The following is a 113,483-nucleotide window of genomic DNA, read 5'->3' as shown; positions in this document are numbered from 1 at the left end:
GCCACCGCGCACATGGTCAGTTCCACCGCCGTACCCGCCGGACCGACGACGGCACCCCCAGCCATCCGCCCCTGCGTTCCCCCAGCGCCAACGCAGCAGCAGCACGCTTCGCCGGAGGTCAGACACCATGAAGGAAATCCTGGACGCGATCCTCGCGCCTGACAGTTCGGCCGCCGACTTCGCGGCCCTCCCGCTGCCGGAGTCCTACCGCGCCGTCACCGTCCGCAAGGACGAGGCCGAGATGTTCGCCGGACTCACCACCCGCGAGAAGGACCCCCGCACCTCGCTCCACCTCGACCAGGTCCCGCTGCCCGAACTCGGGCCCGGCGAGGCCCTGGTGGCGGTGATGGCCAGCTCGGTCAACTACAACTCGGTCTGGACCTCGATCTTCGAGCCGGTCTCGACCTTCTCCTTCCTCGAGCGCTACGGCAGGATGTCGCCGCTCGCCAAGCGGCACGACCTGCCGTACCACGTCATCGGCTCCGACCTGGCGGGCGTCGTGCTGCGCACCGGCGCCGGGGTCAACGCCTGGAAGCCCGGCGACCGGGTCGTCGCGCACTGCCTGAGCGTGGAGCTGGAGTCCGCCGACGGGCACAACGACACGATGCTCGACCCCGAGCAGCGGATCTGGGGCTTCGAGACCAACTTCGGCGGCCTCGCCGAGATCGCGCTGGTCAAGTCCAATCAGCTCATGCCCAAGCCGGAGCACCTCACGTGGGAGGAGGCCGCGGCGCCCGGACTGGTCAACTCCACGGCCTACCGCCAGCTCGTCTCGCGCAACGGCGCGGGCATGAAGCAGGGCGACAACGTGCTGATCTGGGGCGCGAGCGGCGGACTCGGCTCGTACGCCACGCAGTTCGCGCTGGCGGGCGGCGCCACCCCGATCTGTGTCGTCTCCAGCCCGCAGAAGGCGGACATCTGCCGGGCGATGGGCGCGGAGGCGATCATCGACCGCAGCGCCGAGGGCTACCGGTTCTGGAAGGACGAGCACCACCAGGACCCGCGCGAGTGGAAGCGGTTCGGCGCCCGGATCCGCGAACTGACCGGCGGCGAGGACGTCGACATCGTCTTCGAGCACCCCGGCCGCGAGACCTTCGGCGCCTCGGTCTACGTCACCCGCAAGGGCGGCACGATCGTCACCTGCGCGTCCACCAGCGGCTACACCCACGAGTACGACAACCGCTACCTGTGGATGAGCCTGAAGCGGATCGTCGGCTCGCACTTCGCCAACTACCGCGAGGCGTGGGAGGCCAACCGGCTGATCGCCAAGGGGAAGATCCACCCGACGCTGTCGCGGACGTACACGCTGGCCGAGACCGGGCAGGCGGCGTACGACGTGCACCGCAATCTCCACCAGGGCAAGGTCGGCGTCCTCGCGCTGGCCCCCGAGGAGGGCATGGGCGTCACCGACCCGGAGCTGCGCGCGAAGCACCTGCCCTCGATCAACCTGTTCCGCGACGCGACGTCCGGTGTCCCCGACTCCCCTGCCGGGGACGCCCGATGACAGGGCGTCAGAAGGACCGGCCCTGGCTGATGCGGACCTACGCGGGGCACTCGACCGCGGAGGCGTCCAACGAGCTGTACCGGCGCAATCTGGAGAAGGGCCAGACGGGCCTGTCCGTCGCCTTCGACCTGCCGACCCAGACCGGCTACGACGCGGACCACGTGCTGGCCCGCGGCGAGGTCGGCCGGGTCGGCGTGCCGATCGCCCATCTCGGCGACATGCGGCGGCTGTTCCAGGACATTCCGCTGGAGCGGATGAACACCTCGATGACCATCAACGCCACCGCCATGTGGCTGCTGGCGCTCTACCAGGTGGTCGCCGAGGAGCAAGGACTCGGCGAGGAGGGCCTCACCGCGCTCCAGGGCACGACGCAGAACGACATCGTCAAGGAGTACCTGTCACGGGGGACGCATGTCTTCCCGCCGGTCCCGTCGCTGCGGCTGACCACCGACATGATCACGTACACGGTCAACCACCTCCCCAAGTGGAACCCGATCAACATCTGCAGCTACCACCTCCAGGAGGCCGGGGCCACGCCGGTCCAGGAGATCGCCTACGCGATGTCCACGGCGATCGCCGTCCTGGACGCGGTCTTCGCCTCGGGGCAGGTCCCGGAGGAGCGCAGGGGCGATGTCGTCGCGCGGATCTCCTTCTTCGTGAACGCGGGCGTGCGCTTCGTCGAGGAGATGTGCAAGATGCGCGCCTTCGGCCGGATCTGGGACACCGTCACCCGCGAGCGGTACGGCATCGAGAACGCCAAGCAGCGCCGCTTCCGCTACGGCGTGCAGGTCAACTCGCTCGGCCTGACCGAGGCGCAGCCGGAGAACAACGTCCAACGGATCGTGCTGGAGATGCTGGCCGTCACGCTGTCCAAGGACGCCCGCGCCCGCGCGGTGCAACTCCCGGCGTGGAACGAGGCGTTGGGGCTGCCCCGGCCCTGGGACCAGCAGTGGAGCCTGCGCATCCAGCAGGTGCTGGCGCACGAGAGCGACCTGCTGGAGTACGAGGACATCTTCGACGGCAGCCATGTGATCGAGGCGAAGGTCGAGGAGCTGGTGGCGCTCGCCACCGCCGAGATCGAGCACATCCAGGAGCTGGGCGGCGCCATGGCGGCGGTCGAATCGGGCTATCTGAAGTCGGAGTTGGTGTCCTCGCACGCCGAGCGCCGGGCCCGGATCGAGTCCGGCGAGGAGAAGATCGTCGGCGTCAACGTCTACGAGTCCACCGAGACCAGTCCGCTGACCGCCGACCTCGGCACGGCCATCATGACCGTCGACCCGGCCAACGAGGCGCGGGTGGTGGCCGCGCTGCACGACTGGCGGGTGGCGCGTGACGAGGCGCGCGCGCAGGAGGCGCTGACCGCGCTGCGCTCGGCCGCGGCGGGCACCGACAATCTGATGCCCGCGACGCTGGACTGCGCGCGGGCGGGGGTGACGACCGGCGAGTGGTCGTGGGCGCTGCGCGATGTGTTCGGTGAGTTCCGGGCGCCGACCGGGGTCAGCGGCGCGCCGGTCGCGGTGGCCGCCGAGGAGGGCAGTCCGATGGCCGAGGTACGGCGCAAAGTCGCCGAGACGGCCAAGGAGTTGGGCGGCGGACGGCTGCGGCTGCTGGTCGGCAAGCCGGGTCTCGACGGGCACTCCAACGGCGCCGAGCAGATCGCCGTACGCGCCCGCGACGCCGGTTTCGAGGTGGTCTACCAGGGGATCAGGCTGACACCCGAGCAGATCGTGTCGGCGGCGGTGGCCGAGGACGTGCACTGCGTGGGTCTGTCGATCCTGTCCGGTTCGCACGCCGCTCTGGTGCCGGACGTGCTGGAGCGGCTGCGCGGGGCCAGGGTGGACGACATCCCGGTGGTCGTCGGCGGGATCATCCCCTCGGCGGACGCCAAGGCGCTGATCGAGGCCGGAGTGGCGGCCGTCTTCACCCCGAAGGACTTCGGAATCACCGGGATCATCGGCCGGATCGTGGACGAGATCCGGCTCGCGAACAAGCTGGAAAAGCTGGAGGTATGACGTGCAGTTCGGCCGCACTTACGAGGAGTTCGAGGTCGGTGCGATCTACAAGCACTGGCCGGGAAAGACCGTCACCGAGTACGACGACCACCTCTTCTGCCTCCTCACGATGAATCACCATCCGCTGCACATGGACGCCAACTACGCGGAGAAGACAACCGACTTCGGCCGCAATGTCGTCGTCGGCAACTACATCTACTCGCTCCTGCTCGGGATGTCGGTGCCCGATGTCTCGGGCAAGGCCATCGCCAATCTGGAGATCGAGTCGCTGAAGCACGTGGCGCCGACCTTCCACGGCGACACGGTCTACGGCGAGACGACGGTGCTCGACAAGCGCCCGTCGAAGTCGAAGAACGACCGCGGCATCGTCGAGGTGGAGACCCGGGGATACAAGCAGGACGGCACCCTGGTCTGCGTCTTCCGCCGCAAGGTGCTGGTGCCGACCGCCACGTACATCAAGGAGCGCGGCGGGGAACAGCCCGGCCGTCCCGAGCTGGGAGAGAGCTGAGTCATGAGCCGCCTCGCGCAGACCGACGGGCTGACCGACGTCCAGAAGGAGATCCTCTCCACCGTCCGCTCCTTCGTGGACAAGGAGATCCTGCCGGTCGCCACGGAGTTGGAGCACCGCGACGAATATCCGACGGACATCGTCGAAGGGCTCAAGGAACTGGGCATCTTCGGCCTGATGATTCCCGAGGAGTACGGCGGCCTCGGCGAGTCGCTGCTGACGTACGCGCTGACGGTCGAGGAGATCGCGCGCGGCTGGATGAGCGTGTCCGGCATCATCAACACCCATTTCATCGTCGCCTACATGATCAAGCAGCACGGCACACAGGAGCAGAAGGACCATTTCCTGCCGCGTATGGCGGCGGGCGACGTGCGCGGCGCGTTCTCGATGTCGGAGCCGGAACTGGGCTCCGACGTGTCGGCGATTCGCACCAAGGGCGTACGCGACGGGGACGCGTACGTCGTCAACGGCCAGAAGATGTGGCTGACCAACGGCGGTTCTTCCCATCTGGTCGCGGTGCTGTGCAGGACCGACGAGGGGCAGGCGGAGGACGCGCCGCCGCACAAGTCGATGACGACCTTCCTGATCGAGAAGGAGCCCGGCTTCGGCGCCAACGCCTCGGTCCCCGGCCTCACAGTGCCAGGAAAGATCGACAAGATGGGCTACAAGGGCGTCGACACCACGGAACTGATCCTCCAGGACGTGAGGGTTCCGGCCGACCGGGTGCTCGGCGGACAGAGCGGCCGGGGTTTTTACCAGATGATGGACGGCGTCGAGGTCGGCCGGGTCAATGTGGCCGCGCGCGGCTGCGGTGTGGCACAGCGGGCGTTCGAACTGGGCATCGCCTACGCACAGCAACGGCACACGTTCGGCAAACCCATCGCACAGCACCAGGCGATCCAGTTCAAGCTCGCCGAGATGGCCACCAAGGTGGAGGCCGCGCACCGGATGATGGTCAACGCCGCACGTAAGAAGGATTCGGGCGAGCGCAACGACCTGGAGGCCGGGATGGCGAAGTACCTGGCCGCGGAGTTCTGCAAGGAAGTGGTGGAGGACGCGTTCCGCATCCACGGCGGCTACGGCTTCTCCAAGGAGTACGAGATCGAGCGGCTGTACCGGGAGGCGCCGATGCTGCTGATCGGCGAGGGGACCGCCGAGATCCAGAAAATGATCATCGGGCGGCGACTGCTGGAGGAGTATCGTCTCCAGGGATAACCGAAGGAAGAATGTCCGTATTTATTGACATTTACCCGAGGGGAAGGTCACACTGCGTGAGCCGTCGCGGCACGGGAACCAGCCATCGACTCGCCCTTGAGCTTGCCGAGTTGCCCGTGTCAACCGATACCATCGGGTTAAAGCCGCCGTCCCCAGAAGTAATTCGCGGCACCCTCCGCTACGAAGGTCTTCCATGCCCCACAGCCATTCCTCTGCACCACGCGACGGCCTTGTCGGCGTACGACTCGCGCGCGGAGCGTCGCCGTGGCTCCTCCCGACCGTCGCCACCGCGGCGGTAAGCCTTGTCCGCGCGCGCCGCTCAGGCCGCTGGGCGACGGTGGCCGTCCCCGCCACCGCGCTCGCCGCGGGCATGCTGTGGTTCTTCCGCGACCCCGAGCGCGAGATCGCCGAGGGCCGTGTGATCTGTCCCGCGGACGGTGTGGTGCAGAGCATCATGCCGTGGAAGGACGGGCGCACCCGCGTCGCGATCTTCATGAGCCCGCTGAACGTCCACGTGAACCGCGCGCCCCTCGCGGGCACGGTCACCTCCGTCGAGCACATCCCCGGCGGATACGTACCGGCGTTCAACAAGGAGAGCGAGAACAACGAGCGGGTGGTCTGGCACTTCGACACCGAGATCGGCGATGTCGAGATGGTGCAGATCGCCGGCGCGGTGGCGCGCAGGATCGTTCCGTACGTGCCGCGCGGCTGCAAGGTGGAACAGGGCGAGCGGATCGGCCTGATCCGGTTCGGCTCGCGGGTCGACGTGTACCTGCCGGAGGGCATCGAGCCCGACGTCGAGGTCGGGCAGACCACCACGGCTGGGGTGACTCGCCTTGACCGTGGTTGAACCCGACACGCAGGCAAAGGCCCACACTCACACTCCGGTGCAGGCGCAGTCGCACTGGGTCACCGAGCTGGAGGACGAGGTAGCCGACCTTCCGCTGTCCACCCGGCTGTCCATCGCCGACGCGCTCACTCTCGGTAACGCGATCTGTGGCTTCATGGCCGTGTACTTCACGACCACCGGAGTCCTGGTCCCGCACCTGATGGGCACCACCGTCGGCGGCATGTCCAAGCACAGCGCCGCCACCGCGGTGACGCTCATGCTGCTCGCGTCCGTCTTCGACCTCTTCGACGGGCTGGTCGCGCGCAAGCTGCGCAGCTCCGCGATGGGCGCCGAGCTGGACAATCTCTCCGACCTGATCAGCTTCGGCCTCGCGCCCGCCTACTTCGTCGTCGTCTGGGGTCTGGTCGCCGACGACGCCCACGGCAAGGTGTCGGCCGCCGCCGCGGTGATGGTCGTCCTGGCCGTGGTGCTGCGGCTCGCCCGCTTCTCCTGCACCACGATCAGGGACGGTGTCTTCCAGGGCATGCCCAGCCCCTTCGGGGCGATGACGGTCGTCTCCGTCGTCCTGCTGGAACTGCCCTTCATCCCCACCGTCGTCGCCATCGTCGGCGTCGCCTGGCTCATGGTGAGCCGCGTGGAGTACCCCAAGCCGCGCGGACGCCTCGCCGTCATCACCCTCGGCTGGATCCTCATCAGCATGGGCTGCCTGACCGCCTGGACCCTCGACGTCCCCGGCGGCCACCTGCTCCTCCAGACGGGCGCCGCCCTCCAGTGCGTGGCCGCGGCGGTCATCCCCTGCTTCGCGACCACGCGCCGCGTCAATACGATGCGGGCCAATCGCCGTGAGGCCAGGGCGGACGCTCTGCGCTGACATGTCCTCCGGGGTCAGCCCCCGGTGCGCCGCTACGGCCCGCGGCCCCTCCGCTCTCGGCGGAGGGGCCGCAGTCGTTTCCGCACACCTGCGCCTGGCGCTGGGGGCTGGGGCTGGGGCTGGGGCGCTGGCGCTGGCGCTGGCGCTGGGGGCTTGCTAGGTCAGGAAGTCGCGGGCCAGCTCGGCGGAGAGCTGTTCCAGGAGCGGGCCTGCGTTGGGGATGGAGACGGCCGGGTCCGGTTCCAGGGACGAGAGCGGGTAGGCGCGGCGGATCCCGGCGGAGCCGAGGGCGCTGGGGCTGAGCGCGAGACGGCCGCAGACGGCGACGACGTCGATGTCACGGGCGCGGGCGGCCTGGGCGACGCCGACCGGCGCCTTGCCGTGCAGAGTCTGCTCGTCGAGGGAGCCCTCGCCGGTGATGACGAGGTCGACGCCGTCGAGGGCGGCCGCGAAGCCGAGGACGTCGAGCATGACGTCGATACCGGCCCGGAAGGTGGCGCCGAGGCCGACGAGGGCCCCGTAGCCGATGCCGCCCGCGGCGCCCGCGCCGGGGGCGTCGGCCGCCGCGGCGGCGGTCGGACCCTCGGCGAGGGCGAGGACGTCGACGTAGTGCCCGAGGGCGGCGTCGAGCGTGGCGACGTCGGCCTCGGAGGCGCCCTTCTGCGGCCCGTAGACGGCGGCGGCGCCCTTGGGCCCGAGCAGCGGGTTGTCGACGTCGCTGGCGAGGACGATCTCGGTGTCGACCAGCCGCGGGTCGAGCCCGGACAGGTCGGCGGTGGCGAGCGCGGCCAGCGGGCCGCCGCCGGGCGCGACGGGCGCGCCGTCGCGGTCCAGCAGCCGGGCGCCGAGCGCGCTGAGCATGCCCGCGCCGCCGTCGTTGGTGGCGCTGCCGCCGACGCCGAGCACGATGGTGCGGGCGCCCGCGTCGAGCGCGGCCTTCAGCAGCTCGCCGGTGCCGTACGTGGTCGCCGTGAGCGGCGCGAAGACGCCGGACGGCAGGTGCTGGAGGCCGGACGCCTCGGCCATCTCGACCACGGCGGTACGGTCACGCAGCGCGTACGAGGCGTCGACCGGCTCGCCCAGCGGTCCGGTGACGCGTACCGTGCGCCGCTCGAAACCGCCGGTGACGGCGGCCTCGACGGTGCCGTCACCGCCGTCGGCGACCGGTACGGAGGTGACGGTCACACCGGGCGCGCCCTTGCGCAGCCCCGCCTCGACATGCGCGGCCACCTGCACCGCGGTCAGCGAGCCCTTGAACTTGTCCGCGGCGATCAGCACACGTCCCGTGGATCTTGTTGCAGCGTCGGACACTGTCGTACTCCCCATCCGAAAACGGAACATCGCGCCGGTGGGACCCTATCCCGGCCGGGCCCGCCTGCCCATGGGCACCGCGCTGTGTCACCGCGCGATCACCGGATCGCGAGTCCGCCGCGCGGCCCGTGGTCGTAGGTTTGGCGGCATGACGACGACCGACTTCGCCACGTACATCGCAGGGCTGCCGAAGATCATTTCGGGAGCGAACACCCTCTTCAGGTCCGCCGACGGCCGGATCCTCATCGTCGAGCCGAACTACCGCGACGACGGGACCTGGACGCTGCCGGGCGGCACCATCGAGTCCGATCTGAACGAGACGCCGCGGCAGGCCGCCCGCCGGGAGAGCGCGGAGGAGATCGGTCTGGACATCGAGCCGGGCCCGCTGCTCGCCGTCGACTGGGTGACGGGGCCCGGCAGGCCGCCGCTGGCCAGCTACCTCTACGACGGCGGCGTACTGGACGAGACGCGGCTGGCGGCGGTACGGCTCCAGGAGGAGGAACTGGACTCCTGGAAGCTGGTCCCGGCCGACGAGATCGACTCCTACTTCTCGCCGGGCGCCGCCCGCCGTGTCCACGCGGCCCTGGCCGCCCTCGCCGCGGGCGCCGGTCCTGTGGAGCTGGAGAACGGCCGCCGCGCGGGCGTCAACTGACGTCACGTCAACCGGCTGGGCAGCGGGGCCTGTTGGGGACATGGCCAAGGTCGGGGGCCGGGTCGGCGGGGCGAGTTCGCCTGCGGCGCATGTGCCGTCGAACCGTCCGGCTCGTGCCGCCGCGCGGTATATCCGTCGCCGGGTCCGCGACCCCGGATCTAGGATTTTGCCTCATGATCGAATCCACCCAGCCAGCCGGGTCGGTCCCGCCGTCTGCCGCCGTGCTCGCGGCCTTCGGCGCGCCGGGGCGGCCGGTGCCGCTGCCGGGCGGGCAGGGGCAGACCTGGCGGGACGGCGAGGTGGTGCTCAAGCCGACCGGGCTCGCGGCCGAGACCGCGTGGCGGGCCGAGGTGCTGACCGCGCTGCCCGCGTCCCCGCACTTCCGGGTCGCGCGGCCGGTCCGGGCGGCGAACGGCGGCTGGACGGCGGAGGGTTGGGAGGCGTGGCAGTACGTGGCCGGCCGGTCCGACCCGGGGCGGCCCGCCGATGTGCTGCGGACGGCCGCCGCCTTCCACGCGGCGCTCGCGGACGTACCGCGCCCCGGCTTCCTCGACACGCGCGAGGGCCCGTGGTCGTACGCGGCCCGGGTCGCCTGGGAGGAGTCGCCGCTGGACGACGGGGGCGACGGTGACGCCGAGGTGGCCGCGCTCATCGCCCAACTGGCCGCAGAACGCCGCCCGTTCGAGCCGTCAGCCGCACCGGCGCCGCAGGTCGTGCACGGCGACCTGCTGGGCAATGTGCTCTTCGCGGACGGCCTGCCGCCCGCGGTCATCGACTGGCCGCCGTACTGGTACCCCGCCGACTGGGCGGCGGCCGTCGTGGTGGTCGACGCGCTGCTCTGGTACGGGGCGGGGCCCGCGGTCCTCGCGCTCGGCCCCGCCGGGGACGGCTGTGTCCCCGACCCCGACGCGTGGGCCCAACTCCTCGTCCGCGCCCTGCTGTTCCGGCTGGTCACCGGCGCCGTGCTCGGCCCGGACGCGCAGCCGCGACCGTACGAGCGGGCGGCGGTCGCGGCCGTACGGGCGTATGTGGCCGCGGGCGGTCAGGGCTTGGGGATGTCGAAGAAGTAGGTCAGGCCGCCGGCCAGCCGGATGTCCCCCTGCACCTTCAGCTTCCGGGTGAAGAACAGCGCCGGGCCCGAGGCGTTGCCCGAGACCAGCTTGAGGAATTCCGGCGCGGCCATCGTGAGGGTGAGCTGCGGCGTACGTCCGGTGTCCTCGGCCGTGACCGCGCAGGCGCCGTTCGCGATGTGCGTCTCGTAGACGTCCGGTGCCTCGTCCCCCGCCGTGATCCGCCAGCGGATCAGGGCGTCGCGGCGACCCGCCGACTCCGGCTTGAAGAGGGTGCCCATCCGGTGGAAGACCTCGTCCAGGACCCGTCGGCGCTGCGCTCCGTTCATGAACTCCGCGATCCGGCGGGCCGGAAGATCCCGTACGATCCGCGCGAATTCCTTCGGCTCGACCGTGCCGAAGTCGAGGAGTTCGAGGTCGATGTCGTCGAGCGCCGCCATGTCGGGCCTTCCTGACTCCAGAGTAAGTTTACTGGTGAGTAAGGATAGGTACGGCGCGGCACCGTGGCAAGGCGTCGCCTCGGGCACCGCGCGGGCAGCGGAAATAGGCGCGCGGGGCCGCCCCGCCCTCCCGTACCGTCACGGCATGCATGCTGATCAGCCGCCGTTGCCCGAGGTCCTCGCCGCCGCGCCGGACGTTCCCGTGGTCGCCATGGCCCAAGCCCTTCGGGAAGTGCCCGGGGTGGTCGGGGTGCTGCTCGGGGGCAGCCGTGCGCGCGGGACGCACCGCGCGGACTCGGACTGGGACCTCGGGGTGTACTACCGGGGCGAGCCGGATGTGGCCGCGTTGGCCGCGCTCGCGCGGGAGTTCACCGGGGAACCGGTGGAGGTGGCCGCGCCGGGCGGGTGGGGGCCGTGGGTCAACGCCGGGGCGTGGCTGCGCGTGGACGGGGTCGCCGTCGACTGGATCCTGCGGGACGTCGACCGCGTCCGGCGGGTGTGGCAGGACTGCCGCGAGGGCCGCTACGAGGTCGGTATCCAGCCGGGGCACCCGCTCGGTTTCTGGTCGCCCTGCTATCCGGGCGAGGTCGCCCTCGGGCACGTACTCGCCGACACCGACGGGGAGTTGGCGGCGCTCCGGGCCGAGACGCGGGTGTACCCCGAGGCGTTGCGGCGGGCTCTGGTCGAGGCCGCGTGGGAGGCGGAGTTCACGGTGGCCGCTGCCGCGAAGTCGGCCGTCAAGGGGGATCACGTGCACGTGTCCCTCTGCCTGTCGCGGGCCTTCGGTGTCCTCGCGCAGGCGCTGCACGCCTGGAACCGGGTGTGGTGCCTGAACGAGAAGGGGGCCTTCCCCGCGGCCGCGGTGCTTTCCGGGGCTCCCGCGGGGTTCGCCGACGAGGTCGGCGTTCTTCTCGGTCGCAGTGGGCTCTCGGCCGAGGAGCTTTCGGCGACCGTGGCCTCGGCGGCCCGCCTGGTCCACGAGGCCCGCCGCGGCCTCCCCCTCCCCTGACCCGGACTGCGCGCCGAGCCGGCGCAGGGCCTGTTCTTAGGGGCGCGGGGAACTGCGCTGGGCTGGCGCAGGGCCTGTTCTTAGGGGCGCGGGGAACTGCGCGGCCAGCCACCAACGGTGGCGAGCTGTAAATACCGGCCCCAGCGGGGCAGTTGCTGGGTGTTTTCGGGCTGAAAGCCCGGCGGTGGCTGGGCGCGCAGTTCCCCGCGCCCCTAAAGACTCGGCGTGCCGCCCTGGTTGAGAAACCGTCCCGGCGCCGCGCCCCTAAAGACTCGGCGTGCCGCCCACAGCAGAGTGACCGCCCGGGCGCCGCGCCCCTGAAAAGATCGGCGGGCCGCCCTCGGAATAGGCGCCGCGCGGCGGGGTCAGCGGCGGGCGGCGCGGCGGAGGTGGTGGAGGACGGCGCGGGCGGCGTGGTGGCCGGGCATGCCGTGGACGCCGGGGCCGGGCGGGGTGGCCGAGGAGCAGAGGAAGAGGTTGGGGCGGATGGTGGTGTAGGGATTGGCGGCGAGGCGGGGCCGGATGACGGACTGGAGTCCGGAGTAGGCGCCGCAGGCGATGTCACCGCCGACATAGTTGGCGTTCCGGGCGGCGAGACCGGCGGGCCCGGTGACGGCGCGGGCGAGGACGAGGTCACGGAAACCCGGCGCGAAGCGCTCGATCTGGCGCTCGACGGCATCGGTGGCGTCCCCGTGCCAGTTGTGGGGGACGTGCCCGTAGGCCCAGAAGACGTGCTTGCCCTCGGGGGCGCGGGAGGGGTCGATCACGGACGGCTGGGCGGTGATGAGGAAGGGCGTCTGCGGCGGGCGGCCGGTCACGGCCCGGTTGAGGGCGTCGCCGATCTCGGTGTAGCTGGGCCCGATGTGCACGGTGCCCGCGCGCCGCGCGTCGGGGGACGTCCACGGCACCGGCCCGTCCAGCGCGTAGTCGATCTTGAAGACGGAGGCGCCGTAGCGGTAGCCGCGGTACGCGTCGCCGAGTCCGGCGATCCGGGCGAGCGCGGTCGGCGAGGTGTCGAAGACATAGGCGCGGGCGGGCGGCAGCTCGTCGAGCTTGCGGACGGTGACGCCGGTGCGGATGACGCCGCCCAGTTCGGTGAGGTGCCCGGCCAGCGCGTCGGAGATGGCCTGGGAGCCGCCGCGGGCGACCGGCCAGCCGTTCTCGTGCGCCGCGAGCGCGAACATCATCGCCATCGCCCCGGTGAACGGCTGCGTGAGCCGGGTGATCGCGTGCCCGGCGAGCCCGGCGATCAGCGCCCGCGCCTTGGGGTCGCGGAAGCGCTGGGCGAGGACGGCGGCGGGCGGCGTGCCGGTCAGGCCGAACCGGAGGAAGCGGTACGGGTCACGCGGTATCCCGGCCCACTGCGGCCGGAAGAAGTCCGCGGCGAGGGTGTCCCAGTGACCGGTGTACGGCGCGAGCAGCCGCCGGTAGGTGCCCGCGTCGCGCGCGCCGAGCGAGGCCGCGGTCTCGCCGACCGTGCGGGCGAGAACGGCGGCGGTGCCGTCGGGGAACGGGTGCGCCATCGGGACTTCCGGCTGGAGCCACTCCAGGCCGTGCTCGGCGAGCGGCAGCGCGCCGAAGGCGGGCGAGCCGATGCCGAAGGGGTGCACGGCGGAGCAGGGGTCGTGCCGGAAGCCCGGCAGCGTCAGCTCCTCGGTGCGGGCGCCGCCGCCCACAGTGTCGGCGGCCTCGTAGATCTGCACGGAGAGCCCGGCGCGGGCCAACTCCACCGCCGCCGTCAGCCCGTTGGGACCCGCGCCGACGACGACGGCGTCGGCCACGACCGCGCGGCTCACCTTCCGGCCGCCATCAGCTCGGTGACCTGCCGTGCGGTGGCCTCGTCGCGGGCGAGGGTGAAGGGCAGTTCGTTGCCGCCGGGGATCGAGAAGGGCGCGCCGGACGCCGTACGGCTGACGCCGCCCGCCTCGGTGGCAAGCAGCAGTCCCGCCGCGTGGTCCCAGGGCGCTTCCCAGAAGAAGGCGACAGCGTCGATCGCGCCGCGGGCCACGTCCAGGTAGGCCAGGCCCGCGCAGGTGCAGGGGGTGCAGACCGCGCCCGAGGCGTCCAGCCGGGTCAGGGCGTCGCGCTCGTAGCCGGTGCGGTAGACCGGGTTGGAGGTGGACAGCCGCAGCGGCTCGCCCGCCTCGGGGGTGCGGGTGTGCAGCCGCTCGCCGTCCAGATGCGCGCCCCGGCCGCGCCGCGCGGTGGCGAACAGGCCGCGCTGCGGGGCGTACGTCCAGGAGGCGAGCGGTACGCCGTCGCGCACGAGGGCGACCAGGGTGGCGAAGCCGTCCTCGCCGCGGACGAAGGCGGAGGTGCCGTCGACCGGGTCGACCACCCACACCGGGTCGTCGCCGCCCAGCCGTTCCAGTACGCCGCTGTCGGCGCTCACCGCCTCCTCGCCGACCACGACGGAGCCGGGCAGCAGCGCGGTCAGCTCTTCGGTGAGCCGTTCCTCGGCGCGCCGGTCGGCGGTGGTGACCAGGTCGTACGGGCCGCTCTTGCGCGAGATGTCGTCGTCGCCGAGCCGCCGCCAGCGCGGCACCACCTCGGCGGCGACCACCGCTCTGATCACGTCTTCGACGGCGGCGAGCAGTGCGTCGTCCACGCCGTCGCCGACGCCGTCCGCGCCCGCCGCGTCACCCGATACCGCACCGACCTCATTGCCCATGCCGCCATCCAATCAGACCCGGGCGCCGCGCGGTTCCCGCCCTGTGGACAACGGCCGTCCCACGGGCGCGGGCAGCCGCGGCGCTGCCGCCGCGGGCCCGCTCCCCCAGGTCAGCCACGCGCCGGGACCCGGCCGCGCGCTTCAGCCCAGCACCGGGATGATGTGTTCGCCGTACGCGTCGATCGTCGCCTCCTTCGCGTCGTGCATGTCGTAGACCGCGAACTGGTCGACGCCCAGGTCCCGCAGGGCCCGCAGCTTGTCCAGGTGCCGGTCGACCGGGCCGATCAGGCAGAAGCGGTCCACGATCTCGTCGGGCACGAAGGCGGTGTCGGGGTTGCCCGAGCGGCCGTGGTGCGCGTAGTCGTAGCCGTGCCGCTGGGCGATGTACTCCGTCAGTTCCTCCGGCACCAGGTCGGAGTGTTCGCCGTAACGGCTGACGAGGTCGGCAACGTGGTTGCCGACCATGCCGCCGAACCAGCGGCACTGTTCGCGGGCGTGCGCGAGGGCTTCGGGCGAGTCGTCGGCCGTGACGTAGGCGGGCGCGGCGACGCAGACGGTGACCGAGGCCGGGTCGCGGCCCGCCTTCTCGGCCGCGTCCCGTACCGCCTTCACCATCCATTCGGTGAGGTAGACGTCGGCGAGTTGCAGGATGAAGCCGTCGGCCTTCTCGCCGGTCAGCGCCAGCGCCTTCGGGCCGTACGCCGCCATCCAGACCGGCAGTTCGCCGTTCTCGACCCACGGCAGCCGCAGCGGTGTGCCGTCGACCACGGCCTCGCGGCCCTCGGCGAGGTCGCGGATGACGGTCATCGCCTCGCCGACCCGCGCGAGGGTGTTGGGCTTGCGCCCGGCGACCCGCATCGCCGAGTCGCCGCGGCCGATGCCGCAGACCGTGCGGTTGCCGTACATCGAGTTGAGGGTGGCGAAGGTGGAGGCGGTCACCTCCCAGGTGCGGGTGCCGGGGTTGGTGACCATCGTGCCGACCTTGAGCCGGTCGGTGTGGTCGAGAATGCGGCTGTGGATGACGAACGGCTCCTGCCACAGCACGGCGGAGTCGAAGGTCCAGCCGTACGTGAAGCCGTTGCGCTCGGCGCGGCGCATCAGGCCGACGACGTTCGAGGCGGGTGGATCGGTCTGCAGCACGAGGCCGAAGTCCATGGCGCCGCTCCTTCTGTGAGGCTGAGGGCTAGATCAGGTACTGACAGATGCCGCGCGGCGTGTACTGGCCGTGACCGGCCCGGCCCACGTACGACCGGTCCTCGATCACGGGCACCCCGCGGGACAGCACGGTCTCGACCCGGCCGGCCGTCCGCTTGCCCTCGTAGGCGGAGTAGTCGACGTTCATGTGGTGGGTCTCGGCGGACATGACCTGCTCGGCGTGCGGGTCGTAGATCACCACGTCGGCGTCGGCGCCCGGCGCGATGGTGCCCTTGCGCGGGTAGAGGCCGAACATCCGGGCCGGGGTGGCGCAGGCGATCTCGATCCAGCGGCGGCGGCTGATGTGCCCGTCCACGACGCCCTGGTGGAGGAGGTCCATGCGGTTCTCCACGCCGGGCATGCCGTTGGGGATCTTGGAGAAGTCGCCGACGCCCATGTCCTTCTGCCCGGTGAAGCAGAACGGGCAGTGGTCGGTGGAGACCACCTGGAGGTCGTTGGTGCGCAGGCCCTGCCAGAGCGCGGCCTGGTGCTCGCGGGGGCGCAGCGGCGTACTGCACACGTACTTGGCGCCCTCGAAGCCGGGTTCGGCGAGGTTGTCGGTGGACAGGAACAGGTACTGCGGACAGGTCTCGCCGAAGACGTTGAGGCCCAGGTCGCGGGCGGCGGTGAGTTCGGCGACGGCCTGCTGCGCGGAGACGTGCACGATGTAGAGCGGGGCGCCGGCGACGCGGGCGAGCTGGATGGCGCGGTGGGTGGCCTCGGCCTCCAGCAGGGCGTGCCTGACCTCGCCGTGGTAGCGCGGGTCGGTCTTCCCCGCTTCGAGGGCCTGCTGGACGAGGACGTCGATCGCGATGCCGTTCTCGGCGTGCATCATCGTCAGGCCGCCGTTGCCCGCCGCGCGCTGCATGGCGCGCAGGATCTGCCCGTCGTCGCTGTAGAAGACGCCGGGGTAGGCCATGAACATCTTGAAGCTGGTCACGCCCTCCTCGACCAGGATGTCCATCTCCTTGAGCGAGTGCTCGTTCACGTCGGAGACGATCATGTGGAAGGCGTAGTCGATCGCGCACTGCGCGTCGGCCTTGGCGTGCCAGGCGTCGAGCCCGGAGCGGAGCGACGCGCCGACGCCCTGGATGGCGAAGTCGACGATGGTGGTGGTGCCGCCCCAGGCGGCGGCGCGGGTGCCGGTCTCGAAGGTGTCGGAGGCGGTGGTGCCGCCGAACGGCATCTCCATGTGGGTGTGCCCGTCGACGCCGCCGGGGATGACGTATTTCCCGGTGGCGTCGATGACGGTGTCGGCGGTCCAGCCCGCCGCGGTGTCGCTGTCGTGGGCGGCGAGGGCGGCGATCCTGCCGCCCTCGATCAGGACGTCGGCGTGCATCTCGTCGGCGGCGGTGATGACGAGGCCGCCGCGGATCACGGTACGGGTCGCGGTCACTGCGCGGTCCCTCCTTCGGATTCGCCCGGTGCCTGGTCCGCGAGTTCGCTCTGCGCCTGTTTCAGGGCCGCCTCCAGCAGGTCGGCGCCTTCCTCGGCCTCGGCGACGGTGAGCGAGAGCGGCGGGGCGATCCGCAGGACGTTCCCCGCGAGGCCGCCCTTGCCGATCAGCAGTCCGTGCGCGCGGGCCGCTTCGAGGACGGCGGAGGCCGCCGCGGGGGACGGGGTGTCGGTGCCCGGCTCGACCAGTTCGACGCCGAGCATCAGGCCGCGTCCGCGCACCTCGCGGACGATGCCCAGGCCCGCGGAGACGGCGGTGAGGCGGGCCTTGAGCAGGCCGCCGACCCGGCGGGCGTTGCCCTGGAGGTCGTGGTCGAGGAGGTAGGTGAGATTCGCCAGCGCTCCCGCGGTGGTGATCGGGCTGCCGCCGAAGGTGGAGATGGAGTTGGCGTTCAGGCAGTTCATGACGTCGGCGCGGGCCACCACGCCGCCCATGGACATGCCGTTGCCGATGCCCTTGGCGAAGGTGAGGATGTCGGGCGCGCCGGAGCCGCTGTGCGCCTGCCAGCCCCAGAAGTTGTCGCCGGTACGGCCCCAGCCGGTCTGCACCTCGTCGGTGATCCACAGGATGCCGTGCCGGTCCAGGACCCGCTTGAAGGCGGCGAGCAGCCCGTCGGGGCCCGAGGTGAAGCCGCCGACGCCCTGGACGGGTTCGGCGATGAGCGCGGCGACCGTGCCGTTGGCCTGGCCGAGGATGTCCTCCAGGTCCGCGACGCACGCGGCGGTGAACTCGGCGTCCGTCAGATGCGCGTACGGCCCGCGGCTGCGCACCCCGCCGTGCACGTACAGCGTCTGGAGCGGGGACAGGCTGGTCGGCGACCAGGCGCTGTTGCCGGTGATGCCGATCGAGGTGAAGGAGCGGCCGTGGTAGCTGTTGCGCAGCGCCAGCACCTGGTTGGAGCGGCGGTAGGCGGTGGCCAGCAGCAGGGCCGTGTCGTTGGCCTCGGTGCCCGAGGTGGTGAAGAAGACCCGGGCGTCGGGGATGCCGGACAGCCGGGCGATCCGCTCGGCCAGCTCCACGGCCTGGCGGCTGAGGTAGAGCGTCGAGGAGTGCAGGATCTTCCCGGCCTGCTCGGCGACGGCGGCGGTGACCTCGGGCAGCGCGTGCGCGGTCATCGTGGTGAGGATGCCGCCGAAGAAGTCCAGGTAGCGGTTGCCCTCGGCGTCCCAGACGTGGCGGCCCTCGCCGTGCGTCAGCTCGATCGGCCGGGCGTAGTACGTGGCCAGCCAGTCGGGCAGGACGGCGCGGTGGCGGGCGTGCAGCGCGGCGTGCGCGCTCTCGGTCGCGGTGGCCATCGCTCAGCCCTCCGTCAGGTCGCCGTAGGCGTCGGGCCTGCGGTCGCGGTAGAAGGCCCAGGTCTGCCGGACCTCGTCGATCAGGTCCAGGTCCAGGTCGCGGACCAGCAGTTCCTCCTTGGTGTCGGAGGCGGTGCCCTCCACGAACTGGCCGCGCGGGTCGACGAAGTAGCTGGTGCCGTAGAAGTCGTTGTCGCCGTACTCCTCGCGGCCGACCCGGTTGATCGCGGCGATGAAGTACTCGTTGGCGACGGCCGCCGCGGGCTGCTCCAGCTTCCACAGGTACGCCGACAGGCCGCGGCTGGTGGCCGACGGGTTGTAGACGATCTGGGCGCCCGCGAGGCCCAGGGCGCGCCAGCCCTCGGGGAAGTGGCGGTCGTAGCAGATGTAGACGCCGATCCGGCCGACGGCGGTCTCGAAGACCGGCCAGCCGAGGTTGCCCGGCTTGAAGTAGTACTTCTCCCAGAAGCCGTTGACCTGCGGGATGTGGTGCTTGCGGTACTTGCCGAGGACGGTGCCGTCCGCGTCGATCACGGCCGCGGTGTTGTAGTAGACGCCGGGCTGCTCGATCTCGAAGACCGGCACGACGATGACCATGCCGGTCTCGCGGGCCAGCGCCCGCATCCGCTGGACGGTCGGCCCGTCGGGGACGGGCTCCGCCCACCGGTAGTGCTCGGCCTCCTGGACCTGGCAGAAGTAGGGGGCGTTGAACACCTCCTGGAAGCCGATCACCTTCGCGCCCTGCGCGGCGGCGGCCCGGGCGTGTTCCTCGTGCTTCGCGATCATCGATTCCGTATCGCCGGTCCAGGTGGCCTGGACGAGCGCGGCACGCACGACATTGCTCATGAGCAGCTCCTCAGACGTGGCAGCTTCACGCCGGTAGTCCCGTTCTACGCCCGTAGATCCCAGCCGTGGGGAAGAACGTAGAAGCGCCCTACCCACTGTGGCAAGACCGCTACCGTTACCGGGCGAAGACGATCACGTTTCCCCCTCGGGGAACCCGTTCGGCGGCGCGCGCCCGCGTCAGCCGCCGGGCAGGCCCGCCCGGCGCAGGGCGGCCACGATGTCGCGGCGGCGGGACTTGGAGACGGCTTCCGCGGCGTCCAGGACGGGAACGGCCAGGCCGGGGCGGGCTCTGACCACGGCGGCGGCGTCCTCGGGCGGACGCGCCCGGGCGAGCGTCCGCAGGAGTTCGCCCGCCTCCTCGTGGTGCCCCGCGTCGGCCAGGTCGCCCGCGATCGTGGCCAGGTCGGCGGGCGGGCGCGACGCGGCCTGGTGCAGAAGCGTGCGGCAGTCGCCGGTACGGCCCGCGGCGGCCAGTTCAGAGGCGGCGGCGGCCAGCGGGGCGCCGGGCAGCGCGGCGACCTCCCAGAGCAGGGTGGCGACATCGGCGGCCAGTTCGGTGCGCTCCAACTCCCTGAGCAGGTAGGGCAGTCGGGGCGCCGGGCCTTCCGCCGCCTCGCAGATGACGACGTAGGCGGCGCCGCTCTGGCCGGTACGGCGCAGTTCGCCGAGGCGCGCGGCCTCCTGCCGCGCCTCGGCCAGCCAGCGCGGGTCGAGGGTGGGCCGCGCCTGGCGCGGTTCCGCGCTCTCCGGGGCGCCGGCGAAGCGCGCGCCGCGCGGGGTGGCGCGTACGGGTCCCTGGGCGGTCTCCGCCTGCGGGGCCGGGGCGGCGGGGGCGCCCGCGAAACGCGCGCCGCGCGGCACCGACCGCTCCAGGGGCGTTTCCTCGGCGCCCGCCGCCTCCTCGAAGGCCCCGGCGAAGCGTGCGCCGCGCGGGCGGGAGGCGCCCTTGGTGCGCGCGCCGGCCGCCTTGGCGGGCCGCGGTCGCGCGGCTTCCTCGGGGCGGGGGTCGCGGGCCCAGGAGGCGGTACGGGCGGCGGGCGCGGCGGGGTCGCGCTCGGGGGGCGGGGAGAGCTGGGCGGCGGGATGCCGCTCGGCGGCCGGGGAGAGCTGGGCGGCGGAATGGCGCTCGGCGGGCGGGGAGGGCTGGGCGGCGGGATGCCGCTCGGGCGTCTGGCGGAACCAGTCGGCGGCCGGGGGCGCGGTGAAGGCGGCCAGCCGGGCGCGGAGTTCGTCGCAGCGGGCGGCGGCCCGCTCACGGTCGTCGCGGGCCCAGGCGAGGATGTTGGCGAGCCGGGCGGTGGCGGCTCCCGCCGGGTCGGCGGGGGCCTGGTCGAGGGCGCGGGCCGCCTCGCGCTCGCGCAGCAGCGCCATGTCACGGGCCCGCGAGGTCACTTCGAGCCGGAGGCGGAGCGCGCTCTCCGCGCCGGGCGCGGCGTCCCACTCCGCGACGGCGGCGCGGTGCAGGACCCGGGCACGGGACACCTCCGCCTCGTCGAGCGGCGCCCGGACGGCGGCGGCCAGATCGTGCAGGACGGCCCCGACGACGTCCCAGGGCGGTATGTCCGCGCCGCCCTCGTAGGCGTGCGCGGCCTCCGGCTCACGCCCCGCGAACACCCCGTACCAGCCGGGACGGTCCCCGAGCGCCGCCACCATCGACCGGAAGTAGAACGTGAACTCCGTTGCCGCACCGGCCAGTTCCGTTGTCATCACACCCTCGCATCCGCCGCCCCCGCTCCCCGCGCCCGGTGGGCATTCGACACCCACAGTGTTACGGCGCTGCTACGGGGAGTTTTCAACGGCGGACGATTTCGACAGTCAAACTTGCAAGTTTTCCTGTCGAGGTCGTACGGTGCAACCATGCCCACTCAGGACCAGGCGCGGGTCGCCGACGAGCTGACCACGGTGATCGCGCAGCTCCAGCGCCGGTTGCGCACCGCGTCGGCCTCGGCGCAGGGCGCGCTCACGCCCTCGCAGGTCTCGGTGCTGGGGCGGATCGGCAGCGAGGGTCCGGCGACCACCGCCGCCCTGGCCCGCGCCGAGATCGTCCGGCCGCAGTCCATGCGGATGACGCTCGCGGCCCTGGAGGAACGCGGCCTCGTCGCCCGCTCGCCGCACCCCACCGACGGCCGTCAGGTCGTCTTCTCCCTCACCGAGGCAGGGGTCCGGCTGCGCGGCACCGGCCGCCGGGCCCGGCGCGGCTGGCTCGCCGAGGCGATCGCCACCGAGCTGTCCGCCGAGGACCAGCGGCGGCTGACCGAGGCGCTCGGCATCCTCCAGCGCCTGGTCAAGGCGTGACCGCACAGCCACGACCCCGCGACCCGAACAGCACGACAACACCGTTCACCGCACAGGGAGTTACCCGCATGACCGCCACGACGATCGACCCCCGCACCGCCCTTGTCGTCATCGACCTCCAGCGCGGCATCGTCGCGCTGCCCACCGCGCACCCGGCCCGCGAGATCGTCGCGCGCGCCGCGAAGCTGGCCGCCGCCTTCCGCGAGCGCGGGCTGCCGGTCGTGCTGGTGAACGTGGCCGGGGGCCCGCCAGGACGCAACGAGGGCCCGGCCATGAGCGGTTCGCTGCCCGCCGACTGGACGGAGCTGGTGGACGAACTGGATGTCCAGGACGGCGACATCAGGATCACCAAGCTCCAGTGGGGCGCCTTCCACGGGACCGCGCTCGACCTGGAGCTGCGCCGCCGCGGGGTCACGCAGATCGTGCTGGCCGGCATATCGACCAGCATCGGCGTCGAGTCCACCGCCCGCGCGGCGCACGAACACGGCTACCACGTGACGGTCGCCGCCGACGCGGTGACCGACACCGACGCCGAGTCGCACGCGCACGCGTTCGCCAAGATCTTTCCGCGGCTGGCCGAGACGGCGGGCACGGACGAGATCATCGCCCTGCTGCCCGCCGTCCCGGCCGCCTGAGCGGAGTAGCCGCGTCGAGGCAGGTCAGCGCGTGGGAACCACCACCAGCGCCGAGCCGCCGCCGCGCCGTACCGGCTCCGCCGCGGCCAACCACCGGCCGTCGGAGAGCCGTTGCACACCGGTGGCGGCGCCGATCTCCGGATTCTGCGTGAAGTGCTGCCCGAGGGCTTCGAGTTGGGCCTTGAGCGGGCTGTTCCACAGGGCCGGTTCGAGTTCGGTCGCCGCCGCGTTGCGCTGGCTGGCGCGCGGCGCGGCGATGGCGTCCACCAACGGCAGGCCCCGGTCGACGTGTTCGGTGAGCACCTGGAGCACGGTGGTGATGATGGTCGCGCCGCCGGGCGAGCCGACCGCGAAGTCCACCCGGCCGTTCTTCAGCACGATCGTCGGCGAGATCGACGAGCGGGGCCGCTTGCCGGGCCCCGGCAGGTTCGGGTCGTGCACGGCCGGGCTGGCGGGCACGAAGGAGAAGTCCGTCAGCTCGTTGTTGAGCAGGAAGCCGCGGCCCGGGACCGTGATCGCGCTGCCGCCGGTCTGCTCGATGGTGAGGGTGTAGGCGACGACGTTGCCCCACTTGTCGGCCACGGTCAGGTGCGTGGTGTTCTCGCCCTCGTAGGTGGTCGGCGCGGCCTTGCCGGTGGCGGCGCACGGGGTGGGGTGCGCCGGGTCGCCGGGCGGGAGCGGGCTGGTGAGCGCCGCGTCGTCCTTGATCAGGCAGGCCCGCGAGGCGGCGAAGCCCTTGGAGAGCAGCCCCGCGGTCGGCACCTGCTCGAACGCCGGGTCGCCGACCCAGCGGCCCCGGTCGGCGAAGGCGATCCGGCTGGCCTCGATGTAGTGGTGCAGATACTGCGCCTGGTCGGCGTGCGCCAGGTCGGTGTGCTCCAGGATGTTCAACGCCTCGGCCACCGTGGTCCCGCCGGACGACGAGGGCGCGGGCCCGTACACGTCGAGGCCGCGGTAGGTCGTGTGCGTCGGCGCCTGGGTCTTGGCGTGGTAGGCGGCAAGATCCGCGGCGGTCAGGTCACCGGTGCGCACCACGCGGGTGGACGCCGGGTCGACCGGGGGTTTGCGTACGGTCCTGACGATGTCCGCGCCGATGTCGCCGCGGTAGATCGCGTTGATCCCCTTGCGGCCCAACTCCTTGTACGTGGCCGCCAGTTGGGGGTTGCGCAGGGTGGAGCCGACCGCCGGGGGCTGTCCGCCGGGCAGGAAGAGCGCGGCGGTGGCGGGGAAGTCCTTGAAGCGGTCCTGGTTCGCCGCGGTCTGGGAGTTGAAGGTCGCGTCCACGGTGAAGCCGTCGCGGGCGATCCGCTCCGCGGGCTTGAGGACGTCGCCGAGCGAGCGGCTCCCCCAGGAGTCCAGGGCGGTCTGCCAGGTGGCGGCGGTGCCGGGCACGCCGACACTGCGCCCGCTGGTGACCGCGTCGGCGAAGGCGAGCGGCTGGCCGTTCTCGACGAAGAGCTGGTCGGTGGCGCTGCGCGGGGCGGTCTCGCGGCCGTCGATGGTGGAGACCTTGTGCTGCCGCGCGTCGTAGTAGACGAAGTAGCCGCCTCCGCCGATGCCCGAGGAGTACGGCTCGGTCACGCCGAGGGCGGCGGCGGTGGCGACGGCCGCGTCCACGGCGTTGCCGCCGCGCCGCAGCACCTCGATGCCGGCGGCCGACGCGTCGGCGTCCACGCTGGCGACCGCTCCCCCGTAGCCGACGGCCAGCGGGGTCTTGGCGGTGGAGCCGGGCGGATGCGCGGGGCCGCCGTGCCGGGCGGGCGCCGCGGCGGTGACCGCCGCCACCGCCGCGGTGACGGCGAGCGCGGCGACCGCGCGGACGGCGGTCCTGCGGACGCGGGACCCGCGGACGGCCGTACGGGACGCGCCCGGACCGCCTTCCGGACCGCCCCCCGGACCGCCGTCCGGTCCGCTGTCAGAACGCGTGCCCGCGGCCCTGCCCCGGGCGCCGCCGGGGCTGCCACCCGGGCCGCTACGGAGACCGGTGTCGCCACCACTGCTGTCACTTGTGCGTCGCATTGCGGAGTCCTCCACTCAACGGGCGTCCCGGAAGCGTAACTTCACCTCTCCTGTCCCGTCAGGACCGCGTATCCCCGCGGTGGGTCGAACACCGCTACGATGCCGCGCCATGAGCGACGACCTCCGCAATCTCGTCCTGGGCCTGGTGGCCCTCGCCATCGGCGCCGCCCTGGGCTGGTTCGCGCGCACCTACCTGCTCAGCCGCAGGCTCCAGCGCAAGCAGCGCTTCTTCGGCCTGCCGAAGGACTCCGAGTGCCTGCTGGTGGTGCCGCGCGACCCCGGCTCGCGGGGCTGGAGCCTGGCCAGGCACGACGCCTTCGCGCTGCTGGAGCTGGCCGCGGTGATCAAGGAGTGCGGGGCGCACGCCGAGGTGCTGGCGCACGACACGGCCTGGCAGGGCTTCGGCGCGCGCACCGAATTCTGCATAGGCGGCCCGGCCGCCAACCTCCGGCTGGCCGCGCATCTGCGCTCGATGCTGCCGGGCGTCGAGATCGACACCGACCCGGCGCCGGGACCCGAGCAGGGCGCGATCAGCGTCGGCGGCGAGACGTACCTGATGGAGAAGGGCGCCGTCGAGTACGTGCTGCTGGCCCGGCTGGCCGCCGCCCGCGACTCGGGCAACGACCGCCCGGTCTTCCTCTCCTCCGGCCAGCGCGGCATCGCCAACCAGGCCGCCGTCCGCTATCTGGCCAGGCACCAGGTGCGGCTGGCCCGCAAGCACGGCGCCGACGCGACCTTCTGCCTGCTGCTGAAGGTGGTCAATTCGCAGGCGTACGGCTCCGACGTGGTGGAGCTGGTCGCGGACGTCACCAAGGCCGCGACGACGGCGCCGAAGGCGCCCAAGGGCGGCAAGGTCATCCCGCCAGACCGATCACCAGCCACATGAGGGACGCTCCGCCGACCGTGCACAGCAGCGTCGAGGTCGACGGGTGCGGGCTGTGCGCCTCGGGGAGGATGTCCGAGGTCGCCAGGTAGAGCAGGAAACCGGCGAAGAAGCCGAGGTAGAGGCCGAGGACACCGGCCGGGATGGTGAAGGCGAGGGTGACCGCGGCGCCCGCCACCGGCGCCAGCGCGTCGGCGCCGAGCAGCAGCCGCGCCCTGCTGTGGTCGTTTCCGTACATCCGGGTGATCGTGTACGTGTTGAAGCCGTCCGCGAAGTCGTGCGAGACGACCGCGATGGCCACCACGATGCCGACGGTGCTGCCCGCCTGGAAGGCCGCGCCGATCGCGAAGCCGTCCATGACGCTGTGCCCGACGAGCGCGGCGCCCGCGGTGAGGCCGATGCCCTTGACCGGGGCGTGGGCGTGCCCGTGGCCGTGCGCGTGCGGCGCGTACTCGCCCTCGTGCGCCCGGTGGATCGCCACCGAGCGCTCGACGATGTGCAGGGCCAGGAAGCCGGCGACGAACATCAGCAGCGCGGCGGGGACGCCGAAGACGTCCCGCGGCTGCATGTCCAGCGCCTCGGGCAGCAGGTCGAAGCCGACGACGCCCAGCATCAGACCGGCCGCGAGGCCGAGGACGAGGTGCCTGCGGTCGCCGATGCGCTGGGCGACGAACCCGCCCACCAAGGTCATCGCGAACGCGCACGCGGCTATCAGGACCGGCATGAGGTCATGATCCATGACGCCCGGCGCGCCCGCGACTCAGGGGTACCCCTGAGCCTTACCGACCGTGACCGGCGCGGTGTCCCGTCCCGACCGTCCTCAGCACCGCCCGGGCCATCGACTGCTCGCCCTTGGCGTTCGGGTGCGCGGGCGCGGCGGGTGACGCCGGGGCCAGCGGCTCGATCCAGCGGTCGGCGGGCGCCTTGCACATGTCGTGCCCGACGGTCGGCTTGTACGTGTCGACGTAGCGCGCCCCGCCGAGCAGCGCCTCGACCCGCAGCATCGCGTTGAGCTTCTTCTCCACGTCCCTCAGATACGGGAAGTCCCCGGCCGCGAAGGGCACGGACGGGAAGCAGCCCACGCCGTCGTCGGGCAGCAGGTCGGGGTAGCCGACCAGGACGACCTCCGCGTGCGGCGCCCTGCTGTGGACCGCGCGCAGCACCTGGGCGATCTTGGGGGCCGTCTTGAGGATGGTCACGGTGAGCTGGTCGACGCCCGTGGCCCGGTAGTGGTCCTTGCACGGGCTGCCCGTGACGTCGGTGACGCTCAGCCCCGCGCAGGTGGCGATGATCGGGCCGAAGCCGACGTCGTTGCCGCCGATCTGCACGGTGACCAGCGTCGTGTCCCGGTGGACGGCGTCGAGCTGCGGGCCGTTGGTGCCCTGCGGCTTCCACATCTCGGCGGTGGTGGCGCCGCCGCAACTCACGTCGGTGAACGACGCGAAGGCGTTCGCGTCGTTCACCAGCGACGGGTAATTGCGGTCGGAGCGCGCGCAGTTGGCGTCGACCTGGGTGGGGATGGCCGGGCCTGAGGTGTACGAGTCCCCGAGCGCGACGTAGTGGACGGCCGGTGCCGGGCGCCCGTGCCAGGGCGGGCGGCCTCCTGAGTGGGCCGCCGCGGGCGAGACGGTGGCGGCGGTGAGCGCGAGCGCCCCGCCGAGGGCCGCGGCCACGGTGACGGCGGTGCGCCTGCCGGACGTCCTGCCCCGTACGCTCCCGGTTTCGGTGTCCTTGTCGCCCGCGGTGCCGTTTCCGTTGCCCAGACCTGCGGCCATCGAGCCCTCCCCTGGTGTCGTCATTGACGATGCTCAGGCTCGGGTGTGCTCGCATCGCTGTCAATGGCCCGTCGCTCCCGCGTCGTTCGGGCTTCACGTTCCGTTCCGGCGTCGGTGATGTCGAGGAACACCCGGTCGGCGGTGGGCCACTTGGCGTGGATGTCGCGCCGGATGCGCAGGCTGACCTCCTCGACCCGCTCGCTGTCCAGGCCGCCCACCAGGTCGATCCTGGCGGCCACCAGCGTGGAGTCCAGGCCGAGCCGCATGGTGAGCAGTTCCTCGACGGTGTCGATCTCCCCCTGCCCCAGGAGCAGTTCGCGGATGCCGTCGCGCAGTTCGGCGTCGACCGAGACGCCGATGAGCTGGTGGTGGGCGGTGCGGCCGAGGGTGAACGCGACGACCATCAGCAGGGCGCCGATCGCCATCGAGGCGATGGCCTCGCCCAGCGCGTTGCCGGTCGTCATGTGGATGACCATGCCGGCGGCGGCGAACAGCACACCGATCACGGCGGTGCTGTCCTCGGCGAGGACCGTCCGCAGCGCCGGGTCGTCGGCGCCCTCGTCGGACCGGCGCGCCTGGACCACCGCCTTGAGCAGCGAAGCGCCCTCGGCGAGCAGCGCGATCAGCAGGACGGCCAGACCCGCCACATATCCGCTGCGGGACTCGTCCTCCGTGCCGCCGAGCGCGTGAATGCCCTGGTAGAAGGAGAAGCAGCCGCCGAGCACGAAGATGCCGACGGCGGCGAGCAGCGACCAGAAGTAGCGCTCCTTGCCGTAGCCGAAGGGGTGGTCGCTGTCGGGCGCGCGGCGGCTGCGGCGCAGCGACAGCAGCAGGAACACCTCGTTGAGGCTGTCCGCCACCGAGTGCGCGGCCTCCGAGAGCAGCGCGGGCGATCCGGAGAAGAGGCCCGCGGCGGTCTTCGCGGCGGCGATCACCAGGTTGGCGCCGAGCGCGACGAGCACCGCTCCCTTGGTGCCCTCGTCGCGCTCGCCGCCGGTGGCGTCCGCGCCGGGCTTCGGCGGTCCGGACGCCGCACGGCCGGTGTCCGTGTCACCGGCGTCCGTACCGCTCGCCTCCGTGCCGCCTGCCGCCGTGTCGCCGGTCTCCGTATCGCCTGCCGCCGTGTCGCCGGTCTCCGTCTCGCCCGTTCCGGTGTGCCCGGAGGGCTCCGGGTCGTCGCCGGTCAGGTCCTGGTCGGTGCTGGTCAGGGTGTGCTCTCCACTCATTCGTGTGTGTGCCCGATCAGCGTCCGGGCCGCGGCGGCGATGGCGTCGGCGTCGATGCCCGCCGCGTGGAGCTGTTCCTCGGGGGTGGCGGAGCCGGGCATGGTGTGGACGGCCAGACGGGTGAGCAGCGGCATCGGGTGACCGTTGCCGAAGGACTCCAGGACCGCGTCGGCCAGGCCGCCCTCGGGGTGGTGGTCCTCGACGGTGACGAAGCGGCCGGTGGCCCGCGCGGCGGCGCGCAGCGCCTGGGTGTCGACGGGCTTGACCGAGTAGAGGTCGAGCACGCGGGCGCGGATGCCGTCGGCGACGAGCCGGTCGGCGGCGGCCAGCGCCTGGTGCAGGGTGACGCCCGCGCCGATGAGGGTGACCTGGTCCTCGGGGTGCTCGCGCAGCAGCTTGCTGCCGCCGATCGGGAAGTCCTCCTCGGGCCCGTAGATCACCGGGGTGGCCCCGCGGGTGGCCCGCAGATAGCCGACGCCGGTGCGGTCGGCCAGCGCGGCGACGAGCTTGGCCGTCTGATTGGCGTCGCACGGATACAGCACGGTGCTGCCGTGCACCGCGCGCATCATCGCCAGGTCCTCCAGCGCCATCTGCGACGGGCCGTCCTCGCCGATCGCGACGCCCGCGTGCGTGCCGACGACGTTGAGGTCCGAGCGGCTGACCGCGGCCATCCGCAGGAAGTCGTGCGCGCGGGTCAGGAACGCGGCGAAGGTGGCCGCGTACGGTGTCCAGCCGCGTACGCCGAAGCCGACCGCGGCCCCGATGAGCTGCTGCTCGGCGATGTAGCACTCCACGTACCGCTCGGGGTGCTCCTTGGAGAACAGCTCGGCCTTGGTGGAGTCGCCGACCTCGCCGTCCAGGACCACGACGTCCTCGCGCCGGGTGCCGAGCGCGGCCAGCGCCTCGCCGAAGGCGGTACGGGTGGCCACGTCCTCGCCGATCCGGTACTCCGGCAGCGCAGCGGACGGGTTCCCGCCGCGCTCGCGCCGCTCGGCGTCCGGCGGACGGCGTACGTGGACCCGCAGGTCGCGTACGCCGCCGAGCTCGCGGATCGCGGCCTCGGCGTCCGGCAGCGGCTTGCCGTGCATGCCCTCGCGGTCCTCGACGGCCGCGACGCCGCGGCCCTTGCGGGTCCTGGCGATGATCGCGGTGGGCGCGCCGCGGTTGGTGCGCGCGGTGGTCATCGCCTCGTCCACGGCGGCGATGTCGTGGCCGTCGATCTCGACGGTGTTCCAGCCGAAGGCGCGGATACGGCGGGTGTAGGCGCCCAGGTCCCAGCCGTGCCGGGTGGGGCCGCGCTGGCCGAGCCGGTTGACGTCGAGGATCGCGGTGAGATTGTCGAGCCCTTCCATGCCGGCGTGCTCGAACGCCTCCCACACCGAGCCCTCGGCCAGCTCGCTGTCCCCGCACAGCACCCAGGTGCGGTACGGCAGGTGCTCCAGGCGCTTGGCGGACATCGCGACGCCGACGCCGATCGGCAGCCCCTGGCCGAGCGATCCGGTGGCGACGTCGACCCAGGGCAGCCGGGGCGTGGGGTGGCCCTCCATGCGGCTGCCGAGCTTCCTGAAGGTCAGCAGTTCCTCGTCGGTGATCGCGCCCGCGGCCTTGTAGGCGGCGTAGAGCAGCGGTGAGGCGTGGCCCTTGGACAGGATCAGGTGGTCGTTGCCGGGGTGGTCGGGGCGGTCGAAGTCGTAGCGCAGATGGCGGGCGAAGAGGACGGCGGCCAGATCGGCCGCGGACATCGACGACGTGGGGTGGCCGGACCCGGCGGCGTCGGCGGCGCGTACCGCGTCCACCCGCAACTGCTGGGCGAGTTCGGTGAGCTCGGCCGTGTCGACCGGTTCGGTGTCGTGCGTGGTGACGTCGTTCATGGCGGCGTCTCTCCCTTCGTGGCGTGGTGGCCGCCTCGTGCCGCCACCCGCTCCCGTGCGTGCCGCTCTTCCTGCTTTCCCCCGCGTTCGGCCGCTGTCCCCCCGCGGTGCGGCTGCCCGGCCCGGGGCCGGACAAACGGGGCGGCGGCGCGGTCTGTCGCGCCCCTGGTGTCGCACCTTCCCCATCAATCGTTACCCGTGCGTAACATGCACGCGAGTTACCTTCGGTAAGTCCGCGTGGTTACTCTCCAGTCACTTCGCATCCGGCGTGTCAGGAGCAGTCCATGAGAGCAACCACAGCGGGTGTCGTCGGCGCGGCGCTGCTCGCCTCCACGGCCCTCGGCCTCGCCCCCGCCGCGACCGCGGCACCCGCCCCCGCCCCCGTACCGAAGGTGTCCGCCGCCGCGGACCCGGCCGCCGCGTCGGCCCTGCGCTTCGTCGACATCCCCGGCTCCGGCGGCATCACCCTCAAGGCGAACGTCTACACCCCCGGCGGCTACGACGGCTCGCAGCGCTACCCCGTCGTCGTCCTGCCCAGCAGTTGGGCGATCAACGACCTGGAGTACCTCGCCCAGGAGAAACTGCTCGCCGACTCCGGCTATGTCGTGGTCAGTTACACCAGCCGCGGCTTCTGGCTCTCCGGCGGCGAGATCGAGACCGCGGGCCCGCCGGACGTCGCCGACGTCTCGAAGGTCATCGACTGGACCCTCGCCAACACCCCGGCGGACCCGGCGCGGATCGGCATGGCCGGTGTCTCGTACGGCGCCGGGATCGGGCTGCTGGGGGCGGCGCACGACCCGCGGATCAAGGCGGTGGCCGCGCTCAGCGGCTGGGCCGACCTCGTCGAGTCGATCTACCAGGGCCGCACCCCGCACCTCCAGGCGGCGGCCCTGCTCGGCGGCTCCGCGTATCTGACCGGCCGCCCCAGCGCCGAACTCCAGTCGATCCTCGCCAATTTCCTCAGCGCGAATCTGGCGTCGGAGGACACCATGATCGCCTGGGCGAAGCTCCGCTCCCCGCTGACCTACGTGGACCGGCTCAACGCCAACCACACCGCCGTCATGCTCGCCAACGCCTGGGGCGACAGCCTCTTCCCGCCCAACCAGTACGCGGACTTCTACGAGAGGCTGACCGGCCCCAAGCGGCTGGAGTTCCGGCCCGGCGACCACGCCACGGCGGAGGCGACCGGACTGCTCGGGCTGCCCAACGACACCTGGACCGACGCCCGCGCCTGGCTCGACCACTATCTGAAGGGCACCGACAACGGGATCGACCGCCAGCCGCCGGTCCAGCTCACCTCCCGCTCCACCGGGGCCTACGAGGGGTACGCCGACTGGTCCTCGGTGCCGTCGCGGACCGAGAAGCTGGCGCTGGGCGCCAAGGGCGCGCGCACCGGGGCGCTCGGCGGCGACGCGGGCACCGGCTGGCACACCACGATCGGCACCGGCGTGGACTCCGGCGCAGACGGCGGCGTCATCTTCCTGTCCAGCCTGCTCGACCAGTTCGCCAAGGCCCCGCCCACCGCGTCGATCCCGCTGCTGCCGCGCGCCTTCGCCGGGGTGTGGCAGTCGCAGCCGTACGCCACCGCCCAGCACGTGCGCGGCACGAGCGTGCTGCACACCACGCTCACCCCGTCCGCGGCCAACGGCACGGTGATCGCGTACCTCTACGACGTGGACGCGCTCGGCACCGGCAAGCTCGTCGCGCACGCGCCGTACACCTGGATCGGGAAGACGCCGGGGAAGGCGTTCGGCACCGACATCGCGCTCCAGGCGACGGCGTACGACGTACCGGCCGGGCACCGGCTCGCGCTGGTCGTCGACACCGTCGACCCGCTCTACATCGGGGAGAATCCGGCGTTCGCGACGGTGGGCTTCTCCTCCCCGGCCGGCGACCCCTCGACACTGTCGGTCCCGTTCGACGACAGGTGAACCGCTGAGCGGGACGTCGGGCTCAGATCTCCGGCGGTGTGGCGACCGTGACCGGCACGTCCTTGACCTTGGGGCTGTGCCGTTCACGGCGCGCCAGCCAGTTGGCGAACCACGACAGCAGCATGCACATGCCGATGTAGATCGGCGCGATCACCATCACGACCGGGATGAAGGGCAGGTCGTAGTCGAGGTTGGTGGCGATCAGCTTGCCCGCGTACAGGAACTCCTCGTAGGTGATGAGGTAACCGAGCGAGGTGTCCTTGAGGGCCACCACGAGCTGGCTGACGATCGCGGGCAGCATCGCGCGGGCCGCCTGCGGCACCAGCACCTGCGCCATCACCTGCGTCTTGCGCATGCCGAGCGCGAAGGCGGCCTCGCCCTGGCCGCGCGGCACGGAGTTGACACCGGCCCTGAACACCTCGGCGAGCACCGAGCCGTTGTACAGCGTCAGGCCGATGACCAGGGCCGTCATCGGCTCCAGCTTGAGGGCGATGAAGATGAAGAAGATCATCACCAGCAGCGGCATCGCGCGGAAGAACTCCACCACCAGCGTGCTGAACCAGCGCACCGGCCGGTGGTCCGAGAGCCGTCCGGCGGCGAAGACCGCGCCGAAGACCAGCGAGAGGACCGCCGCCCAGGCGAACGCCTTCAGCGTGTTGGCCAGGCCCTTGAGCAACAGCCGCTGGATGCCCGCGTAGGCGAAGGGCCGCCACTTCACGGCGGAGAACTGCCCGGTGTCCACCAGCTTGTAGACGACGAAGCCGACCAGCGCCGCGAGCACCGCCGTGGTGAGCCACGCGTACAGCCGGTGCCTGGCCAGCGCCTTGGGCCCCGGAATGTCGTACAGCGCGCTGCTCTCGCTCATCGCGCGACCCCCAGCTTCCGCTCCAGCACGGTGAAGACCGCGCTGATGGTCAACGTGACGATCAGATAGCCGACGGCGATCCAGACGAAGGTCCACACGATGCTGTAGCCCAGTTCGTTGAGCGGCTTGTACGTGCCGAGCAGTTCGGTGACCGAGAAGGACCCGGCGATGGCGGAGTTCTTGGCCAGAGCGATCAGCGTGGAGCCGATCGGCGAGATCACCGCGCGGGCGGCCTGCGGCAGCACCACCAGGCTCAGCGTCTGCGTGAAGGTCATGCCCAGGCTGCGGGCCGCCTCGCCCTGGCCGAGCGGCACGGTGTTGATCCCGGCCCTGACCGCCTCGCAGATGAACGCCGAGGTGTACGCGCCCAGCGCCAGGATCGCGAACACCCGGAAGGGCAGCACGAGTCCGAAGCGCGGCAGGCCGAGCAGCACCGCGAAGAACAGCAGCGTCAGCGGGGTGTTGCGCAGCACCGTCACCCAGGCGGTGCCGAACGCCCGGAGCGCTTTGACGGGCGACACCCGGAATCCGGCGACGATCACCCCGACGACCAGCGAGAGCGCCCCGGCGAGCAGGGTGAGCTGGACGGTGCCCCACAGGCCCTTGCCGAAGAGCGAGTAGTTGTCGGTCAGGACGTTCACGCGGTGTGTCTCCCCCTCAGTACCGGTCGACCGGCGGCGGTACGGGCGCCGGGACCCCGGACAGACCCAGCGTCGCCGCGTACGCCTTCTTCCAGTCGCCGTCGCGCTCGTGCGCCACGATCGCGTCGTCCAGCGCGCCCCGCAGCGCCGTGTCGCCCTTGGCCAGTCCGATGCCGTACGGCTCCTTCGAGAACGGCTTGCCGACCAGCTTCATCTCGTTCGGCGCCTTGGCCGCGTAGCCCAGCAGGATCGAGTCGTCGGTGGTGACCGCGTCGACCTGGTAGGTCAGCAGATTGTCCACGCACACCGAGTACGTGTCGTACGTGACCGGCGTGGCGTCGGGGTAGTCGCGCTCGATCCGCTGGATCGGGGTGGAACCGGCCGCCGAGCAGACCTTCTTGCCCTTCAGGTCCTGCGGCCCGTTGATGTCCTTCTCGTCCTTGCGCACCAGCAGGCCCTGCCCGGCCATGTAGTACGGGCCCGCGAAGCCGACCTGCTTCTTGCGCAGCGCGTTGATGGTGTACGTGCCGACGTAGTAGTCGATCTGGCCGTTGCTCAGGGCGGTCTCCCGGTTGGCGGAGGCGATCGGCTTGTACTGCACGCGGTCGGCCGCGAACCCGAGCGAGACGGCCATCATCTTGGCGATCTCGATGTCGAAACCGGAGTACGTGCCGGTGGCCGGGTCGCGCTCGCCGAGATACGGCTGGTCGTCCTTGACGCCGACCACGAGCCTGCCGCGCCGGTGGGCGGCCGACCAGGTGGCGGAGGCGGGCAGCGAGAAGTCGCGGTTGACCCGGTAGGCGGGCAGGGCGTCGGCGCGGGGGCCCTTGGCGGGCGGGCTGCCCTGCTTGCCGCAGCCGGTCACAGCGGTCAGCGCGGCCAGCCCGGTCACCGCGGCCAGCGCCGCGAGACGGGCCACGGCCGCCGGGCGCGCCGGGCGGGCGGGCCGGTGAGTGCGTCGCATGGCGGTCCAGGTGCTGATCAGTGGTGCAGGATCTTGGAGAGGAAGTCCTTGGCGCGCTCGCTGCGCGGCGCGGTGAAGAACTCCTCCGGCACCCGGTCCTCGACGATCCGGCCGTCCGCCATGAAGACCACCCGGTGCGCGGCGGACCGGGCGAAGCCCATCTCGTGGGTGACCACGACCATGGTCATGCCCTCCTCGGCGAGCTGCCGCATCACTTCCAGCACCTCGTTGATCATCTCGGGGTCGAGGGCCGAGGTGGGCTCGTCGAAGAGCATCGCCTTGGGGTTCATGGCCAGTGCGCGGGCGATGGCCACCCGCTGCTGCTGGCCGCCGGACATCTGCGCGGGGAACTTGTCCTCGTGCCCCACCAGGCCCACCCGGTCCAGCAGTTCGCGGGCCTGCCGCTCCGACTCGGCCTTGCCCCGGCCGCGCACCTTGACCGGCGCGAGCATCACGTTCTGCAGGACGGTCTTGTGCGCGAAGAGGTTGAAGGACTGGAAGACCATGCCGACATCGGCGCGGAGCCGGGCCAGCTCGCGGCCCTCGGCGGGCAGCGGCACGCCGTCGATGGTGATCGTGCCCGACTCCACGGGTTCGAGGCGGTTGATGGCCCGGCACAGCGTGGACTTCCCGGAACCCGAGGGACCGATGATCACGACGACCTCGCCGCGGCCGATGGTCAGATCGATGTCCTTGAGCACGTGCAGCGGGCCGAAGTGCTTGTTGACTCCGCGCAGGACGATCAGGGGTTCCCGGGTCATCCGCGCGCTCAGCCCAGCACGCGATGGACGAGGGTGTCGCGTTCGGTCTGCGGGATCGCGGTCCAGCGCATGCCGCGCAGCGCGCCCTCCAGCGCGAGCAGCGTGTGCGTGCAGGCGTCTTCCGGCAGTTCGGGCCGGATCTTCTCGAAGGCGCGGCCGGAGCCCAGCCGTCGCAGTTCGCCCGCGTCGTCGACGCCCGCGCGGCGCAGGCGGTCGGCCAGGACCGACCCGATGTTCGGGAGCTGCTGAAGGGAGTCCACGTCGTGCCTCCGGTACCGAGCTGGTGGGGACTGGTGCGAAAAGGGGGACCTTCGGCGCCATCATGCACGTCCTCTAGTGCCCTGCGCGGCCATCGCGTGGTGACACGCCCTGGACCGCACCCCACTGTGTGGTGATGACCACTGGATCGGGTGACAGCCGCACCGCCGTACGGGCTCAGTCTTCCGACGACTCCGCGAGCACCTGGGACAGTTCGGGGCTGCCGCTCTCGGCCCAGGCGTGGCCGATCGCCACGGTGTCGATCTCGCGGCCGGACGCGAGCCGCACCACGGGCTGGCCGTTGGGCAGGATCTCCCACGCCGCGTCGGGGACCGTGAGCACCATGACGGTGCCGAGGTAGAGACCCGCGTCGTTGCCGAGGTCCGACAGCACCTCTTCGTCGTCCCGCCAGCTCGGCGCCAACTGGTCGAGGGCGGCGAGCGATTCGGGGGTGTCGTCCAGGTCCACCCCGTCGTCGGCGGCGCGGGCGCGCAGCAGTTCGCACTCGCCGAGCAGTTCCGCGACGCCGGTCGCGTCGGGGGCGCCGTCGGTGTACACGGCGAAACCGCGGGCGACGCCGTGTCTTCTGCGCCACTTGCCGATCAGGGGGATGTCCATGCGGTCAGCGTCGCACCTGCCGTGCCGCCGCGACCACAGGCGCGCGTGCCGGGACCGGCCGCCGGAGCGCCCCCGCGCGCCGCGGCGGCCCCCGGTCAGACCTCCAGGTCCACCACGACCGGCGCGTGGTCGGAGGCGCCCTTGCCCTTGCGCTCCTCGCGGTCCACGTACGCGTCGCCGACGGCCTTGGCGAACGGCTCGTTCCCGTACACCAGGTCGATCCGCATCCCGCGGTTCTTGGGGAAGGCGAGCTGCCGGTAATCCCAGTACGTGTACGGGCGGTCGTACTTCAGCGGGCGCGGCATCACATCGGTGAGGCCGGTCTCGCGCAGGGCGGCCAGCGCGGCGCGCTCGGGGGCGGTGACATGCGTCTGGCCCTCGAAGACCGACAGGTCCCACACGTCCTCGTCCACCGGCGCGACGTTGAAGTCGCCGAGCACCGCGAAGGGCCGCGGACCGGCCGCGTCCTGCGCGACGGCGGCGCGCAGCGCCTCGAACCACTGGAGCTTGTACGCGTAGTGCGGGTGGTCGACCTCACGGCCGTTGGGCACGTAGACCGACCAGAGACGGACCGCGCCGCAGGTCGCGGAGACCGAACGCGGCTCGTGCACGCCCTCCCAGTCGGGTCCGCCGGGCAGGCCCTCGACCACGTCCTCCAGGCCCACGCGGGAGACCAGCGCCACCCCGTTCCACCTGCCGGTGGCGTGCACCGCCGACTCGTACCCCAGCTCGCGCAGCTCGTCGCGCGGGAACTGCTCGGCGGTGCACTTGGTCTCCTGGAGGCACAGGACGTCGGTGCCGCTGCTCTCCAGCCAGGCGAGCAGCCGCGGAAGGCGGGCGGTGATCGAGTTGATGTTCCAGGTCGCGATGCGCATGCTCCCCAACCTAACCGGTGGGTCCGACAGTGACCCGGTGGCGGCGCTGCTACGCCTGCGTGCTGTCGCCGGGCGCCAGCCGTACGTGGTCGGCGCCGCCGAGGCCGCCGATCTGCGTGTCGTAGATCGGCCGGGCCAGGTCGGTCAGCAGCGCGTCGTGCACGTCGATGGCGCGGCGCGGCTTGACCTCGCGGACGTAGTCGATGACCTCGGAGATCTTGCTCCAGGGGGCCTGCACGGGCAGCAGCAAGGTGTCCACGGCGGTGCCGGGCAGGGTCAGGGCGTCACCGGGGTGGAAGAGCGAACCGTCGATCAGGTAGCCGACGTTGGTGATCCGCGGGATGTCCGGGTGGATCACGGCGTGCAGCTCGCCGTGCACCTGGACGTCGAAGCCCGCGGCGGTGAAGGTGTCGCCGTCGCCGACGGTGTGCACGCGGCCGGGGAAGGCCGCGGAGACCTCGTCGGCCACCGCGCGCAGGGTCCACAGCTCCGCGCCCGGATTGGCTTCGAGCCCGGCGCGCAGCCGGTCGGCGTTGAAGTGGTCCAGGTGCTCGTGCGTGACCAGGATGACGTCGGCGCCGACCGCCGCGTCCTCCTCGCTGAAGGTGCCCGGATCGATGACGAGCGTGCGCCCGTCCTTCTCCAGCCGGATGCAGGCGTGGCGCTTCTTCGTGAGCTTCACAGGGTCCGTCCTCGGCAGCGCGTTCTGGCTTCTCTGGTACTCGGGTGCTGGGGTTCTCGGATGCTGGGTTCTCGGATGCTGGGCGTTTCGGATGCTGGATCTTCGGATGCTGGGTCTTCGTGCTGGGCGTTTTCCGGTACGCCTCCATCTTGCTACGGGTGCGCCCCGGTCTCCTGCCGGATCACCGTACGCGCGGTGTCCACCGCGGCCCTGGCGGCGGGCAGGCCGCAGTAGAGCGCGGTGTGCAGCAGGACCTCCTCGATCTCCGCCGGGGTCAGGCCGTTGCGCAGCGCCGCCCTGGTGTGGTCGGCCAGCTCCTCCAGCCTGCCGGTGGCGGTCAGCGCGGTCAGCGTCACGCAGCTCCTGGTCCGCCGGTCGAGGCCGGGCCGCGACCAGACCTCGCCCCAGGCGTAGCGGGTCAGGAAGCTGTCGAAGTCGGCGCCGAAGTCCTCCGCGCGGGCCAGCGCCTGGTCGACCTCCGCGTCACCGATCACCTCGCGCCGTATCCGCAGCCCTTCCTCGTACGTGTCGGGCGCCACCGCGGCGGGCGGCGCGGCGACGGCCTGCGGCGGTACGACGGGGGCCGGGGGTACGGCGACGGAGCCGGTCGACACGGACACCGGCTCGGTCCACACGCTGCCGAAGTGCGTCGCCAGCAGGTCGCCGACGGCCACGGGCTCCTCGACGGGCGCCAGGTGGCCGGTGGCCGGGACGACCGCGAGCCGGGCGTCCGGTATTCCGGCGACCAGCAGCCGGGCGTCGGCGGGCGGGGTCTCGGTGTCGTCGGCGCCCGCCACCACCAGCGTCGGCACCTTGATGCTGCCGAGCGCGTCCCGGATGTCGAAGGCGGCCAGCGCCTCGCACCCGGCGATGTAGCAGTCCGCGTCGGTGGTCCTGACCATCTGCACGGCCCAGTCGGTGATCGCGGGCTGGGTGGCGAGGAAGGGGCCGGTGAACCAGCGCTCGGGGCTGGCCAGCGCCGTGCGGTCCAGGCCGTTGGCGCGGACCACGACGCCGCGCTGCCGCCACACGTCGGCGGTGGCGTACCGCGCGGCGGCCGAGACCAGGGCGAGCGCGGCGACCCGGTCGGGGCGCAGCAGCGCGAGCCGGGCGCCGATGGCGGCGCCGAGCGAGCAGCCCGCGTAGCCGAAGGTGTCGACGCCCTCGTCGTCCAGGACGGCGAGCAGCCGGGCGGCCAGGTCGTCGACCGAGGCCGCGGGATGCGCGGGCGCGCCGCCGTGGCCCGGCAGCTCGTAGCGCAGCACCCGCCACTGCTCGGTGAGCGCCGGGAGCTGCCGGTCCCACATGTGCCAGGTGGCGCCGAGGGCTGGGCCCAGGATCAGGACGGGGGCGTCGGCCGGGCCGTCGAAGCGGTGCTGAAGGGGGGGCCGCGGGTCCAGATCGCCGTCGGTCGAGTCGCTCATCGCCTCACGCTACCGAGTGGAGTGTGTGCTTCCGAAATCCGAGTGGCCCGCTTCCGCGGGCCCGCGAGGACTGTCATGGGCCATCGTTGTCATCGCCCCTGACATCGGCGCCCCGCCGCCGTCATCCCTTGAAGCCGTGCCGGAAGTTGACGGTGGAGACCGCGTACACCGTGGGGACGTCCGGGTCGGTGAGGTCCACCACGATGTTGCGGTCCGGTTTGTCGCCGGCCTGGTGCATGCTGATGCCCACATACGTGCGGCCGGTGAGGAAGTCCCAGCCCGCCGTCCTGGCCTGCGCGGCGGTGATCGCGTCCTTGCCCCCGCGCAGCACGTTCCGGGCGCTGCCGACCTGCGCGAGGAAGGTGTCCAGGCCGCCGGAGGTGGTGGTGAACTGGACGTACAGCGCGCTGGTGTCCCAGGAGTTGGTCTCCAGGTAGCCGGGGCCCGTGGTGCCGTCGGGGAAGGGCAGTTGGTATATCTGCCGCTGGAGGATGGTCGGAACGGCCAGCTCCAGATGGCTGAGGGCCGCCTCCTTCTGCTTGGTGACCCCGCTGTCCCGGCTCTGCTCGGCGGAGATCAGCACGTACCCGATCGGTACGAGGACGAGCAGCGGGACGACGGTCCAGCGGACCCAGCGCGGCGGGTTCCGCGGCGGCGGTGCGAGCCGCGCCCGGCCCGCGTCGCCGTCCGCGGGCGGTCCCCCGTCGGGCTCGGGGCCCGGCTCCAGGGTGTCCTGGTCGAAGGGTGTGGTGGTCACGACTGGGCTCCCTGCCGTCCGTAGACGCGGCCGTAGCGTTCGTACCGCTCGACGCGGCGGCGGGTGGCGCGGCGGAAGCGGCGGGCGACCAGCCGGGCCAGGTCGGCGGCGCCGACCATACCGGCCTCGGGGCCCAGCTCGGCCTTGGCGATCCGCGCCTCCGGCCGGTAGCCGCGGCCGGTGAGATTGCGCCGGAAGGCGTCCCTGGCCGGGTTGATCAGCAGGTCGTCGGCGGCGCTGACGCCGCCGCCGATGACGAAGCAGGACGGGTCGAGGGCGGCGGCGAGGTTGGCGATGCCGATGCCCAGCCACTGGCCGATGTCCTGGAACAGCTCGACGCACATCGCGTCGCCCTCGCGGGCCAGCTCGGTGATCAGCGGTCCGGTGATCTCGCTGATGCTGCCGCCGACCCGGTCGATGATCCCGTAGGCGACCGGGGAATCCGCGGCGGCCATCTCGCGGGCCTCCCTGACCAGCGCGTTCCCCGAGCTGTACTGCTCCCAGCAGCCGCGGTTGCCGCAGGCGCAGCGGTGACCGCCCTGCACCACCTGCATATGGCCGAACTCGCCCGCGACGCCGTAGCGGCCCCTCTTGACCTGGCCGTCCTCCAGGATCGCGCCGCCGATGCCGGTGCCGAGGGTGATCATCACCAGGTCGGCCTCGCCGCGCCCGGCGCCGAAGCGCCACTCGGCCCAGGCCGCGGTGTTCGCGTCGTTGTCGACCATGACGGGGACCAGCAGGCGCTCGGCGAGCCGGTCGCGCAGCGGCTCGTCGCGCCAGGACAGGTGCGGGGCGAAGAGCACCCGCGAGCGGTCGGCGTCGACCCAGCCCGCCGCCCCGATGCCGACCGCGTGCACGTCGTGCCGCTCCGACAGGTCCAGGACCAGCTCGACGATGGTGTCCTCGACGACCTTGGGGCTCTTGGACTTGTCGGGCGTCTCGGTGCGGATCTTCTCCAGGATGACCCCGTCCGCGTCGACCACCCCGGCCATCACCTTGGTGCCGCCGATGTCGATACCGACGGTGGGGACGCGGGGCGCGGTCAGATGCGAGCGCCTCTCGCGGCGGCCGACGGTCTGGAGCACCGTCGCCCTGGCGGCGCCGCCGCGGTACACACGTTCACGATTGGCACTCAAGCGGAGGTCTCCGGGTCGGTCGCCGGTGGTGTGGTGGTCGTCCGGCGCATCAGTTCGTGGGTCAGCTCGTCCAGCTCGCTGCCCCCGGCCATCTCTCGGGTCAGCTCGTCCAGCGTAATGTCCTTCTTCAGGTGGCTGCCCGACATCGCGCCTCGCTTGAGCAGAATGAACCGGTCACCGACCAGATACGCGTGGTGCGGATTGTGCGTGATGAGTACCACACCGAGCCCCGCGTCGCGCGCGGCGGCCACGTATTTCAGCACCACACCCGACTGCTTGACGCCGAGGGCGGCCGTCGGCTCGTCCAGGACCAGCACCTTCGCGCCGAAGTGCACGGCGCGGGCGATGGCCACGCACTGGCGCTCGCCGCCGGACAGGGTGCCGATCGGCTGGTCGACGTCGCGCAGGTCGATGCCCATCCGCAGCAGCGCCTGGTGGGTGGTGGCGCGCATGGCGGCCACGTCGAGCCTGCGCAGCGGGCCGCGGCCGAGGGTGGGCTCGGAGCCGAGGAAGAAATTCCGCCAGACCGGCATCAGGGGGACCACCGCCAGGTCCTGGTAGACGGTGGCGATGCCGCGGTCGAGCGCCTCGCGCGGCGAGCTGTGCCGTACGTCCTCGCCCTCGATGGCGTAGCGGCCCGTGTCGTGCTGGTGCAGCCCGGCGATGATCTTGATGAGGGTGGACTTGCCCGCGCCGTTGTCGCCGAGGACGCAGGTGATCTCGCCCGCGCGCACTTCGAGGGAGACGTCCCGCAGCGCGCGGACGTTCCCGTACGACTTGGAGACGTCGGTCAGCTCGACCAGCGGGGCGCCGGCGGGCGCGGGGACCTTGTCGAGGACGGGTTCTGCGCTCATGCCGCGGCCTCCGCCCGCTTGCGGACCCAGGCGTTCAGCAGCGTCGCGAGCAGCAGCATCGCGCCGAGGAAGAACTTGAACCAGTCCGGATTCCACTGGGCGTACACGATGCCCTTGTTGGTCATGCCGAAGATGAACGCGCCGACCGCCGAGCCGATGGCGCTGCCGTATCCGCCGGTCATCAGGCAGCCGCCGATGACGGCCGCGATGATGTACAGGAATTCGTTGCCGACGCCCTCGCCCGACTGCACCACGTCGAACGAGAACAGCAGGTGCTGTCCCGAGATCCAGGCGCAGAAGGCGACCGCCATGTACAGGCCGATCTTGGTACGGGCGACGGGGACGCCGACCGCGCGGGCCGCGTCCGCGTTGCCGCCCGCGGCGAAGATCCAGTTCCCCGCGCGGGTGCGCAGCAGCACCCAGGTGGCCACGGCGACCAGGCCGAGCCACCACAAGATGGTGACCTGGAGGTCGACGGAGCCGATCGTCCAGTGCGAGGCGAACAGGTCGCGGGCGGTCGGGAAGCCCTCCATGTCGGCGATCGTCTTGGTGGAGACGGTGCCGCTGATGAGCTTGGTGAAGCCCAGATTGAGGCCGGTGAGCATCAGGAAGGTGCCCAGCGTGATGATGAAGCTGGGCAGTTTGGTGCGCACGAGCAGGATGCCGTTGAAGAAGCCGATGGCGAGGGTGACCAGCAGCGACACCCCGACGCCGACCCAGACGTTCGCGGTCATCTGGTAGCTGAACATCGAGGAGACCAGCGCGGAGCTGGTCACCAGGACACCGGCCGACAGGTCGAACTCGCCGCCGATCATCAGCAGCGCCACGGGGACGGCCATGATGCCGATCGTGGAGGACGCGTACAGCACCGTGCCGAGGCTGGACGCCCGCAGGAAGGCGTCGGCGACGACGGAGAAGAAGACGAAGACGGCGACCGCGCCGACGACGGAGCCCAGCTCGGGCCTGGCCAGCAGGGCGCGCACGACGGATCTCGGCGCCAGCCGCTCGTCGTCCACCGGGCTCACCAGCAGGTCGGGGGCGCCGCCGTCCGGGGTGCGCGTGCTCTGCCCGCTCAACGGGTGCCCCGCTTGGTGTACGACAGCAGGGCTTCCGCGTCGTCCTTGGTGACGATCTGCGGCCCGGTCAGGACGGGCTGGCCGCCGCCGAGGGTGTCGCCGTTGTAGCGGTACAGCCACAGCAGGTCGATCGCCTCGTAGCCCTGGAGGTACGGCTGCTGGTCGACCGCGAAGCCGATGGTGCCCGCCTTGAGGGAGGCGGCGACCTGCGCGTTCAGGTCGAAGGTGTCGACCTCGGCGGAGGAGCCCGCCTGGTCCTTGGCCTTGACCGCGGTGGCCGCGAAGGGCGCGCCGAGGGTGACGACGGAGTCGATGCTCTTGTCGGCCTGGAGCTTGGCCTGGACGGCGGACTGCACGTCGGGCATGTTCGTGCCGTCGACGTAGAGGTTGTCCATCGTCCCGGAGAAGGTGGCCTTGGCGCCCGCGCAGCGCTGCTCGTGGCCGACGTTGCCCTGCTCGTGGAGCACGCACAGGGCGTGCTTCCTGCCGCGCTTGTTCAGCTCGTCGCCGACCGCGCGGCCCGCGATGGTCTCGTCCTGGCCGATGTGGCCGAGCGTGCCGAATTCCTTGGACTCCTGCGAGCCGGAGTTGATCGTGATGACCGGGATACCGGCCTTCTCCGCCTTGAGCACGACGGCCTTCATCGCGTCGGGCTTGGCGAGCGTGACGATCAGCCCGTCCACGTGCTGGTCGATGGCGGCCTGGACGAGCTGCGACTGCTCGTTGGCCTGGTCGCTGTTGGAGTAGAGGAACTTGATGTTGTCCTTGTCGGCGGCCTGCTTGGCGCCGCTCTGGACGATGTCCCAGAAGGTGTCGCCCGCGCCGGAGTGGGTGACCATCGCGAAGGTCCAGTGCGGGGTGTTGACGGCGGAGCCGTTGGCCGCGGCCTGCTTGGCCCGGTCCTCCGCGCGCTTGCCGCCGGTGCTGCTGCACCCGGCCAGGCAGACCGCGCCGAGCACCGCCGCCATCAGCACGCCCACCACCCGTGTTCCCGCCCTTGCCATCGCCACGAGGCCCTGCCTTTCCCTGCGGTTCCTGTTACTGCCGGGATGAGAGTGTTGCGAGCGACCATCCCGGCGGCCCAAGTATCCGTCAAGGGGTACGGCGCGATGCCCGGCGGGCCGGTGCGGCGGGTTGGCGGGGGTGCGGTAGAGGGTGCCTTCCCGGAGTCGGCGAGGGGGTCCGTACGCGGTCGGCGGGCGTCTTCGCACCGGTCCTGCCTCAGGCTCTGACCAGCAGCCGGAACTCGAAGGTGTAGCGCGAGGCCCGGTACAGATGGGAGCCGAACTCGATCGCGCGGCCCCGGTCGTCGTACGTGGTGCGCTGCATCGTCAGCAGCGCCGCGCCCGGCGGCTCGGCCAGCAGCCGGCTCTCCTCGGCCGTGGCCGCGCGGGCCCCCACGGTCTGCTCCGCGCTGTGCAGGGTGATGCCGTGGTGCCGCATCAGCGCGTACAGACCGTTGGTCTCCAGCTCGCCGGTGGCCGGTTCCAGCAGGTCGCAGGGGAGGTAGTTGCACAGGTACGCCATCGGCTCGCCGTGGGTGAGGCGCAGCCGGTGCACGACGGCGACCTGGCAGGACTCCGGCAGGCCCAGGGCGGCGGCGACCGCGGCGGGCGCGGGCCCGCGGGCGTTCGCGAGCACCCGGGTGCTGGGGTGCCGGCCCGCGGCGAGCAGGTCGTCGTACAGGCTGCTCAGTTCCAGCGGGCGGGCGACATGGCTGTGCACCACCTGGGTGCCGACGCCCCGGCGGCGCACCAACAGGCCCTTGTCGACCAGCGACTGGATGGCCTGCCGGACGGTCGGCCGGGACAGGCCGAGCCGCGCGGCCAGCTCTATCTCGTTGCCGAGCAGGCTGCCGGGGGCGAGCGCGCCCTCTTCTATGGCGGCTTCGAGCTGCCGGGCGAGCTGGAAGTAGAGCGGTACGGGGCTGGCGCGGTCGACGGCCAGCCGCAGATCGCGGTGGACGGGCCGGGCCTGCGGGCGCCCACGGCCGGGCGGCACGGCTTCGCGGCCTGGTTCGTGCGGGGGTGCGTGCGTGGGCTCCTGCTTGGGCACGGAGGGAGCGTATCGGCCACCCATGATCACCGGAAGTCCTTATGTCCGGACAAAGCGTTGACAGGGGGCGGGCGGCGCGGGAGGTTGGGACAGCGCGCACGTCTCCCGCGGTGAAGGGGCAAGTAGCAGCTATGCGGATCGGACTCATCGGCGCCGGGCGGATCGGCTCCTTCCACGCCGCCACGCTGGCCGCCCACGAGGACGTCGACGAGGTGACGGTCGCCGACACCGAGGCGGTACGCGCCCGGCAGGTCGCCGCGTCGGTCGGCGGGCGCGCGGCCCTTTCGGTGGACGCGCTCTTCGACAGCGCGCCGGACGCCGTCGTCATCGCCTCCGCCACCGCGTCGCACGCCGCGCTGATCACCCGCGCCGCCCGCGCCGGTGTCCCCGCCTTCTGCGAGAAGCCGGTGGCGCTCGACCTCGCCGGTACGGTGGCCGCGCTCGACGCCGTCGAGGCCACGGGCGCCGTGCTCCAGATCGGCTTCCAGCGGCGCTTCGACGCCGGGTACCGCGCGGCGCGCGAGGCCGTACGGGCGGGCAGGGTGGGCCGGCTGCACACCGTGCGCACCGTCACCTCTGACCCGGCGCCGCCGCCGGCCGCGTACGTCCCGCTCTCCGGCGGCCTCTACCGCGACTGCCTCATCCACGACTTCGACGTGCTGCGCTGGGTCACCGGCCGGGAGATCACCGAGGTGTACGCGGCGGGCGCCAACGGCGGCGACGACTTCTTCCGCGCGGCGGGCGACGCCGACACCGCGGCGGCGCTGCTCACCCTGGAGGGCGGTGTCCTCGCGACGGCGACGGCGACCCGCTACCACGGCGCGGGGTACGACGTCCGGATGGAACTGGCCGGGACCGACGACCAGATCGCGGTGGGCGTCGGCCCGCGGACGCCCTTGCGCTCGATGGAGCCGGTCGCGGTCGCGGCCCTGCCCACGGCGCCCTGGCCCGGCTTCCTCGACCGTTTCGCCGCCGCCTACCGGGCCGAACTGGCCGCCTTCCTGCGCGTCGTACGCGGCCTGGAGCCGAATCCCTGCGAGGGTCGGGAGGCGTTGCGCGCGCTGCTCGTCGCCGAGGCGTGCGAGGTCTCGCGCCGCGAGAGACGTCCGGTGACGGTCGCCGACGTGGGCATGCGCGTACGTGAGGGCGACGTGAGCGGAGTGGTGGCGTGAGCCGGGCAGGACGGCGGCGCCCGCGGGGCGGGGTCCACGGGACACCGGAGGTGGTGACGGCATGAAGCGGGAGCGGATCGCGGGGGCGCCGATTTCCTGGGGTGTGTGCGAAGTGCCCGGCTGGGGGCACCAGTTGACGCCCGAGCGGGTGCTGGCGGAGATGACGGAGCTGGGCATCACCGCCAGTGAGTTCGGGCCCGACGGCTTTCTGCCGGGGCCGCTGCTGGCCGCCCACGGCGTCACCGCGGTCGGCGGCTTCGTGCCCGCCGTGCTGCACGATCCCGGCCACGATCCGCTGCCGGACATCCGGGCCGACCTCGACCGTTTCACCGCCGCGGGCGCCCGCACGCTCGTCCTGGCCGCGGCCACCGGGCTCGACGGCTACGACGAACGTCCCGCCGTGTCGGCCGACGGCTGGCGCACCCTGCTGGACCGGCTCGACGCCGTCACCGACCTCGCCGCCTCGCTCGGCGTCACCGCCGCCCTCCACCCCCATGTCGGCACCGTCGTCGAAGGGCCCGCCGAGGTCGACCGCGTCCTCGACGGCAGCCGGATCGGGCTCTGCCTCGACACCGGGCACCTCCTCATCGGCGGCACCGACCCGGTGGCCCTGGCGCGCCGGGCCGCCTCCCGCGTCACGCACGTCCACCTCAAGGACGTCGACCCCGCCGCCGCCGACGCCGTCCGGGACGGCCGCACCACCTACACCTCCGCCGTCCAGCAGGGCCTCTACCGCCCCCTCGGCGAGGGCGGCCTCGACCTCAGCGCCCTCATCACCCACCTCGAATCCGCCGGCTACCCCGGCTGGTACGTCATGGAGCAGGACACCGTCCTGACCGCCCCCCCACCCCCCGGCCAAGGCCCCCTCCCCGCCATCCGCGCCTCCCTCCACTGGCTCACCCACCAATGACACCCCCCACCGACAAGAGGCACATCTCCCCGCTCCCTGAGGGCGGGGCGTATGACGTGGTGACGTTGGGGCGGGTGGGGGTGGACCTTTATCCCGAGCAGAGCGGGGTGGGGCTCGCGGAGGTGCGGACGTTCGCGAAATCGCTCGGCGGGACGGCCGGAAACGTGGCGGTGGCAGCGGCCCGTCTCGGGCTGCGAACGGCCGTGCTGACGGGCGTGGGTGACGACCCGTTCGGCACGTACGTCCGCACGGCGCTCAAAGGCTTCGGCGTGGACGACAAGCTGGTCACGACCGTGCCCGGGGTGCAAACCCCCGTCGTGTTCTGCGAGTTGTTCCCGCCCGACGACTTCCCGATCTACTTCTACCGGCGCCCGGTCGCGCCCGACCAGTGCCTCGAACCGGACACGCTGGACCGCGCGGCGGTCAGGACGGCGCGGGCCCTGTGGATCACCGGCTCGGCCCTGGCGGTGGAACCGACGCGCTCGACCGTCTTCGCGGCGCTGGACGCCCGCGAGGGCGGCGAGGTGTGGTTCGACCTGGACTGGCGCCCCGGCTTCTGGGAGGACCCGGCGCAGGCCCCCGCGCTGTACGCCCGCGCGCTGGCGTACGCGACGGTGGCCGTCGGCAATCTGGACGAGGCGGAGATCGCGGTCGGCAGCCGCGACCCGGAGACGGCGGCCGGGCTGCTGCTGCGGCGCGGCGTGCGGACGGCGGTCGTCAAGCAGGGCCCGGCCGGAGTGCTGGGCAGAACCGCCCGCGAGCAGCACTCGGTGCCGCCGGTCCCGGTGAAGGCCGTCAACGGCCTCGGGGCCGGTGACGCCTTCGGCGGAGCCCTGTGCGCGGGCCTGCTGTCCGGGGAGCCGCTGCCCGACGTGCTCCGGGCGGCCAACGCGGCCGGTGCCCTGGTCGCCTCCCGCCTGGCGTGCGCCGACGCGATGCCGACCCGCCGGGAGATCGACGAGCTGCTGCGCGAGCCCGCGCCACCCACCGTGCTCGCGCCACCCACCGCGCCCGGCACGCCCACCGCGCCCGGCACGCCCGCCGCGCCCGCCGCGCCCGCCGAAGGAGTTGAGCCCCAGTGACCCATCTGGCCGCGGGCACCGCGGAAAAGGACGGCTTCGACCTGTGGGTGGATCCGGCCGTCGCGGGCTGGTCGTACTCGTCCCTGCGGACCCTGACCCTGGCGCCGGGCGCCCTGCGCCGCTTCGCGGCCGGGGACAGCGAGTGGATCGTGCTGCCGCTGGCGGGCGGCTGCGCGGTGACGGTGACGCAGGCCGACGGCACCGAGGCCGCCTTCGAACTGCGCGGCCGGGTCAGTGTGTTCAGCGGCGTCAGCGACTTCGCGTATGTGCCGCGCGACGCGGAGGTCACCGTCGTCAGCCCCGGCGGCAGCCGCCTGGCGCTGGCGGGGGCGCGCTGCGAGCGGCGGCTGCCCGCGCGGTACGGCCCGGCCTCCGCGGTGCCGGTGGAGCTGCGCGGGGCGGGCGGCGCGAGCCGCCAGGTCAACAACTTCGCGGCGGCGGGCGTCTTCGCCTGCGACCGGCTGATCGCGGTGGAGGTGCTGACACCGGGCGGCAACTGGTCGTCGTTCCCGCCGCACAAGCACGACGAGGCGGGCCCGCACGAGTCGGTCCTCGAAGAGATCTACTACTACGAGTTCGGCGGCGGCCCGGCCGCGCTTGGCTACCAGCGCGTCTACCCCTCCCCAGCAGGTGCCACCGACGTCCTCGCCGAAGTCCGCACCGGCGACGCGGTGTTGATCCCCGACGGCTGGCACGGCCCGAGCATGGCGGTCCCCGGCTACGACATGTACTACCTGAACGTGATGGCGGGCCCCGGCGCCGAACGGGCCTGGCTGATCAGCGACGACCCGGCACACGCGTGGGTCCGCGCGTCATGGGCGGACCAACTCCCCGACCCCCGGCTGCCGTTGTACGCGCCGCCGGTCACGAAGCAGGAGGGCGGCACCGTATGAGCGTCAGACTCACCGTCGCACAGGCCCTCGTCCGGTTCCTGTCCGTCCAGTTCACCGAGCGGGACGGCGTGCGCCACCGGTCGGTGGCCGGGATGTGGGGCATCTTCGGGCACGGCAATGTCGCGGGCGTCGGCCAGGCGCTGCTGGCGGCCGGGCCCGAGGCGATGCCGTACCACCAGGGGCGCAACGAGCAGGCGATGGTGCACGCGGCCGTCGGCTACGCCCGGACCCGGCACGGGCTCTCGGCGATGGCGTGCACGACGTCGATCGGTCCCGGCGCGACCAATCTCGTCACGGGCGCGGCGCTCGCGACGATCAACCGGGTGCCGGTGCTGCTGCTCCCCGGTGACGTCTTCGCGACCCGCCCCGCCGACCCGGTGCTCCAGCAGCTCGAAGTGCCCTGGGCGTACGACATCACCGTCAATGACGCGCTGCGGCCGGTGTCGCGCTGGTTCGACCGGATCTGGCGGCCCGAGATGCTGCCCGCCTCGCTGCTCCAGGCGATGCGGGTGCTGACCGACCCCGTCGACACGGGCGCGGTGACGCTGGCGCTGCCGCAGGACGTGCAGGCGGAGGCGTACGACTGGCAGGACGAGCTGTTCCGCGAGCGGGTCTGGCAGGTGCGGCGGCCAGTGCCGGACGCGGACGCGGTGGCCGAGGCCGCCGCCCTGCTGCGCGGCGCGCGTCGGCCGCTGATCGTCGCGGGCGGCGGGGTGCGGATCTCCGAAGCGGCGTCCGCGCTGGCCGAGTTGGCGGCGGCGACCGGCATTCCGGTGGCCGAGACGCAAGGAGGCAAGGGCGCGCTGCGGTGGGACCATCCGCAGGCGCTCGGCGGCATCGGGCACACCGGTACGGCGCCCGCCGACGCGGCGGCGCGGGAGGCCGACGTGGTGCTCGGCGTCGGCACCCGGTGGACGGACTTCACCACGGCGTCCGGTGCGCTCTTCGCGCCCGACGCGCGCTTCGTCAGTCTCAACATCGCCTCTTTCGACGGCCACAAGATGGCCGGACTGGCGCTCGTCGGCGACGCTCGGGCCGGAATCGCCGCCCTGGCCGCCGAGTTGACGGGCCATCAGGCACCGGGGCGGACCCCCGACGCGCGCCGGGCGCTGGCCGACTGGCGGGCCCGTACGGACGCGGCCTTCGGTGACGGCGGCGGCGAGGGACCGCCGTCGCAGAGCGAGGTCGTCGGGGCGCTGGACGCGGTGCTGCACGACCGGGACGTGGTGGTCAACGCGGCCGGTTCCCTCCCGGGTGACCTGCACAAACTGTGGCGGGCGCGGGACGTGGGGCAGTACCACGTCGAGTACGGCTTCTCCTGCATGGGGTACGAGATCCCGGCCGCCATCGGCGTGAAGCTGGCGGCGCCCGACCGCGAGGTGTTCGCGCTCGTGGGCGACGGCACGTACTTGATGCTGCCGACGGAGGTCGTGACCGCCGTCCAGGAGGGCGTCCCGATCAATGTGGTGATCGTCCAGAACCACGGATACGCCTCCATCGGGGGCCTGTCCGAGCAGGTCGGCGCCGAACGCTTCGGCACCGCCTACCGGTTCCGCGCCCCTGACGGGTCCTTCGCGGGCGAGCCGCTGCCGGTGGACCTCGCGGCCAACGCCGCCAGCCTCGGCCTCGAGGTCTTCACCGCCCGTACGGCCAAGGAGTTGCGCGCCGCGCTGGCCGCCGCCCGCGAGTCGCCCCGGGCGACGGCCGTGTACGTCGAGACCGACCCCGCGCGGCCCGGACCCGGCGCCGAGGCGTGGTGGGACGTCCCGGTCGCCGAGGTGTCGGACCGCCCGGCCACGCGGGCCGCCCGCGAGGCGTACGACCGGGCGCGCCCGGCACCCGGGACCCGGCCCCGTCTTTAGGGCCTGTCCGCGGGGCCTTGGGCCGGGCCGCCGCATGCGGCGGGCGGGATCGGCACGCCCTTGCGGGCGAGGAGCGACTTGAGGGACTGGATGATCGGGAAGACCTCGTTGTTGAGGTCGGCGCCCTGGCTCTCGTAGGCGCGCTGTTCCGCCTCGACGATGACGCGGTCCTGGCCGAAGATGCCCTCGGTGAAGAGCGTGATGACCGGCCACAGCAGGTGGATCACGCCGGGGACCGGGGGCTTTTGGATCATGATCAGGCCGTAGGTGTGATTGTGGTGCTGGGCCTGGTCGGTGGGCATGTAGGCGTTCCACAGGTCGAGGGCCGGGGGCTCCTCGCGCTTGCCGTCGGTCCAGTACCGCAGCGTCTGGTACGGGTAGCCGGTGCGGATCGTCATCAGGTCCGCGTACTTGTCGTCGTTGCCGCTGCCGATGATCAGGCGCTCGCCGAGGGACTGCTTGCCCTCGGTGCGCGAGAAGGAGTAGTCGGCCTCCAGCCAGTCCTCGCCCTCGCGGACGTCCAGCAGCTTGGCCCGGATCCGGCCCATCAGACTGCGGTGCAGGAACTGGTGGTTCATGTCCATCAGGTTCTCGTGCATGAACGAGTAGTGGCAGGCGATGTCCCGGTCGAGCACGCGCGTCTTGTACCGGCGGTCGGCGTACGAGGGCAGTTCCGGCATCGGCGTGACCTCGGCCAGTTCCTGATCGCCGGGGAAGACGAAGACGAATCCGTACGCCTCGCGGCACGCGTAACTGCGCACGCCGTTGGGCAGTTTCCGCTTCCGGTCCAGATAGGGGATGTTCACGCACGCGCCCGTGCGGTCGTACGTCCAGCAGTGGTAGCCGCAGAGCAGCCGCTCGTCCTTCACCACGCCCATGCTCAGCGGGACCTGGCGGTGGGCACAGCGGTCCTCCAGGGCGTACGGCGCGCCCTTCTCCGGCCGGACCAGGACGATCTCCGTCCCGGCGTACTTCACGGCCAGCGTCTTGCCGCTCTTGAGGTCGCGGGACCGGGCGAGCGGATACCAGAAGTCCGGGTCGAGTCCGGTCGTGCGGGTGGTGGGGACGTCCTCCTCCGGTGCCACGTCGCGGTATTTGCGCAATGGGGGCTTCGTCTGCGGGAGCGTCATACCAGAAATACGAACGTACCGGTCAGTACGTTCGCGTGGCGGCCTCACCAAATCGTCATGACTTGGTCAAGTCCGCGTCCACGCGTAGATTTCCGGTGCCGATGTCGTGATCATCTCCGGGACCGCGGCGGAATTCCGCCGGGCCCGGTACGGGGACCGGCGGCGCGGAACATCACTGGGGGCAGATGTGGACTGGGGAACGCTCGTCGCGACGCTCAGCGGCGGTGGCATCGCCATTTCCGGCACCGTGCTCGCCGACCATTTGCGCCGCCGCCACGAGGACGGCCGGGGCACCGACGCGCGGCGCCGGGCGGTCTACATCGACTTCATCAGCGCCACCGGGGTCTGCCACGCGGGCCTGCGCCGGATCGCCCAGAATCCGGGCGCGGAGCCGGACGTGGACGCCGCGTCGCGCGCCGCGCTCGACGACGCCGGGATCTACGAGGCGCGCGAGCGGCTCTTCATCGACGCCTCCACCGCCGTCGCGGGCGCGGGCCAGGCGATGTTCGAGCACCTGCGCGCCGTTCAGCGGGCGGTCGCGGCGGGGGCCGCTTCGACGTCCGTCGCCTTCCACGACGTCTATCACCCCTATCTCGGCGCGGTGTGGACCTACCGGGTGGCCGTGCGCAGGGAGTTGGAAGGTCTTTCCCTTTCACCGGAGGCTTTCGGCTGGTCCGAGTGGGACGGCAAGGACCGGTGCCCGATCTGCCGGGCCGCGCTCGGCGCGAGCTGATGACCCCGCTCGGCGCGAGCTGATTCCGGAACGGGCACACGGCGCGGCCCGCGTACACCCGACATGCCGTAAAGGCATTATCAGGACAGAAATTGGCGTTCTTTCGCCCGCGCGGCAACCTGTGCGCGCTCGCGTCCCTGTTCGCAGGTAGACCCAACCGCACCTGGACGCGAGGAATTCGATGACGCATACCCAAGGCAGCCGACGTCTCAGGCGCTCGGCTCTCGTGGCCGCGGCGGCTTTCGCCGTGGTCGCGGGCGGCGTCGGCGCCGCACCCGGCGCCGGAGCGGCGACGCCCGTGACCCCCAAGCTGAAGCTGGTGGCCGCCTCCACCTCGGTCACCGCTGACCGCTACGACGGCGACACCGGCGTCTACCTGGACCTCGGCGCGTACCTCACCGCCGACAAGGCGCCGTTCGAACTCCGCGTGACCCGTAAGTCGTACAAGGACCCGGTGGTCGTCGCGCAGGTGACGCGCGGCGGCTCGAAGACGGTCACGAAGAAGCTGCCCGCAGGGCTGGTCAAGGACTTCGCCGGGCTGCCGGGCTTCCTCCAGGTGACCATCACCGACAGCAAGGGCGTGAAGGTCGCGAGCACCAGCGACACCTTCTGCCCGAACTCCGCGTCGGGCCGCATCCGTCCGGACGCCCCGGCCACCTCGCCGTACCCGGACGGCTGCTCCGACAACCCGTTCACGCTCGGCTCGGTGTGGGGCGTCCAGAAGGGCTGGGCCGCGGCGGCCTCGCAGGGCATCGGCCCGGACGGCGGGGTCGACCTGAAGGCCGGCACGTACACCGCGAAGATCTCCGTGGCGAAGAAGTACCGGGACGTGTTCGGGATTCCGAACGACCAGCCGACGGTGAAGGTGACCGTGCGGACGGTGCAGGACGGGTCGGGCGCGGCGCGGTCGCGGCTGTCGGCCGCGCTGCCGGGCGGACAGCCGCGCGCGGGCTCCGCGCCGGGCACGCTCAGGGCCGCCGCGCACCGGCCGACGGGCGCGGCGGGCGTGCCGTCCAACGTGCCGAAGCCGGACCTGCGGGCGCTGCCCGCGTACGGCATCGCGATCACCGACGGCAGCGACGGCGGTGAGGGCGACGCCCCGGCCACCGGCACCGACTACCTGGCCTTCAGCGCCACCGTGTGGGACGCGGGCCCGGCGCCGCTGGTCGTGGACGGCTTCCGCACTCCCGGCAAGGAGAAGATGGACGCCTACCAGTACTTCTACGACGCCAAGGGCAAGCAGGTCGGCTACACGCCCACCGGCACCATGGAGTGGGACCCGCGCGTCGGCCACCAGCACTGGCACTTCTCGGACTTCGCCAGCTACCGGCTGCTGAGCTCCGACAAGAAGCTGATCGTCCGCAGCGGCAAGGAAGCCTTCTGCCTGGCCAACACCGACGCCATCGACTACACGGTGAAGAACGCCAACTGGCACCCGAACAACACCGATCTGGCGACCGCCTGCGGTGAGCACAGCGCGCTGTCGGTGCGCGAGGTGCTGGACGTCGGGAACGGCGACACGTACTCGCAGTACCGCCCGGGCCAGTCCTTCGACATCAGCAAGCTGGCGAACGGCACGTACTACATCCAGGTGATCGCCAACCCCGACCACCGGCTCAAGGAGAGCAGTTACGGCAACAACGTGGCGCTGCGCAAGGTGATCCTGGGCGGCACGCCGGGGCACCGCACGGTCAAGGTGCCCGCGTACGAGCTGGTCAACGCGCCCTGATCCAGCGCGCGTTGACCGTCCGGGGTCCGGCCGCCTCCCCTCCTCGCGGCCGGGCCCCTCTTTCGCGTCCTTCGCGTCCTTCGCGCGCGGGCCGCGGGCTAGGGTGACGTGATGGTCGAGATTCCCGAGGACTTCGCGCGCGGCACGGTGGCCCGGGAGGCGGACCGGGGCCGCGAGTGGATCGCCGGGCTGCCGACGCTCGTCGACGAACTGCTCCAGCGCTGGGACTGCGTACCGGAGGCGGCCGTCGTCCACGGGCAGGTCGGCGTGGTGCTGCCCGTACGCGACGGCGAGGGCCGGTCCGCCGTCCTCAAGGTCTCCTTCCCCCACCCCGGGAACGTCCACGAGCCGGACGCCTTCGCCGTGTGGCGCGGGCGCGGTGCCGTCCGGCTGTACGCGCGCGACGACGCGCGGTCCGCGATGCTGCTGGAGCGGGCCGAGCCGCGCTCGCTCGCCGAAGTCCCCGACGTGGACGAGGCGGTGGCCCTCGCGGGCGCCCTGGCGCGGCGGCTGGCCGTGCCCGCGCCCGCCGAACTGCCCAGGCTGCGCGACCAGGCGGAGCCCTGGGCGACCGAACTGCGCGCGGACCTCGCCGAGTTGGCGCAGCCGCTGCCCGCCCGTACCGTCGACGCCGCGCTCGCCACCCTCGCGGAGCTGGGCCCCGACCAGCCGGACACCCTCGTCCACGGCGACCTGCACTTCACCAATGTGCTGGCCTCCGCACGCGAGCCGTGGCTGGCCATCGACCCCAAGGGGTACGTCGGCGACCCGGCGTACGACACGGCCACGCTGCTGCGCGGCCGCTACGAGGACCTGCTGGCCGCGCCCGACCTCAAGGCGGCCCTGCTGCGCCGCGTCGCGGTCTTCGCCGACGCGGCCGGGATCGACCGCGAACGGGCCCGCCGCTGGGCGCAGTACCGCGCGGTGACGGCCGCCGTGTGGGGGCGGCGGCACGGTGATCCGGACTGGGTGGTGCGGGCCACGGATGTCCTGGCGGACCTGCTCGTCTGAGGGCCGGGATCACCGATGCCGGGGCGGGCGGACGTATAAAGGAGCGCATGGACTCCTCGCAGGCCGACGCCTACCTCCAGCGCATCGGGGCCGAACGGCCCGCCGTCCCCGACGCGGCGGGGCTGCGCGAACTGCACCTGCGGCACCAGCTCGCCGTCCCCTTCGAGAACCTGTCGATCCACCTCGGCCAGGACATCGTGCTCACCGAGCCCGCGCTCTTCGAGAAGGTCGTCACGGACCGACGGGGCGGATTCTGCTACGAGTTGAACGGCGCCTTCGGCGCGCTGCTGCGCTCGCTCGGCTACGGGGTGGAGCTGCTGGCCGCGCGGGTGTACGGGAAGGACGGCCGCGTCGGGCCGCCGTACGACCATCTCGCGCTGCGGGTACGGACGGCGGACGGCGAGACGTGGCTGGCCGATGTCGGCTTCGGCCGCCACAGTCACTTTCCGCTGCGCTACGCCGAGCGGGGTGAACAGGGCGATCCGGGAGGGGTGTTCCGGATCGCGGACGCCGATGCCGACGCCGACGCCCACTCGGACGCGGGGGATCTTGTCGTCGTGCGCGACGGTGAGCCGCAGTATCTGCTGGAGCGGCGGCCCCGGCTGCTGGCGGACTTCGAGGCCACCTGCTGGTGGCAGCGCACCTCGCCCGTCTCGCACTTCCGCACGTCCCTCATCTGCTCCCGCCTCACCCCCCAGGGGCGCGCGACGCTCAGCGGGCGCACCCTCGTCCTCACCGCCTCCGGCACGCGCGAGGAGCGCGAACTCCCCGACGCCGAGGCCGTGCTCGCCGCCTACCGCACCCATTTCTCGCTCGACCTCCCCCGCGAGCCCGCCGTCACCCCACCCACACCGCCCGCAGCGTGACCTGCTCCGGGGCGCGCCGGCTGTGCGGGCGCAGCGTCGCGTACCCGCCGGTGCAGTCCGCCCCCGTATAGACCCGCACCGTCTCCCCCGTCTCGTTCCACGGCGCGTACGCCGCCCCGTACGCCCTCGGCCCGATCACCTCCGGCAGCACGAGGCACTGCCCGCTCGGCGGGTCGGTCAGCACACTGGTCAGCGGCCCCTGCCGCGTCATGAACGTGTACGAGAATCTGCCGGTCGCGGCTGCGGCGCTTCCGTCCGGCAGACACGTCGCTGCCGCGAGCAGGCCCGTCGTCACGGCGACGGCGGCGGTACGCGTGCGCATGCGGCCCCTCCCAAGGTCGGCTTCTCCGCCCCCGAAGCTACGGCTGACGCCGTCCTCTCCCCGCAAAACCGTTCCCCCCGGCGAGCCGCCGCCATCTGGGACACAGGAAGGTGCGTTCCCCGCGCCCCTGAAAAGATCAGCTCACCGCCCACGGCAACGAACCCGCCAGCGCCCCGCCCTGAAGGATGGGTGCGGGGCGGAACAGGGGGCAGGCTTACCGCAGGTCTCATGCTCCTCTCATGTCACGTTGCGGTGACAGCTGCCCCCACCCCCGGCGAAAGGCGAGGCGGCTGCCGGTACCGTGCTGATCGCGTGCACCGCCCCACCGGCGCACGGTCCGTTCGCGCCCGCGCGCTTCGGTGCGCCCGCGCAGCAGCCCGCAGCCTCAGGAAGGACGGCGATACGCCGTGTACCGCTGGGAAACCACGCGAGCCGCACTGGCGCAGCGGGTGTTCGCCACGATCCGTAGCGAGAGTTACGACCAGGCGGCGGCAACGGCGGACACGCTGCTGTCCGCGGGGCTGACGACGCTGGAGATCTCGCTGACGACGCCCTTCGCGCTGGAGGCGGTGACGACGCTGGTGCGCGAGGTCGGGGACGACGCGGTGATCGGCGCGGGGACCGTACTGGACGCGGTGTCGGCGCGGATGGCGATCGACGCGGGCGCGCGGTTCCTGCTGTCGCCGAGCCTGGACGAGGACGTGCTGAAGACCGGCCACCGGTACGGCGTACCGGTGTTCCCCGGGGTCGCCACGCCCGGCGAGGTGGTGCGGGCGATGGAGCTGGGCGCGGACGCGCTGACGCTCTATCCGGCCACCTCGTTCACCCCCGCGTGGGTCACCGACGTGCTGGCGATCATGCCGCAGGCGGCCCTGCTGCCCTGCGGCGGCATCACCGTGGCCGACGCGCCCTCGTGGGTCGCGTCGGGCGCCGTCGCGGTCGGCATGGGCTCGGCGCTGACGTCGGGCGACCGCGAGACCGTGACGAAACGGCTGACCGAGCTCCTGGAACGGCTGGCGGACACCGTCTGAACGCCGTGTCCCCTGGTTAGGCTGGTCCGTGGGGGACGCGGACCCGAGGGGGAGCTGTGAGCACACCGGAGACGGTGGATCTGCATGTCTACGCCCGCGCGTACGGCGAGGACTTCACCGCCGACCCGTACCCCGTCTACGCGCGGCTGCGCGAGCGCGGCCCCGTCCACCACGTCCGGACGGCGGACACCGGCGCGATGTGGCTGGTCGTCGGGCACGACGAGGCGCGCGCCGCGCTCGCCGACACCCGGTTGAGCAAGAACTGGCAGTCGCTGCTGCCCGACGGCGACGTCTCGGGCGGCTTCGCCAGCCACATGCTGGACGCCGACCCGCCCCGGCACACCCGGCTGCGCAAGCTGGTGTCACGGGAGTTCACCCCGCGCCGCGTCGAGGCGCTGCGCCCGCGCGTCCAGGCGATCACCGACGACCTCGTCGAGGCGATGCTGCCCGGTGGGAGCGCCGACCTCGTCGACGCCCTCGCCTTCCCGCTGCCGATGACCGTCATCTGCGAACTGCTCGGCGTGCCCGACCTGGACCGCAAGGCGTTCCGCGGCTGGTCCAACGAGATCGTCGGCCCCACCGGCCCCGAGGCCGAGGCCGACGCGGTCCAGGCCATGTCGGAGTACCTGGTCGAGCTGATCGAGGACAAGCGGTGCGCCGCGCCGCGCGACGACCTGCTGAGCGCGCTGATCCGTACGCGGTACGAGGACGGCGACCGGCTCTCGTCCGACGAACTGGTGGGCATGGCCTTCCTGCTGCTGGTCGCCGGGCACGAGACGACCGTCAACCTCATCGCCAACGGCGTCCTCGCCCTGCTCCGGCACCCCGACCAGCTCGCCGCCCTGCGCGCCGACCCCGGACTGCTCGACGGCGCCGTCGAGGAGATGCTGCGCTACGACGGTCCGGTGGAGACCACGACCTGGCGGTTCGCCCGCGAGACCCTGGAGATCGGCGGCGTACGCGTGCCCTCGGGCGACTCCGTCCTGATCGCCCTCGCGTCCGCCGACCGCGACCCCGGCCGCTATCCGGCGCCCGACACGTTCGACATCCGCCGCTCCCCACAGGGGCACCTCGCCTTCGGCCACGGCATCCACTACTGCCTCGGCGCGCCGCTGGCCCGGCTCGAAGGCCGGATCGCCGTCAGGACCCTGCTGGACCGCTGCCCCGGCCTGGCGCTCGCCGCCGACCCGGCCGCCCTGACCTGGCGCCCCGGCCTCCTCATCCGCGGTGTGCACCGCCTCCCGGTGACCTTCTGACCGCTCTCCCCGGCCAGGGCCCGTGCGGGGGCAGGCTCTAGAATCACGGCGGCGGCCGAGCCGTACGCGCGCGCCCCTTACCTGCCAGGAGGCACCCCGTGTCAGTCGTCGCCGTCCCCGGTTCCAAGTCGGTGACCGCCCGGGCGCTCTTTCTCGCCGCCGCCGCCGAGGGCACCACTGTGCTGCGCCGGCCGCTGCTGTCGGACGACACCGACGGGTTCGCGGAGGGCCTGACCCGGCTCGGGTACCGCGTCGAGCGCGATCCGCAGGCGTGGCGGATCACCGGCCGCCCGTCGGGGCCCGCCGTGCCGGAGGCCGACGTGTACTGCCGTGACGCCGCCACCGCCGCCCGCTTCCTGCCCGCGCTGGCCGCCGCGGGCCACGGCACGTACCGCTTCGACGCGTCCGCGCAGATGCGCCGCCGCCCGGTCGCGCCGCTCACGACGGCGCTGCGCTCGCTGGGCGTGGACCTGACGCACGAGGAGGCCGAGGGGCATCTGCCGCTGACGGTGGTCGCGGACGGTCTCAAGGGCGGGGCGATCGACCTGGACGCGGGGCTGTCGTCGCAGTTCCTGACGGCGCTGCTGCTCGCGGGGCCGCTGATGGCCGAGGGGCTGCGGATCCACGTCACGGACCTGGTCTCCGCGCCCTATGTGGAGATCACGCTGGCGATGATGCGGCGCTTCGGCGTCGAGGTGGCGCGCGAGGGCGCGACCTTCGTGGTGCCGCCGGGCGGCTACCGCGCCGTCGACTACCCGATCGAGCCCGACGCCTCCACGGCCAGCTACTTCTTCGCCGCCGCCGCGCTGTCCGGCCGCACCGCGACCGTGCCGGGGCTCGGCGCGGACGCCCTCCAGGGCGACCTGCGCTTCGTGGACGTCCTGCGGTCGATGGGCGCCGACGTCGAGATCGGCCCGGACGCCACCACCGTCACCGGCACGGGCCGCCTGAGCGGTCTCACCGTCAACATGCGGGACATCTCGGACACGATGCCGACGCTCGCGGCCATCGCGCCCTTCGCCGACGGGCCGGTCCGTATCGAGGACGTCTACAACACCCGCGTCAAGGAGTGCGACCGGCTGGAGGCGTGCGCGGAGAATCTGCGGCACCAGGGCATCACGGTCACCACGGGACGCGACTGGATCGAGATCGCGCCGGGGACCCCCGCGCCGGTCGAGATCGCCTGCCACGGGGACCACCGCATCGCGATGAGCTTCGCGGTCGCCGGGCTGCGCACGCCGGGCACCACCTTCGACGAGCCGGGCTGCGTCAAGAAGACCTTCCCCGACTTCCACTCCTTCTTCGCCTCGGTGCGCGCCGACTGGGGCGTGTGACCGACACTCCGTGCCGGACCCCGCCCCGGCCGGAACGGCGGCGGCCGGGGTCAGCCCGCGTGCGTGGAGAACAGACCTCCGGTGGGCCCCTGCTTGTCGCCGCCCTGGGACTTCTTGAGGGCGTTGGCGAGTCCTTCGATCGTCATGGACTGGAGGATGACCCGGCCGTTGCCTTCGAGGGTGGCCAGGGACAGGCCCTCACCGCCGAAGACGGCGTTCATGACGCCCTGGCGGTTGAGGCCGCCGATGCGCTGGACGCCGTACTGGATGCCCTCCTCGAAGGCGACGATGCAGCCGGTGTCGACCTCGATCCGGCCGCCGAACTCGGCGGGGTTGAGGTCGATGAAGTTGCCCGCGCCCGCGATGATCACGGTGCCGGTGCCGGTGAACTTCTCCAGGACGAAGCCCTCGCCGCCGCTCATGCCCTGGCGCCCGCCCGCGAAGGCGATGCCGAACTGGACGGTGGACTCGGCGGCGACGAAGGCGTCCTTCTCCGCGAACCAGGCGCGTGAACCGGTCAGTTCGAGGGCGCGCATCTCGCCGGGGAGCACACCGGCGAAGCCGACGGTGCCCTCCCCGCCCGAGGCGGTGAAGCACTGGAAGGCCAACGACTCCCCGGCCAGGGCGCGCTGGCCGACCTGCATGGCGGTGCCCATGGCCTGCCGGAGCATGCCGCCCACACCGGAGCCGCCGGAGCCGGACCCGGAACCTGCGCCTGAACCGCCCGAGCCGGGGCCGCCCAGCCGCGTCTCCATCGCGACGTTGGCCGTCTTGAACAGGAACTTCCCCGCCTCGCAGTACACCGTCTGGCCCGGGCTGAGGGTGCAGACGGCCATCTGCATGGCGTTGCCGACGATCTGCTGCTGGAGGGTCACAGCGGTACTCCTAGGACGACGGGCAAAGGCGCGGCGGGCGGGTGGCCGCCGGCCCGAGCGTAGCCCCGGCGCGGCACACCACCAGCCTCACCGTCAACGTATCGCCCGCGCGATCCGGTTCCGCGCCGGACCCGGACCGCCGAGTGCCGGGCCGCCGCCGTCGGGCCCTGCGGGCTGCGCGGGCAGCCGTACGGTCCGCTCGCCGCCCGCGTCGAGGAAACGGGCCAGCGGCAGTGTCGCGGCGCCCACGGTGACCGCGTCGGCGCCGAGCCTGCCCAGTTCGATGGAGGTCTGCGCGCAGGGGTGGTGCAGGGAGTACGCGGCGGCGACCTCGCGGACGGTGGGCAGCAGCCGGGGGCCGAGCAGCAGTCCCGCCCAGCCGCCGATGACGATGCGCTGCGGGTTGAAGAGGTTGATCAGGTCGGCGATCCCGGCGCCGAGGTATTCGGCGGCCTCGGCGAGCAGTCCCCCGGCCTCGGGGTCGTGGTCGGCGGCGGCGATGAGCGCGGCCAGGCCGGTCTCCTCGCTGACCCCCGTGGGCGCCGACGGCCAGCGGCCGAGCAGTGCCTCGGCGCCGACGTACGCCTCCAGGCAGCCGCGTGAGCCGCAGCGGCAGGTGCGCCCGCCGACCCGCAGCGTGGTGTGGCCCCACTCCCCCGCGCTGCTGCTCGCGCCGCGGTACGGGGTGCCGTCGGCGACCACGGCCGCGCCGACGCCGGAGCCGATGAGGGCGATGACGACGTTGCCGGAGCCGCGTCCGCCGCCGAACCACATCTCGGCCTGGCCGAGGGTCTTGGCACCGTTGTCGATGTAGAGCGGAAGGGCGGTCCCGGCGCGCAGCAGGCGGCCGAAGGGGACGGCTTCCCAGCCGATGGTCTGGCCGTGCACGACGACGCCGTCGCCCTCGCCGGGCGCGTTGTCGCCCTGCTCGACGATGCCGGGGACGCCGATGCCGACGCCGAGCACCTCGCTGTCGTCGATCCCGGCCTCGCGGACCACGGACTCGATGCCTTCGAGCGCGAGCCGTACGACGTGGTCGACGTCGTGGCCGCTGTCGGACAACGGCAGGTCGGCCGCGGCCCGTTCGGTCAGCGCGAGGTCGAACAGCTCGACCCTGACGCGGGTCTCGCCGACGTCCACGCCGACCACGTATCCGTATCCGGCGGAGACCTGGAGCAGGATGCGCGGCCGGCCGCCGTCGGACTCGACGGCACCCGCCTCCTCGACCATGCCGTCGGCGATCAGCTCGCCGACGACGTTGCTGATCGACCCGGCGCTGAGGCCGGTGTCCCGGCCCAACTCCTGGCGGCTGAGGGGTCCCTCGAAATACAAATGACGCAGAAGCGATGCACGGTTGCCCCGCCGCAGGTCACGCACTGTTCGCTTGCCGCGTTCAGCCACTTTGTCGCCCTCCCGTCTCGTCCGGCGTGAATCTATCGCTGCACAGGGTCTTGACGCCACCTTTTCTCACAAGTTAAATCACGGCCTGAATTAAGGCACAGGCGCTGTTCACTTCCTGAAGCGAACCCACCTCTGAGAGGGACCCGTTATGCGCACCTCCAGCACCTCCAGCAGACTCCTCGCGGCCACTGCCCTCGTGGCCGCGCTCGGTCTCACCGTCTCCGCCTGTGGCGGCTCGGACGACAGCAGCAGCGGCGGCAAGAGCACCAGTGGCGGCGGCGGCAAGACGCTGACGTACTGGGCCAGCAACCAGGGCACCAGCCTGGACAACGACAAGCAGGTGCTCACCCCCGAACTCGCCAAGTTCACCCAGCAGACCGGCATCAAGGTCAAGCTGGAGGTCATCCCGTGGTCCGACCTGCTCAACCGGATCCTCGCGGCGGCCACTTCCGGCCAGGGTCCCGACGTGCTGAACATCGGCAACACCTGGTCCGCCTCCCTCCAGGCCACCGGCGCCCTGCTGCCCTTCGACGACGCGACCTTCGCGAAGATCGGCGGCAAGGACAAGTTCGCGCCCGCGTCGATCGCCGCCGCCGGCGCGGCCGGCAAGGACCCGGCCGCGGTGCCGCTGTACTCGATGGCGTACGGCCTGTACTACAACAAGAAGATGTTCGCCGACGCCGGCATAGCCAACCCGCCCAAGACCTGGGACGAACTGGTCGCCGACGGCAAGAAGCTCACCAAGGACGGCCACTACGGCCTCGCGGTCGAGGGCGGCAACGGTTCCGAGAACATCCACCACGCCTTCGTGCTGGCCAAGCAGCGGGGCTCCGACTGGTTCGACGCGTCCGGCAAGGCGACCTTCGACACCCCGAACAACGTCGCCGCGGTGAAGCAGTACGTCGACTTCATCGCCAAGGACAAGATCGCCGCGAAGGGCAACGCGGAGTACGCGCAGAACCAGACCATCACCGACTTCGCCACCGGCAAGGCCGCGATGATGATGTGGCAGTCCGCCGCCACCTCGATCAAGTCGCACGGCATGAACCCCGACCAGTACGGCGTGGTTCCCGTCCCGACCCTCCAGGCGGGCGCGACCGGCGACGCCGGTGTGACCTCGATGGTCGCCGGTATCAACATGGCGGTCTTCAAGAACTCCAAGAACATCGACGGCGCCCTGAAGTTCGTCAACTTCATGACCAGCGACGCCGAGCAGAAGACCCTCAACTCGACGTACGGTTCGCTGCCGCCGGTCAAGGCCGCGCAGAGCGACCCCGCCTTCCAGACCCCGGACCTGAAGACCCTCGCGAGCGTGCTGGGCAGCTCCGCCGCCCCGCTGCCGCAGGTCGCCAACGAGGCCCAATTCGAGACCCTGGTCGGTACCGCGGTCAAGGACCTGTTCGCGGACGCCGCGGCCGGCAAGGACGTCTCGACCGACTCCGTCAAGGCCGCGCTGACCAAGGCGCAGCAGCAGATGCCCGCTTCCTAAGGATCGGCTCCATGACTGCCACTGCCCCTCCTCGGAGCGCTCCCGAGGCCGGCCCCTCCGACGGCAAGCCCGTCGGAAGGGGCCGGCTCCGGCCGCGTATTCCCGCTCGGCTGCGCCGCGTCGGCGTGCCGTACCTCATGCTCTTCCCCGCACTGATCCTGGAACTGCTGATCCACCTGGTGCCGATGGTCGTCGGCATCGTGATCAGCTTCAAAGGGCTCACGCAGTTCTTCATCCGCGACTGGGGCAGCGCGCCCTGGACCGGTCTCGACAACTACCGCGTGGCGGTCAAGTTCGACCAGCCCGTCGGCGAGGCGCTGCTGCACTCGTTCTGGGTGACCGTCATGTTCACCGTCCTGTCGGTCGGCCTGTCCTGGCTGATCGGCACCGCGGCGGCGATCCTCATGCAGGACGCCTTCCGCGGCCGGGCGATCATGCGCGCGATCTTCCTGGTGCCGTACGCGCTGCCGGTCTACGCGGCCGTCATCACCTGGGCGTTCATGTTCCAGCAGGACACCGGCCTGGTGAACCACGTACTGCACGACCAGTTGCACCTCACCTCCAACAAGCCGTTCTGGCTGATCGGTGACAACAGCTTCTGGGCGCTGGTCATCGTGTCGGTGTGGAAGTCCTGGCCGTTCGCGTTCCTGTGCCTGATGGCCGGTCTCCAGAACATCCCGCGCGAGCTGTACGAGGCCGCGGCGATGGACGGCGCGGGCATCTGGCAGCAGATCCGCAAGATCACCCTGCCGTCGCTGCGGCCGGTGAACCAGGTACTGGTCCTGGTGCTCTTCCTGTGGACGTTCAACGACTTCAACACGCCGTTCGTGCTCTTCGGCAACTCCGCACCGCACGCGGCCGACCTGATCTCCATCCACATCTACCAGTCGTCGTTCATCACATGGAACTTCGGCTCGGGCTCGGCGATGTCCGTGCTCCTGCTGCTCTTCCTGCTCGTGGTGACCGCGTTCTACCTGCTGTTCACACGGAAGCGGGAAGTCGATGCCTAGGATCCCCGTGCAGCCGTCGCCGATGGCCTCCCCGAAGTCCTTCCTGTGGACCCGCCGGGTCGTTCTGACCCTGCTGCTGCTCTTCGTGCTCACTCCCGTGTACGTGATGCTCAGTTCGTCGCTGAAGCGGTTGCAGGACGTGCAGGGCACGTTCCACTGGATACCGAACGGCCTCACCCTGCGGCCGTACGTCGACATCTGGAAGACCGTGCCGCTCGGGCACTACTTCATGAACTCGCTGATCGTGTCGGTGAGCGCCACCCTCTTCTCGGTGGTCATCGCGATCTTCGCGGCGTACGGCGTGAGCCGCTACCGCTTCCCCGGCCGCCAGTTCTTCACCGTCACGGTGCTGTCGACGCAGATGTTCCCCGGCATCCTGTTCCTGCTGCCGCTGTTCCTGATCTTCGTCAACATCGGGAACAGCACGGGCATCCAGCTCTACGGCAGCAGGCTCGGCCTGATCATCACGTATCTGACCTTCTCCCTCCCCTTCTCCATCTGGATGCTGGTCGGGTACTTCGACTCCATCCCGCGCGACCTCGACGAGGCCGCGAAGGTGGACGGCTGCGGCCCGCTCGGCGCGCTGTTCCGGGTCGTCGTGCCGGCCGCCATCCCCGGCATCGTCGCCGTGTGCGTCTACGCGTTCATGACGGCGTGGGGCGAAGTGCTCTTCGCGTCCGTCATGACCAATGACTCGACCAGGACACTCGCCGTGGGCCTGCGCGGATACGCCAGCCAGAACGACGTGTACTGGAACCAGGTCATGGCCGCGTCGCTCGTGGTGAGTGTGCCGGTGGTCGCCGGATTCCTCCTCCTCCAGCGTTACCTCGTCGCCGGGCTCACCGCCGGCGCCGTCAAGTGACCCCACCGAAAGGCTGCTTGTGAACGACCTCAGCTCTCTTCCCGCCGATTTCGTCTGGGGCGCGGCCACCGCCGCCTACCAGATCGAGGGCGGGGTGGACGAGGACGGCCGGGCCCCGTCCATCTGGGACACCTTCTCCCGAACCCCCGGCAAGGTCGCGGGCGGCGACACCGGCGACGTCGCCTGTGACCACTACCACCGCTGGCCCGAGGACCTGGAGCTGATGCGCGCCCTGGACCTCGACTCCTACCGCTTCTCGATCGCGTGGCCGCGGGTGATCCCGCAGGGTTCCGGCGCCGTCAACGCCGCCGGACTCGCCTTCTACGACCGGCTGGTCGACGCCCTGCTCGAAGCGGGCATCACGCCCAACGCCACGCTGTACCACTGGGACCTGCCGCAGGCGCAGCAGGACAGGGGCGGCTGGCCCGAGCGGGAGACCGCCGAGCGGTACGGCGAGTACGCGGCCGTCGTCGGGCAGGCGCTCGGCGACCGTGTCAAGGACTGGGCGACGCTCAACGAGCCGCTGTGCTCGGCGTGGATCGGCCACCTGGAGGGCACCATGGCCCCCGGCTGGACGGACCTGACGGCGGCGGTCCGCGCCTCGTACCACCTGCACGTCGGCCACGGCCTGGCCGTGCAGGCGCTGCGCGCGGCCCACTCCGATCTGCGGATCGGCATCGTGAACAACCTCAGCCCGTGCGAGCCCGCCACCGACCGCGACGCCGACGTGGCCGCCGCCCGGCGCGCGGACGGACACACCAACCGCTGGTGGCTGGACCCGATCCACGGCCGCGGCTACCCGCAGGACATGGTGGAGCTGTACGGCGTGGACCTGCCGATCAAGGACGGCGACCTGGAGTCGATCGCCGCTCCGCTGGACTGGCTGGGTCTGAACTACTACTTCCGCAATGTCATCACGGACGACCCGACGGGCCCCGCGCCGTACGCCAAGTCGGTGTACCTGCCGGGCGTCCGGCGGACCGCGATGGACTGGGAGGTCAACGCCGACGGCCTGGAGCAGCTTCTGGTCCGGCTCTCCGAGGAGTACGGCGCGAGCCGGATCTTCGTGACGGAGAACGGTTCCGCCTACCACGACACCGTCGGTCCCGACGGACAGGTCGACGACCCGGAGCGGGCCACCTACCTGGAGGAGCACCTGGCCGCCTGCGCAAGGGCGGTCCGCCGCGGGGTGCCGCTGGCCGGTTACTACGCCTGGTCGCTGCTGGACAACTTCGAGTGGGCGTACGGCTACGACAAGCGCTTCGGTCTGGTGCACGTCGACTACCCGACGCAGAAGCGCACGATCAAGGGCAGCGGTCGCCGCTACGCGGACATCATCGCCGCCCATCGGCGCCGGGTGCGGCGCGCGGCCTGAGATCGCGGTCGCGGATGAGGGGTGCCGTCCCGGGGATGCGGCACCCCTTCCGCGCGCCCGCCCCTGACGGGGTCTCAACTCCCGTCGGCCGGCCGTTCGATGAGCCGGCCGACGGGCTCGCCGGTCACCGCGCCGTGGTCGGCGATCCGCTCGCCGCGCAGCCAGGTGCCGCGTACGACACCGTGCAGGGTCCTGCCCGCGTAGGCGGTGATCGGGTTGCGGTGGTGCAGGCGGGCCGGGTCGACGGTGAAGGTCTCCTCGGGGGCGAGGACCGCGAAGTCGGCATCGTAGCCCGCGGCGATGGCGCCCTTGGCGGTGAGTCCGGCGAGCCGGGCGGGTCCCGCGGACATCCAGCGGGCGACGTCGGCGACGGTGTGGCCGCGGCGCCGGGCCTCGGTCCAGACCGCGGGCAGGCCGAGTTGCAGCGAGGAGATGCCGCCCCAGGCGGCGGCGAAGTCGCCGGTGTCCTTGCGCTTGAGGTCGACGGTGGACGGCGAGTGGTCGGAGACCACGCAGTCGATGGTGCCGTCGGCCAGCGCCCGCCAGAGCGCGTCCTGGTTGGCGGCCTCGCGGATCGGCGGGCAGCACTTGAACTCCGTTGCCCCGTCCGGGACTTCCTCCGCGGTCAGGGTGAGGAAGTGCGGGCAGGTCTCCACGGTGACGCGGACGCCCTCGCGCTTGGCCGCGGCGATCAGCGGCAACGCCCCGGAGGAGGACAGGTGCAGCACATGGACGCGGGCGCCGAGCCGCTCGGCCAGCGCGATCAGACCGGCGACGGCGGTGTCCTCCGCGGCGCGCGGCCGGGAGGCGAGGAAGTCGGCGTAGTGCGGGCCGCCGCGCCGCGGGGCGCCGTCGATCAGCCCCGGGTCCTCGGCGTGCACGATGAGCAGGGCGTCGAACCGGGTCAACTCGGTGAGGGCTTCCTCCAGTTCGGCCGGGTCGAGCTGCGGGAACTCGTCGACGCCGGAGTGCAGCAGGAAGCACTTGAAGCCGAAGACGCCCGCGTCGTGCAGGGGTTGGAGGTCCTTGACATTGCCGGGGACTGCGCCGCCCCAGAAGCCGACGTCGGTGTGCACCCGGCCGCGCGCGGTGTCCCGCTTGACCGTCAGATGCGCGGTGGTGGTGGTCGGCGGGACGCTGTTGAGCGGCATGTCGACGAGCGTCGTGATGCCGCCCGCCGCAGCCGCCGCGGTGGCCGTCGCGAAGCCTTCCCACTCCGTGCGGCCGGGGTCGTTGATGTGCACGTGGGTGTCGACCAGGCCGGGCAGCAGGACGTCGTCGCCGAGGTCGACCACGCGCGCACCGGCCGGGTCGGGGGTCTCGTAGGGCCGCACCGCGTTGATCACTCCGCCGCTGACGGCGACCGCCGCGGGCCGTTCGCCCTCCGGCGTCACGACGCGCCGCGAGCGCAGGATCAGTTCCTCCGCGTCCTTCACGTACCCTCCCACCACACCTTCAACAATTCGTTGAAACGCAATGTGCAGGAAGATCCCGCACACCGTCAAGGGCGTGTAAGCTTCCGCAGAGCGGAAACCGCATTTCGCAACACCGTCGGCACGGCTGGTGACCTGGCCGCCGACGCCTTCGCGCACTGCCGTACCGCCGTACCACCGCACCGCCATGATTGCCGACGAACGCCGACCTTGCCGAGGGGATCGCACGTGTCTGCTGACCGCGCCGGGGGCGTCCAGTCCCTCGAACGGGCCTTTGACCTGCTGGAGCGCATGGCGGACGCGGGCGGCGAGGTGGGGCTCAGCGAGCTGTCCTCCAGCAGCGGGCTCCCGCTGCCGACCATCCACCGTCTGATGCGCACCCTCGTGAGCTGCGGATACGTCCGCCAGCAGCCGAACCGCCGCTACGCGCTCGGCCCCCGCCTGATCCGCCTCGGCGAGACCGCCTCCCGCCTGCTCGGCACCTGGGCCCGCCCCTACCTCGCCGAACTGGTCGAGGCCACCGGCGAGACCGCCAACATGGCGCTGCTCGACGGCGACGAGGTCGTCTACGTGGCCCAGGTCCCCTCCCGCCACTCCATGCGGATGTTCACCGAGGTCGGCCGCCGCGTCCTCCCCCACTCCACCGGCGTCGGCAAGGCCCTGCTCGCCGACGTTCCCCCGGAGGAGGTACGCGCCCTGCTCGCCCGTACCGGCATGCCCGCCGCCACCGACCGCACCATCACCGACCCGGACGACTTCCTCACCGAACTCGGCCGCATCCGCGCGATGGGCTACGCCGTGGACGACAACGAACAAGAGGTCGGCGTCCGCTGCCTCGCCGTCACCGTCCCCGACTCCCCCACCGCCGCGGCCATCTCCATCTCCGGCCCGGCCGGCCGCGTCACCGAATCCGCCACCGACAAGATCATCCCCGTCCTCCACGAGGTGGCCCAGGCCCTGTCGCTCGCCCTGGCCACCACGACGGCGCCGTCGCCGTCCTCCTGAGGCGCACCTCCTGCGCCCGTCCATGGACCGGGACCGGCCCACGCACGGGCGGCACCCGTAAAGAACGGCACCCGCACGGTCAGCACGTCGGCGTCGCGCGCTCCACCGTTTCGTGCAGCTCCGCGAGCGGTTCGGTCAGGGCGCTGACCGAACCGAGAGCGGCGGCGACGAGTAAAAGAGAGTGCCGAACGGCCTCGGCGTCGCGTATCGCGGCCGGCGCCGGCTGCGCGGCGAGCCTGGCCAGGACGGCCAGCTCGTCCTCCGCGACGGCGCGGTCCGGCAACGCCGGGCGATACGCCGCGAGTTCCCGTTGAACGCGAGCCACCGCCGCCCGTAATTCCGCCGCCCCCGGCGCACTGACCACCTGTGTCTCCCCCAGCGCGTACTTCTGTCTCACACCCACTCCGCCCCCGGTTCTCCGACGTGGCCTCCGGGGCCGATCAGTTAACGCGAAGCGAAGCCGGTCGCGCTATACGGTCTTCGAAAAATGCGCCAAATTCACTGTGCCGAGCGCTTGTGGGTTTGGAATGCCGTCCTGGTTGGCCTCGGCGCTGCGCCCCTCGGTCCGCCACACGGTGACGTCCAGACTGGCACTGGGTGCCGGAGCGCCCTTCGGCGTCAGCGTGCGGAAGACGACCAGCGCGACCGTGCCGTCGGCGGACTGTACGCAGACGCGCGAGCCCGCGCTCACCGAGTCCCGCGGGATGGAAGGGCTTGCGGCGGCGGCGCCGCGGCAGCCCGCGAGGGTGTCGGGCGCTGCCGGGTCCAGCAGGGCGACGGTGCCGTGGGCGGGGTCGGTGCCGAACGCCTCGGGCTCCGGGGTGAAGCCGATGTCCCCGGTGAAGGGGCCGGGGAGCACCACGGGCGGGTCCTGGGTCAGCGACAGGCCCGAGCCCGCCGGGAGCCGTATGCCCGCGTAACGGATGCCGCTCGGCTGCTCGGGTGCGCCGGTCGCGTCCCCGCCTCCTGCGCCGGAGTCCGGCGGCGAGGTGGTGGGCGCCGCGGCGGGCGCGGTGGAGGCGGTGGACGCGCCGCTCGCGCGGTGGTCGTCGTCGGAGCGGTCGAGGAGGACGGCCCCGACGGCGGCCACGACCGCCATGGCGGCGACCGCCGCCAGGACGGTGCCGCCCCGGCGCCGGGCGGGCGGGCGCGGGAGGTGCGGCAAGTGCGGCAGGTGGGGGCGGTACGGTACGTGCCCGGCGCTCGGCCGCGCCCACCCGTGGTGCAGCGATCCCGGATGCCCGGTCGGCGGCGCCACCGGTATCGGCGGCGCGGGCGGCGGCATCGCCGGAACGATCGCCGCCAGCAGCGCGGGCGGCAGCCACCGGTCCGCCCGCCGCCGCGACGCGTCGGGCGCCGCCTGCGCGCACATCGCGATGATCTGCGCGGGCGACGGCCGCAGCGCGGGGTCCTTGATCAGGCACCGCGTCACGATCTCCCGCAGCTCCCCCGGCAGCTCGTTGAGATCCGCCTCCCCGCCCCCGACGGCCGCCCCTCCGACGGCCGCGTACGCGGCGATCAGCCCCAGCGAGAACACATCGGCCGCGGGCCCCCCGGCCTTCCCCGCCAGCTGCTCGGGCGCCAGGAACGCCGCCGCGGCGGGCGGCTCGTCGGCGACGGGTTCCCCCATGAGCGAGACGGGCGCCGGTCCCTGGGCGGGCGAGCCCTCCGCGGCGCCCGCGGGCGCCGTCCGGCTCGCCGACGACGCGGCGGCTGACGTATCGGATGCGGCCACGCCCGTCAGGGCGAAGTCCTTGACGCGGGGGCCGTCGGCGGCGAGGAGGACGTGGGCGGGGGTGAGGGCGGCGTGGGTGAGGCCGCGGTGGTGGATGGTGCGCAGCGCTTCGGCGATTCCGGCGACGAGCCGCAGGACGCTGGGGACGGGGAGCGGCCCTGTGGTGGTGACGGCGGTGCGCAGCGAGAGGCCGGGGACGTAGGCGGTGGCGAGCCAGGGGCCCGCGCCGGAGTCGTCGGCGCCGCCGTCGACGAAGGGGACGACGTAGGGCCCGTGCACCTGCCGCAGGGCGTGGACGTCGGGCGGGAGCCGGTCGATCAGGCGGAGCGCGACCGGTATGCCGCCCGGCGCGTGCGCGAGGTAGACGCGCCCGCCGAGCCGCGCGCTGATCCGGTAGCCCGGGACGCCGGTCGGATCCTCGGCCGTCAGCGGCTGGAAGTGCTGAGCGCCCATCAGTCCCCGTTCCCTCGGCCGGTCACCGCCCCTTCCGGCCCCCACGCCGACGATACCGGAACACGCCACGCCGACCGCGGCCTGTTCGGCCATGGTCCCGTCACGGTATGCAGGAGTTATGCACACAAAGGGCGAGGTAGCCGGACTGCTGCTGGCGGCCGGTGGCGGGCGGCGGCTGGGCGGGCGGCCGAAGGCGCTGCTGCCGTACGAGGGGCGGCCGTTGGTGGAGCACGCGGTACGGGTGCTGCGCGCGGGCGGCTGCGGCCCGGTGCACGTGGTGCTGGGCGCGGCGGCCGACGAGGTGGTGGAGCGCGCCGACCTCTCCGGCTGCGTGGTGGTGCGCAATCCGCGCTGGGAGGAGGGCATGGGCTCCTCGCTGCGGGCCGGGCTCGCCTCGCTCGCGGCGTCGGCCGACGCCCCGGCCGCGGCGCTGATCGGCCTGGTGGACCAGCCCGGCGTGGGCGCGGCGGCCGTCGCCCGCGTGCTGGCGGCGGCCGGTGGAGGCGAGGCCCTGGTGTCGGCCCTGGCCTGCGCGGTGTACGACGGCAGGCGCGGCCACCCGGTGCTGATCGGGGGCGCCCGCTGGGCCGGGGTCGCGGGCAGCGCCACCGGGGACCGCGGGGCGCGTACGTATCTGCGCGAGCACGCCGACCACACCGTGCTCGTGGAGTGCGGTGACATCGGCGACCCGGCCGATATCGACACCCCCGCCGACCTGGGGCTTCTCCGGCCCGCCCCGGACCCGGCGGAGCCTGCGGCTGCACCCCGTGCCACAAAGCGTTGAACTTCCGCACTGTGAAATCTATACTCCACCTTGCAGAACCGCCCGTACCTCGGACCGGCCCTGGCACCCGGTGCCAGTCCCGCACCCCGGCGGGCGCCAGACACACTCGCACTCTGGAGCAGTGACAGCATGTCCGCATCAGCGCCGTCTCCGGCCGTCGTCTCCGAGGCCGCCGGGCCCGTCCCCCGCGCGGAGGAGGTGCTGACCCCCGAGGCGCTGGTGTTCCTCGCCGAGCTGCACCGCCGTTTCGCGCCCCGCCGCGCCGAGTTGCTGGCCCGCCGCCAGGAGCGGCGCGCCGGGATCGCCCGCACCGGCACCCTCGACTTCCTCCCGGAGACCGCGCACATCCGGGACGGCGACTGGCGGGTCGCCCCCGCGCCCGCCGCGCTCGACGACCGCCGGGTGGAGATCACCGGCCCCACCGACCGCAAGATGACCATCAACGCGCTGAACTCCGGCGCGCGGATCTGGCTCGCCGACTTCGAGGACGCCTCCGCCCCCACCTGGGAGAACGTCATCGGCGGCCAGGTCAACATGATCGACGCCTACGAGCGCAGGATCGACTTCACCTCCCCCGAGGGCAAGTCGTACGCGCTCGGCGACCCGGCGGACCTGGCCACCGTCGTGATGCGCCCGCGCGGCTGGCACCTGCCGGAACGCCACCTCACCGTGGACGGCGAGCAGATCCCCGGCGGCCTGGTCGACTTCGGCCTGTACTTCTTCCACAACGCCCAGCGGCTGATCGACCTCGGCAAGGGTCCGTACTTCTACCTGCCCAAGACCGAGTCGCACCTCGAAGCCCGGCTGTGGAACGACGTGTTCGTCTTCGCGCAGGACTACGTGGGCGTCCCGCAGGGCACCGTGCGCGCGACCGTGCTGATCGAGACGATCACCGCCGCGTACGAGATGGACGAGATCCTGTACGAACTGCGCGACCACGCTTCGGGGTTGAACGCGGGCCGCTGGGACTACCTCTTCTCCATCGTCAAGAACTTCCGTGACGGCGGCGCCCGTTTCGTGCTCCCGGACCGCAACGCGGTGACGATGACGGCCCCGTTCATGCGTGCGTACACCGAACTGCTGGTGCGCACCTGCCACAAGCGCGGCGCGCACGCGATCGGCGGGATGGCCGCCTTCATCCCGTCCCGGCGCGACGCGGAGGTCAACAAGGTCGCGTTCGAGAAGGTCAGGGCGGACAAGGACCGTGAGGCCGGGGACGGTTTCGACGGCTCGTGGGTCGCGCACCCCGACCTGGTGCCGATCGCCCGCGCCTCCTTCGACGCGGTCCTCGGCGACCGGCCGAACCAGAAGGACCGGCTGCGCGAGGACGTGCACGTCACCGCGGCCGAACTGATCGACATCGCCTCGCTGGACGCGAAGCCGACCTTCGACGGGCTGCGCAACGCGGTGCAGGTCGGCACCCGTTACATCGAGGCGTGGCTGCGCGGCCTCGGCGCGGTGGCGATCTTCAACCTGATGGAGGACGCCGCCACCGCCGAGATCTCCCGCTCGCAGATCTGGCAGTGGATCAACGCGGGGGTCGTCTTCGAGAACGGCGAGAAAGCGACCCACGACCTCGTGCTGCGGGTGGCCGCCGACGAACTCGCCGCGATCCGCGAGGAGATCGGCGAGGAGGCGTTCGCGGCGGGCAAGTGGACCGAGGCCCATGAGCTGCTGCTGCGCACGGCGCTCGACGCGGAGTACGTCGACTTCCTGACGCTGCCCGCCTACGAGTTGCTGGCGGACTGAGCCCCGGCGCCCGGGAACGGCCGCCGCGCCGAAACGCGCTTGCACCCGGCGCCGGCGGCCGTTCATGCTGCTCCGCATGCTCATCCGTGATGTGACCGAGGCCGACTGGCCGCTGATCTGGCCGTTCCTGCGGCGGATCTGCGCGGACGGCGAGACCTTCAGCTATCCGACGGACATCCCGGAGGCGACGGCCAGGGACTACTGGCTGCTCGCGCCGCCCGCGCGGACGGTCGTGGCCGTCGGCGACGACGGCACGGTGCTCGGCACCGCCAAGATGAACGCCAACCAGGGCGGCAACGCCGCCCATGTCTCCAGCGCCAGCTTCATGGTCGACCCCGCGCACCGCGGCCGCGGTGCGGGCCGCGCGCTGTGCGAGGAGGCGCTGCGCTGGGCGGAGCGCGAGGGCTTCCGCGCCATGCAGTTCAACGCCGTGGTGGAGTCCAACACCTACGCGGTGAAGCTGTACGAGTCACTGGGCTTCCGGGTGATCGGTACGGTCCCCGAGGGGTTCCGGCATCCGCGTCTGGGCTATGTCGGCCTGCACATCATGCACCGGGCGCTGTGAGCCCCGGCTTCCTCGGCGGGGTGCGGGCGGCGAGCCAGGAGTCGTAGGTGATCCGGCCGTCGGCGTGATCGGGGGTCAGATTGCCGCCCGCGCGCAGCGCGCCCGCCAGGGCGCCGGGCAGCCGCAGCGGTACGACGAGCCTGCGGCGGCCCGCCGCGCGCAGGGTCGCGCGGGTCAGATCGGCGGCGCTGCGGATCTGCGGACCGCCCAAGTCCGGTGCGTGGCCCACGGGTTCGCCTCCGGCCAGGTCCGCGAGCCGGTCCGCGACCTCGGTGACGTCGACCGGCTGGAAGCTCACTCCGGACAGCGTCAGGATCGCGGGCAGCCGTCGCTGCGCGACGGTGAGCCGGGCCACCAGGTCGTGGAACTGCGTGGTGCGCAGCACCGTCCACGGCAGCCCGCACTGCTCCACGACGGTCTCCGCGGCGAGTTTGGCGCGGTAGTAGCCGAGCGGGACGCGGTCGACGCCGACGATCGAGATGTACACCAGGTGCGGGTCGCCGCCCGCGCGCACCGCCGCTCCGGTCAGCCGCTCGGTGGCCTCGACGTCGCCGCGGCCGTTGGTGGTCGCGCAGTGCGCGATCGTGCCGACGCCGTCGAAGAGCGCGCCGTCGATGCCGACGCCGGTCCGCAGGTCGCCGACCGCCCACTCGTACGGCCGCGCGTCGTCGGCCCCACGCGGGCCGCGGCTGAGCACGCGTACCGGGCGGCCGGCGGCGAGCAGCCGGTCGACCAGCGCGCGGCCGAGGGTGCCGGTGCCGCCGGTGACCAGGGTGACGGCCCCCGTGGCGGGCTCGGCGGCGGAGCCTTCGGCGGATACGGGCTCGGTCGGGCTCACGGGCGCTCACCTCTGGCTGTGGCGGAATCCTGCCTGCCGCGCCCCGCACCCGGCGGGGTGCGGACGTCCGGCTGAACGCATAGTAAACGGCGCGGAGCGGGAGGTCGTCGCGTACCCGCCGTGGCGCCCGGCCCCGGTGCGCGCGCCGGGGTGCGCGCCGGGGTGCGGGCCGTGGTTTCGGGGAGGCACCGCCCCCGGAGCCGCGGGGCCGACCGTGGTCCCACGGTCCGGGGGCGGTGTCGCCGGACCCGTGTCAGGACAGGGTCCGGCTACCGGTCGGGGGCCGTCCCTCCCCGACCGGTCGCTTTCACGGCGGTGCCTACGGTGTTACGCCAGGCCCGCGATCCGCGCGAGGCGCTGCGCCTCGGTCCTGGTCAGCCGCGCGATGGCGTCCTCGTCGGCGCGGGTGAGCCGGTTGTTCTCGACCACCGGCACACCGTTGACCAGCGACAGGGTGACCGGGGCCGCCGCGCCGAAGACCAGCGCGGCGACGGGGTCGGCGATCGAGGCGTGCGCGATGCCGTCCAGCTTCCACAGCACGAGGTCGGCGAGCTTCCCGGCTTCCAGGGAGCCGATCTCGGCGGTACGGCCGAGCACGCGCGCGCCGCCGTACGTGCCCAGGCGCAGGGCCTGACGGGCGTTCAGCGCCTTCTCGCCGCCGCCGAGGCGGTTGATGAGCAGGGCGTTGCGCAGTTCGGTGTGGAGTTCACCGGACTCGTTGGACGCGGTGCCGTCCACGCCGAGACCGACCGGGACCCCGGCGGCGAGCATGTCGGGCACCCGGGCGATGCCCGCGGCGAGCCGGGCGTTGGACGACGGGCAGTGCGCGACGGCGGTTCCGGTCCGGGCGAAGGCGGCGATGTCGGAGTCGTTCATGTGGACGCAGTGCGCCATCCACACGTCGTCGCCGAGCCAGCCGGTGGACTCGAAGTAGTCCGTCGGGCCCATGCCGAACAGCTCGTGGCAGAACTTCTCCTCCTCCACCGTCTCGCTGCCGTGCGTGTGCAGCCGGACGCCCTTGCGGCGGGCCAGCACCGCGGCCTCGCGCAGCAGTTCGGTGGAGACCGAGAAGGGCGAGCAGGGCGCGGCGGCGATGTGCAGCATCGAGCCGAAGGAGGCGTCGTGGTGGGTGTCGATGGCCTCCTCGGTCGCGAGCAGCGCGCCCTCGGTGGTCTCCACGGCGAAGTCCGGCGGCAGTCCGCCGTCGCTCTTGCCGCGGTCCATCGAGCCGCGGGCGGCGGTGAAGCGCACGCCCAGTTCGGCGGCGGCGCGGATCTCGGCGCCGAGCAGGTCGCCCGCGCCGCGCGGGAAGACGTAGTGGTGGTCCATCGCGGTGGTGACGCCGCCGCGGGCCATCACGCCGAGCGAGCCGGAGGCCGCCGCGTAGACCATCCGCTCGTCGATCCGCGCCCAGGTCGGGTACAGCTCGACCAGCCAGTTGAAGAGGTTGCTGTTCTGGGCGAGGCCGCGGGTGATCCACTGGTAGAAGTGGTGGTGGGTGTTGACCAGGCCGGGGGTGACGAGGTGTCCGGTGCCGTCGATCCGGCGGGTGACGTTCTCCAGACCGGCCGGTGCGGGGCCCGCTCCGACGGACTCGATCAGATTGTCCGCGACGACGACGTGCCCGGTGGCGTACTCGGTGTCGTCGGCGTCGACGGTCGCGACGCCGCAGTTCTCGATGACGATGCGGTTGCTCATGGTGGTGCCTCTCAGTCCGTCACCGGGATGCGGGGCTCGGCGCCGTCACGCAGCACGGTGCCCTCGATGAGGCCGTACGGACGGTCGGCCGCGAGATAGACCTCGTTGTCGTTCGTGAGGCCGAACGGCTCCAGGTCGACCAGGAAGTGGTGCTTGTTGGGCAGTGAGAGCCGGACCTCGTCCACGTAGGAGCGGCTGGTGATGACCCGCGAGCCCATCGCGTAGAGGGTCTGCTGGAGCGAGAGCGAGTACGTCTCGGCGAACGCCTCCAGCAGGTCCGTGCGGACCTGCCCGTACGCCTTCTCCCACTGCGGGGCGCGCCGCTCGTCGCTGGTCCAGTTGAACCGCCAGCGGGCGGTGACCTCGGTGGCGAGGATGCGGTCGTACGCCTCTTTGAGGGTCGTGTACTCGTCCTTGACGAAGCCCCAGAACTCGGAGTTGGTGGAGTTCATGACCACCAGGTCCTTCAGGCCGGAGACGACCTGCCAGTTCTCGCCGTCGTAGCCGACCTCGGTGGTGCGGGTCTCCTGGCCCTTGCGGACGAAGGAGTGCTGGATCTCGTCGGCGCCGATGAAGCGGGAGGCCGCCTCGGAGGCGGCGATCCGCTCCCAGGAGTACTCCTCTATCCGTATCCGCGCCCGCTTGATCGGCTCCTGGCTGGTGACGAAGTGCCGGGCGAGGTGGATGCCGAACTGCTCGGCGGATTCGATGCCGTGTTCCTTGGCGAAGGCGAACACCGTGTTCTTGGTGGTGTCGGTCGGCAGCACGTTGGCGTTGGAGCCGGACAGGTGCACGTCGTCCATGTCGCCGGAGAGCGCGACCGAGACGTTCAGGTCCTTGATGTGGTGCGTGCCGCCGTCGCGGGTGATCCGGACGACGCGGTTCTCTGCCTTGCCGTACTGGTTCTGGCCGAGAAAAACCGGGTGGGACGGGCGGGAAGTGGCGGTCATCGGTGCTAGCTCCCTCGGTATACGGAGTAGCCGAACGGATTGAGCAGCAGCGGTACGTGATAGTGCTCGCCCGGCCTGACGGCGAAGACGATCGCCACCTCCGGGAAGAAAGCTCCGCTGTCCCTTGCGCGGGGGGCGTCCTGCTGTGCGTTGGCTTGGCGGGTGAGGTACGGCTCCACGTCGAAGTGCAGCCGTACGTGGGTGGTGCCTTCCGGCAGGGCCGGGAGATCCTTGCAGCGGCCGTCGGCGTCGGTCTTCGACGACCCGTGCGGCGACCAGATCCCGCCGGACGAGGCGCGCACCGACAGATGGACGGGCACGCCTTCCGCCGGGCGGCCGACGCTCGTGTCCAGGATGTGCGTGGACACCGACGTGTCGGTCATGAGGGATCTCCTTCGGACGCGGCCTCGCGTGCGGCTCCGGCTCCGGCGGTGCCACTGGTGCCGGTCCCGGTGTCGGCTCCGGCTCCGGCTCCGGCGAGGCGGGTGAGCCGGATGCGGTTGATCTTTCCCAGTTCGGCGCGGACGATCTCGCGTTCGGTGTCCGTGTCGTTGCCGATCCGCTCCTTGAGGGCGGCCAGCATCTGCTCACCGGTCCTGCCGGTGGCGCAGATCAGGAAGACATGGCCGTGCGCGTCCTGGTAGGCCAGGTTGAGCGCGAGCAGTTCCTCGCGCTCGGCCGCGCCGACCCCGCTCTGCTCCCGCGCCGACGTGGCGTCGCCCGGGGTCGGGCGGCCGATCGGCGGGTGTCCGGCCATCGCCTGCGCGAGGTCGTCCGCGGTGAGCGCCGCCATGGCGGTGTCGCTCGCCGCGAGCAGGTCGTCGAGGCGGTCGTACGGCCGTCCGGCGGCCAGCGCTGCGTCCCACGCCGTACTGGCGCACACCTCGTGGAGCAGCGCGGACGCCGCTGACGAGGTGGCCTCGTTGAGCCGGGAAAGACCCGGCGATGCGCTGGAAGTCACAGTCGCAAGCTAAGAGCCGCCGCCGTACGACGTCAACAGTTTGTTGAAAACTTCCGGTAACAAAGCCGTCCGGGGGCGGACGGAAGAGGAAACAACGGCCGGTCAATCGCTCTCGCGGGCACTCTTCTCGCTGTTCAGGGCGTTCTCCCTGTTCAGGTAGTTGTAGACGGTGAAGCGGCTGACGCCGAGCGCGGACGCGACGGTCTCCACGCCGTGCCGCACGGAGAAGGCGCCGCGCTCCTCCAGGATGCGGACGACGGTCTGCTTGTCCTTGCGGCCCAGGGCGGGCAGCGAGCCGTGCCGGCGTTCGAGGTCGGCCAGCAGGTGGTCGAGGGAGTCGGCCAGATGGGGCAGCCGGACGGCCACCACCTCCTCGCCCTCCCAGCTCAGCACCACGTCGTCGCCGCGCGCCTCGTGCGGCGCGACCATCTCCGCGCCCATCGCGTCCACCAACGGCTTCACCGCCGCGGCGAAGGGGTGCCCCCCGGTGCCCGTCACTTGCCGTCCTCCTGCGCCCGCCCGGCCGCCGCGACCACGTTGACCTGGAGCGACACCCGGGTGGCGCCCGCCGCCAGCGTGCGCCGCAGCAGCTCCGCGACGGACGCGACGACCGCGTCGGCCTCGCCCTCGGCGGTGTTGCCGAACGGGCCGACGTCCACCGCGTCGAGCGACGCGCCCTCGACCACCTCGCGGGCCACCACCGCGTGCTCGGGCGGCTCGTCCAGGTCGAACGGCTCGGTCGTGAATTCCAGCCTCAGTCTCACCAGGGCCCCTCGGGTGGCTGCGCTACGTGCCCGCCGTCCCCCGCCCTGCCGGACGGTCCTGCCGGGACGGCGTCGTCGATACGCTCGACGCGGTCGATGCGACCTTAACCGACGGCATACGGGCCTGTACCGCCACAGTCATCGCCGCGATACCCGCTTCGAGGGTGAGGCGGGGGTGCGGGGCGAACCGCGAGGAGTGGTTCGGCGGCAGTGCCGCCAGCCGCCCGGCCGTGTCCGTGTCGCCGCGGCCCGCCTCGACCCACTGCCGGGGGCCGACCGCGCCGAGCATCCAGTAGCCGGTCCGTATCCCCGGCACGCCGTGCAGCGCGCGGCCCGCGTCGCCGTACAGCGCGAAGTCCTCCGTGGCCGTCGACGGCTGCCAGCGGGTGACGCGCTGCGGACCGAAGGCGGCCTCGTGGGCGCGGCGCACGGCGGTGGTCAGCTCGGCGTCGGGCACGGTGGGGCAGGAACGGGACAGGACGCGCAGGTCGGGAGCGGGCGGCTGCGGGTCGGGCGAGGCGGCGGACTCGGCGCGCGCGATCCGGTGGACGGCGGCCACGGCCCGGTCGAGCGCGGCGTCGGAGAAGGCCCGCACGGTCACCTGGAGGGTCGCGGAGTCCGCGATGACGTTCCCCGCGCCGGGCGTGCCCGCCCGTACCGAGCCGACCGTGAGCACCAGCGGCTCGCCGGGACCCGTCTCGCGCGACACGACGGTCTGGAGGCGCAGGACGACCGCCGCCGCGGTGATCACCGGATCGGCGGCGAACTGCGGTGTGGACGCGTGGCCGCCGCGGCCGTACAGCACGATCTCCAGGGTGACGCTGCCCGCGAGCAGCGGGCCCTGCGCGTGCGCGACCATGCCCGCGGGCAGCGGCACCACATGCTGCGCGAGCACGTCGTCGGGCACGGGGAAGCGCCGGTAGAGGCCGTCGGCGAGCATGGCGGCGGCGCCGCTGAGCGTCTCCTCGGCCGGCTGGCCGACGACGACGAGCGTGCCCTGCCACCGGTCGGCGGCCCCCGCGAGCGACGCCGCCGCGCCCGCCGCGCACGCCAGGTGCATGTCGTGGCCGCAGGCGTGCATGACGGGGACGGGGGCGCCGTCGGGTCCCGCGGCGGTGGCGGAACTGGCGTACGCCAGGCCGGTGTTCTCGCGTACGGGGAGGGCGTCCAGCTCCGCGCGGAGCATGACGACGGGTCCGGGGCCGTTGGCCAGCACCCCGACCACGCCGTGGCCGCCGACGCCGCGTTCGACGCGCAGTCCCGCGGCCCTGAGCGCGGCGGCGAAGCGGGCGGCGGTGCGCTCCTCGGCCCCGGACAGCTCGGGGTGCCGGTGCAGGTCCAGATACAGCTCGGCGGCGCGGGTCAGGACGGCGTCGGAGACGGTTCCTGAGGCGGGCGGGGGCCCGGACATGGGTCCGGATACGGGTGTGGGTCCGGTCGGCGGGTTCATCGGGCGCTCCGGGCGGGGGTCGGGGGCGGGGGTGCCGGAATGCGGGTCACGTGACAGGGGCGGCGGGCGGTGCAAGCGGGATGACAGCGGGCGGCAGGGTGATTCGCCAGTGGACGCGCGTAGAAAGATGGGGCCGGTCCGTCGCGGGCCGCGCTCCCTGCTGAGAAGGAGTCATCATGGCTGACATCTCCAAGCTGGACACGCCGCTCGCCTCTCTGGCCCAGGAGATCCTGGAGCTCGAGTCGGAGACCTTCGAGATCACCGACTACTCGGACGCCAGCGAGGTCATGCTCGGCTCGTCGACGAGCTGCTCCAGCACCAGCACCTGCTCCAGCACCACCAGCACCACGAGCTGCACCGCCTGACGAGCCACCACCCGCTTCACGCTCCGCGGACCGGCCTCCCCGGTCCGCGGAGTAGTCATGTCGCGGCGTCGTCATCGTCGGTTTCCTCGGAGATTCCTCAGGGTTCCTGCGGGTTCCTACGGGAACGGGTGCGGCACGCGGCGCACCTCGTCGTCGCGCAGGTCGTCGGGGCGCAGGCCGCCGCGGCGCTGTGCGGTACGCAGCCGGGGCATGGTCAGCGCGCGCTGCCGCGGCCAGCCGAAGTCGATCGGCAGCAGACCTGGCGCGAGCGTGCAGACCGTCCGCAGGCCCATCCGCCGCTGCTCCGGGGTGGTCTGGTCGACCACGACGACATCGCATCCGGCGCGCGCCAGTTCGTCCCGGCACCACAGGACGTCGTCGCGCAGGTCGAGCCCGCGCGGCCGGTCCCGCTCCCACCGCGCGTAGACCTCGTCCAACGGCCTTACGGCGGGCGGCTCCAGGTAGCTGCCGACGTGCTCCCTCATCCGCGGCAGGCCGAACAGGGCCGCGTGGTCGGGGAGTCGGCGGACGAGGTCGAAGTCCTCGGCCATCGCCTCCAGTTCGGCCGGACGCTCCGTCACCTGCCGTGGCAGGTGCGGGAGATACGTCAGGATCTCGGAGACCGCCGACTCCACCGCGGTCTCCGGGTCGAAGGCGGCGCCCGCGGCGAAGGCGAGCGTGCCGGGGCCTCCGTCGCGGCGGACGGCGAGGCCGGTGACGACCGGCACGGCGAGGTCGATGCGGTTGTCGAAGGCGTGCACGTCGTAGCCGCACAGCGCCGCCCGGTCGGTCATGGCGCGCACCACCGGGCTGCGGCAGGAGCCGAGGTCGATCTCGGTGAGCCGGGCGTTGCCGTACCAGCCGAGCAGGAACGCGTCGCGCTCGATGAGTTCGAGCAGGCCGAACAGCACGGCCTCCTCCAGGCAACTGCCGATCGCGCAGCCGTTGGAGCACTCGAAGACGAAGTGGTCGGCGGCGGTGCCCGCGCTGTAGTAGACCAGCCGGGCCGGCACCAGCACCTCCCGCTCGTCGCGCAGCGACCAGCCGCGTACCCAGGGGATCGGCCGCGCCGGGTCGAAGGGCGCGATCATCGGGTCGGCGGCGTAGGTCTCCGGCGTGTAGAGCCCGCAGTCGCGCGGGTCGAGGGCCGCGTCGCCGAGGTTGTCGTACGAGTCGGTGACGACGCCGCCGGTCTCCCTGCGGTGGGTGCCCGCGTACCGCTCCAGCCCTTCGAGGAACGCCAAGTCCCTGCTGTGCGCGAAGGAGTTGGCCTGGCCGCTCCACGTGACGTCGGTCAGGCCCGCGTAACCGCGCATGAAGACGCTGCCCGCGACAGGCGCGGTGGTCGGCGAGGTGACATCGCTCCAGGTGCCCGCGCCGAGCACCCCGCACACGGGGTTGGCGAGCGCGGCGGTCGGCAGGGCGTACGCGCCGGGTGACCGCAGCCGGTAGCTGTCGGGGGTGGGCTTGGGCCGCGAGACGGGAAAGGGCTCGGCCTCGGGCCCGGTGGCGAGGAAGTGCCCGGGCCCGGACGGGTGGGGCCCGGACGGGCCGGTACCGGATACGTCGGCGGCGGGTACGTCGAGGCCCGCCGCGTCGGGTGCTGGCAGGTCGGGCCGGGTCGGTGCGGTCGTCGCGGGCGGGGCGCCGTGCGGATGCGGGCACAGCGGGTCGGCGAGCAGCGGCACGGTCTGGACGAGGCCGGTCTCCAGGTCGTACCGGGTGACCCGAGGCAGGTCGTGGCCGCCGGTCCCGGCCCCCGTCTCCGAACCAGTCTCCGAACCGGTCTCCGAACCGGTCTCCGCCTTCCGCCCGAGGGTCAGTTCGTAGAGGGCCCAGACCGCGTCGACCGTGAAGTCGGGCAGCACGGGCCAGCGCCCGGCGGCGGTACGGGCGAGGCCCGTCTCCAGCGCCTCGCGTTCGGTACGGGTGCGCAGCCGCTGCCAGCGGATGGCCAGGCAGGTGCCGCAGGCGGCCTCGGCGGGCGAGCCGCCCCAGGGGCCGACGAGCACGGCGTCGGCGGTCAGGTGCACGGTGGCACGGGCGCGCCGCCCCGCGGTCTCGGCCGGTTCCGGGCGCAGCACATCGGTGCCGCCGACGACGGCGGTCCCGGGCGCGGGCGCGGCGGCGCGGGCGGCTCGCGCGGCCAGCCGCCGTTCCAGGTCGCGGCCCGCGGACTCCAGCGGCGTCTGCCCGGGGATCTCGGGCACGTGAGCGGGCCGTACCGCGGTGTCGAGGCTCATGTCCGGTTGCTCCAGCGGAAGGTGCGGGCGGCGATCAGCCCGAAGACGACGGTGAAGGCGGCCAGGCCGCCGCAGTCGACGGCGAGCGAGGCGAAGTCGGCGCGCCCCGCCAGCACATCGGTGAGGCCGTGGTCGAGGTAACGCAGCGGCAGCACCCACGACATGGTCTGGATCCAGCCGGGCAGCAGGTCCGCCGGGTAGAAGGAGCCGGACAGGAACGCCATCGGGACCATCACGCAGTTGGCGATGGCGGCGACCGCCTCCGGGGTGTCGGCGAGGCTGCCGACGACCAGGCCCATCGCCAGGAAGGCGGCGACGCCGAAGACCAGCAGCGGCAGCGCGAGCGGCCAACTCCCGTCCAGGTGGAGGCCGAAGAAGGGCAGCAGCGCGACCGCCGTGAACAGCACCGCCTGCGACAGACCGACCACGACGGCGACCACGAAGCGCGAGGCGAGGACGGTGGGCAGCGGCGTGGGCGTACGCCAGATCAGCCGCAGGATGTCGTCGCGCCGCCAGTGCATCAGCGCGAAGGCCGGGCCGAACAGCGCCGCGTTGCCGACGCCCCACGAGAGCACGCCGGGTGCCACGTAGTTGATGTACGCCAGGCCCCCGTCGACCGACTGGCCGCGGAAGAGCAGACCGAAGACGACCAGGAAGACCAGCGGGAAGGCGAAGGTGAAGAAGACGGTGGTGCGGTCGCGTATCGACGCCAGGTATGTGGCCCTGGTCAGCGCGGAGTAGGCGGTGGTGGTGGTCATGGACGGTGCTCCGTTCCGACGGCGGCCGTCGTGGTGGCGGTCCCGGTGTCGGGACCGGGACCGGTGTCGGGGCCGGTCCCGGTGTCGGGGCCCGAGGCTTCCGCCTTTCCGGCTCCCCCGGCGCCCGGTCCCGTCAGCCGCAGATACGCGTCCTCCAGGGTCGCGGTCCTGGTCTGGATCGCGTCCATGTCCACGAACTCGCCGAGCGCGACCAGCACCCGGTTGGCGTGCCGGGTCTCGACGACGACCTCGGCGCCCTCGATGAACGCCCGGTCGACGCCCTCGACGGCGCGCGCCTGGTCGAGCGTGATCCGGCCGGCGGGGATCAGCAGCCGCGCGGGCGCGGCCATCGACCTGATCAGCGAGCCGGGGCTGTCGAGCGCCACGACGCGGCCGTCGGCGATGATCGCCACCCGGTCGCACAGCGCCTCCGCCTCGTCCAGGTAGTGCGTGGTGTAGACGATGGTGCGGCCCTCGCCGCGCAGGTCCCGCAGGACCGACCACAGGGCGCGGCGCGCCTCGGGGTCGAGCGCGGCGGTCGGCTCGTCGAGGAAGATCAGGTCGGGTTCGTGGACCAGCGCGGTGGCCAGCGCCAGGCGCTGCCGCTGGCCGCCCGACAGGTCGTCGACCCGGCTGCGCTCCTTGTCCCGCAGCCCGACCAGGTCCATCGCGTGCCGCGCGGCGGCGCGGTCCACGCCCTGGAGCGCGGCGACCGTCTCCAGGTGCTCCCACGCGGTCAGCCGCGTGAAGAAGGCCGACGCCTGGGTCTGCACCCCGATCCGCCGCAGCAGCGCGATGTTCCGCGGCCACGGGCTCTGGCCGAACACGGCGACCTTGCCCGCGTCCGCCTTCCGCATCCCCTCCACGATCTCCACGAGCGTGGTCTTTCCGGCCCCGTTGGGCCCGAGAACGCCGAAGAACTCGCCCTGCTCGACCGTCAGCGACACCCCGTCGAGCGCGTGCACCTCGCCGTACCGCTTGCTGACCCCGACCAGTTCGATCGCCGGCCCCGTCGGACGTGCGGTTCGTTTCATGTCGCCTTTCTCCCGCTCCTGAGGTGTCCCCGCTGACGCGGGCCGTTCAGAGTCCTTCGCGCCCGCCGCCGCGCCCGCGGCGCCCGTAGCGGTCGTCGCGGACGACGGCAGGGCGTGCGCCACGCCGGACGGCCGCGCCCCGTCGGCCGCGGACGCCCGCCGCGCGGCCGGGGAGCCGGTGGGCGCCGACGCTCCCGCGCCGACGGCGCCCGAGGCGGTCGTCGCGGAGCCGCTTCCCGGCCGGAGGTCGGCCGTCTCCCCCGGCGTCCGGCGCGCGAGCGCCGCCTCGCGCATGGCCGCGGCGCGCAGGCCGAGCAGGCGCAGGAGGAGGGCCGCGGCGACCAGGGCCACCGGGAGGTACGGGGTCCAGGTGCGCCAGTCGTCCGGCAGTGCCGCGCGGCACAGCAGTCCGGCCACGGCGAGCGCCGCCAGGGCCAGCACCGCGCAACAGGCGGCGTATCCGCCGTAGATGAGGCGCAGCCGCGTGGGGTAGGCGGCGAGCCGCGCGCGGGCGTTCCGGCCGGAGCCGGGCACTCGGCCAGTCGTCGCGGCGGCAGCCGCGCCGTCCCGGCCGGAGTCGGCCCTCCGCCCGAGCAGGGCACGCGCGGCCACGCCCAGGAACTGGCGGCTCTCGGTGGCCAGTTGGAGCGTGCCCAGGGTGTAACCGAGGGCTTTGTAGCCGTCGAGCGGCGGGAGCGGCAGGAGATTGAGCAGGGCCATGGCGGTGCCGAGGAGGATGAGGCCGCCGAAGAAGGGGAGGGCCTGGGCGTGTTCCGGCAGGAGGGCCCAGACGAGCCAGAACGGCGCGAGGAAGAGGAGGTTCATGACGGCGCCCGCCGCCGCGACGGCGACCTGACGGCCGCGCCGGTCGAGGAACTGGACGTCGTGCACCTCGCAGTAGAGGTACGTCATGAAGCCCCAGACCCGGCGGAGCCCGATCTCCCCGACCCGCAGCCCGTACGCCCGCGCGACCAGCCCGTGGGCCAGTTCGTGCAGGCCGAGGCTGACCCACAGCACACAGCCGACGGCGGCGAGCGCGACCGGCTGGTCGTACAGGCGCCCGGTCTGGTCGGCCAGTTGGCCGAAGCGGAGGCCGACGAGGGCGAGGACGGCGACGGCCAGCGCGAGCAGCGGGAACAGGACGGCGCGCCTGCGGGCGAAGGCGGTGGCGCCGTGCAGGGTGTCCATGAGCGCGGGGGCGTCCGCGACCATGCGCGTCTTCCCGCTCAACAGCGTTGACTTGAAGGCCGGTTCGGCACTGGCGACGGGCACGACGACCGGCCGGCCACCGCCGTCGAGGAGCTGACGGGTCGACAGCAGCCGCAGCATCTGCTGCCACTGCGCGTCGCCGAGCCGCGCGCCGAACCGGTCCGCGTACTCCGCGCCGATCTCGGCGAGCGACCGGCTGCCGTCGAGCCGGGCGATGATGAAGTGCTCTTTGGCGCCGACTTCGAGCCGTACCCCGGTGACCGGGTCCTTGAGCAGATGGACGAGGGCGGGGCCGCGCATCAGGGCGGGGCCGACCAGAATGCCGGGGCGCAGCGCGGGCCGCAGTTCGAGCAGGCCGCCGGTGGTCATGGCGCCGCCGAGGGCTGCGGCTCGGACCGGCCGTCGGAGTCGGCGCCGGGCGGCGTCCGGGGCTCGCGCAGCGCGCGGGCCAGGACGTACGACAAGAACGCCTCGTCGCGGACGGTGACCGACAGCCGGTTGTTGGTCATGTGCATGTACGGCGACAGCAGCATCGGCAGCGCCTGGCCGGGGTCGGTGACCGGCAGGTCGCGGGTGCCGTCCCAGGAGCGGAAGACCAGGTCGCCGCCGTCCGCCAGGGCCATGACGCGTTCGCGCAGCTCCAGGCAGTGCTCGGCCCACCCGGCGAGGAATGTCGGCAGCCGCTCGGGCGCGGGTTCCGCGACCGCCGCGCGGATCTCCTGGAAGCGCTGGGGCAGCGCCTCCATCGTGCCGTAGGCGCGGTCGTAGCCGTCCTGGGCGGTGTAGTTGGTGCCGGAGAACGCGGAGTTCCAGAACTCGTGGTAGCGGTCGAGGAATTCCAGCAGCGCGGTGTCGTCGCGCAGCAGGCACCCGGACATGGTCATCATCAACTGGGCCGATACGCCCAGCAGTACGGTCCGCAGGTGCAGGTTCATGGTGGCGAGCGCGTCGATGACCAGGTCGCTGGAGCGCTGGAAGTGCCACTCGGCCAGTTCGACCCCGGCCGGGCCGCCGTACTTCCCGTACTCGGGCTCGTAGGGCTCGAGGCTGAAGGAGTTGTTGGGCCGCAGGCGCATGCGGCCCTCCTCGTCGACCAGGCCGTTGCGCTCGCCGCCGGGGAACTCCAGCTCGAAGAGGGTGTTGTACAGGTCGGCGAGGAAGCCGCCCTTGACCTCGTAGAGCGCGGGGCGCTTGCGCAGGAAGGCGTCGACGGCGGCGGTGGCGCGCGCGGTGACCACGGGTGCGGCCTGCGGGGACGAGGGGCGCAGCCGCACCCTGATGTGCGGGCCCTCCAGCCAGTAGTTGATGAAGAAGTAGCCGCTCAACAGGCCGTCGCGGGTGAGCCCTTCGACCAGCGGGCGCACGCACTGGAGCAGGAAGGGGCGGGGGCTGGCGGCGTAGAAGACGTGGAACGCCTGCCAGTCGCCGCGCCCCGAAGCGCCTGCCGGTGCGGGCACGGCCGCGGATTCGGGCGCGGACCGCGGTGTCGGGCGCGGGCCGGTGACGGGGGCGGATCGCGCCCCGGAGGTGGTCATACGGAGCTGTCCTGCCTTCCGTGGTGGCCCGCCGCGGCCGGTTCCGCCGCGCGGGGGACGATTTCGACGGCCAGTTCCGCCACGTGGTGGCCGCGCGGGGAGCGGACGTGCAACTCCTGCTCGCCCGGCAGCATTTCCTCGAAGACGGTCCTGGTACGGCCGCCGCCGGTCAGCCCGTCGAGCGCGATCAGTGACAACGGGCTGTCGAAGTCGACGAATTGCGGCTTGGAGCCGCCGAAGACCGCGCCGAAGCCGCTCGCGTCGTCGGCCTTCTCCTCGTGGACGGTGGCGAACACCCGGTCGGGCAGCCCGTGGTCGCGCCGCCAGCGCTGCCAGCGCAGATAGAACCCGGCCTCGTCCAGGCCCGGTTCGCGGGCGGGCAGCGCGCCGGGCGCCGCCGTCCACGACCTGCGGTGCAGCACCAGGCTCCGGAAGCGGACCCGGGGCCGCGCGGTGACGCCGTCGCGCTCGGGGCCCGCGGGTACGCCGCGCCACACGTCGACCGCCGCGCGGGAGGTCGGCGAGAAGAGCAGCAGCGTGCGCGGCACCTCGGGCAGCACCATCGGGACGAGGTAGCCGAGGTAGAGCGGGACGACCTCGCGGCCGAGCCGCCGGGACCGCAGCACCAGCCGGTCGTCCACCGGGTCGTGTTCCGCGTACAGGTCGTCCAGGTCGATCCGGCCGGCGGCGGGCACGGTGCTGCTCTCGCCGGGGCAGACGATCTCGTGGTCGGTGAGCCGTCCGTGCAGGTTGAGATTGGTGGTGGCGGACCCGGCGGTGATCTCGGCGAACACCGCGCCGGGCGGCTGCCATTCGCGCAGGGTCTCGCGCAGCCGGTCGGTGAGGCCGCCGGGTGCGGGGTCGCCGCCGTCCGCCGCCGCGCCGCCGGGTGCCGCCGTGCCGCCGTTCTCAGGTGCCGCGTCGAAGCAGTGCGTGAAGCGGGTGAAGGGGAAGGACAGGCCGCCGTAGGAGTTGTTGAGCACCACCAGCGGGTCCTCGGCGCGGCGGGCGAGTTGCAGGAAGTGGCTGTGCGGGGCGAAGGACGTGCCCAGCGGGGCGAGTTCGGCGGTGACGGCGGCCACCGTGTCCTCGTCCAGGCGTAGTTCGCCGCCGGGCGCCGCCGCGTACGCGGCCCAGGCGTCGCGCATCCGGCGGGTGAACTCGGCGCGGGCCCGGTCCACCGCGGTGACCTCGGGCATGCCGAGCCAGTTCTCCTCCGGCGCATGGCCGCCGTCGGCCGCCCAGGGCGACTTCATCGAGGTGAACTGGAGGTACTGCGTGAAGATGTCCTCGTGGAAGTCGTGGACGAGCCGCAGCAGGTCGTCGCACCGGCCGCCACGGCCGTAGCGGGCCAGGAAGAAGCCCTTGAGGACCAGGCGCTGCGGGAGGGCCACGTCGAAGGCGGGCAGCATGCCGGTCAGGGCGTGCAGCGGCGCGGCGGCCAGCTCCGTCCACTGCGTGACGTCGGCCTCGACCGCGTCCTCGCGGACGTCCTCGTAGAGCAGGGTCTGCGGCAACGACGGCGCGGCGGCGCCCAGTTCGGTCTGGAGCGCGGTCAGGTCGCGGCGCAGCCCGGCGAGCAGCGCGCGCCGGGCGGGTACGTCGGCGGTGGCCCAGGCGTCGACGCGGGCGGCCGGGGCGTCGAGCCGGTCGGCGACGGCGTCGGCCCAGTCGCGGCCGAGGCCGCGCAGCGCGCTCTGGAAGGACCGCAGCGGGTCGGGGGCGTGCACATCGGTGGCGAGGCCGGTCATCTGGAGGATGCCGAGGTCGAGCAGGGTCGCGGCGTAGTGCGCCGCCTCGTCCCGGCTCGCTCCGGTCTCCGCCGCCAGCCAGGCCGTCAACTCGGCGTATCTGACGGGCTTTTCGCCGTGGAAGAGGGCGATCATCCGCTCCAGGATGTCGCTGTGGCGCAGGAAGAAGAGCCGGTCGTGGGCCGCGTCGAAGCTGACGGCGGCGCTGTCGTCGCCCGCGGTGACCGAGCGGCGTACGTAGCGGATACGGTTCTCGTCCAGTTCCCAGCCCGCCGACAGGGCGACGGGGAGGTCGCCGCGCCGCGTGTCGTCGGCGCCGATCAGCTCGGCGAGCCTGGCGAGCACCACGACGTTCAGCCGGGGGTGGCTGGTCCAGTCGCCGCCGGTCCGCACCTCGGGCCCGACCTCGCGGAACCGGCCCTCGGCGACGGCGGTGAAGGTGCTGAACGGGCTGGTCTTGCAGGCGGTCCTGTAGAGGTACGCCAGCAGCGAGCGCTCCTTCTTCCTGGTCCGCTTGTCCGGTACGGCGGCGCGGTCGGCGATGAACGCGTCGAGCTGGCCGTCCAGCGTCGGCGAGGCCAGGGCGAGGGCGAGCCGCAGCCGCTCCTCGCCCGCGAGGCCGCGCAGCTCCGCGCGGCTCGCGGCCAGGTCCCGGTCGAGCAACGGGCCACCATCGCCGCGCAGTTGCTCAAGTCCGAGCCGGGACTCCAGCCAGTCGGTGAGGAGTTCGCCGGTCGGGCCGCCGAGCGCGGCGGCGAGGTCCCGTACGGCGTCCGGGTCGCGCGGCAGCCGGTCGTTGAAGACCTGGCGGCGCAGCGCGAGCACGGCGCGCCGCTCGGTGTCGTCCTCGGTGGCCTTGACCAGGACGGTCAGCGGGTCGCTCAACTCGGCGGCGAGCGCGGCCAGTCGCTCCTCGGCGGCGAGCACGCGGTCGGCCCAGCGCCGGGTGTCGGGGCAGCGCAGCCGGTGGACGGCCTCGACCGGCAGTCCCGCCACCCGCAGCATGAAGCGGCGGTGCAGCAGCCAGCTCCGTGGCGCCTCGGTGTCCTGCGCGTCGGCGATGACGCTCATGCCGCTCCTTTCCGTCCTGCGGTCGTAAGGCCCCTGCGGTCCTCGGGCTCTGCGGTCGTAAGGCCCTGCGGTCGTAAGGTTCTGCGGTCCCTCGGGCCCTGGGGCCGTGTGAGGTCGTGCGAGGTCGTGCGGGGTTCTGGACTCGGCCGCCGTCAGCGGCCGTTGCCGCCCGGTCAGGCGATCTCGTAGCGGAAGTCGGCCGGGCGGGGCCGTTCGTGGCCGATCATCATGATCAGCAGCGGCACTTCGCCGGTCCGGTCGAGCGCCAGCTCCTCGGTGAAGGAGATCGCGTCGAAGCCGAGCGCGACGCCGCAGGAGAGCCCGGCCGCGGCGGACGCGGTGTAGACGGCCTGCGAGACGGCGCCGATCACGGCGTTGACCAGCCGGTAGCCGCGGTCGCCGACCGCGTCGAGCACGGCGGTGGTGCGGGCGACGGGCACGATCACCGCCCCCGCCTGCTCCAGGTTGTAGTTGGCGAGGAAGTAGTTGCGCTGGAGGAATTCGCCCGGCGCCCCGGCCTTGACCAGCCGCAGCGAACGGTCCTCCCGGTCGTAGAGGTAACTGCCCTGCGCGATGCCCGCCACGTGGTTGACGAAGACGTAGGCGCGGCTGAGGGGTGGTGCGCCGGGGGTCTCGGTGTCGGTGTCGAGGCTGCTCGCCGCGTCGACCGCGGCCAGTACGGTCGACAGCGCGTCGGCGGGCAGCGGGCGGACGGCCTGGAAGCGGCCGAAGCTGCTGCGCCGGGCCCGCAGCGCCTGTCCGACGGGGGTGTCCAGGGGCCGGGGGGCGGGCAGCGCGGTCCGCTCGCCGCCCTCGGGCACGGGCAGCGCGAGTGCGGTGTCCAGCGTTCCGGGGGCCGGTCGGTCCGCGGCGCCGTCGAGGGTCGCCGCGTGCATCCGGCGTACGGTCTCGAACGTCATGGTGGTGCGGGAGCGCTCCTGGTCGGCGTGGCGGACCCGTGGCGCGGTCGGCGGGTCGCCGGCCGGCAGCGCCGGGGCCGCCGACGGGGCGCCGTCCCAGGTCAGCGGTACGACGGCGAAGACGCCCTCCTCGTCCTGGCCGAGGCCGAGCAGCCGTCCGAGCCGGGCCTCGTCGAACCACAGCGCGGCGCCGATGTGCAGTCCGCGGGCCCGCGCCCAGATCCGCCAGGTCTGGAGCAGAGCGCCGATGTCCATCGTGACGACGTGGTAGCTGAAGCTGTTGTACTTGAAGGCGTTCTGCCAGAAGCGCACGCCGAGGACGAGGAACTGGTCGCAGTCCGCGCCGAGTCGGCCGCCGAGCGCGGCCCGGACCTCCCCCGTGGCGTCCCCGGCGAGCAGCCGCCGCATGTGGTGGTGGGGCGTCGAGTAGTAGTACACGCCGGGTGTGAGCGGGCCGGAGGGGCCGCTGACCCAGTGCACGCCGATCGGGTAGAGGCCGCCGCCCGACGCGGTGCCGCGCGACCAGTTGGCCTGGGTGTACATCGGCAGGGTGCCGAGGTCGGAGTTGGCCTGTACGGCAAGACGCCTGCCGACCAGGCCGTAGGACTCCTGGAGCATCCCCGCGAGCAGCGGCAGGGTGAAGGCGCCGGTGCCGCGCGGGCCGAACAGGCCCTGCTGGACGGTGGCTTCGGCCGGTGCCTCGTCGCGTGGGAGCGGGAAGGTCTCCGCGCCGGGGAAGTGCTTGCCCTTCCTCGGCCGGTCCGCCCAGTCGGGCACGAAGTCGGCGGGTTCCATGGGATACCGGCCCCGCCGGACGATGGCGGTCGCGTACTCATGGGCGAATCCCACGGGCGTTCCTCTCTCGGTCGACGGTCGGGGCTCAGGTCTCGGGGCTCAGGTCTCGGGGCTCAGGTCTCGGGGCTCGGGGCTCAGGTCTCGGGGCTTGGTCGGGGTGTCGGGTCGGGGCTCGGTGCTCTGTTTCGGTCTCGGTCTCGGTCTCGGTCTCCGTGAGGCCGCGGGGACGGCGGGCGGCTCAAGGGAACGGATGCGGGGCCTGGTTGAGTTCGTCGGCCGTCAAGTCCCGCTCGCGCAGCCCCGCTTCCCGCAGCGCGGTCCGCGTCCTGCTCATATGGCGTGCGCGCTGGCGGCGCCAGCCGAAGTCGATGGGCAGCAGACCCGGCACGATGACTCCGGCCGTGTGGAAGCCGAGGGCGCGCTGTTCCGGCATGGTCTGGTCGACGGCGATGACGTCGAACCCGGCCTTGGCGACCGCCTCGACGCAGGCGGTGACATCGTCGGCGAGGTCGTCGGCGGGCGGTACGGCGCCGACCCCGGTCGTGGTGAGGTCGCCCAGCGCCACGCGCGGCCGGTCGTCGCCGCGCAGCAGGAAGTCGGCGTGGACGGCCATCTCGGGCAGCCCGTAGAGCAGCGGGTGGTCGTGCAGCACCTGGACGCGGTCGAAGTCGGCGGCCAGGGCGCGCAGTCGCGGTTCGTCGCGGGCGGTCCTGCGGCGCAGGTTGACCGCGTCGGTGGCGATCTCGCACAGTCCGGCCGCGAGCGCCGCCTCCGGGTCGAGGCCCGCGCCCGCGCCGAAGCAGAGCCGGCCGAGGCCGCCGTCGATCCGTTCCGCGACGGCCGTGACGACCGGGATCGGGAAGGTGACGCGGGTGTCGAAGAACCGGGCCCGGTAGCCGTACATCGCGAGCCGGTCGATCATCGCGCGGGTCTCGGGGCTGCCGCTGCCGCTCGCGTCGATCTCGGGCAGCGGCGCCTTCGCGTACCAGCCGAGCAGGAACGCGTCGCGCTCGACGACCTCCATCAGCCCGAAGTACACGGCCTCGGCCAGACTCCCGCCGGACGCGCAGCCGTTGGAGCTCTCCTGTACGAAGCGGTTCTCCAGGCCGCCGGGCGCGTGGTAGTACGCCAGGATCTCCGGTACGAGCACCGGCCGTTGGTCGCGCAGCGACCAGCCCCACACCCACGGGATCGGCCGCTCGGGGTCGAAGGGGCGTACGCCGGGCTCGGCGCGGTGGAAGTCGTCGGTGTACAGGCCGCAGGTGCGCGGGTCCAACACGGCTTCGCCGCTGGCGAGTTCGCTGTACGCGGCGGTGACATCCGTCCGTTTGCCGCGCGGGCGCATCCCGGCGAAGCGCTCAAGTCCTTCGAGCAGGCCGACGCGTTCGCTGGAGCGGTAGCGCGGGGTGTGGCCGCCCCAGAAGCACTCGCGCAGATAGTCGCCGGACCGCAGGAGGAAGGAGCCGACCGTCGAGGACGTGGACGCCGAGATCAGATCGGGCACGACCGAGGGGCCGAGCATGCCCGCCGCCGGGTTCACGAACGCCTCGAACGGCACGTCGTAGTCGTCCGCGGGCCGCGCCCTGAACACGTCCGGCGCGGGCTTCGGCGACGGCGCGAAGCCGATCCGCGCGCCTTCGGCCGTATCGGCGGCGCGTTCCCCGCACTGGGGGCACTCGGCGTCCGGCACGAAGGCGAAGCGGGTGACGCGCAGGGTCTCCATGTCGACCAGGAACGCGTACGGCAGACGGCTGTCGCCGCCGGTCTTCCCGCCTCCTGCCCCGCCCCGCTGGTGGTGGGCCGCGATGAGCGCGGCGAGGCCGTCGACCCCGAAGGCCGTGGCCCGCGGCGGCCGTCCCGCGGCGCGCGTGCCCGTACCCGTCTCCAGCGCCTCCCGCAGCGCCCGCGCCCGCACGCTCTGCCAGCGCCGCGCCAGACACCGCCCGCACCCGGCCCGGCCGCCGGGCGCGAAGGGACCGACGACGGTGTGGTGCCCGTAGACGCGTACGCCGACGGTCTCGGTCGACGGACCGTCGAAGTCGCTCGCGGGCAGCGTCAGTTCGTCACGGACACCGAGCGCGCTGACCGCCACGGCCGGTACGGCCCGCGCCGGGGCCGGACCGGCGACGCCACCGGACTGACCGCGAGCACCGGGCGCGCCGACGTCCACAGCCGCTCCAGCCCGCGCCGAGCCACGGTCTTCCGCGACGCCGACGCCAACCGCCTGACCACGAGCACCGGGCGCCACCGGCGTACCGGTCCCGGCGGGCCCGGCGGCTGGGTCGGCGACAGGCGCGTGGGCCGCCAGGCCGGCGGTGAGGCGATCGGCCAGGGCCGTGCACGCGTCCGCGAGGAGATCCGCGGTCATGGCCGGTCCGGGGCGGTGGTGAGCAGGACGCGGGTGGTGTGGACGCGGCCCGCGGCCAGGTCGGGGGCGTGGGTGTGGGCGGTCAGCAGGTCGCGGCCGGTGGCGCGGAGGCGGTCGGCGACCGTGGGCCAGTCGCTGGCGGCGGCCAGGTCGGCGCGGGTCTCGGCGGTCACCGCGACGGTGCCGGGGGCGAGGTCGGCCAGCAGCGGGTCGCCCGCGTCGGGCGCGCCGCCGACCTGCACGGCGCCGAGCAGGTCGCGCACGGCGTCGAGCGCCGCGTCGCGCCAGCGCACTCCCGCCGCCACCGCCCAACGGGCCTGTCCGGTCGCCGGATCGGCGGCGCGGGCCAGCACGACCGGCAGGACGCGCTCCTCATGGGCGCCGAGGTCGAGGATCTCCAGGTCGACGCCGAGCCCGGCGGCCGAGCGGGCGAGGAAGGTGAGTTCGGCGTCCGCGCCCTCCAACTCGGCGGTGGGGACGTGCTGTACGGCGAGCGATCCGCCGACGGCACGGCGCAGCGCGTCGTGGGCGAGCGCGGTGAGCACACCTCGGGTGGCGGCCTCGGCCGCGGTGCCGCCCGCGCCGGTGCCCGCGCAGGTGGCCTCCACGATCCGCTCGCGGTTGTCGGGGCCGAACGGCCGCAGCGCCGCCGCGGGCACCAGCAGCGTCTCGCCGCTGAGCAGCGAGGTGGCCGCGCACCAGCGCGGGACCAGCCCGGCCGCGGTGCCGAGTCCGCTGGTGATGCTCAGCGCGGCCGGGTCGACGGACCGCCACTTGCCGCGCGCCGCCTCCAACTCCGCGCCGGACAGCGCCTGTTGGACGGGAACGACGTGTTCCGCGTAGACCTCGGCCGCCCGGTACAGCGCCCGCAGCCGGGCGCCCGCGACATGGTGGACGTCGAAGGCGGTGATCTCCCGCCGGGCGCGGTGTCCGGTGCCGAGTACGACGGTGCTGACCTTCAGCGGTGTCTGCGCCCACTCCTCGTCGGCGTACGCCTGGAAGACGCCGGTCCTGCGCTGGACGAGGACGGACCGGCCGGTGATCTCGGCGAGGGCGGCCTGCGCGGCGTCCTCCTCGCCCGCGCCGTCCGAGACGGGTCCGCCGAGCGGCGACGCGGCGGCCCCGACCTCGGCCGCCGACTCGCTGTCCAGGGCGGCCAGTTCGAGCGGGGCGTCCGCGGAGGCCGCGTCCGAGGCCGTGGCCGACTCCGAGGCCGCCGCCGTACCGCAGTGCGGGCAGCGCGGGTGCGGGAGCAGCGGTTCGGCGACGGTGTCGAGCGAGTCGATGTCCTGGACGAGGAGTTGGTTCTCCGTCTCGGCCGGGAGGACGCCGGTGGTGCGGCGGAAGACCTCGTACGCCAGGAGGTTGCCGATCATCGCGGCGAGCGGTCCGCCGACGACGGGGGCGGCGCTGTCGCGGGGCCCCGCGGGGGCGACCGCGCTCCACAGGTCGGCCGCCGCGCCCGCCTCGCCGTTGGCGCCGAGCCGCAGCGCGGCGCAGGTCCAGCAGCCGGCGGTGTCGGTCGCCATGAGCGGGCCGATGACGACGGACTCGCCGAACGTCCAGGCGGGGAGCAGCAGTCGGCCGGCGGGCAGGCCCGCGTCGAGGAGCCGGGCGATCTGCCGGGGGCCGCGTTCGCCGGTGACCAGGACCGTGTCGTAACCGTCGAGGTGTTCCCAGCCGTATGTGCCGGGCGCGCCCTCCGCGTCGGCCGGGTCGTCCAGCCAGTCCAGCTCGACCGGGCAGTTCTCGGCGCGCAACGCCCGTGCCTCGTCGAGGACTTCGGCGAAGCGGTTGCCGGGGCTGTCGACGGCGCGCGGCACGGCGACGGCGGCGCAGCCGTTGCGGACGAGGCCGAGGACGGCCCAGCGGGCGAGGGCGTCGTCGCCGAGTACGGCCACGCGGGCCTGCCGGAAGCGCCGGAAGCGGTCGGCGGCGCCGTCGGTGTAGTGGTCGACGTAGTCGATCTGCGCGGCGAAGCGCTCGGTGACGGCGGGATCGAGCGGTTCGGTGTCGCTCCGCGCGGGGACGGCGTCGCGGGCGAAACCACGCGCGTAGAGCGTGCCTACCAGCCGTACCACCATCTCGCGCTGCTTGTCGCCGAGGCCCTGGCAGAGCGCGGCCACGGTGTGGTCGCCGGTCAGGTGCGGGACGATCAGCGTCGCGAAGCGGTAGGCGGAGGGCATGACGACGCTGAAGCCGCCGCGCGCGTTGTGGAAGTGCACGCCGGTCGGGGTCTGCGTGTAGAGCACGTCCCGGCGGATCCGCGGCCGGGTGTCGGCGATCTCGTCATACGGTGACACCATGTCAGTCACGCCTCCGTAGGATGCAGTTCCACGGCGCTCGGCCGCTGCGATGGGGTGGGGGTGTGCCCGGTGCGTCCGGGGGGCGCGGCGCCGCCGACCCCGTCGGCCGCCGCTGCGCGGGTGAACACCCGCAGGAGTTCGTGCATCCGGTAGAGACCGCGCGGGCCCTCTTCGAGCAGTCCCGCGCCGACCAGGCTGTCCAGGACGCGACCGCCCTCGACGGGTTCGCCCGCGACCGGGTCGGCGCCCGCGTCACGGACCGCCGCCGGGCCTCCGGATGCCGCCGGGCGCGGGTCGCCGCGGGTCACCGGCCGGCCCTGCGGCGGCGGGCTCTGCTCGGATTCACCGCGCAGGATGGCCAGTTCGAGGCGTTGCAGTGCGGGTCCCGGGTCCACGCCGAGGGCCTGGGCGAGGTGGTTCTTGACCCGCCGGTACTCGGCGAGCGCTTCGGCGCGGCGGCCGACGCGGTACAGCGCTTCCATCAACTGCTCGGTGAACCGCTCGTGCAGCGGGTGGGCGCGGGCCGTCGGCCAGATCTCGGCCACCGCCTCCCGGTGCCGCCCGCATGCCAGTTCGAGGTCGAAGACGCGCTCGATCGCGCGCAGCCATTCCTCGTGCAGCCGGGGCAGTTCGTCGCGGTGCAGCAGGTCGGAGGGGACGTTGGCCAGCAGCGGCGGCTGCCACAGGGCGAGCGCGGAGCGCAGCAGACGCAATTCGGCGTCGGGCTCCTCGGTGGCGTACGCCTGGTCGAGGAGTTCGCGGAACTGCACCAGGTCGAGGGTCGCGGCGTCCGCCGTGAGCCGGTATCCGCCGGGTACGGCTTCGATGGTGTTGCCCGCGATCCCGTATTTGCCGAACAGCCGGCGCAATCGCAGGACGCAACTGTGCAGGGCGGACTTGGCCTGGGCAGGAGTCTCCTCGCCCCAGATGACGCGTTGCAGGAAGTCGGCGGAGACGACGGAATTGGCATTCAGCAGCAATGCGGCCAGGAGTGCGGCGGGCCGCGACGGCTGAAGCACCGCGGATTCGCTGCCGTCGGTGACGGCCAGCATTCCGAGTACCGTGAATCGCGTCTGCGGGACTACCTGCGGCGGCGTATCGCCTTTTGCCGTTGGTAATCCAGCACTATTTTCGAGCGCGTTGGACCAGACCACCAATCCACCATCCCCGTTGCCCCGTTACGACCGCTGTCACACCCGGCGGGAGTGGGCCGGAGTGAGGCAGAATCCCCTGAGGGTCATACCTATTGGCGGTCACCGAGGACAGTACGGCAGCACTCTTTGCCTTGTCCAGGGAAAAATCACGTGACACCGGGTTACCGGTCTGTTAGATGGGGTCGGTGTACCCAAAATGTGAACTCGCTCCCGGAATCGGGACACACCGGACCGTATCCCTCCGGTACGGATGCGAGTAATCGGACATACTTCGCAGTATTGCGGGAGCGTAAAGCGGCATTCCCCTTACCCCTCACCGGGCGGCTTTATGCCCGTCACCCCGAGGTCGACTTTGATTTACGTGTCAAGTTTCTGTCGGATTTTGACCGGGCGCGCTCGCCAGAGGAATAGACCAGCGCCATTCCGTGACACCCGCGCCCGGCCTGAGCTGCGCAGGGGCGCCGCCGACCGGATCGCACGCGGACGCGCGCACGGGAGAAGGCCCGGACGGGCGGAGGGGTGCGGACCGGCGGCGGACGGGGCCGCGGAGACTTGACAGCCGCCGAGGGGCTGATTCAATGTTCCACAAGACAGAAAACAACTTCCGCAATACGGAAGGGGCGCACACTAGTGAGCTTCACCGACGCGCGCTTCGATGTGAACCTCTCGATCCTGTTCACCGAACTCCCGCTGCTGGAGCGGCCCGCGGCCGCCGCCGCGGCGGGCTTCGACGCGGTCGAGCTGTGGTGGCCGTGGACCGACGACCCCACGCCGGACCAGGCCCGGCTCGACGGGCTGCGGTCCGCGCTCGAAGCGGCCGGGACCCGGCTCGTGGGCCTGAACTTCTACGCGGGCGAGCTGCCGGGGCCCGACCGCGGCGCGCTGTCGGTGCCCGGCGCCGAGTCGGACCGCTTCCGCGCCAACATCGACGTCGCCGCGGACTTCGCCGCGTCCGTCGGCTGCACCGCGCTGAACGCGCTGTACGGCAACCGGGTCGACGGCGTCGACCCGGCGGTCCAGGACGAGCTGGCGCTGGAGAACCTGGTGCTGGCCGCGCGCGCCGCCCACCGGGTCGGCGCCACCTTGCTCATCGAGGCGCTGAACGCACCCGAGTCACCGCGCTGTCCGCTGGTCAGCGCCCCGGCCGCGGTCGCGGTCGTCGACCGGGTCAACGCCGCCACCGGCCTGGACAACGCGCGCTTCCTGCTGGACCTGTACCACCTGTCGATGAACGGCGAGGACCTGCCCGAGGTCATCGACCGCTACGCCGACAGGACCGGGCACGTCCAGATCGCCGACAATCCGGGCCGCGGCGCCCCCGGCACCGGCACCCTCCCGCTGGAGGAGCTGCTCGGCCGCCTGCGGAAGGCGGGCTACACCGGCTGGACCGGTCTGGAGTACAAGCCGGGCGCCGACGGCTCGGGCAACGCCTTCGGCTGGATTCCCGGCAGGCAGCCGCGCCCGTAGACGCGCGAGGAGCGGCGCGCCCCCGGCACGCGGGCCGCGCTCCCGTACCCCACCATCCCCTGAGAGGACCCCATGAGCACCCACCTTCCCAAGGTCGCCTGGATCGGACTCGGCATCATGGGCTCCCCCATGGCCGAGAATCTGATCAAGGCCGGATACGACGTCACCGGTTACACGCTGGAGGCGGCGAAGCTGGAGCGGCTGGCGGCCAACGGCGGCACGGCCGCCGGGTCGATCGCCGAGGCCGTACGGGACGCCGATGTGATCGTCACGATGGTCCCGGCGTCGCCGCAGGTCGAGGCCATCGCGTACGGCGAGGACGGCATCCTGGCGCACGCGCGGTCGGGGGCGCTGCTCATCGACACCTCCTCCATCACCCCGCAGACCTCGGTGGACCTGGCGAAGGCCGCCGCGGACAAGGGCATCCGCGTGCTGGACGCGCCGGTGTCCGGCGGCGAGGCGGGCGCGGTCGAGGCCGTACTGTCGATCATGGTCGGCGGTGAGCGGGCCGACTTCGACGAGGCGAAGCCGCTGCTGGACGCGCTCGGCAAGACGGTGATCCTGTGCGGCCCGCACGGCGCGGGGCAGACGGTGAAGGCCGCCAACCAGTTGATCGTCGCGGTCAACATCCAGGCGTGCGCCGAGGCCGTGGTCTTCCTGGAGAAGTCCGGCGTCGACCTGAACGCCGCCCTTGAGGTGCTCAACGGCGGTCTGGCCGGCTCCACCGTGCTGACCCGTAAGAAGGACAACTTCCTCGCGCGCGAATTCGCGCCCGGCTTCCGGATCGACCTGCACCACAAGGACATGGGCATCGTCACCGACGCCGCCCGTACCGTCGGCGCCGCGCTCCCGGTCGGCTCCGTGGTGGCCAACCTGGTGGCCTCGCTGCGCGCCCAGGGCGACGGCGGCCTCGACCACTCCGCGCTGCTGCGCGGTGTGGAGCGGCTGTCCGGCCTCCCGGTCGAGGACTGACACACCCGATGTCCTGACCCCATGAACTCCGCCCGGTGGTGCGTGACTTGTCCTGTCGCGCCCAAACGCACCACCGGGCGGTACCACCCTCTTCCTCTCTTCGAGCCCGCTCGTCACGGAAGGCCGTCATGCCCTGGCGTACGGGGAGTGCTCCCGGCCGTGGTCCAGGTGCGGCAAACTCCTGCACTATGGGATGTGCACGTTGTCATAGGCACATTCCGCCGCCGCAGACCGGGAGTTGTCCACATGGCAGAGAGGGTGCTCGTGCGCTGTCCGGCCTGCGACCGTGAGCACACGTACACCGCGCCCACCTTCCCGTGCGCGTGCGGTGCGCCGCTCGCGCTCCCGGTGCTGTCCGGGGGCGCGCCCGAGCAGATCGGGCACAAGACGTGGGACGACTCGTGGGTACGGCTGCGGTGTCCCGACTGCGGCCGGGCCGACGAGTGGCCGAAGCCGGAGTTCGACTGCGCCTGCGGCGCCCTGATCCGTCTGCCGTTGGCGGGCGAGGCCGCGCAGGAGGCCGGGGCCGTGCCCGCGGGGGCGCATCAGGCGGATTCGCCGCCCGAGCCCACCGGGCAGGTTCCGCCGCCGCCGACGGACCGGCCGCCGTTCCGGCCGGTCACGATCAGGACCGGCAGGGACGCGCTGACCGCCGCCGCGCAGTTCCTGAAGTGGCTGGGCTTCGGCGGGATACGGCTGGCCGGGGACCGTACGGCCAACGGCATCGACCTGCGCGGGGACGGACTGGTCGCCCAGGTCGACCCGACCACGCAGCCCACCGCGGCCCGTGACGTGGAGTGCCTCTGGCTGAACTGCGCCAACGAGGACGCGGTCGGGGCCTTCTTCTCGCTGGCCGGTTACGCGCACGACGCGCGGCTGCGCGCCGACCAGCTCGGCGTACCGCTGTTCGTGATGGACCTGACCGGCACCCCGCAGCCGGTGAACGACGCGGCGGACGAGTTGATCAGGACGGGCCCCGGCACCCCCGGCTGACCCGCCCCCCTTCACGGTGCCCCGAGGCGCCCGGCAGCGCGAATTCCCGCGCGCCGGGCGCCTTTTCGCTGCCCGGGACGCCTCTTGACGCGCGCACCGGCACGGCTTACGTTCATTCCATATCGCAGAACTACTTTTCCACATAGCGGAAAGCGTGGAGGGAAGTAGTCGCCGACAGAAGCAGGAAAGGGACCTCATGCCTCGTATGACCGCCGCCCGCGCGGCCGTGGAGATCCTCAAGCTGGAGGGCGTCGACGTCGCCTTCGGTGTGCCCGGGGCCGCGATCAACCCCTTCTACGCGGCGCTCAAGGCGTCCGGCGGCATCCGCCACACGCTGGCCAGGCACGTCGAGGGCGCCTCGCACATGGCCGAGGGCTACACCCGCACCAGCCCCGGCAACATCGGGGTGTGCGTCGGCACCTCGGGCCCCGCGGGCACCGACATGATCACCGGCCTGTACTCGGCGACCGGCGACTCCGTCCCGATCCTGTGCATCACCGGCCAGGCCCCGACCTCCGTGATCCACAAGGAGGACTTCCAGGCGGTCGACATCGCCTCGATCGCCGCGCCGGTCACCAAGGCGGCGACCACCGTGCTGGAGGCCGCGCAGGTCCCCGGCGTCTTCCAGCAGGCGTTCCACCTGATGCGCTCGGGCCGTCCGGGACCCGTGCTGATCGACCTGCCGATCGACGTCCAGCTCACCGAGATCGAGTTCGACCCGGAGACGTACCAGCCGCTGCCGGTCTACAAGCCCGCCGCGTCCCGCGCACAGATCGACAAGGCGCTCGCGATGCTGCTGGCCTCGCGGCGCCCGCTGATCGTCGCGGGCGGCGGCATCCTCAACGCCGACGCCAGCGACCTGCTGGTCGAATTCGCCGAGCTGACCGGCACCCCGGTCATCCCGACCCTGATGGGCTGGGGCGCCATCCCCGACGACCACGAGCTGAACGCGGGCATGGTCGGCCTCCAGACCTCGCACCGGTACGGCAACGCCACGTTCCTGGAGTCGGACTTCGTCCTCGGCATCGGCAACCGCTGGGCCAACCGCCACACCGGCTACAAGCTCGACGTCTACACCGCGGGCCGCACCTTCGTGCACGTCGACATCGAGCCCACCCAGATCGGCAAGATCTTCGCCCCCGACTACGGCATCGCCTCGGACGCCAAGGCCGCGCTCGCGCTCTTCGTCGAGGCCGCCCGCGAGCTGAAGGCCGAGGGCAGGCTGCCCGACCGCCGCGCCTGGATCGACTCCACGCTGGAGCGCAAGGCGACCTTGCAGCGGCGTACGCACTTCGACGACATCCCGATCAAGCCGCAGCGCGTCTACGAGGAGATGAACCGGGCCTTCGGCCCCGAGACGCGGTACGTCACCACCATCGGCCTCTCGCAGATCGCGGGCGCGCAGATGCTGCACGTCTACCGCCCCCGGCACTGGATCAACTGCGGCCAGGCGGGCCCGCTGGGCTGGACCATCCCGGCCGCCCTCGGTGTCGCCACCGCGGACCCGGACGCGCAGGTCGTCGCCCTGTCCGGCGACTACGACTTCCAGTTCATGCTGGAGGAGCTGGCGGTCGGCGCGCAGCACCGGATCCCGTACGTGCACGTGCTGGTGAACAACTCGTACCTGGGGCTGATCCGGCAGGCGCAGATCGGTCTCGACATCGATTTCCAGGTCAGTCTGGAGTTCGAGAACGTGAATTCGCCCGAGCTGGGCGTCTACGGCGTCGACCACGTCAAGGTGGTCGAGGGCCTGGGCTGCAAGGCGATCCGGGTCACCGACCCGGCCGAGCTGGGCGCGGCGTTCGAGCAGGCCAAGAAGCTGGCGGCCGAGTACCGGGTGCCGGTGGTGGTCGAGGCGATCCTGGAGCGGATCACCAACATCTCGATGAGCACGACGGCCGACATCAGCAACGTCGTGGAATTCGAGGAGCTGGCCACCGAGCCGGGCCACGCGCCCACGGCGGTCGTGCCGCTGCGGGTCTGAGGTCCACGGGTCTGAGGTGCACGGGCCCGGCGGTCACGCTCCTTCGGGCTTGAAGTCCTCCCGCAGCTCCACCTTGCGGATCTTGCCGCTGACCGTCATCGGAAAGGCGTCCATGATCCGCAGGTGGCGCGGCACCTTGAAGTGCGCGAGCCGGTCGGCGCAGAAGTCCTTGATCTCGGCGAGGGTCGGCGGGTCGGCCGGGTCGCGCGGGATCACGCAGGCCAGGATCTCCTCGCCGTACCGCTCGTCGGGCACCCCGACCACCTGCACGTCGGAGATCTTCGGGTGGGTGTACAGGAACTCCTCGATCTCCCGCGGGTACACGTTCTCCCCGCCGCGGATGATCATGTCCTTGATCCGGCCGACGATGGCGAGATAGCCGTCGTCCCGCATCGTCGCGAGGTCGCCGGTGTGCATCCAGCGCCCGGCGTCCACCGCCTCGGCCGTGCGCTCCGGCTCCTCCCAGTAGCCGAGCATCACCGAGTAGCCGCGGGTGCACAGTTCGCCGGGCTCGCCGCGCGGCACGGTGACGCCGCTGACCGGGTCGACGACCTTGACCTCCAGGTGCGGCAGGACCCGGCCGACGGTGGCGGTGCGGTGTTCGAGGGCGTCGTCCATCCGGGTCTGGGTGGAGACCGGCGAGGTCTCGGTCATCCCGTAGCAGATGGACACCTCGGCCATGTGCATCTCGGCCATCACCCGCTTCATCACCTCGACCGGGCACGGCGATCCGGCCATGATGCCGGTCCGCAGCGACGACAGGTCGTAGTCGGCGAAGTCGGGCAGTCCCAGCTCGGCTATGAACATCGTGGGGACGCCGTAGAGCGAGGTGCAGCGCTCCTCCTGGACGGCGCGCAGGGTCGCGGCCGGGTCGAAGGAGGGGGCCGGGATGACGATGCACGCGCTGTGCGTGGTGATGCCGAGGTTGCCCATCACCATGCCGAAGCAGTGGTAGAAGGGCACCGGCAGACAGACCCGGTCCTCCTGCGTGTAGCCGACCGTCTCGCCCACGAAATAGCCGTTGTTGAGGATGTTGTGGTGCGAGAGCGTGGCGCCCTTGGGGAAGCCCGTGGTGCCCGAGGTGTACTGGATGTTGATCGGGTCGTCGCAGCTCAACGTCGCCTCGACGGCGGCGACTTGATCCTCGGACACACCGTCGGCGGCGGCCAGCAGGGCGTCCCAGGTCGGGTCGCCGATGAAGACGACCTCGCGCAGCAGCGGACAGTTGCCGCGCACCTCGCCGACCATCCCGCGGTAGTCGCTGGTCTTGTGGCCGGTGGAGGCGATCAGCACCTCGATGCCAGACTGCCGCAGGACGTAGTCGAGTTCGTGCACGCGGTAGGCCGGGTTGATGTTGACCATGACCGCGCCGATCCGCGCGGTGGCGTACTGCACCAGCACCCACTCGGGGCAGTTGACCGCCCAGATGCCGACGCGGTCGCCCTTGATCACCCCGCGGCCGAGCAGTCCGCGCGCCAACCGGTCGACGTCCGCGCCGAATTGGGCGTACGTCCAGCGCCGCCCGCTCGCCACGTCCACCAGGGCCTCGCGTGCGGGGTGCGCGGCGATCGCCCTGTCGAGATTGCGCCCGATGGTGTCCCCGAGCAACGGCGTCTCCCCTGTCCCGTGCGCGTAGGAGGGCTCGGCGCTCCGGGCCGCCGGGCCGCCCGCCGCGCTCACTTGTAGTCCTCCTCGTGGAATTCGCCGCTCCCGTCGTGCATCGTGCGTTCGCGCAGCTCGATGCGGCGGATCTTGCCGGAGACGGTCTTGGGGAGGTCGGCGAACTCCAGCCGCCTGATGCGCTTGTACGGGGCGAGGACGGCCCGCGAGTGCGCGAAGATCGCCTTGGCGGTCTCGCCGTCCGGGGCCCAGCCCTCGGCGAGGACGACGTACGCCTTCGGTACGGCCAGCCGCAGTTCGTCGGGCGCGGGCACGACCGCCGCCTCGGCGACCGCCTCGTGTTCGAGCAGCGCGCTCTCCAGCTCGAAGGGCGAGATCTTGTAGTCGGACGCCTTGAAGACGTCGTCGGCGCGGCCGATGTACGTGATGTAGCCGTCGGCGTCGCGCGAGCCGATGTCGCCGGTGCGGTAGAAGCCGCCGCCCATCGCCTCGGCGGTCAGCTCGGGCTCGCCCGCGTACCCGGTCATCAGGCCGACCGGCCGGCCCTGGCGCAGGTCGAGGCAGATCTCGCCCTCGTCGCCGGTCTCGCCGGTCACCGGGTCGACGAGCGCGACCGTGTAGCCGGGCGTCGGCCGTCCCATGGAGCCGGCCTTGACCAGTTGGCCCGGGCTGTTGGCGACCTGCACGGCGGTCTCGGTCTGCCCGAAGCCGTCCCTGATCAGCACGCCCCACACCCGCCGTACGTGCTCGATGACCTCGGGGTTCAGCGGTTCACCGGCCGCGACCGCCTCGCGCGGCGGGGTGCCCAGCGCGCTGAGGTCGGCCTGGATCAGCATCCGCCAGACCGTGGGCGGGGCGCAGAAACTGGTCACCCGGGCGCGTGCCATCTCGGCCATCAGCCGGGCGGCGTCGAAGCGCGTGTAGTTGTGCACGAAGACGGTCGCCTCGGCGTTCCACGGCGCGAACAGACTCGACCAGGCGTGCTTGGCCCATCCGGGTGACGAGATGTTGAGGTGGACGTCACCTGGCCGCAGCCCGATCCAGTACATCGTGGCGAGGTGGCCGACCGGGTACGAGAGGTGGCTGTGCTCGACCAGCTTGGGCTTGGCGGTGGTGCCCGAGGTGAAGTAGAGCATCAGCGGGTCGCCCGAGGGGGTCGGCCCTTCGGGTACGAAGCCGGGGTCCGCCGTGTACGCGTCCTCGTAGGAGAGCCAGCCGTCGGGGGCGCCGCCGACCGCGATCCGCGTGTAGTCGCCGGGGACTTCGGCGAATTTCCCGGTGTCCGCGGCGCGTACGACGACGTGCCGGGCGGCGCCGCGGTCGATACGGTCGCGCAGGTCGGCGGGGCCGAGCAGCGGGGTGGCGGGGATGACGACGGCCCGCAGCTTCATGGCGGCGAGCGCGGTCTCCCACTGCTCCGCCTGGTTGCCGAGCATCACCAGGACCCGCTCGCCCGCGCGGACGCCGCGCGCCCGCAGCCAGTTGGCCACCTTCGCGGACCGCTCGGCCATCTCCGCGAAGGAGATCCTGACCTCGGTGCCGTCCTCCTCGACGATCCACAGCGCGGTGCGGTCGTTGTCCTTCGCGATGGCGTCGAACCAGTCCAGCGCCCAGTTGAATTCCTCGGGCTCCGGCCACCGGAAGCCCTCGCGGGCCGCCTGGTAGTCCTCACGGTGCCGCAGCAGGAAGTCACGGGCGGCCCGGAAAGCACCGGTCGCGTCCGTTGCCGCCATCTGTCCTCCTCATCGATGGACCCCTCGGTAGCATCGTGCGGTAGTGACCTGGGTCTCACTACCCCCGGACGGGGGTGAGAGCCGGTGTCCGATTCCGTCCGGCCGGGAGTCACGGGCTCCTGGCCGGGGTGGACGGTCGGGGGCGAGGAGGTGGATCGGGTGGACGGTCAGCGGGGCGAGGCGGTCGAGGTACGGGCCGCGTTGCTGCGAATGCGCAGGTCGGGGCTGTTGCCGGTGGCCTTCGGCGGGCTGGTGACCGGCGCCGCGGGGCAGGCGGGCGGCTACGGCGCCCGGCAGTTCCGTATCTCCGAGATGTCCGGTACCGACACCGAGTCGCTGCGGGGCCTCGCCATCACCACCGGCAACGGTCTGGGCGGCAAGACCCTGGCCACGGTCCGGCCCTGCTCGGTCACCGACTACGGCTCGTCCCGCGTGATCAGCCACGAGTACGACCCGCCCGTCGCCGCCGAGGGGCTGCGCTCGGTGCTCGCGGTGCCCGTCGTCGTCCGCCGCCGGGTGCGCGGGGTGCTCTACGGCGCGCTGCGGCAGCCGTACGCCCTGGGCGACCGTCCGCTGTCCGTCGCCCTCGACGCGGTCCGCGAACTGGAGCAGGCCCTGGCCGTACGGGACGAGGCCCAGCGGCTGCTCTCCTTCTGCCAGCAGCCGCTGACCGCCGACCCCCGGGCCTGGGAGCAGGTGCGCGAGGCGCATCTCGAACTGCGCGCGCTGGCCACCCGCATCCCCGATGTGCGGCTGCGGCAGGAACTGCTGTCCGCCTGCGCCCGGTTGGCCTCGGCCGCGGTCCCCTCCGGCGCGGCGTCGCGGGTCCCGCGCCCGGCGCCGCTGACCCCGCGCGAGCTGGACGTGCTGGCCTCGGTGGCGTCGGGCGCCACCAACGCGGCGGCTGCCGCGCGGCTTCGGCTGCGGCCCGAGACGGTGAAGAGCTATCTGCGGTCCGCGATGCGGAAGCTGGGTGCCCACACGCGACTTGAGGCCGTGGTCGCGGCGCGCCGCGAGGGCCTGCTGCCCTGACCTCGGGCGGATGAACGGCGGCGTTATTGGGGGGCCTCGGCCGGGGGCCCGCCGTTACGCTCGTCGGACCTGCGGCGCGCCGACGGCGCGGACGGCGGGAGTCGAGGCGTGGAGGGGGACGGGATGTCGGTCGACCGGTTGGCCGGGTTCGCGGCGATGTCGTTGGTGCTGGTGCTGATTCCGGGTCCGAGCGTGCTGTTCGTGCTCGGCCGGGCGCTGGCCCACGGGCGGCGGACCGCGCTGGGCAGTGTGCTGGGGAACGCCACGGGCGCGTATGTGCTGGTGACGGCGGTGTCGGTGGGGCTCGGGGAGATCGTCGCGCGGTCGGTGACGGTGTTCGTGGCGCTGAAGCTGGCGGGCGCCGCGTATCTGGTCTATCTGGGGGTGAAGGCGTTCCGGCAGCGGGGCGCGCTGTCGGCGGCGATGAGCGCGGACGAACCGGCCGGGGCCGCCCGGGGGGATCTCCGTACGCTCTGGGAGGGGTTCGTGGTCGGCGTGACGAATCCGAAGACGATGGTGTTCTTCGCGGCCGTGCTGCCGCAGTTCGTCGACCGGGGCGCGGGGCACGTACACGAGCAAATGCTGCTGCTCGGGCTGGTGTTCACGGTGATCGCGCTGATCTGCGACAGCGTCTGGGCGCTGACCGCGTCGGCGGCCCGCACCTGGTTCGCCCGCTCGCCGCGGCGGCTGGCGGCGGTCGGCGGCACCGGGGGTCTGGCGATGATCGGCCTGGGTGTGACGGTCGCGGTCACGGGGCGCGCCGACCAGTAGGACGGACCCCGCGGCGCCGGATGTGACATGTACGCGCGCGGTGGACCAGCGCCCTCACCCCTCCCGCCCGGCCGTCGTGCCTGGTGGGACGGGTGGATCGGGTGATGTGATCAGAGGCACAGGGCACGCGGCAACGAAACGTTTGCGTTTCGATAGGTCGGGTCGTACCGTCGTTGGAGTACGAAACCGTTTCGTTCATGCAGCGGTTCCGGTCGGTTCCTGCCCGTCCCGTTCCTCCTCAGGAGTCCCGCCTCATGTCATCCCAGTCCACCGCCGACGCGCACGTCGGCGACTCCGCCGCGGCCTCAGGGCCCCTCGGCGCGGGCCCCACGGGCCCGGTGCAGAAGACAGAGAAGGCGAACCACCGCTGGTGGGTGCTGAGCGTCATCGCGCTCGCCCAGCTCATGGTCGTCCTCGACGCCACCATCGTGAACATCGCCCTGCCGTCCGCCCAGAACGCCCTCGGCTTCAGCGACGGAAACCGGCAGTGGATCGTCACCGCGTACTCCCTCGCCTTCGGCTCCCTGCTGCTGCTCGGCGGACGCCTGGCCGACCTCATCGGCCGCAAGATCGTCTTCCTGATCGGCGTCGTCGGCTTCGCGGGCGCCTCCGCCCTCGCCGGCGCCGCGCAGAACTTCGAGGTGCTGGTCACCGGCCGCGCCCTCCAGGGCCTGTTCGGCGCCCTGCTCGCGCCGGCCGCGCTGTCGCTGCTCAACACGACCTTCACCGACGCCAAGGAACGCGCCAAGGCGTTCGGCATCTACGGCGCCATCGCGGGCGCGGGCGGCGGTGTGGGCCTGCTGCTCGGCGGTGTGCTCACCGAGCACCTGAGCTGGCGCTGGACGCTGTACGTGAACCTGATCTTCGCCGTCCTCGCCTTCGTCGGCGGTATGGCCTTCCTGCGCAAGGGCGCTCCCGCCGACCGCCCCAAGCTCGACGTCCCCGGCACGGTCATGGTCGTCGCGGGTCTGTTCGGCCTGGTCTACGGCTTCTCGAACGCCGAGACCCACCACTGGGGCTCCCCGATGACCTGGGGCTTCCTGGTCGCGGGCGGCGTGCTGGTCGGCGCCTTCGCCTGGTGGCAGACCAGGGCCGCGCACCCGCTGCTGCCGCTGCGCGTCCTGCTGGACCGTGACCGCGGCGCGTCCTTCATCATGCTGGCGATCTCCGGCGCCGGGATGTTCGGCGTCTTCCTCTTCCTGACCTACTTCCTCCAGGCGTCGCTGCACTACACGCCGGTCAAGACCGGTCTGGCGTTCCTGCCGATGATCGGCGCGCTGATGGTCTCCGCGCAGATCGCCACCAACAACCTGATGCCGCGGTTCGGGCCCCGCCCGATCGTCCCGCTCGGCATGGCGATGGCCGGCGCCGGTATGGCCTGGCTGACCGTCCTCGACCTCAACAGCACCTACGCGGCGCACGTCCTGCCGCAGTTGCTCGTCATCGGCTTCGGTATCGGCCTGGCCCTGCCGCCCGCCATGAGCGTGGCCACCGCGGGGATCGCCGCCGACGACGCCGGTGTGGCCTCCGCGGCCGTCAACACCATGCAGCAGGTGGGCGGTTCCATCGGTACGGCGTTGCTGAACACGCTGGCCGCCAGCGCCGCGACGAGCTACCTGTCCAGCCACAAGCCGTCCCCGGCCGTGGTCGCGCAGGCCCAGCTCCACAGCTACTCCACCGCCTACTGGTGGTCGGCGGGCCTCTTCGCCGTCGGCTTCGTCCTCGCCGCCCTCATGTACCGCAGCGGCCGTCCCAGCCAGGGCGACACCACCGTCCAGGCCGTCCACATGTAAGCAAGCCTCCGGGCTCCCCTAGCCCCCCGGCCCCGCAGTGAGCGGTAGTGGGCCGGGGTCAAGGGGACCGGGCCGCCGGGTCATCGTGGGGACGGGACACCCGGCACCCCCGGCCCCCCGACCGGCCGCCCGGCCAGTGCGCCGCCCCCGTGCGCACAGGCCGGGCGGCCGGTCTCTCTTTTCCCGCACCCTGTCCGACGGGTAGGGTGCGGCGCATGATCCTCCCCCACCGTGTCTAGGCAGCGGTAAGCGCCCACAGACGACCGGCCCCGCCTTGACGGCGGGTTGACGGCGCTGCGCGGCATACGCGAAACCGCCCGCCTTCCCCCGGAAACCCGAGGATCACCCCCATGTCCGCGCCTGCCCGGGCTGCGTCCTACGCTGCCGTCTTCCGCCTTCCCCATGCCCGCCGCACCTTCGGTGCGGCCCTTTTCGGACGCCTCGGCTACGGCGTCGTCTCGCTCTCCCTCGTCCTGTCCCTGACCTCCGCCACCGGGTCGCTGTCGCGCGGCGGGCTGCTGGCCACGCTCTTCGCGACCGTGTCCGTCCTGCTCGGCCCCGCGCGGGCCGCGCTCGTGGACCGCTGGGGTGCCAGGCGCGGCCTGACCACGCTGGCGCTGCCGTTCGCCACGACCCTGTTCGTCCTGGCCGCGGCCGTACGGGAGCCCGGCACGCCGCTGTGGGCGTTCGCCGGGCTCAGCGGCGCGGCGGGGGCGCTGTGTCCGCCGCTCGGGCCGACGATGCGCGCGCTGTGGGACGCGCTGACGCCCGACGAGGCGCTGCTGCAAAGGGCGTTCAGCGTCGACACGGTCGCGGAGGAGCTGATCTTCCTCAGCGGGCCGCTGCTCGTGGTGGCCGTGCACCCGGTGAACGGGCTGGTGCTCTCCGGCGCCCTGATCGGCTGCGGCACGCTCGCGATGGTCACCTCCCCCGCCGCCCGGCTGCTGCCGCCGCGCCACACGTCGACCGCTTCGGCGGCCGAGCGGCTGCGGCTGTTCGGCGAGAAGGGCGGCGGCGTCCGCAGGGCCGCGTACGCCGCCGCCGGGATCGGCTGCTGCCTCGGCTGCGTGGAGCTGTTCGTGATCGCCTTCGCCGACCGGCACCACCACCCCTCGGCGGTCGGCTGGATCCTCGCCGCGCAGTCGGCGGGCAGCGCGCTCGGCGGCCTGCTGTACGGCCGGATCTCCTGGCGGCTGCCCGCCGCCGCCCGGCTCCCCGGCCTGCTCCTCGTCCTGGCCGCGCTCGTCTCGGTCACGGCCGCCGCCCCCGTACTCACGGTGTTCGGCCTGTGCGTCGCCGCCGCGGGCACCTTGACCGCGCCGATCCTCTCGACCGCCTATCTCGCGGCGGCGGGCTCGGCGCCCGACGGCGCCACCACCCGCGCCACGACCTGGGTCAACTCGGCCGTCAACGCCGGGTCTTCGGCCGGTGGCGCCGTGGCCGCGCTGCTGGTCGCCGGCGTGCCGCTGGCGCTCTGCTTCCTCCTGGCGGCGGTCCCGCCGGTGCTGGCCGCCGTCGCGATCAGCCGGGCGCGGCGGACGAAGGGCGGGGCCGAGGGTCCCGTGCTCGCGGAGGAGGGCGGAGGCGTCTGAGCACCCGGCCGCGGGGCGGCGGGCGGGCCCTCAGAGCTTGGGGGCCGCCCGGTTGAGGCGCGTGGCCAGGCCCTCGTAGTGCACGACCAGACCGTCGGCGTCCACGTCGATCTCGCTGCGGTACGTGCCGGAGGCGTAGCCGAGCCGGGCCCCTGACATCAGCGGGGTCAGGTGGGTGTAGCCCTGGATGGAGGGGCGGACGGCGAGGGTCGGGACGGGGACGAAGGCCATCAGGAAGTCCTGATGGCCTTCGTTGCGGTGGAGTTGGTGCCGCAGCACCGGCATCGTGTTGGTGAGCGGTGACATGCCGAGGTCGCAGTCGAGCGCGCCGTCGAGCGCGAGGACGACCTGCCCGTTGGCCGTCCAGCGGCTGCGCTCGTCCCGGCGCAGTTCGAGGTCGTAGGTGCCGTCGACGGTGTGCGAGGTGACGTGCAGCCGCCGGGTCACGTACCCGGCGTCGGTGTCCAACTCATAGCTCAGCCAGTACGGTTCGGGCTTCAGTCCGACCGCGCGGCCGTGCGCGCGCAGCCGTCCGGCGGCCAGTTCGACCCACGCGGTCTCGTATCCGCCGGTCTCCTCGACCTGCCAGGTGAGTACGGTGTTCGGCGCTGTCATGGCGCAAACGTAACGTTCGCCCCGGATCGGACGCCATAAGCGTGGCGAGGACACATGGACGACGGCGGTCCGCGGCCGTGACCGGCGGACGCGTCACTCGATCGGCGGGTGCCGGGCGCGGGGCGGGCGGGCGGCCGAAGCGGCGCGCGCGCCCGGTCGGCGCGGTGTC

The 113,483-nt window shown here is 72.5% G+C and carries 97 protein-coding genes and 1 pseudogene; 42 read left to right on the top strand and 56 right to left on the bottom strand.

The genetic code is table 11. From position 1 onward, the window contains the following. Positions 1-127: 127 nt before the first annotated feature. The 6 genes from ccrA (at position 128) to pssA (ending at position 6,960) form a co-directional block, all read left to right on the top strand. Positions 128-1,504, top strand: coding sequence for a crotonyl-CoA carboxylase/reductase (gene ccrA / locus ACFY9V_RS29365; protein ID WP_355339144.1), 1,377 nt, complete (start codon positions 128-130; stop codon positions 1,502-1,504). After that, the gene (locus ACFY9V_RS29360; protein WP_391163639.1) at positions 1,501-3,516 is read left to right on the top strand and encodes a methylmalonyl-CoA mutase family protein; all 2,016 of its coding nucleotides are present in this window, start codon (positions 1,501-1,503) and stop codon (positions 3,514-3,516) included. The genes ccrA and ACFY9V_RS29360 overlap by 4 nt, the downstream gene beginning before the upstream one ends. A gap of 1 nt (position 3,517) precedes the next feature. After that, entirely contained in the window at positions 3,518-4,024 is a 507-nt protein-coding gene (locus tag ACFY9V_RS29355) for a MaoC family dehydratase (RefSeq protein ID WP_355339138.1), read from the top strand. 3 nt (positions 4,025-4,027) lie between these two features. Further along, positions 4,028-5,239, top strand: coding sequence for an acyl-CoA dehydrogenase family protein (locus ACFY9V_RS29350; protein WP_355339135.1), 1,212 nt, complete (start codon positions 4,028-4,030; stop codon positions 5,237-5,239). A 193-nt stretch (positions 5,240-5,432) separates the two neighbouring features. Beyond that, positions 5,433-6,089 carry a phosphatidylserine decarboxylase gene (locus tag ACFY9V_RS29345; RefSeq protein WP_355339132.1) on the top strand — a complete coding sequence of 219 codons (657 nt, stop codon included), beginning with the start codon at positions 5,433-5,435 and terminating at the stop codon, positions 6,087-6,089. Continuing rightward, on the top strand, positions 6,076-6,960 hold the full coding sequence (pssA, locus tag ACFY9V_RS29340; protein WP_391049537.1) for a CDP-diacylglycerol--serine O-phosphatidyltransferase: 885 nt from the start codon (positions 6,076-6,078) through the stop codon (positions 6,958-6,960). Before ACFY9V_RS29345 ends, pssA begins: the two co-directional genes overlap by 14 nt. Before the next feature lie 156 nt (positions 6,961-7,116). Here pssA and ACFY9V_RS29335 read toward each other — a convergent pair whose 3' ends face one another. Further along, positions 7,117-8,286, bottom strand: a complete 1,170-nt coding sequence (locus ACFY9V_RS29335) for a glycerate kinase (protein WP_355339126.1) — start codon at positions 8,284-8,286, stop codon at positions 7,117-7,119. 133 nt (positions 8,287-8,419) lie between these two features. On the opposite strand from ACFY9V_RS29335, the gene ACFY9V_RS29330 reads away from it, so the two are divergent. Together ACFY9V_RS29330 and ACFY9V_RS29325 are read left to right on the top strand one after the other, a co-directional pair. Beyond that, on the top strand, positions 8,420-8,923 hold the full coding sequence (locus ACFY9V_RS29330; RefSeq protein WP_355339123.1) for an NUDIX hydrolase: 504 nt from the start codon (positions 8,420-8,422) through the stop codon (positions 8,921-8,923). Positions 8,924-9,096: 173 nt separating this feature from the next. Further along, positions 9,097-9,993: a TIGR02569 family protein gene (locus tag ACFY9V_RS29325; RefSeq protein ID WP_391163637.1), complete on the top strand. Its 897-nt coding sequence runs from the start codon at positions 9,097-9,099 to the stop codon at positions 9,991-9,993. On the opposite strand, the gene ACFY9V_RS29320 is transcribed toward ACFY9V_RS29325, so the two are convergent. Then, positions 9,966-10,433: an SCP2 sterol-binding domain-containing protein gene (locus tag ACFY9V_RS29320; protein WP_355339117.1), complete on the bottom strand. Its 468-nt coding sequence runs from the start codon at positions 10,431-10,433 to the stop codon at positions 9,966-9,968. The genes ACFY9V_RS29325 and ACFY9V_RS29320 overlap by 28 nt on opposite strands. A gap of 145 nt (positions 10,434-10,578) precedes the next feature. Between ACFY9V_RS29320 and ACFY9V_RS29315 the strand changes: the two genes are divergently transcribed. Then, positions 10,579-11,442, top strand: a complete 864-nt coding sequence (locus tag ACFY9V_RS29315) for a nucleotidyltransferase domain-containing protein (RefSeq protein WP_391049534.1) — start codon at positions 10,579-10,581, stop codon at positions 11,440-11,442. A 365-nt stretch (positions 11,443-11,807) separates the two neighbouring features. On the opposite strand, the gene ACFY9V_RS29310 is transcribed toward ACFY9V_RS29315, so the two are convergent. From ACFY9V_RS29310 to ACFY9V_RS29280, 7 genes are all read right to left on the bottom strand, one after another. After that, entirely contained in the window at positions 11,808-13,223 is a 1,416-nt protein-coding gene (locus ACFY9V_RS29310) for an FAD-dependent oxidoreductase (protein WP_391163766.1), read from the bottom strand. A gap of 11 nt (positions 13,224-13,234) precedes the next feature. Next, positions 13,235-14,113, bottom strand: coding sequence for an inositol monophosphatase family protein (locus tag ACFY9V_RS29305; protein ID WP_355339114.1), 879 nt, complete (start codon positions 14,111-14,113; stop codon positions 13,235-13,237). 141 nt (positions 14,114-14,254) lie between these two features. Next, positions 14,255-15,268, bottom strand: coding sequence for a TIGR03842 family LLM class F420-dependent oxidoreductase (locus ACFY9V_RS29300; RefSeq protein ID WP_188281266.1), 1,014 nt, complete (start codon positions 15,266-15,268; stop codon positions 14,255-14,257). A gap of 28 nt (positions 15,269-15,296) precedes the next feature. After that, positions 15,297-16,703, bottom strand: a complete 1,407-nt coding sequence (gene hydA, locus ACFY9V_RS29295) for a dihydropyrimidinase (RefSeq protein ID WP_391163635.1) — start codon at positions 16,701-16,703, stop codon at positions 15,297-15,299. Beyond that, on the bottom strand, positions 16,700-18,058 hold the full coding sequence (locus ACFY9V_RS29290; RefSeq protein ID WP_355339107.1) for an aspartate aminotransferase family protein: 1,359 nt from the start codon (positions 18,056-18,058) through the stop codon (positions 16,700-16,702). Before ACFY9V_RS29290 ends, hydA begins: the two co-directional genes overlap by 4 nt. A gap of 3 nt (positions 18,059-18,061) precedes the next feature. After that, positions 18,062-18,904, bottom strand: a complete 843-nt coding sequence (locus ACFY9V_RS29285; RefSeq protein WP_355339104.1) for a nitrilase-related carbon-nitrogen hydrolase — start codon at positions 18,902-18,904, stop codon at positions 18,062-18,064. Positions 18,905-19,081: 177 nt separating this feature from the next. After that, the gene (locus ACFY9V_RS29280) at positions 19,082-20,611 is read right to left on the bottom strand and encodes a hypothetical protein (protein WP_391163634.1); all 1,530 of its coding nucleotides are present in this window, start codon (positions 20,609-20,611) and stop codon (positions 19,082-19,084) included. Between the two features lie 150 nt (positions 20,612-20,761). On the opposite strand from ACFY9V_RS29280, the gene ACFY9V_RS29275 reads away from it, so the two are divergent. Together ACFY9V_RS29275 and ACFY9V_RS29270 are read left to right on the top strand one after the other, a co-directional pair. Further along, positions 20,762-21,199 carry a MarR family transcriptional regulator gene (locus ACFY9V_RS29275; protein ID WP_355339098.1) on the top strand — a complete coding sequence of 146 codons (438 nt, stop codon included), beginning with the start codon at positions 20,762-20,764 and terminating at the stop codon, positions 21,197-21,199. A gap of 68 nt (positions 21,200-21,267) precedes the next feature. Beyond that, complete coding sequence (locus ACFY9V_RS29270; RefSeq protein ID WP_391163632.1) at positions 21,268-21,834, top strand: isochorismatase family protein; 567 nt, start codon at positions 21,268-21,270, stop codon at positions 21,832-21,834. Positions 21,835-21,858: 24 nt separating this feature from the next. Here the strand turns inward: ACFY9V_RS29270 and ggt are convergent, their stop codons facing one another. Continuing rightward, positions 21,859-23,853, bottom strand: a complete 1,995-nt coding sequence (gene ggt, locus ACFY9V_RS29265; protein WP_391163631.1) for a gamma-glutamyltransferase — start codon at positions 23,851-23,853, stop codon at positions 21,859-21,861. A 109-nt stretch (positions 23,854-23,962) separates the two neighbouring features. Between ggt and ACFY9V_RS29260 the strand changes: the two genes are divergently transcribed. Continuing rightward, positions 23,963-24,739, top strand: coding sequence for a hypothetical protein (locus ACFY9V_RS29260; protein ID WP_391049520.1), 777 nt, complete (start codon positions 23,963-23,965; stop codon positions 24,737-24,739). Here ACFY9V_RS29260 and ACFY9V_RS29255 read toward each other — a convergent pair. The 4 genes from ACFY9V_RS29255 to ACFY9V_RS29240 form a co-directional block, all read right to left on the bottom strand. Next, positions 24,708-25,460 (bottom strand): ZIP family metal transporter, encoded by a 753-nt coding sequence (locus ACFY9V_RS29255; RefSeq protein ID WP_355339086.1) that lies wholly within the window; start codon positions 25,458-25,460, stop codon positions 24,708-24,710. The two genes, ACFY9V_RS29260 and ACFY9V_RS29255, sit on opposite strands and share 32 nt — an antisense overlap. Positions 25,461-25,515: 55 nt before the next feature. Continuing rightward, positions 25,516-26,511 (bottom strand): GDSL-type esterase/lipase family protein, encoded by a 996-nt coding sequence (locus ACFY9V_RS29250; protein ID WP_391163630.1) that lies wholly within the window; start codon positions 26,509-26,511, stop codon positions 25,516-25,518. Positions 26,512-26,531: 20 nt separating this feature from the next. Then, positions 26,532-27,473, bottom strand: coding sequence for a cation diffusion facilitator family transporter (locus ACFY9V_RS29245; protein WP_391163765.1), 942 nt, complete (start codon positions 27,471-27,473; stop codon positions 26,532-26,534). A 260-nt stretch (positions 27,474-27,733) separates the two neighbouring features. Further along, positions 27,734-29,608 carry a transketolase gene (locus ACFY9V_RS29240; RefSeq protein WP_355339077.1) on the bottom strand — a complete coding sequence of 625 codons (1,875 nt, stop codon included), beginning with the start codon at positions 29,606-29,608 and terminating at the stop codon, positions 27,734-27,736. Positions 29,609-29,892: 284 nt separating this feature from the next. Between ACFY9V_RS29240 and ACFY9V_RS29235 the strand changes: the two genes are divergently transcribed. Beyond that, complete coding sequence (locus ACFY9V_RS29235; protein ID WP_391163629.1) at positions 29,893-31,539, top strand: CocE/NonD family hydrolase; 1,647 nt, start codon at positions 29,893-29,895, stop codon at positions 31,537-31,539. 22 nt (positions 31,540-31,561) lie between these two features. On the opposite strand, the gene ACFY9V_RS29230 is transcribed toward ACFY9V_RS29235, so the two are convergent. From ACFY9V_RS29230 to ACFY9V_RS29160, 15 genes are all read right to left on the bottom strand, one after another. Next, entirely contained in the window at positions 31,562-32,404 is an 843-nt protein-coding gene (locus ACFY9V_RS29230) for an ABC transporter permease subunit (protein ID WP_391163628.1), read from the bottom strand. Then, entirely contained in the window at positions 32,401-33,045 is a 645-nt protein-coding gene (locus tag ACFY9V_RS29225) for an ABC transporter permease subunit (RefSeq protein WP_391049513.1), read from the bottom strand. Before ACFY9V_RS29225 ends, ACFY9V_RS29230 begins: the two co-directional genes overlap by 4 nt. A gap of 16 nt (positions 33,046-33,061) precedes the next feature. After that, positions 33,062-34,009: a transporter substrate-binding domain-containing protein gene (locus tag ACFY9V_RS29220; RefSeq protein ID WP_391163627.1), complete on the bottom strand. Its 948-nt coding sequence runs from the start codon at positions 34,007-34,009 to the stop codon at positions 33,062-33,064. A gap of 17 nt (positions 34,010-34,026) precedes the next feature. After that, positions 34,027-34,770 carry an amino acid ABC transporter ATP-binding protein gene (locus tag ACFY9V_RS29215; RefSeq protein WP_188285421.1) on the bottom strand — a complete coding sequence of 248 codons (744 nt, stop codon included), beginning with the start codon at positions 34,768-34,770 and terminating at the stop codon, positions 34,027-34,029. 8 nt (positions 34,771-34,778) lie between these two features. Next, positions 34,779-35,030: a TfoX/Sxy family DNA transformation protein gene (locus ACFY9V_RS29210; RefSeq protein ID WP_188285422.1), complete on the bottom strand. Its 252-nt coding sequence runs from the start codon at positions 35,028-35,030 to the stop codon at positions 34,779-34,781. A 175-nt stretch (positions 35,031-35,205) separates the two neighbouring features. Continuing rightward, positions 35,206-35,646, bottom strand: coding sequence for a DUF6278 family protein (locus ACFY9V_RS29205; protein WP_355339062.1), 441 nt, complete (start codon positions 35,644-35,646; stop codon positions 35,206-35,208). Between the two features lie 95 nt (positions 35,647-35,741). Further along, positions 35,742-36,521 carry an exodeoxyribonuclease III gene (locus tag ACFY9V_RS29200; protein ID WP_355339059.1) on the bottom strand — a complete coding sequence of 260 codons (780 nt, stop codon included), beginning with the start codon at positions 36,519-36,521 and terminating at the stop codon, positions 35,742-35,744. A 49-nt stretch (positions 36,522-36,570) separates the two neighbouring features. Next, complete coding sequence (locus ACFY9V_RS29195) at positions 36,571-37,203, bottom strand: MBL fold metallo-hydrolase (protein ID WP_391049508.1); 633 nt, start codon at positions 37,201-37,203, stop codon at positions 36,571-36,573. A 152-nt stretch (positions 37,204-37,355) separates the two neighbouring features. Then, positions 37,356-38,627 carry an alpha/beta fold hydrolase gene (locus tag ACFY9V_RS29190; protein WP_391049506.1) on the bottom strand — a complete coding sequence of 424 codons (1,272 nt, stop codon included), beginning with the start codon at positions 38,625-38,627 and terminating at the stop codon, positions 37,356-37,358. A 121-nt stretch (positions 38,628-38,748) separates the two neighbouring features. Beyond that, positions 38,749-39,384, bottom strand: coding sequence for a hypothetical protein (locus tag ACFY9V_RS29185; protein ID WP_391163626.1), 636 nt, complete (start codon positions 39,382-39,384; stop codon positions 38,749-38,751). Next, positions 39,381-40,520: an ROK family glucokinase gene (locus ACFY9V_RS29180; RefSeq protein ID WP_355339048.1), complete on the bottom strand. Its 1,140-nt coding sequence runs from the start codon at positions 40,518-40,520 to the stop codon at positions 39,381-39,383. The genes ACFY9V_RS29185 and ACFY9V_RS29180 overlap by 4 nt, the downstream gene beginning before the upstream one ends. Continuing rightward, the gene (locus ACFY9V_RS29175; RefSeq protein WP_391163625.1) at positions 40,517-41,374 is read right to left on the bottom strand and encodes an ATP-binding cassette domain-containing protein; all 858 of its coding nucleotides are present in this window, start codon (positions 41,372-41,374) and stop codon (positions 40,517-40,519) included. Before ACFY9V_RS29175 ends, ACFY9V_RS29180 begins: the two co-directional genes overlap by 4 nt. Further along, on the bottom strand, positions 41,371-42,405 hold the full coding sequence (locus ACFY9V_RS29170; RefSeq protein WP_391163763.1) for an ABC transporter permease: 1,035 nt from the start codon (positions 42,403-42,405) through the stop codon (positions 41,371-41,373). The genes ACFY9V_RS29175 and ACFY9V_RS29170 overlap by 4 nt, the downstream gene beginning before the upstream one ends. A 41-nt stretch (positions 42,406-42,446) precedes the next feature. Then, the gene (locus ACFY9V_RS29165; protein ID WP_391120132.1) at positions 42,447-43,418 is read right to left on the bottom strand and encodes a substrate-binding domain-containing protein; all 972 of its coding nucleotides are present in this window, start codon (positions 43,416-43,418) and stop codon (positions 42,447-42,449) included. A 253-nt stretch (positions 43,419-43,671) separates the two neighbouring features. After that, positions 43,672-44,505 (bottom strand): UTRA domain-containing protein, encoded by an 834-nt coding sequence (locus ACFY9V_RS29160; RefSeq protein WP_391049502.1) that lies wholly within the window; start codon positions 44,503-44,505, stop codon positions 43,672-43,674. 131 nt (positions 44,506-44,636) lie between these two features. Between ACFY9V_RS29160 and ACFY9V_RS29155 the strand changes: the two genes are divergently transcribed. The 5 genes from ACFY9V_RS29155 to iolD all read left to right on the top strand — a co-directional run bounded on the left by ACFY9V_RS29155 (position 44,637) and on the right by iolD (position 50,424). Further along, positions 44,637-45,677, top strand: coding sequence for a Gfo/Idh/MocA family oxidoreductase (locus tag ACFY9V_RS29155; protein ID WP_391163624.1), 1,041 nt, complete (start codon positions 44,637-44,639; stop codon positions 45,675-45,677). A 61-nt stretch (positions 45,678-45,738) separates the two neighbouring features. Continuing rightward, positions 45,739-46,587, top strand: coding sequence for a TIM barrel protein (locus ACFY9V_RS29150; protein ID WP_391049498.1), 849 nt, complete (start codon positions 45,739-45,741; stop codon positions 46,585-46,587). Then, a complete protein-coding gene (gene iolC / locus ACFY9V_RS29145; protein ID WP_391163623.1) occupies positions 46,584-47,669 on the top strand; it encodes a 5-dehydro-2-deoxygluconokinase in 1,086 nt (361 codons plus the stop codon). Before ACFY9V_RS29150 ends, iolC begins: the two co-directional genes overlap by 4 nt. Then, a complete protein-coding gene (gene iolB, locus ACFY9V_RS29140; protein WP_391163622.1) occupies positions 47,666-48,562 on the top strand; it encodes a 5-deoxy-glucuronate isomerase in 897 nt (298 codons plus the stop codon). Before iolC ends, iolB begins: the two co-directional genes overlap by 4 nt. Then, the gene (gene iolD, locus ACFY9V_RS29135) at positions 48,559-50,424 is read left to right on the top strand and encodes a 3D-(3,5/4)-trihydroxycyclohexane-1,2-dione acylhydrolase (decyclizing) (protein WP_391163621.1); all 1,866 of its coding nucleotides are present in this window, start codon (positions 48,559-48,561) and stop codon (positions 50,422-50,424) included. The genes iolB and iolD overlap by 4 nt, the downstream gene beginning before the upstream one ends. On the opposite strand, the gene ACFY9V_RS29130 is transcribed toward iolD, so the two are convergent. Further along, positions 50,421-51,554 carry a Rieske 2Fe-2S domain-containing protein gene (locus ACFY9V_RS29130; protein WP_391163620.1) on the bottom strand — a complete coding sequence of 378 codons (1,134 nt, stop codon included), beginning with the start codon at positions 51,552-51,554 and terminating at the stop codon, positions 50,421-50,423. The two genes, iolD and ACFY9V_RS29130, sit on opposite strands and share 4 nt — an antisense overlap. Positions 51,555-51,741: 187 nt before the next feature. Here ACFY9V_RS29130 and ACFY9V_RS29125 point away from each other — a divergent pair, with 187 nt between their 5' ends. The 4 genes from ACFY9V_RS29125 to ACFY9V_RS29110 all read left to right on the top strand — a co-directional run bounded on the left by ACFY9V_RS29125 (position 51,742) and on the right by ACFY9V_RS29110 (position 55,893). Further along, complete coding sequence (locus ACFY9V_RS29125; protein WP_188285437.1) at positions 51,742-52,287, top strand: CchlQ; 546 nt, start codon at positions 51,742-51,744, stop codon at positions 52,285-52,287. Positions 52,288-52,468: 181 nt separating this feature from the next. Next, complete coding sequence (locus ACFY9V_RS29120; RefSeq protein ID WP_391163619.1) at positions 52,469-54,016, top strand: lysyl oxidase family protein; 1,548 nt, start codon at positions 52,469-52,471, stop codon at positions 54,014-54,016. Positions 54,017-54,127: 111 nt separating this feature from the next. Next, entirely contained in the window at positions 54,128-55,027 is a 900-nt protein-coding gene (locus tag ACFY9V_RS29115) for an aminoglycoside phosphotransferase family protein (protein ID WP_391163618.1), read from the top strand. A 47-nt stretch (positions 55,028-55,074) separates the two neighbouring features. Continuing rightward, complete coding sequence (locus ACFY9V_RS29110; protein ID WP_391163617.1) at positions 55,075-55,893, top strand: arylamine N-acetyltransferase; 819 nt, start codon at positions 55,075-55,077, stop codon at positions 55,891-55,893. Here ACFY9V_RS29110 and ACFY9V_RS29105 read toward each other — a convergent pair. Next, positions 55,865-56,215, bottom strand: coding sequence for a hypothetical protein (locus ACFY9V_RS29105; protein ID WP_391163616.1), 351 nt, complete (start codon positions 56,213-56,215; stop codon positions 55,865-55,867). The genes ACFY9V_RS29110 and ACFY9V_RS29105 overlap by 29 nt on opposite strands. Before the next feature lie 407 nt (positions 56,216-56,622). On the opposite strand from ACFY9V_RS29105, the gene ACFY9V_RS29100 reads away from it, so the two are divergent. The 3 genes from ACFY9V_RS29100 to aroA all read left to right on the top strand — a co-directional run bounded on the left by ACFY9V_RS29100 (position 56,623) and on the right by aroA (position 59,836). Next, a complete protein-coding gene (locus ACFY9V_RS29100; RefSeq protein WP_355339016.1) occupies positions 56,623-57,246 on the top strand; it encodes a bifunctional 4-hydroxy-2-oxoglutarate aldolase/2-dehydro-3-deoxy-phosphogluconate aldolase in 624 nt (207 codons plus the stop codon). Positions 57,247-57,302: 56 nt separating this feature from the next. After that, positions 57,303-58,502 (top strand): cytochrome P450, encoded by a 1,200-nt coding sequence (locus ACFY9V_RS29095; RefSeq protein WP_391163615.1) that lies wholly within the window; start codon positions 57,303-57,305, stop codon positions 58,500-58,502. A gap of 98 nt (positions 58,503-58,600) precedes the next feature. Beyond that, complete coding sequence (gene aroA, locus ACFY9V_RS29090; protein ID WP_391163614.1) at positions 58,601-59,836, top strand: 3-phosphoshikimate 1-carboxyvinyltransferase; 1,236 nt, start codon at positions 58,601-58,603, stop codon at positions 59,834-59,836. Positions 59,837-59,886: 50 nt separating this feature from the next. Here aroA and ACFY9V_RS29085 read toward each other — a convergent pair whose 3' ends face one another. Then, complete coding sequence (locus ACFY9V_RS29085; protein WP_391163613.1) at positions 59,887-60,711, bottom strand: AIM24 family protein; 825 nt, start codon at positions 60,709-60,711, stop codon at positions 59,887-59,889. A 93-nt stretch (positions 60,712-60,804) separates the two neighbouring features. Further along, positions 60,805-62,112 carry an ROK family protein gene (locus ACFY9V_RS29080; protein ID WP_391049477.1) on the bottom strand — a complete coding sequence of 436 codons (1,308 nt, stop codon included), beginning with the start codon at positions 62,110-62,112 and terminating at the stop codon, positions 60,805-60,807. A gap of 148 nt (positions 62,113-62,260) precedes the next feature. On the opposite strand from ACFY9V_RS29080, the gene ACFY9V_RS29075 reads away from it, so the two are divergent. Genes ACFY9V_RS29075 through ACFY9V_RS29060 form a run of 4 tightly spaced genes read left to right on the top strand, consistent with a single transcriptional unit; the run spans position 62,261 to position 66,848 of the window. Then, positions 62,261-63,601 carry an extracellular solute-binding protein gene (locus tag ACFY9V_RS29075; protein ID WP_391163612.1) on the top strand — a complete coding sequence of 447 codons (1,341 nt, stop codon included), beginning with the start codon at positions 62,261-62,263 and terminating at the stop codon, positions 63,599-63,601. 11 nt (positions 63,602-63,612) lie between these two features. Next, positions 63,613-64,611: a sugar ABC transporter permease gene (locus ACFY9V_RS29070; protein ID WP_355338998.1), complete on the top strand. Its 999-nt coding sequence runs from the start codon at positions 63,613-63,615 to the stop codon at positions 64,609-64,611. Further along, positions 64,604-65,473, top strand: coding sequence for a carbohydrate ABC transporter permease (locus tag ACFY9V_RS29065; protein WP_355338995.1), 870 nt, complete (start codon positions 64,604-64,606; stop codon positions 65,471-65,473). Before ACFY9V_RS29070 ends, ACFY9V_RS29065 begins: the two co-directional genes overlap by 8 nt. Positions 65,474-65,492: 19 nt before the next feature. Further along, complete coding sequence (locus tag ACFY9V_RS29060) at positions 65,493-66,848, top strand: GH1 family beta-glucosidase (RefSeq protein ID WP_355338992.1); 1,356 nt, start codon at positions 65,493-65,495, stop codon at positions 66,846-66,848. A gap of 74 nt (positions 66,849-66,922) precedes the next feature. Here the strand turns inward: ACFY9V_RS29060 and allB are convergent, their stop codons facing one another. Then, positions 66,923-68,284, bottom strand: coding sequence for an allantoinase AllB (gene allB / locus ACFY9V_RS29055; RefSeq protein WP_391163611.1), 1,362 nt, complete (start codon positions 68,282-68,284; stop codon positions 66,923-66,925). A 225-nt stretch (positions 68,285-68,509) separates the two neighbouring features. Here allB and ACFY9V_RS29050 point away from each other — a divergent pair, with 225 nt between their 5' ends. Further along, the gene (locus tag ACFY9V_RS29050) at positions 68,510-69,286 is read left to right on the top strand and encodes an IclR family transcriptional regulator C-terminal domain-containing protein (RefSeq protein ID WP_391049472.1); all 777 of its coding nucleotides are present in this window, start codon (positions 68,510-68,512) and stop codon (positions 69,284-69,286) included. Between the two features lie 79 nt (positions 69,287-69,365). Here the strand turns inward: ACFY9V_RS29050 and ACFY9V_RS29045 are convergent, their stop codons facing one another. Together ACFY9V_RS29045 and ACFY9V_RS29040 are read right to left on the bottom strand one after the other, a co-directional pair. Then, a complete protein-coding gene (locus ACFY9V_RS29045; protein WP_355338983.1) occupies positions 69,366-69,683 on the bottom strand; it encodes a DUF5955 family protein in 318 nt (105 codons plus the stop codon). Between the two features lie 72 nt (positions 69,684-69,755). Continuing rightward, on the bottom strand, positions 69,756-71,474 hold the full coding sequence (locus ACFY9V_RS29040; protein ID WP_391163610.1) for a hypothetical protein: 1,719 nt from the start codon (positions 71,472-71,474) through the stop codon (positions 69,756-69,758). A 118-nt stretch (positions 71,475-71,592) separates the two neighbouring features. Here ACFY9V_RS29040 and ACFY9V_RS29035 point away from each other — a divergent pair, with 118 nt between their 5' ends. From ACFY9V_RS29035 to ACFY9V_RS29025, 3 genes are all read left to right on the top strand, one after another. After that, positions 71,593-72,258 (top strand): nucleotidyltransferase family protein, encoded by a 666-nt coding sequence (locus ACFY9V_RS29035; protein WP_355338977.1) that lies wholly within the window; start codon positions 71,593-71,595, stop codon positions 72,256-72,258. Between the two features lie 129 nt (positions 72,259-72,387). Next, entirely contained in the window at positions 72,388-74,007 is a 1,620-nt protein-coding gene (aceB, locus tag ACFY9V_RS29030) for a malate synthase A (RefSeq protein ID WP_355338974.1), read from the top strand. Positions 74,008-74,083: 76 nt separating this feature from the next. Beyond that, positions 74,084-74,572, top strand: a complete 489-nt coding sequence (locus tag ACFY9V_RS29025) for a GNAT family N-acetyltransferase (RefSeq protein WP_391163609.1) — start codon at positions 74,084-74,086, stop codon at positions 74,570-74,572. Here the strand turns inward: ACFY9V_RS29025 and ACFY9V_RS29020 are convergent. The 8 genes from ACFY9V_RS29020 to ACFY9V_RS28985 all read right to left on the bottom strand — a co-directional run bounded on the left by ACFY9V_RS29020 (position 74,553) and on the right by ACFY9V_RS28985 (position 81,194). Continuing rightward, positions 74,553-75,344: an NAD(P)H-binding protein gene (locus tag ACFY9V_RS29020; RefSeq protein WP_391163761.1), complete on the bottom strand. Its 792-nt coding sequence runs from the start codon at positions 75,342-75,344 to the stop codon at positions 74,553-74,555. The genes ACFY9V_RS29025 and ACFY9V_RS29020 overlap by 20 nt on opposite strands. Positions 75,345-75,737: 393 nt before the next feature. Beyond that, positions 75,738-77,108: an 8-oxoguanine deaminase gene (locus ACFY9V_RS29015; RefSeq protein WP_391163608.1), complete on the bottom strand. Its 1,371-nt coding sequence runs from the start codon at positions 77,106-77,108 to the stop codon at positions 75,738-75,740. Positions 77,109-77,119: 11 nt separating this feature from the next. Beyond that, entirely contained in the window at positions 77,120-78,058 is a 939-nt protein-coding gene (gene pucL, locus ACFY9V_RS29010; RefSeq protein WP_391163607.1) for a factor-independent urate hydroxylase, read from the bottom strand. Between the two features lie 5 nt (positions 78,059-78,063). Further along, positions 78,064-78,441: a hydroxyisourate hydrolase gene (gene uraH / locus ACFY9V_RS29005; RefSeq protein ID WP_391163606.1), complete on the bottom strand. Its 378-nt coding sequence runs from the start codon at positions 78,439-78,441 to the stop codon at positions 78,064-78,066. After that, entirely contained in the window at positions 78,438-79,019 is a 582-nt protein-coding gene (uraD, locus tag ACFY9V_RS29000) for a 2-oxo-4-hydroxy-4-carboxy-5-ureidoimidazoline decarboxylase (RefSeq protein ID WP_391163604.1), read from the bottom strand. The genes uraH and uraD overlap by 4 nt, the downstream gene beginning before the upstream one ends. Positions 79,020-79,121: 102 nt before the next feature. Beyond that, on the bottom strand, positions 79,122-79,517 hold the full coding sequence (locus tag ACFY9V_RS28995; protein ID WP_391163602.1) for a helix-turn-helix domain-containing protein: 396 nt from the start codon (positions 79,515-79,517) through the stop codon (positions 79,122-79,124). Continuing rightward, positions 79,514-79,783: a hypothetical protein gene (locus ACFY9V_RS28990; protein WP_355338956.1), complete on the bottom strand. Its 270-nt coding sequence runs from the start codon at positions 79,781-79,783 to the stop codon at positions 79,514-79,516. The genes ACFY9V_RS28995 and ACFY9V_RS28990 overlap by 4 nt, the downstream gene beginning before the upstream one ends. 22 nt (positions 79,784-79,805) lie before the next feature. Then, positions 79,806-81,194, bottom strand: coding sequence for an amidohydrolase (locus tag ACFY9V_RS28985; protein ID WP_391163601.1), 1,389 nt, complete (start codon positions 81,192-81,194; stop codon positions 79,806-79,808). A 215-nt stretch (positions 81,195-81,409) separates the two neighbouring features. On the opposite strand from ACFY9V_RS28985, the gene ACFY9V_RS28980 reads away from it, so the two are divergent. Beyond that, a complete protein-coding gene (locus ACFY9V_RS28980; protein ID WP_093711265.1) occupies positions 81,410-81,598 on the top strand; it encodes a thiazolylpeptide-type bacteriocin in 189 nt (62 codons plus the stop codon). Between the two features lie 116 nt (positions 81,599-81,714). On the opposite strand, the gene ACFY9V_RS28975 is transcribed toward ACFY9V_RS28980, so the two are convergent. From ACFY9V_RS28975 to ACFY9V_RS28935, 9 genes and pseudogenes are all read right to left on the bottom strand, one after another. Further along, positions 81,715-83,841 (bottom strand): TOMM precursor leader peptide-binding protein, encoded by a 2,127-nt coding sequence (locus ACFY9V_RS28975; RefSeq protein WP_391163600.1) that lies wholly within the window; start codon positions 83,839-83,841, stop codon positions 81,715-81,717. Continuing rightward, the gene (locus tag ACFY9V_RS28970) at positions 83,838-84,599 is read right to left on the bottom strand and encodes an ABC transporter permease (protein ID WP_188281751.1); all 762 of its coding nucleotides are present in this window, start codon (positions 84,597-84,599) and stop codon (positions 83,838-83,840) included. The genes ACFY9V_RS28975 and ACFY9V_RS28970 overlap by 4 nt, the downstream gene beginning before the upstream one ends. A gap of 119 nt (positions 84,600-84,718) precedes the next feature. Continuing rightward, a pseudogene (locus ACFY9V_RS28965) lies at positions 84,719-85,633 on the bottom strand (ABC transporter ATP-binding protein); the annotation flags it as partial. A gap of 1,574 nt (positions 85,634-87,207) precedes the next feature. After that, on the bottom strand, positions 87,208-88,377 hold the full coding sequence (locus ACFY9V_RS28960) for a lantibiotic dehydratase C-terminal domain-containing protein (protein ID WP_391163599.1): 1,170 nt from the start codon (positions 88,375-88,377) through the stop codon (positions 87,208-87,210). Beyond that, positions 88,374-91,199: a lantibiotic dehydratase gene (locus tag ACFY9V_RS28955; protein ID WP_391163598.1), complete on the bottom strand. Its 2,826-nt coding sequence runs from the start codon at positions 91,197-91,199 to the stop codon at positions 88,374-88,376. The genes ACFY9V_RS28960 and ACFY9V_RS28955 overlap by 4 nt, the downstream gene beginning before the upstream one ends. Positions 91,200-91,372: 173 nt before the next feature. Further along, on the bottom strand, positions 91,373-92,968 hold the full coding sequence (locus tag ACFY9V_RS28950; RefSeq protein ID WP_391163597.1) for a nitroreductase family protein: 1,596 nt from the start codon (positions 92,966-92,968) through the stop codon (positions 91,373-91,375). 184 nt (positions 92,969-93,152) lie between these two features. Beyond that, a complete protein-coding gene (locus ACFY9V_RS28945) occupies positions 93,153-95,084 on the bottom strand; it encodes a TOMM precursor leader peptide-binding protein (RefSeq protein WP_391163596.1) in 1,932 nt (643 codons plus the stop codon). 194 nt (positions 95,085-95,278) lie between these two features. Next, positions 95,279-97,588 (bottom strand): TOMM precursor leader peptide-binding protein, encoded by a 2,310-nt coding sequence (locus tag ACFY9V_RS28940; protein WP_391163594.1) that lies wholly within the window; start codon positions 97,586-97,588, stop codon positions 95,279-95,281. 5 nt (positions 97,589-97,593) lie between these two features. Beyond that, the gene (locus ACFY9V_RS28935; protein WP_391049444.1) at positions 97,594-98,640 is read right to left on the bottom strand and encodes a BTAD domain-containing putative transcriptional regulator; all 1,047 of its coding nucleotides are present in this window, start codon (positions 98,638-98,640) and stop codon (positions 97,594-97,596) included. Between the two features lie 732 nt (positions 98,641-99,372). Between ACFY9V_RS28935 and ACFY9V_RS28930 the strand changes: the two genes are divergently transcribed. The 4 genes from ACFY9V_RS28930 to gcl all read left to right on the top strand — a co-directional run bounded on the left by ACFY9V_RS28930 (position 99,373) and on the right by gcl (position 104,158). Continuing rightward, a complete protein-coding gene (locus ACFY9V_RS28930; protein ID WP_391049442.1) occupies positions 99,373-100,209 on the top strand; it encodes a TIM barrel protein in 837 nt (278 codons plus the stop codon). A gap of 72 nt (positions 100,210-100,281) precedes the next feature. Further along, a complete protein-coding gene (locus ACFY9V_RS28925; protein WP_355338928.1) occupies positions 100,282-101,181 on the top strand; it encodes a 2-hydroxy-3-oxopropionate reductase in 900 nt (299 codons plus the stop codon). A 246-nt stretch (positions 101,182-101,427) separates the two neighbouring features. After that, positions 101,428-102,174 carry a hypothetical protein gene (locus ACFY9V_RS28920; protein WP_391049440.1) on the top strand — a complete coding sequence of 249 codons (747 nt, stop codon included), beginning with the start codon at positions 101,428-101,430 and terminating at the stop codon, positions 102,172-102,174. A 196-nt stretch (positions 102,175-102,370) separates the two neighbouring features. Then, positions 102,371-104,158 carry a glyoxylate carboligase gene (gcl, locus tag ACFY9V_RS28915; protein ID WP_391163593.1) on the top strand — a complete coding sequence of 596 codons (1,788 nt, stop codon included), beginning with the start codon at positions 102,371-102,373 and terminating at the stop codon, positions 104,156-104,158. Positions 104,159-104,191: 33 nt separating this feature from the next. On the opposite strand, the gene ACFY9V_RS28910 is transcribed toward gcl, so the two are convergent. Then, on the bottom strand, positions 104,192-105,838 hold the full coding sequence (locus tag ACFY9V_RS28910) for an AMP-binding protein (protein WP_391163592.1): 1,647 nt from the start codon (positions 105,836-105,838) through the stop codon (positions 104,192-104,194). Further along, positions 105,835-107,511: an AMP-binding protein gene (locus ACFY9V_RS28905; protein ID WP_391163591.1), complete on the bottom strand. Its 1,677-nt coding sequence runs from the start codon at positions 107,509-107,511 to the stop codon at positions 105,835-105,837. The genes ACFY9V_RS28910 and ACFY9V_RS28905 overlap by 4 nt, the downstream gene beginning before the upstream one ends. 210 nt (positions 107,512-107,721) lie before the next feature. On the opposite strand from ACFY9V_RS28905, the gene ACFY9V_RS28900 reads away from it, so the two are divergent. From ACFY9V_RS28900 to ACFY9V_RS28885, 4 genes are all read left to right on the top strand, one after another. Next, the gene (locus ACFY9V_RS28900; RefSeq protein ID WP_355339491.1) at positions 107,722-108,543 is read left to right on the top strand and encodes a LuxR C-terminal-related transcriptional regulator; all 822 of its coding nucleotides are present in this window, start codon (positions 107,722-107,724) and stop codon (positions 108,541-108,543) included. A gap of 123 nt (positions 108,544-108,666) precedes the next feature. Beyond that, entirely contained in the window at positions 108,667-109,314 is a 648-nt protein-coding gene (locus ACFY9V_RS28895) for a LysE family transporter (RefSeq protein ID WP_391049584.1), read from the top strand. A 254-nt stretch (positions 109,315-109,568) separates the two neighbouring features. Further along, positions 109,569-111,107, top strand: coding sequence for a DHA2 family efflux MFS transporter permease subunit (locus ACFY9V_RS28890; protein ID WP_391163590.1), 1,539 nt, complete (start codon positions 109,569-109,571; stop codon positions 111,105-111,107). A gap of 350 nt (positions 111,108-111,457) precedes the next feature. After that, entirely contained in the window at positions 111,458-112,699 is a 1,242-nt protein-coding gene (locus ACFY9V_RS28885; protein ID WP_391163589.1) for an MFS transporter, read from the top strand. A gap of 30 nt (positions 112,700-112,729) precedes the next feature. Here ACFY9V_RS28885 and ACFY9V_RS28880 read toward each other — a convergent pair whose 3' ends face one another. After that, a complete protein-coding gene (locus ACFY9V_RS28880) occupies positions 112,730-113,314 on the bottom strand; it encodes a putative glycolipid-binding domain-containing protein (protein WP_391049429.1) in 585 nt (194 codons plus the stop codon). Positions 113,315-113,483 lie beyond the last annotated feature (169 nt).

The organism is Streptomyces sp. NPDC008317, from assembly GCF_042955955.1.
Lineage (GTDB): Bacteria > Actinomycetota > Actinomycetes > Streptomycetales > Streptomycetaceae > Actinacidiphila.
Note: the sequence above shows the minus strand (reverse complement) of the source record. Positions and strands in the feature narration are given on the sequence as shown.

What these genes read in the sequence shown, in the direction of transcription:
- ACFY9V_RS28960 (WP_391163599.1), bottom strand. Translation starts at nt 88,377, where the DNA reads ATGACCACCTCCGGGGCGCGATCCGCCCCCGTCACCGGCCCGCGCCCG.
- ACFY9V_RS29350 (WP_355339135.1), top strand. Translation starts at nt 4,028, where the DNA reads ATGAGCCGCCTCGCGCAGACCGACGGGCTGACCGACGTCCAGAAGGAG.
- ACFY9V_RS28885 (WP_391163589.1), top strand. Translation starts at nt 111,458, where the DNA reads ATGTCCGCGCCTGCCCGGGCTGCGTCCTACGCTGCCGTCTTCCGCCTT.
- ACFY9V_RS29150 (WP_391049498.1), top strand. Translation starts at nt 45,739, where the DNA reads ATGAAGCGGGAGCGGATCGCGGGGGCGCCGATTTCCTGGGGTGTGTGC.
- ACFY9V_RS28985 (WP_391163601.1), bottom strand. Translation starts at nt 81,194, where the DNA reads ATGTCCGGGCCCCCGCCCGCCTCAGGAACCGTCTCCGACGCCGTCCTG.
- ACFY9V_RS29130 (WP_391163620.1), bottom strand. Translation starts at nt 51,554, where the DNA reads ATGACGCTCCCGCAGACGAAGCCCCCATTGCGCAAATACCGCGACGTG.
- ACFY9V_RS29345 (WP_355339132.1), top strand. Translation starts at nt 5,433, where the DNA reads ATGCCCCACAGCCATTCCTCTGCACCACGCGACGGCCTTGTCGGCGTA.
- ACFY9V_RS28905 (WP_391163591.1), bottom strand. Translation starts at nt 107,511, where the DNA reads ATGGCGGCAACGGACGCGACCGGTGCTTTCCGGGCCGCCCGTGACTTC.
- ACFY9V_RS29065 (WP_355338995.1), top strand. Translation starts at nt 64,604, where the DNA reads ATGCCTAGGATCCCCGTGCAGCCGTCGCCGATGGCCTCCCCGAAGTCC.
- ACFY9V_RS29110 (WP_391163617.1), top strand. Translation starts at nt 55,075, where the DNA reads ATGGACTCCTCGCAGGCCGACGCCTACCTCCAGCGCATCGGGGCCGAA.
- ACFY9V_RS29155 (WP_391163624.1), top strand. Translation starts at nt 44,637, where the DNA reads ATGCGGATCGGACTCATCGGCGCCGGGCGGATCGGCTCCTTCCACGCC.
- ACFY9V_RS28890 (WP_391163590.1), top strand. Translation starts at nt 109,569, where the DNA reads ATGTCATCCCAGTCCACCGCCGACGCGCACGTCGGCGACTCCGCCGCG.
- iolC (WP_391163623.1), top strand. Translation starts at nt 46,584, where the DNA reads ATGACACCCCCCACCGACAAGAGGCACATCTCCCCGCTCCCTGAGGGC.
- ACFY9V_RS29325 (WP_391163637.1), top strand. Translation starts at nt 9,097, where the DNA reads ATGATCGAATCCACCCAGCCAGCCGGGTCGGTCCCGCCGTCTGCCGCC.
- ACFY9V_RS29315 (WP_391049534.1), top strand. Translation starts at nt 10,579, where the DNA reads ATGCATGCTGATCAGCCGCCGTTGCCCGAGGTCCTCGCCGCCGCGCCG.
- ACFY9V_RS28925 (WP_355338928.1), top strand. Translation starts at nt 100,282, where the DNA reads ATGAGCACCCACCTTCCCAAGGTCGCCTGGATCGGACTCGGCATCATG.
- ACFY9V_RS29070 (WP_355338998.1), top strand. Translation starts at nt 63,613, where the DNA reads ATGACTGCCACTGCCCCTCCTCGGAGCGCTCCCGAGGCCGGCCCCTCC.
- ACFY9V_RS28955 (WP_391163598.1), bottom strand. Translation starts at nt 91,199, where the DNA reads ATGAGCGTCATCGCCGACGCGCAGGACACCGAGGCGCCACGGAGCTGG.
- ACFY9V_RS29175 (WP_391163625.1), bottom strand. Translation starts at nt 41,374, where the DNA reads ATGAGCGCAGAACCCGTCCTCGACAAGGTCCCCGCGCCCGCCGGCGCC.
- ACFY9V_RS28975 (WP_391163600.1), bottom strand. Translation starts at nt 83,841, where the DNA reads ATGAGCCTCGACACCGCGGTACGGCCCGCTCACGTGCCCGAGATCCCC.
- ACFY9V_RS29075 (WP_391163612.1), top strand. Translation starts at nt 62,261, where the DNA reads ATGCGCACCTCCAGCACCTCCAGCAGACTCCTCGCGGCCACTGCCCTC.
- ggt (WP_391163631.1), bottom strand. Translation starts at nt 23,853, where the DNA reads ATGCGACGCACAAGTGACAGCAGTGGTGGCGACACCGGTCTCCGTAGC.
- ACFY9V_RS28940 (WP_391163594.1), bottom strand. Translation starts at nt 97,588, where the DNA reads ATGGTGTCACCGTATGACGAGATCGCCGACACCCGGCCGCGGATCCGC.
- ACFY9V_RS28920 (WP_391049440.1), top strand. Translation starts at nt 101,428, where the DNA reads ATGGCAGAGAGGGTGCTCGTGCGCTGTCCGGCCTGCGACCGTGAGCAC.
- ACFY9V_RS29120 (WP_391163619.1), top strand. Translation starts at nt 52,469, where the DNA reads ATGACGCATACCCAAGGCAGCCGACGTCTCAGGCGCTCGGCTCTCGTG.
- aceB (WP_355338974.1), top strand. Translation starts at nt 72,388, where the DNA reads ATGTCCGCATCAGCGCCGTCTCCGGCCGTCGTCTCCGAGGCCGCCGGG.
- ACFY9V_RS28880 (WP_391049429.1), bottom strand. Translation starts at nt 113,314, where the DNA reads ATGACAGCGCCGAACACCGTACTCACCTGGCAGGTCGAGGAGACCGGC.
- ACFY9V_RS29190 (WP_391049506.1), bottom strand. Translation starts at nt 38,627, where the DNA reads ATGAGCGACTCGACCGACGGCGATCTGGACCCGCGGCCCCCCCTTCAG.
- uraH (WP_391163606.1), bottom strand. Translation starts at nt 78,441, where the DNA reads ATGACCGACACGTCGGTGTCCACGCACATCCTGGACACGAGCGTCGGC.
- ACFY9V_RS29290 (WP_355339107.1), bottom strand. Translation starts at nt 18,058, where the DNA reads ATGGCCACCGCGACCGAGAGCGCGCACGCCGCGCTGCACGCCCGCCAC.
- ACFY9V_RS29275 (WP_355339098.1), top strand. Translation starts at nt 20,762, where the DNA reads ATGCCCACTCAGGACCAGGCGCGGGTCGCCGACGAGCTGACCACGGTG.
- ACFY9V_RS29165 (WP_391120132.1), bottom strand. Translation starts at nt 43,418, where the DNA reads ATGGCGGCGGTGCTCGGCGCGGTCTGCCTGGCCGGGTGCAGCAGCACC.
- ACFY9V_RS29235 (WP_391163629.1), top strand. Translation starts at nt 29,893, where the DNA reads ATGAGAGCAACCACAGCGGGTGTCGTCGGCGCGGCGCTGCTCGCCTCC.
- ACFY9V_RS29115 (WP_391163618.1), top strand. Translation starts at nt 54,128, where the DNA reads ATGGTCGAGATTCCCGAGGACTTCGCGCGCGGCACGGTGGCCCGGGAG.
- ACFY9V_RS28935 (WP_391049444.1), bottom strand. Translation starts at nt 98,640, where the DNA reads ATGCTGGCCGTCACCGACGGCAGCGAATCCGCGGTGCTTCAGCCGTCG.
- iolD (WP_391163621.1), top strand. Translation starts at nt 48,559, where the DNA reads ATGAGCGTCAGACTCACCGTCGCACAGGCCCTCGTCCGGTTCCTGTCC.
- ACFY9V_RS29255 (WP_355339086.1), bottom strand. Translation starts at nt 25,460, where the DNA reads ATGCCGGTCCTGATAGCCGCGTGCGCGTTCGCGATGACCTTGGTGGGC.
- ACFY9V_RS29215 (WP_188285421.1), bottom strand. Translation starts at nt 34,770, where the DNA reads ATGACCCGGGAACCCCTGATCGTCCTGCGCGGAGTCAACAAGCACTTC.
- ACFY9V_RS28980 (WP_093711265.1), top strand. Translation starts at nt 81,410, where the DNA reads ATGGCTGACATCTCCAAGCTGGACACGCCGCTCGCCTCTCTGGCCCAG.
- ACFY9V_RS29360 (WP_391163639.1), top strand. Translation starts at nt 1,501, where the DNA reads ATGACAGGGCGTCAGAAGGACCGGCCCTGGCTGATGCGGACCTACGCG.
- ACFY9V_RS29330 (WP_355339123.1), top strand. Translation starts at nt 8,420, where the DNA reads ATGACGACGACCGACTTCGCCACGTACATCGCAGGGCTGCCGAAGATC.
- ACFY9V_RS29025 (WP_391163609.1), top strand. Translation starts at nt 74,084, where the DNA reads ATGCTCATCCGTGATGTGACCGAGGCCGACTGGCCGCTGATCTGGCCG.
- ACFY9V_RS29240 (WP_355339077.1), bottom strand. Translation starts at nt 29,608, where the DNA reads ATGAACGACGTCACCACGCACGACACCGAACCGGTCGACACGGCCGAG.
- ACFY9V_RS29200 (WP_355339059.1), bottom strand. Translation starts at nt 36,521, where the DNA reads ATGCGCATCGCGACCTGGAACATCAACTCGATCACCGCCCGCCTTCCG.
- ACFY9V_RS29040 (WP_391163610.1), bottom strand. Translation starts at nt 71,474, where the DNA reads ATGGGCGCTCAGCACTTCCAGCCGCTGACGGCCGAGGATCCGACCGGC.
- ACFY9V_RS29305 (WP_355339114.1), bottom strand. Translation starts at nt 14,113, where the DNA reads ATGGGCAATGAGGTCGGTGCGGTATCGGGTGACGCGGCGGGCGCGGAC.
- ACFY9V_RS29250 (WP_391163630.1), bottom strand. Translation starts at nt 26,511, where the DNA reads ATGGCCGCAGGTCTGGGCAACGGAAACGGCACCGCGGGCGACAAGGAC.
- ACFY9V_RS28970 (WP_188281751.1), bottom strand. Translation starts at nt 84,599, where the DNA reads ATGACCACCACCACCGCCTACTCCGCGCTGACCAGGGCCACATACCTG.
- ACFY9V_RS28895 (WP_391049584.1), top strand. Translation starts at nt 108,667, where the DNA reads ATGTCGGTCGACCGGTTGGCCGGGTTCGCGGCGATGTCGTTGGTGCTG.
- ACFY9V_RS29015 (WP_391163608.1), bottom strand. Translation starts at nt 77,108, where the DNA reads ATGAGCAACCGCATCGTCATCGAGAACTGCGGCGTCGCGACCGTCGAC.
- ACFY9V_RS29035 (WP_355338977.1), top strand. Translation starts at nt 71,593, where the DNA reads ATGCACACAAAGGGCGAGGTAGCCGGACTGCTGCTGGCGGCCGGTGGC.
- ACFY9V_RS29205 (WP_355339062.1), bottom strand. Translation starts at nt 35,646, where the DNA reads ATGGACATCCCCCTGATCGGCAAGTGGCGCAGAAGACACGGCGTCGCC.
- ACFY9V_RS29105 (WP_391163616.1), bottom strand. Translation starts at nt 56,215, where the DNA reads ATGCGCACGCGTACCGCCGCCGTCGCCGTGACGACGGGCCTGCTCGCG.
- ACFY9V_RS28900 (WP_355339491.1), top strand. Translation starts at nt 107,722, where the DNA reads ATGCGCAGGTCGGGGCTGTTGCCGGTGGCCTTCGGCGGGCTGGTGACC.
- ACFY9V_RS29285 (WP_355339104.1), bottom strand. Translation starts at nt 18,904, where the DNA reads ATGAGCAATGTCGTGCGTGCCGCGCTCGTCCAGGCCACCTGGACCGGC.
- ACFY9V_RS29300 (WP_188281266.1), bottom strand. Translation starts at nt 15,268, where the DNA reads ATGGACTTCGGCCTCGTGCTGCAGACCGATCCACCCGCCTCGAACGTC.
- ACFY9V_RS29270 (WP_391163632.1), top strand. Translation starts at nt 21,268, where the DNA reads ATGACCGCCACGACGATCGACCCCCGCACCGCCCTTGTCGTCATCGAC.
- ACFY9V_RS29220 (WP_391163627.1), bottom strand. Translation starts at nt 34,009, where the DNA reads ATGCGACGCACTCACCGGCCCGCCCGCCCGGCGCGCCCGGCGGCCGTG.
- ACFY9V_RS29320 (WP_355339117.1), bottom strand. Translation starts at nt 10,433, where the DNA reads ATGGCGGCGCTCGACGACATCGACCTCGAACTCCTCGACTTCGGCACG.
- ACFY9V_RS29230 (WP_391163628.1), bottom strand. Translation starts at nt 32,404, where the DNA reads ATGAGCGAGAGCAGCGCGCTGTACGACATTCCGGGGCCCAAGGCGCTG.
- gcl (WP_391163593.1), top strand. Translation starts at nt 102,371, where the DNA reads ATGCCTCGTATGACCGCCGCCCGCGCGGCCGTGGAGATCCTCAAGCTG.
- ACFY9V_RS29260 (WP_391049520.1), top strand. Translation starts at nt 23,963, where the DNA reads ATGAGCGACGACCTCCGCAATCTCGTCCTGGGCCTGGTGGCCCTCGCC.
- ACFY9V_RS29280 (WP_391163634.1), bottom strand. Translation starts at nt 20,611, where the DNA reads ATGACAACGGAACTGGCCGGTGCGGCAACGGAGTTCACGTTCTACTTC.
- ccrA (WP_355339144.1), top strand. Translation starts at nt 128, where the DNA reads ATGAAGGAAATCCTGGACGCGATCCTCGCGCCTGACAGTTCGGCCGCC.
- ACFY9V_RS29335 (WP_355339126.1), bottom strand. Translation starts at nt 8,286, where the DNA reads ATGGGGAGTACGACAGTGTCCGACGCTGCAACAAGATCCACGGGACGT.
- pucL (WP_391163607.1), bottom strand. Translation starts at nt 78,058, where the DNA reads ATGACCGCCACTTCCCGCCCGTCCCACCCGGTTTTTCTCGGCCAGAAC.